This window comes from Photobacterium iliopiscarium, from assembly GCF_003026395.1.
GTDB classification, from domain to species: Bacteria; Pseudomonadota; Gammaproteobacteria; order Enterobacterales; family Vibrionaceae; genus Photobacterium; species Photobacterium iliopiscarium.
Genome location: NZ_PYOO01000009.1, coordinates 1 through 115,343, shown reverse-complemented (window position 1 = coordinate 115,343; position 115,343 = coordinate 1). Strand labels below are relative to the sequence as shown.

Genomic DNA, 115,343 nt, shown 5'->3' with positions numbered 1-115,343 from the left:
GAAGTGTGCTATAAACAGCATATAAAAGGCACGTAAAAGCACCGAAGGCAAAAGACTTAGCGTCGTCGAAGGGAAATAAAAGCAGATGTGTGGATTTGGTTCATGATAATAACTTCCTGCATTAAACAATAAACTCTGAGCGTTCCGTTGCTCGAGGATAAATAAACAGCTAACACCATTTATTCATAAATTTGAATTAATATGTTTACTGGTTAAATTACACACTGTCAATAGTGTAATGATAAAAAAATATATTTTAGTCCCTTTTTGTTAACTTTTTAGGCCCTATTGAATAACATTTAACGTTATTAAAGCAGCGCTTTTCTGCTCTATCTCATTAATAATGAACAAAAATATGAGGTTATATCGGCAGAAATGAAACAAAATTACAAAATTCAATCAAGATTATGACCAAAATCAATATCGCTCATTTTTATTGGCGATAACCACAATCTCTGTTGACCTGTTGCTAACTTCGCGGCTAGATTGTGGGTAAAGGTTAAATTGGATGTAATAAAATTACGGAATGGATACGATATGAACGAGAAATACAGTGCGTTAACAAGTAATGTTAGTATGCTTGGCCATTTGCTGGGTAATACCATCAAAACAGCCTGCGGTGATGAACTATTAGAAAAAGTGGAAACTATCCGCAAACTTTCTAAATCAGCAGGTACAGGTAATCAAGATGATCGTGAGAAACTGATTGCTGAATTACAAAACCTACCCGATGATCAATTACTTCCTGTAGCTCGAGCTTTTAGTCAATTCCTTAATCTCACCAATATTGCAGAGCAATACCATACTATTTCACGCCAACGTGAAACGACATTATGTAGCCCAGATGCACTCGATGAGTTATTCACTAAATTAGTGCAGCATGATGTTAATCCAGCAGATTCTTTAGTCGCTATTAACGAATTAAATATCGATTTAGTTCTCACCGCGCACCCAACAGAAATTGCACGCCGTACCATGATCCATAAATTGGTACAGATTAATAAATGTTTATCACAATTAGAGTTAAGCGAATTATCAACCGCTGAACGTGCACGCATTGAGCAACGCTTAGAACAACTGATTGCTCAAGCATGGTATTCCGATGTTATTCGCCAACAACGTCCAACCCCAATTGATGAAGCGAAATGGGGTTATGCGGTTGTTGAAAATTCATTGTGGCAAGCAGTACCAGAATTTGTACGTCTGTTTGATGAAAAACTGCAACAGCATTTAGATAAAAAATTACCATTAGATGCTGCGCCAGTAACCTTCTCATCATGGATGGGTGGAGATCGTGACGGCAATCCATTTGTAACGTCTGATGTTACCCATGAAGTTTTACGTCTTTCACGCTGGAAAGCCGCAGAGCTTTACCTTGGTGACGTGCAAGAGTTAATCAATGAATTATCGATGATTCAGTGTAATGATGAGGTGCGTGAACTTGCAGGTGAAGAACACGAACCTTACCGTGCGATTTTAAAACAACTACGCACCAAGCTGATCATTACTCGCGACAGTTTAGAAGCACAAATTAACGGTAGCGCTCCTCTTTCTAAGCACATTATTAATGATGTTGCTGAGCTATGGGATCCACTGTTTGCGTGTTACCAGTCATTACATCAATGTGGTATGGCGATCATTGCTGACGGCTTACTGCTTGATTCATTACGCCGTATAAAATGTTTTGGTGTACACCTGGTTAAACTGGATATTCGTCAAGAAAGTACTCGCCACGAAAATGTTATTTCAGAGCTAACGCGTCATCTTGGTTTAGGTGATTACAGTCAATGGTGTGAACAAGATAAGATCGCGTTCTTAGTTCGTGAATTATCGTCTAAGCGACCATTACTACCACGAAAATGGGAACCATCAGCTGACGTTCAAGAAGTACTAGAAACCTGTAAAGCAATTGCAGAACAACCACGTGAAGCATTAGGTGCTTATGTGATATCAATGGCACGTACTGCCTCTGATGTATTAGCAGTCCACTTATTACTGCAAGAAGCAGGTTGTCCGTTCCGCATGGATGTGTGTCCATTATTTGAAACACTTGAAGACTTAAATAATGGTGCTGATGTTATTGAACAACTGCTTAACATTGATTGGTACCGTGGCTTTATTCAAAATCATCAAATGGTAATGATTGGCTATTCTGATTCGGCCAAAGATGCTGGTGTCATGTCAGCGGGTTGGGCGCAATACAGTGCGATGGAAAAACTGGTTGATGTCTGTGAAAAAGCAGAAGTTGAAATCACCTTATTCCACGGCCGTGGCGGTAGTATTGGTCGTGGCGGCGCACCAGCACATGCGGCATTATTATCCCAACCACCACGCAGCCTAAAAGGTGGCTTACGCGTCACCGAACAAGGTGAGATGATTCGCTTTAAGCTAGGTTTACCTGAAGTGGCAATTAACAGCCTCAGCCTTTACGCGAGTGCAACGTTAGAAGCTAACTTACTGCCGCCACCAGCACCGAAACAAGAATGGCGTCAGATTATGGACCAACTTTCTGATGTTTCATGTGAAGCGTACCGTAATATAGTCCGTAACACGCCGGAGTTTATTCCTTATTTCCGCGCCGCAACGCCAGAATCTGAACTGGGTAAATTACCGCTAGGCTCTCGTCCTGCAAAACGTAATCCTAATGGTGGCGTTGAAAGTTTACGTGCTATTCCATGGATTTTTGCTTGGAGTCAAAACCGCCTCTTATTACCAGCGTGGTTAGGCGCGGGTGAAGCGATTCAACATTCAATTGATAATGGTGATACCGCACAACTAGAAGAAATGTGTCGCGAATGGCCGTTTTTCTCAACCCGATTAGGTATGCTAGAAATGGTATACAGTAAAACTAATCTTGGCATTACAGAATACTATGACCAACGCTTAACTGATGAAGCCTTATGGCCTTTAGGTAAGCAATTACGCTCACAATTACAGCAAGACATTAAAACGGTCTTAACCGTTGAAAACAATGATCACTTAATGCAGCAAGATCCGTGGGGCGCTGAATCTATTCGCTTACGGAATATTTATGTTGAGCCACTTAATATGCTGCAGGCAGAATTACTTTACCGTACTCGCCAACAGAAAGAGTTACCAACAGAGCTCGAAGAAGCATTAATGGTTACTATTGCAGGTATTGCAACCGGTATGCGTAACACAGGTTGATCATCAATCAATAGCAACAAGGCTATCTTTGGATAGCCTTTTTTTTACCCGTTATTTACAAAATTGTTAAAAAAGATTGTAAAATCTCAACTTTGACACAGCACTATATTGCTTATAAAGACTAAGATAGAAAAGTATCAATATGAGAAAAGATGAATATATTTCAATCAAATTATTATTTTTTTAGCGCTAAATTAACTTAGTAATAGTTCACAAGATAATAAATTGAAACGCCTCAGTAACAGATAATTGAACTAGAAGTATCGATATTGAGTCAATTAATGATATTCTATGCGACCGCAATTAGGCAGTGCAATAGCACGATTATAATTAAAAACGTCATCTGAAGCGTTACGTAATCTAAGCCATATTGTGTTTTTTTTATTTTATATATTTAACGGATAGAAGAGATGTCACTACCACATGTAATTTTAACAGTGCTTAGCACTCGAGAAGCAACTGGTTACGATATAACCAAAGAATTTTCACACAGTATCGGTTATTTTTGGAAAGCGAGCCACCAGCAGGTGTATCGTGAACTCAATAAAATGGCGACAAATGATCAAGTAACCTGCCGCCTTGAACCTCAAGATGGTAAACCTGATCGTAAGGTATATTCAATTACCGATCTTGGTCGTCAGGCATTATTTGAGTGGTTCCAAGAGCCTGCTCGTAATCCAACCACGCGCGATGAATTTTCTGCAAAACTACTGATTTGTGGCGTTCACAATTCATTACCCATGCAGCAGCAACTTGAATCTTTAATTGATGAATCACACAATTTAATTGGTCATTATCAAGAGCTAGAGCAAATTCATTTTAGCGATTACAAAAACATGGATCGTCAACAACGTCTCGACCGTTTAACCTTGCGTCGCGGGCTTCATAACCGCCAAGCTTGGATATTATGGGCAGAAGAAGTATTAACTGAACTGAAAGATATGGACAGTGAAGGTAGTGCAGTCGCTATCAACTAAGTTTATATCCAACAAAAAAGCCGCAGTTTGAACTGCGGCTTTTTTATTACAGGCACTGAATACCAACGCTATCAACTACAGCATTGTCGCTCACCGGTTAGCACTCGAATCACTAATAGATTCTCGCAATACCACGGGCTTTCAATCGCAAAAATATGCAAATCAGCAAAACGACTACCACCAAATTTATGTCACTGGCGTAGCTTTTTTTATCAACAGATCGCCTCGGCAGCAACAAATGCTTGCATAAGATCAGCAATTAAATCACGTGAATCTTCTAAACCAACCGATAGCCGTAATAAAGAAGTTGAAATCCCTGCCGCTCGCTGTTCGTCATCAGTCATTGCGCGATGGGTCATCGATGCGGGATGAGCAATTAAACTCTCCGTTCCCCCTAATGATTCTGCTAATGAAAATAACTGTAGCGTTTTTACAAACAATTCCAGTTGTTGATAACTTCCAGCAAATTCAAAACTCATCATCGACCCAAAACCACGTTGTTGACGCTTAGCAATCTCATGCCCTGCATGGGTCGGTAAACTTGGATGATAAATGGTGCCAACCAGCGGTTGTTGCTGTAAATAAGCCAGTACTGCCGCACCATTTTCTTCATGCATCCGCATTCTTGGTGCTAACGTGCGTAATCCACGTAAGGTCAAATACGCATCAAAGGGTGCCCCCGTTGCACCAATACAATTGGCCCACCAACTTAGATTTTCCGCCGCCGCTTGGTCTTTAGCAATGAGAACACCCCCGACAACATCAGAGTGGCCATTAATATATTTGGTGGTTGAATGCACTACAAAATCAGCGCCAAGCGATAATGGCTGTTGTAATAATGGTGATAGGAAGGTGTTATCAACCGCAACTTGGCAACCAACCGTCTGTGCTTGTTGGCAGATCGCCGAAATATCAATCACGCGCACTAAAGGATTAGAGGGGGTTTCAAGCCATAGCAAGGTTGGTTTTTGTGCGAACGCCGCCGCTAAGGCCTCAGAATCAGATTGATCAATAAACAGCACCTTAAAATCGCCTTTCTGCGCGCGAGTATTAAATAAACGGTAACTGCCACCATAACAATCATGGGGAGCAATCAATAAATCATCAGGTCCCAAGAGCGCTGAGACCAATAAATTCATCGCAGCAGTACCACAACTAGTCACTACCCCACCCGCACCGCCTTCCATATCACTCAAGGCATCAGCCAATGTATTTCGAGTCGGATTACCTGAACGGGAATAATCATACTGCGGTAACTCACCTAAAGCGGGAAAACTATAGGTTGAAGTTAAATAAATGGGCGGAACAATTGCATTGTATTGTGAATCAACATCAATACCGGTACGAACTGCAATAGTTGCAAGCTGCTTATCACTCATAATAACGTTCCTTGTTATAGGGGGTGAGCCCTGAAATAAATAATGGTCACGGCAATAACCTTAACCACATCAAAATGAGACGTCAACACAGCTAGACGTCTATATGTCTTTGCTTATAGCGGTAAATCCCGCTAAAATTCAATAATTGAAAAAAATAGTCGTGATCTAGTAACTGTTATATGCCACGGTAGAGGACAAACTAACGATGTTCACGTAATATCGCCGCCTATCATGACTATGTACTAACAACCGTCATCGCGACATTGTTATCACCATTAATTAAACATCGCTGAGAAGGTAAAACATGGCAAAGTGGAATGGCGAATATATTAGCCCTTATGCAGAACACGGTAAAAAAAATGAACAAGTAAAAAAAATTACAGTGTCTATTCCATTAAAGGTTCTCAAAATTCTTACTGATGAACGTACTCGCCGTCAGGTCAATAACCTGCGCCACGCTACCAACAGTGAATTACTCTGTGAAGCATTCCTACATGCTTACACAGGTCAACCATTACCAACCGATGATGACATTCGTAAAGACCACCCAGATGACTTGCCCGCAGAAGCAAAAGCATTAATGGATGCAATGGGCATCAGTTACGAAGACATTAATGAATAGCATGTATATGAAATAGCAAAAAACCAGCACAAATGCTGGTTTTTTTACATCTGATAAATTTCAGTTATAAAAAAAGGGATGCTTGCGCATCCCTTTTTTTTAAAAATTCATCTGGCAAGTAATTACTTGCTAGTAAGCGCACCAAAACGCTTGTTGAATTTGTCCACACGACCGCCAGAGCTAACTTGACGTTGCTTACCAGTGTAGAATGGGTGACACTTATCGCATACATCAAGGTTGATGTCTTTACTCATAGTAGAGTTAAATACGAAAGTGTTGCCACAAGAACAACGTGCGTTTACTTCTTTGTATTCTGGGTGGATACCTTGTTTCATGGGGAAACCTCAAGTTAAGGCCGTGTCGCTCTCCCGATCCAAAGCCGGGCACCACACGTGATTAATAAAATAGTCTGCCGTAAATTTACGACAAATCAGGCGGCGTATAGTAATCAATCATTATCAAGAGATCAACTCAGACGCTGTTTTTTTATCACTCTTTGTGTTCATCACTAAAACAGTAATTAATGATTGCTACATAGCAACACTTATTCCATATCACGTGATCTGTTACTATTTAGTACAAGTTCAATCAAAGCGATAAAATATGACCCCCCCAATAGCGCGCGTTGCTTTACCTGTCCCGTTAGATAAAATATTTGATTATCTCATCAAACCCAATGCCACTCCTGTGATCGGTGGACGCGTGCTTGTGCCTTTTGGTCGCCAACGATTAGTGGGAATAGTAGTTGCTATCGGTAACGATTCTGATTTCCCAATCCAACAATTAAAACCGATTCAACAAGTGTTAGATAATCAACCTTTATGGCAACCCGCTCTATTTAGCTTATTAAAATGGGCCAGTCGCTATTATCAATATCCATTAGGTGATGCTTTAGCCAATGCCATGCCTGCTTTATTGCGTAAAGGTCGAGAAGCCTCAACCGCACCACTAAAATACTGGCAGCTTAGCGAAGCGGGTCGTGATCAACCGTTAAATGGTTTAAAGCGCGCCCCTAAGCAAGCTCAAATTCTAAATCTATTACGTCATGGCCCACTCAGTCATGAAAGCTTACTCACCCATGACGTCAGTAGTGCGACCTTAAAAGCCGTTACACAAAAAGGCTGGATCACAGAACAACAACAACAGCCCAAACAACATCAATGGCAACCGCAATTTGAGATCACAGAACAAAAGCCACGTTTAAACGAAGAGCAAGCGTTAGCCATTGCCACGGTTAACAGCAATCCCGATTTTGGATGTTATCTATTAGATGGCGTCACAGGTTCAGGCAAAACCGAAGTTTACCTTAACCTCTTAGAGCCCATTTTAGCGGCGGGTAAACAAGCATTAATTTTAGTCCCTGAAATCGGCCTAACGCCACAAACCATCAATCGTTTTAAGCGCCGTTTTAATGTGCCATTAGAAACCGTACACTCAGGCCTCAATGACAGTGAACGCATGACAGCGTGGTTGGCAGGACGTGATAATCAAGCAGGGATCATTATTGGTACCCGTTCAGCATTGTTCACTCCCTTTGCGAATCTAGGGATTATTATTGTTGATGAAGAACATGATGCTTCATACAAACAACAAGACAGTTTACGTTACCATGCTCGTGATCTGGCAGTAATGCGTGCCAATAAAGAAAACATTCCGATTGTTTTAGGCTCAGCAACACCCGCATTAGAAACACTACATAACGCCCAAACAGGTAAATACCATTACCTCACCCTCTCTAAACGTGCGGGTAATGCAAGCGCTGCACGCCATGGCGTAATCGATGTTAAAGGCTTGTATTTAAATGCAGGACTATCAGCACCATTAATTGCAGAAATGCGTAAACACCTCAATGCAGGCAACCAAGTGATGTTGTTTCTTAACCGTCGCGGTTTTTCGCCAGCAATGATGTGTCATGAATGTGGTTGGATTGCGGAATGTGACCGTTGTGATGCGTATTATACCCTTCACCAACAATCGGGGGAATTACGCTGCCATCACTGTGCGACTCAAAGACCAATAATGCACCAATGCCTACAATGTGGATCAACGCAATTATCGCCAGTGGGTGTCGGTACCGAGCAGCTTGAAGCGCAACTTGCAGAGCTGTTCCCTGAATTTAAAACAGTACGTATTGACCGAGATAGCACCCGCCGTAAAGGCGCATTAGAAAACTATTTAGAAGCGATTAAAAACAATGAATATCAAATTTTAATCGGTACTCAAATGCTCGCTAAAGGTCACCACTTTCCCAACGTCACCCTAGTGGCATTAATTGATGTTGATAGTGCGTTATTTAGCAACGACTTTCGAGCATCTGAACGATTAGCACAACTGTTTATTCAAGTTGCAGGCCGCGCTGGACGCGCCAGTAAACCAGGGGCGGTATTATTACAAACCCACCATCCTGAACATCAACTGCTACAATCATTACTGCATAAAGGCTATGGCGTTTTTTCTCAAGCAGCATTAATTGAACGTCGCCAAGCATTGTTACCACCGTTTACTCACCTCGTATTATTGCGCGCAGAAGCCAATGATAGCGATTTGGTATGTCAATTTTTACAACAAATTCGTGCAATTTTTGAAGCCAGTCCGGTGTACGATCAAGACTGTTGTGTATTGGGGCCCAATCCCGCTCCGCTTGCTCGCCGTGCTGGACGATTCCGGTGGCAATTAATTTTACAAATACCTAATCGAAATAAGCTTCAACAAATGCTGAGCATTGCAAAACCGGCAATCCAACTCTTACCTTTAGCTAAAAAAATTAGGTGGTCGATTGATGTTGAACCACAAGATTTAACTTAAACTACACAATGCGATGCATCTCACATAGCGAATGTAATTTATGCTATTGAAAGCATGTTTCAACTTATGCATCCATTCTACAATATGCCTATGAATTGACGTTTTTCAGTCAGTTACAATTAGTTGGCAAGTCTATCTGAATACATTTTTGCGTCAGATAGCCAACTGTAAATCAGAAAGATCATGCAAAAGAGGAAAGCACTATGGCGACAATGAAGGACGTTGCCCAGCTAGCCGGGGTATCAACCGCGACCGTTTCACGTGCGCTCATGAACCCGGAAAAAGTATCGGCCTCAACCAGGAAAAAGGTCGAGCAAGCCGTAATGGAAGCTGGATATTCACCAAACTCACTGGCACGCAATTTACGCCGCAATGAATCAAAAACTATCGTTACCATTGTTCCCGACATCTGTGATCCCTACTTCACTGAGATCATTCGTGGTATTGAAGAAGCGGCAATGGAAAATGGTTATTTAGTGTTGCTCGGTGACAGCGGTCAGCAACAACGTCGTGAAAATTCATTCGCTAATTTAGTCTTTACTAAACAAGCTGATGGTATGTTGCTACTGGGTAATAATTTACCCTTTGACGTTAGTAAACCTGAGCAGAAAAACCTACCGCCATTAGTGATGGCGTGTGAATATGCGCCAGAGCTTGAATTACCGACGGTGCACATTGATAACTTAACCGCGGCCTTTGATGCGGTGAATTATCTCACCCAAATGGGCCATAAACGCATCGCCCAAATTACCGGCCCTGATAAAGCTGCCTTATCGCAATTTCGCCAGCAAGGTTATCAGCAAGCACTGCGTCGTGGAGGCATTACTTTAAACCCAGCCTACACCATTAAAGGTGACTTCAGCTTTGCCGCAGGAGCTCGTGCTATTACTGCGCTGCTAGCTTTACCTGAACCACCAACCGCATTATTTTGCCATTCTGATGTCATGGCGATTGGCGCAATGCAACAAGCAAAACGTTTAGGTTTGCGCGTTCCGCATGACATTTCTATTGTCGGTTTTGATGATATTCAATTTGCAGAATACTGCGATCCACCATTAACGACGGTTTCTCAACCTCGTTATGAGATCGGCCGCCAAGCAATGATAATGCTACTTGAATTGCTCAAAGGTAAAGATGTGCAAGCAGGTTCACGATTATTAGATGCAAAACTGGTTATTCGTGAAAGTGCTGCGCCACCAAGTCGCTAATTAATCTATCCCCCCATATTTGACACGTTACCGCACCAAGATCATAAAATCTGGTATCGTTGTTACAATATGGGGTTAATTATCAACGAAACAGCGATAATAACTGGTCAGGATCAATCCAACTTTGTAACATAGAGACCTATCTATCTTCCCAAACTAATTTGTCGATATTGTGGCTACTAAAGATTATGTAAAACGCGGACGCTCAGCAAAAGCGGCGTCACCAAAAGAAAAAGCTAACCCTAAAGGCAAAAAAATGCCGACAACTGGTTTTCCAACCAAGTGGGCAGCTTTCGCTGTTATTTTAGTGTGTGGGCTGATTACGAGTTTATTTTTCCTTTCAGGGACCGATGTTCCTGAAAAGGAGCCAGCGATTCCTGCGGCTATTGTTATCAAACCGCAGCAACCTGCAAAAGTTAATACCAATGCCTTACCGCCAAAACCAGAAGAAAAATGGCGTTATATTCAAGAACTGGAAAATAAAAAAGTCATTGTTCCTAAATTAACCCAGAAACACGTCAGCGCCAAAGAGAAGCCAGCTAAGCCTTATTTATTACAATGCGGTGCTTATCATAGCCAAACCCAAGCGGATGAACGTAAAGCAATGATTGCGTTTCAGGGTTTAAATAGCCAAATAAAAGTATCAACCAATAACAAAGGAACTTGGTACCGTGTTGTACTTGGTCCGTATAAAGACAAACGTTTAGCAATGAATGATCAGAACAAATTACAACAACATGGCATTAGTCCTTGTGCCATTTGGTTCTGGGAATAGTCATCATTTCCATCAAAAAATCACTAAGGATGCCGCCATGGCATCCTTTTTTATATGTTCAATCATTATACCGCAATTATCACCAGCACCTTGAAAATCAGTCCCGCTATCCCCAGATCTAATAGCATTAACGATACCGGCTAACGTCGGAGCTGAATCAAAGAGGGTTTAACGTGACAACTATTGTATCTGTTCGTCGTAACGGCAAAGTCGTAATTGCTGGTGATGGTCAAGTCTCACTTGGCAATACAGTGATGAAAGGCAACGCGCGCAAAGTTCGTCGTCTCTATAACAATAAAGTACTTGCTGGTTTTGCTGGCGGCACGGCGGATGCCTTTACTTTATTTGAGCGTTTCGAGCGTAAATTAGAAATGCACCAAGGCCATCTATTGAAATCAGCCGTTGAGCTAGCCAAAGACTGGCGTACCGATCGTGCCCTACGTAAACTAGAAGCTTTATTAGTCGTTGCTGATGAAACGGGCTCATTAATCATTACTGGTAATGGTGATGTCGTACAGCCTGAACATGATTTAGTCGCGATTGGATCAGGCGGCAACTTTGCTCAAGCAGCCGCTATTGCATTATTAGAAAATACTGATCTTGATGCTCGCGAAATTGCTGAAAAAGCGTTAAATATTGCTGGTGATATTTGTGTGTTCACCAACCACAATCACACTATTGAAGAATTAGAAACTAAGTAAGGAAGTTGCAATGTCTGAAATGACTCCTCGCGAAATCGTTCATGAACTTGACCGTCATATTATCGGTCAAGACAAAGCCAAACGAGCGGTTGCGATTGCGCTGCGTAACCGCTGGCGCAGAATGCAGCTTCCTGAAGAGCTGCGTGTTGAAGTAACCCCTAAAAACATTTTAATGATTGGGCCAACAGGTGTCGGCAAAACAGAAATTGCCCGCCGTTTAGCAAAATTAGCGAATGCTCCGTTCATTAAAGTTGAAGCAACTAAATTTACTGAAGTGGGTTATGTTGGTAAAGAAGTCGAAACGATTATTCGTGATCTGACCGATGTCGCGGTCAAAATGATTCATCAACAAGCCACAGAAAAAGTGCGCGTCCATGCTGAAGAATTAGCAGAAGAACGTATTCTTGATGTGCTATTGCCACCCGCACGTGATGCATGGGGGCAAAACGAAGAAGCGCCAGCAGAATCAACCACTCGCCAATCTTTCCGTAAGAAATTACGTGAAGGTAAGCTTGATGATAAAGAAATTGAAATTGATATTGCAGCATCACAAATGGGTGTTGAAATCATGGCGCCTCCTGGTATGGAAGAAATGACCAACCAGTTACAAGGCATGTTCCAAAACCTTGCCGGCAATACCAGTAAAAAACGCAAGATGAAAATTAAAGATGCGTTAAAAGCAGCAACAGAAGAAGAAGCTGCAAAACTGGTCAATCAAGAAGAATTAAAAGAACAAGCGATTTTCGCCGTTGAAAATAACGGTATCGTCTTTATTGATGAGATCGATAAGATTTGTAAGCGTGGCGAATCATCAGGCCCTGACGTTTCTCGTGAAGGTGTACAACGTGATTTATTACCATTAGTTGAAGGCAGCACAGTGTCAACGAAACATGGCATGGTTAAAACCGACCATATTTTGTTTGTTGCATCAGGTGCATTCCAAGTCGCTAAGCCGTCTGATTTAATTCCAGAATTACAAGGTCGTTTACCGATCCGTGTTGAATTAGAAGCACTGACTAGCCATGACTTTAAACGTATTCTTACTGAGCCTAAAGCCTCTTTAACACAGCAATACGTAGCACTAATGGCAACCGAATCCGTTGATATTGAATTTACAGCTGATGGTATTGAAAGCTTAGCGGAAGCCGCATGGCAGGTAAATGAACGCACAGAAAATATTGGTGCTCGTCGTCTACATACTGTCATGGAACGTCTAATGGAAGAAATTTCTTATGATGCTAGCGAAAAAGCAGGTGAAAAATTCCTTATCGATGACGCTTATGTACAAGCACGTTTAGGTGAATTCGTTGCAGATGAAGATTTAAGTCGCTTTATTTTATAATCGAATTTAAACCAATAACTAACATTATAAACGGTGCGTTTTTTCGCACCGTTTTTTTTGTTCTTTAACAAACATTGATGGGATAAATTTGCGCCTGACCAAATTTACGCCATAATACCTTTTCAGTATTCACTTTAAGTATCTAATTTATGAACTCACCCTCTTCACTGACAATTTGGTTAGATGCCGCAAGACCAAAAACCTTACCGCTTGCTATCGCCTCTATTGTCTGCGGCAGCGCAGTGGCAAAGTGGCACGACAGTTTTTCTGCCAGTATTACCGCACTAGCACTATTAACTGCCTTGTTATTACAAATTCTATCTAACCTTGCTAATGATTATGGCGATGCCGTTAAAGGTACCGATAATGATGATCGTTTAGGTCCACAACGGGCAATGCAATCAGGCTTAGTCACCGCAGCAACAATGCGTAAGGCTATGATTATTAATATCATACTGACCGCAATAAGTGGCTTAACCTTGATTTTAATTGCCTGTAAAAACCCTCATGATATTGTTGGCTTTTTAATCCTTGGATTACTCGCGATTGGCGCATCAATTGCCTATACCGTCGGCAATAAGCCTTATGGTTATCGAGGATTGGGTGATCTATCAGTACTGATCTTTTTTGGATGGCTTGGGGTTGCGGGTACCTATTATCTTCAAACTGGGCAAATAGATTCACTGATCATGTTACCCGCAACGGCCTGTGGTTTATTGGCGGTTGGCGTATTGAATATCAACAACTTACGTGATATCGATAATGATAAAGCATGTGGAAAGCAAACATTAGTCGTACGAATGGGACCACAATGGGGACGTAAATACCACCTCGTATTACTGACTACGAGTGTGATCTTTTTTAGTTTATTTGCCCTATTGGAAGTAAAATCTGTCTTTGGGTGGCTCTTTATTCTAAGCCTACCATTACTGATTAAGCATGGTCGACAAGTGTATAATTCAACCAATGGCGCAGCACTTCGACCAATGATGGCAACCATGGTTAAATGTGCATTAATCACCAACCTCTTGTTTGCTATTGGTATGGTATTAGCGTAGTCACTGATACAAATTGCAATGCGATTTCAACTGGTTATAATTTGAACAATCGTTTTTTGTTTTTAGCTACCAATAAGAAGCCTGTCCATGGAATATAATACCTCTGAGCTTTGTGATATCTATCTCGATCAAGTTGACGTGGTTGAACCCATGTTCAGCTCTTACGGTGGCCGTAGTTCATTTGGTGGTCAAGTCACGACCATAAAATGCTTTGAAGATAATAGCGTTATTCATGAGGTATTATCTCAACAAGGTATTGGACGGGTATTATTAATTGATGGCGGTGGTTCATTACGCCGCGCTTTAATTGATCTCGATTTAGCACGATTGGCCACTGAAAACCAATGGGAAGGATTGATCATTTATGGCAGTGTGCGCCATGTTGATGAACTCGATCAGCTCGATTTAGGTATTCAAGCATTAGCGGCCATTCCGGTTGGCGCTGATCAACAAACCATTGGCGAAGTCGATGTTGCGGTGAATTTTGGAGGAGTAACCTTCTTACCTGAAGATTATATTTACGCGGATAATACGGGGGTTATTTTATCTCCAGAAGCGTTAGACATAGACTAATCTATTCCTCGACATACATGGCAACACATAAAACATCGGCTTGGCATATCACCCATTAAGCGTGCTACACCAAGCCGATAATCGTATTAAAATAAATACGCGATTATTCTACGCTATCCATTTTACCTAGTAGCGTACGTACGCGATCTTGCCATACGTTATGCTCGCCACGTAGCTTTTCATTATCTTGAACAAGACTCTCACGACCAGAACGTAGTTCTTGTGCTTCCATAGCTAGGCTATCATTTTTTTCTTTTAATTCATCAATTTCCATTTGTAGCAAAGAAATTGAATCTACAGCCATTTGAACTTTGGCTTCCAATTTTTCCAACATTTCTAGAGACATATTGTTCACCTGATCTATGCCCATATATTTACCTTAACAATTGAAGGTAATCTCTACGGACAGGGTTATATATATTTAGCGGCTATTCTAACGAGGCAATGGCCTGCTGACATCTACATTTCCTTTGCATTCGTGCAAATGAATGAAAATCATACAAGTCTGATGTAATTTTTGCAAAGTAAGCCAATATCAGCCTAATTTAGTCGTTAAAAACAGCTAAATTCAACGACCATTAGCACCTTTCACATCATTTTATACCGTTGATGCCTCGCTTTACATTCTGCTACCAACAATGTGGTATCCATGAACTTTCTCAAATTCTGCCCCACATTACCATGATAATTTAACCTTCCGATTTTATATTCCATTGTTACCACTAGCAACAACCACTCCTGTGTATTCTTAATATTACTATCAATGATCTCACGCCATCAACACGACAATAAAAACCCACCAAACGCTCACTTTAGAAAACAATTCACGTTCGAACGCACATTTTTGAGCCGTTATTATTTTAAAAAAAAGTAGATATTGTAAATTACAGCGCATAAAGGATAACGAAATACCCTACATTACTTATCAAAAGGACTGACAATATGGCAAGTTCCAAACCTAATGCGCTAGTCGGAGAATGTTTTGCGGAATTTATCGGTACTGGACTACTGATATTTTTTGGTGTTGGCTGTGTCGCGGCGATGAAATTAACCGGGGCTGACTTTGGTCAATGGGAAATAAGCATAATGTGGGGTCTTGGCGTTGCCATTGCAATTTATGTCACAGCGGGAGTTTCTGGTGCCCATTTAAACCCAGCCGTGACCATCGCCTTAGCCAGTTTCCATGGTTTCAATAAACGCAAAGTTTTGCCTTATATCATGGCACAACTATTAGGGGCTTTTGCCGCTGCTGCTCTAATTTATGGTTTATACAGTAACCTATTTACTGATTATGAAGCCAGCCATAACATTGTTCGCGGTACGGTCGCTAGCCTTGATACCGCCTCTATCTTTTCAACATTCCCTCACCCATCATTAAGTTTTGGTGGTGCTTTTGCGGTTGAATTTACCATTACAGCAGTATTAATGTTTGCCATTTTAGCCATTGGCGATGATAAAAATGGTGCGCCTCGTGGTGCAATGGGCCCTTTGCTCATCGGCTTAGTCATTGCCGTTATCGGCGGTTCATTAGGTCCACTAACTGGCTTTGCCATGAACCCTGCCCGTGATTTTGGCCCCAAATTACTCACTTTCTTTGCTGGTTGGGACAATATTGCATTAACAGGTGCTAAAGATATCCCTTACTTTATCGTACCAATACTGGCACCAATTTGTGGCGCACTATTTGGTGGCTGGGCATACCCTAAATTTATGGGTGTTTACCTTCCAGGTAACAAATGTACCCTACCAAATAAATGCGAAGGCAATACGGATACACCACAGGTTGATGCATAAAATTTGATCCACCCATAAAGTCAGAGGGCTATTAACCCGTCCCCTCTGTGACACCTACTTGACTATAATAAAGATAACGAGGAACTCATCATGACTACTGAACGAAAATATATTGTGGCGCTAGATCAAGGAACAACCAGCTCCCGCGCAGTGGTACTCGATCACAACGCTAATATCGTTTGCTCGTCACAACGCGAATTCACTCAAATCTACCCTAAAGCGGGTTGGGTTGAGCATGATCCTCTTGAAATTTATGCAACTCAAAGTTCAACCATGGTTGAAGCATTAGCCAAAGCAGGCATTCGTAGCGATCAAGTGGCAGCGATTGGTATTACTAACCAGCGTGAAACCACCATTGTTTGGAATAAAAAAACCGGTAAGCCTGTTTATAACGCTATCGTATGGCAATGTCGTCGCACGGCTGATATATGTGAAGAGCTAAAACAACAAGGTCTAACGGATTATATTCGAGAAGCAACAGGCCTAGTGGTTGACCCTTACTTCTCTGGCACCAAAGTTAAATGGATTCTAGATAACGTTGAAGGCGCACGAGAGCAAGCTGAAGCGGGTGAATTATTATTTGGTACTGTTGATACTTGGCTAATTTGGAAAATGACCCAAGGGCGTGTTTTTGTTACTGATTATACTAACGCCTCTCGCACCATGCTGTTTAATATCAACACTTTGCAATGGGATGAGAAATTACTGTCCGTATTGAATATTCCGCTATCGATGATGCCAGAAGTGAAAGCGTCATCTGAAGTCTACGGTCAAACCAACATTGGTGGTAAAGGCGGTACCCGTATTCCTATCGCAGGTATTGCAGGCGATCAACAAGCGGCGTTATTTGGTCAAATGTGTGTCTCCGCAGGACAGGCTAAAAACACCTATGGTACGGGCTGTTTCTTGTTAATGAATACTGGCAAAGAAAAAGTCACCTCGCATAATGGTCTGCTAACAACCCTTGCTTGTGGTCCAAAAGGTGACGTTGCTTACGCCCTTGAAGGTGCTGTTTTTATGGGGGGAGCTTCTGTTCAATGGTTGCGTGATGAAGTAAAACTACTTAGTGATGCTAACGATTCAGAATACTTTGCTGAAAAAGTCGGCAGTGCTAATGGGGTTTATGTTGTTCCAGCCTTTACAGGATTAGGTGCGCCTTATTGGGACCCGTATGCGCGAGGTGCGATTGTTGGCTTAACTCGCGGCGTGAATTCTAATCATATTATTCGTGCCACCCTTGAGAGTGTTGCTTACCAAACTCGTGATGTACTTGATGCGATGCAAGCCGATTCAGGTATCAAGCTTGATATATTACGTGTCGATGGTGGCGCGGTTGCCAATAACTTCTTAATGCAATTCCAAGCAGATATTTTAGCAACAGAAGTGCATCGTCCTAAAGTTACCGAAGTCACTGCTCTTGGCGCGGCTTATTTAGCAGGTTTAGCCATTGGTTTTTGGGATAGCATTGATGAGCTTAAACACAAATCACAATTAGATCGTAGCTTTACACCATGCGAAGACGATAAAAAACGTAATCGTCGCTACCGTGGTTGGCAACGTGCAGTTGAATGTGCCAAAGGTTGGGCATTTGATGAAGAAGATGACGACGAGTAATCATATTTAATAACACTTAAGGCCTGCTCGTAATAGCAGGCCTTTTTTATTTCGCCTTTACCACATAATGCTAATTCTGTTGCGTTAGATCATCAACCTACGGCGTTGGCAATCTAATTTCCCACCGTGTTGACAAGCCAATTATGCTAGAATTTACGCTGAATTTTTAAACCCTTTAACCTACCGATTTCTATATCTGGAGTTATCATGAAAGGCGATTTAGCAATAGCATTTGCTCGTGTTACCGAAGGCGCAGCCCTTGCTGGCCATAAATGGTTAGGCCGTGGCGATAAAATTGCAGCAGACAATGCCGCAGTGGAAGTTATGCGTACCCTGCTTAACCACACTAATATCAACGGTGAGATTGTTATTGGTGAAGGTGAAATCGACGAAGCACCAATGCTTTATATTGGTGAACATGTTGGTTGTGGTGGTTGTGCCGTTGATATTGCCGTTGATCCTATCGAAGGTACACGCATGACAGCAATGGGACAAAATAATGCCCTTGCTGTTCTTGCCGCAGGTGAAAAAGGTAGTCTCCTAAAAGCACCAGATATGTACATGGAAAAATTGGTTGTTGGCCCACAAGCTAAAGGGGTTATCGATCTTGATAAACCCTTAGCCGACAACTTTGCTGCTATTGCGACAGCACTGAATAAACCACTCACTGAGCTGGTTGTTACTATTCTTGCTAAGCCTCGCCACGATGAATTAATCAAAGAAATGCATGCGATGGGTGTACGTGTATTTGCGTTCCCAGATGGTGATGTTGCAGCGTCTATTCTTACTTGCATGCCTGAAAGTGATGTCGATGTAATGTATTGCATTGGTGGCGCACCTGAAGGTGTAGTTTCTGCTGCTGCTATTCGCGCATTAGGTGGCGACATGCAAGGCCGTTTACTGCCTCGTCACCAAGTAAAAGGCGATACTGAAGAAAACCGTCGTTTAGGTGAAATGGAAATTCGTCGCTGTGCTGAAATGGGCATTGAACCAAACAAATTGCTACGTCTTGAAGATATGGCACGTAGCGATGATGTGATCTTTGCAGGTACAGGGATCACTAAAGGCGATTTAGTTGAAGGTATTCAACGCCAAGGGGATTTTGCGACCACTGAAACCCTATTAATTAGCGGTAAATGCGGCACGATGCGTCGTATACAATCAAGCTACGACTTAAATCGTCAAGATGAAGCGGTCAAGCGACACACACTATAACGCTTAACTCTTTTCAATAAAAAATGCACTACGGTGCATTTTTTTATTCCATTCTTAAACCTAAGAAGTCCTACTTTTAACGCATTATTATATTGTAAAGACATTGCTTTATTTAATAAGCTGATCCCATAATGTAATAAGAGTAACAATGATGACTGATTATGAAAACTATTGAAAAAATCCTTTATCACATCAAATATGAAGGCCCCGTTACCGCCAAAGTATTAGCTGATAAATTTCAGTTAACCACCATGGGAATTCGCCAACATTTACAAGCAATGGAAGAACAAGGCTTAGTCGATGCTTATGACGTAAAAGTTAAAGTCGGCCGTCCAACACGTCACTGGCAACTCACATCTCAAGGTCATCAACACTTTAGTGATCACCATGCTGAGCTTGCAATACAAACCCTAGATGCTGTGAGTGATTTATTTGGTCAACAAGGGCTACAAGCCATTATTGCTCAACGAGAACAACAAACCTTAACGCATTATCAAGCCGCCATTGCTGATTGTCCTGATTTAAAAAGCAAACTAATGACGCTAACCGAATTACGCCAGCGTGATGGCTATATGGCAGAGCTCATTAATGATGATCATGGCTTTTTATTAATTGAAAATCATTGCCCTATTTGTCTTGCCGCAACCCGTTGTCCATCACTTTGTCATTCTGAACTGACTATTTTTCAACATTTGTTAGGCGAGAATACCCTCATCCAACGTCAAGAACATATTATTACAGGCCAAAGGCGCTGTGCTTATCGAATAACATCCAAATAACGAGGAGGCCACTATGGCTGATTGGATCCCTGCACAAGTTATTGCTAACCGTCACTGGAACCAAGATTTATTCAGTTTATCGCTACGAGCGAATATTGAACCGTTTAAAGCGGGACAATTCACCAAACTTGGAATAATGATCGGCGATAATTTGATCCAACGTGCCTACTCGTTTGTAAACCCGCCTCAAGATTCTGATATTGAAATTTATGCCACACGCGTCGCTGATGGTTTGTTATCACCACGATTGCATGCTTTGCAAGCGGGCGATACTGTTCAAATCTCGGCCAGGGCTAATGGTTTCTTTACCCTTGATGACGTTGCCAATGGTCAGCATTTATGGCTATTTGCGACGGGTACAGCGATTGGACCTTATTTATCGATTTTAGGGCAAAAAGAAGTCTGGCATAAATACCGCAAAATCATTCTTATTCATGCGGTACGTTACGCCGCCGATCTCAGTTACCAAGCAGAAATAAGCATTCTAAAACAACAGTATGGCGATCAACTTATCGTGCAGCCGTTTGTGAGTAGAGAGCCAGCCCCGTTATGTTTAACAGGTCGAATACCACAAGCTATTGCTGATGGTTTATTAGAACGGCATGTGGGCTTATACCTAACCCCTGAAAATAGCCAAGTAATGCTATGTGGTAATCCACAAATGGTACGTGATACTAAAGCGGTACTTGAAGCGAAAGGTTTAACTAAAAATCTGCGTCGTCAACCGGGGCAAATTACCATGGAGCATTATTGGTAATCAAAAACGGTATCCAAGATAATATAAACACTCACGCCGCTATCTCTATCTATCTACTATCATTATAAATAGTAATTAAAGAAAGGAATAGCGGATGCTATCACTGCCTGATTTCGACCAACTGGTACAACTCGCCACCACTCATCCTCAGCAATTTGCATTATTACGCCAACAATTAATTGCACAAACCATTGCCCAAGCCAACCCTTGTATGCAACCGCGATTACTGGCGCAACAAAGCCATATTGATCGACTGATTAATCACGGTAAAAATCCACTTCACACCAATATTCTATTACAACAAGAACTCCAACGTCAGTTACAACGATTCAATCAAATACTTCAATCACAATCAACACAACACCCAGCAAAAATACTGCATTTAAAATAAGAAAATAAGAACGCACCCAAAACCAAAAATTTCGCCTAAATATTAAAAAAAAACGACAAAAAACTGCATATATTGAAATAATTCTCTATTTGTAGTTCACTTTTTGTCTTGAAAAGGGTACAACCAAACACATTAATGATTTTGAACAGTAAAAATTCAGTTGTGACTGGTATATTTTTACGCAGTTAATAATTACATTATTTTAATTTGGAGAAAAACTATGCGCTATCCTGTAGTTATGGGTAACTGGAAACTAAACGGCAGCAAAGAAATGGTTGCTAATCTACTTAACGGTCTTAACGCTGAACTTGAAGGCGTTACTGGCGTAGACGTTGCAGTTGCTCCACCAGCACTTTACATTGACCTTGCTGAGCGTACGCTTACAGATGCAGGCAGCGCGATCATCCTAGGTGCTCAAAACTCTGACCTACACAACAGCGGTGCATTCACTGGCGACATGTCTCCAGCTATGCTTAAAGAATTTGGTGCTACTCATATCATCATCGGTCACTCTGAGCGTCGTGAATACCATCACGAGTCAGATGCATTTGTTGCTGAGAAATTCGCATTCCTAAAAGAAAATGGTTTAACACCTGTTCTTTGTATCGGCGAAACTGATGCACAAAACGAAGCTGGCGAAACTATGGCTGTTTGTGCACGTCAACTTGACGCTGTTATCAACACTCAAGGCGTTGAAGCTCTTGAAGGCGCTATCATCGCTTACGAACCAATCTGGGCTATCGGTACTGGTAAAGCGGCTACAGCTGAAGATGCACAACGCATTCACGCTCAAATCCGTGCTCACATTGCTGAGAAATCAGAAGCAGTTGCTAAGAACGTTGTTATCCAATACGGCGGTTCTGTTAAACCTGAAAACGCAGCAGCATACTTCGCACAACCAGACATCGATGGTGCTCTAGTTGGCGGCGCAGCACTTGACGCGAAAAGCTTTGCAGCTATCGCTAAAGCAGCAGCTGAAGCAAAAAAATAATCTTTCCTCATGATTGATTAAATCAAGGTCACCTACGGGTGGCCTTTTTATTGCCACCAATAAAGTGTGGCATCAAAATATTAATCGATAAAAAAAGGCCGATATAAATATCGACCTTAATGATTTCAGTATTTTTATAACGTAATTTTAAAACAGCTTTTCAGCCAATTCATATAAATCGTTACGTACTGGACGACGCATATTTTCAATCGCATCGATAATATCGTGGTGAACCAGTTTTTCACACTGGATACCAATACAACGACCGCCTTCACCTTGTTGTAAAAGCTCAACCGCATAAGCACCCATACGAGATGCTAATACACGGTCAAATGCATCAGGTTGACCACCACGTTGAATATGGCCTAATACTGTTGCGCGAGTCTCACGACCTGTTTCAGCTTCAATGAATTTAGCCAATGCGTTAACATCAGTCATTAATTCAGTAATAGCGATAATCGCGTGTTTCTTACCTTTCGCGATACCTCGATTGATATGCGCAATCAGTTGATCTTTATCAAGACCCGTTTCAGGGGTAATGATGTACTCACAACCACCTGCAATCGCAGACATTAGTGTTAGATCACCACAATGGCGACCCATTACTTCAACAATTGAAATACGCTGATGAGAAGATGAAGTATCACGTAAACGGTCAATCGCATCGATTACAGTATTCATTGCTGTCATGTAACCGATAGTGTAATCAGTACCGGCAACATCATTATCAATCGTACCTGGGATACCAATACAAGGGTAACCCATTTCAGTTAGCTTCTTCGCACCCATATATGAGCCGTCGCCACCGATAACAACCAATGCATCAATACCGTGCAATTTTAGGTTCTCAATCGCTTTCTCTCGAATTTCCACTTCACGGAACTCAGGAAAACGTGCTGAACCTAAAAATGTACCGCCTTTGTTTATAACATCGGATACACTTTGACGATCAAGTTTTTTAATACAGTTATTATATAGGCCATGGTAGCCATCAAAAATACCGTAAACTTCTAGATCTTCTGTCAACGCTGCACGAACTACGCCGCGAACCGCTGCATTCATACCAGGTGCGTCACCACCACTGGTCAAAACACCAATCTTCTTAATCATGGTTACCCTCTGACTTTGGGAATTGAAAAATCAAATCCAACACGATATACCGAGGTTCCCCCACTCGATATCACAATCGATAATTATCATACTGTGTTCGTGAAAACTGAAATTTTCCTACTTATGTAGAAGTATTACAATTTAAATGGAATATTTTGTTGATTCATATCACGCTAGCACATTACTTCCCTGTCACCGATACTTACTCATCCGTCATCATTATTATTTTAATAGTTTTTTGAATAAACCTATCACGACGAATAATAAGTGGTAACGTTAATGTCTGCATAAATATAGACAATCACTAATATCACGCAGTATAGCTGTTTTATGATAAAAATTAATAACGAAACCTACCATAAAAATACAATCACTGCTTTATTCTGATGCCATTTCAGAGTAAAGATCTTAAAAAAACCACTGAAAAATAAACTTAATATCAAAAACAAAAAAAGCCATAGTAAAGACTATGGCTAATAAATAACGCAGAACGCTTATATAAACATATTTAGTGATTATTTTTAGTGTCTAATCGCATTACATGTTTTTCAGCTCGTTGTTGCTTAAGTTCAACAAATTTTTGCTTTTGCGCTGGCGTCAGAATATTTAACATCTTATGGCGCTGTTCTAGCATTGCAACACGACGTTCAACCTGTTGCTGCGACATTTTTTCAGCAATCACACGCACCGCTGATTCATCAAAGTTATCTGCTAATACCAATTTATCTAATTGCTGACGCTCCACCAACATCACTTTATGATTTTCTACTCGCTGTGCTTTATGCTCGCTGCGATTCGCTTGGCGTAACGTTTTCATTTCTTGTTGTTGGGCTGCGGTAAGATCTAACTGACTAAAAATTTTTCCACCATGATGACCTTTCATCATACGGCCTTGGTGATCTTGATGATCTTGGCCCGCAAATGCAGACATAGAACCCAGCACTAATGGCAATGCCATTGCGATAACAAGTGTTTTATTAAATATTTTCATCGTTGTTTCTCCAGCACTATCATCAATGAGTTGCCATATCATATGGCTTAGTCATTATCATAACCGTTGGAAAGTAAAATGCTGTCTAGCAAACGTAAACTAGCGTAAAGCTAAGACAGCTTAACTTGGCGTAGTGACAAAGATTAGCGATACTAAGCTTTCTTTATTCCGTAACCGCCTTTGTATTTGAGGACACTATTATGCCCAAAATTCTCTTAGTTGATGACGATATAGAACTGACTGCTCTCCTCAAAGATATTCTTGAACTAGAAGGATTTGATGTCGAAGAAGCAAATAATGGCATTGAAGGCTTAGCAAAGATCGATAGTAGTATTGATTTGATATTACTTGATGTGATGATGCCAAAAATGAATGGCACTGAAATGTTACGCCGTTTACGCGAAAAACACACCACTCCAGTAATGATGCTAACCGCTAAAGGTGATGAAATCGATCGCGTACTCGGACTTGAACTCGGTGCTGATGATTATTTACCTAAACCCTTTAGTGATCGAGAATTACTGGCGCGTATGCGGGCGGTATTAAGACGTACCCAACCCAATACCGAGACTAAAACCAATCATAGTGAATGCCTTATATATCAAGATCTGACGCTTTATCCTGGCCGACAAGAAGTACTATGTAATAAACAGCCGATTGAAATGACCGGTACTGAGTTCGCACTGCTAAGCTATTTTGTTCAACACCCCGGTAAGATTATTGCAAAAGAAGAGTTAAGTCTTGAAGTGCTTGGAAAACGTTTTGCTCAATTTGATCGCGCAATAGATATGCACGTTTCAAATTTACGTAAAAAGCTGCCCGTACGTAGCGATGGCAAACCATTAATAAAAACCTTACGTGGTAAAGGTTATCTATTAATTGAGGCCATATAATGCAAATACCTGGGTTTACTCACCTTTATGGGCGTATTTTCGCTATTTTTTGGACGACGTTATTAGTGGTAGTCGTAACATTAGTGCTCATGTTTCAATATGATCCACGCTCAGTACAAACCATTCCAAATCATCAGCTTCAGCGATTCCAATCACAAGCAGAAAAAATTAATCACCGTTTAAATACGCCAGCATCATCAGGTGACATCAGCCTCATATCACGAGTAAAAAACCTCACTCATCGTCGAGATAATCATAATAGTCAGCTCTATTTCACAACGATTGATGGCGATATAATTGCCCCACAAAAACACACCAAGGCACTACGTAATTTTATTACTATTGCTGATAACCCCAAGACTCCCCAACAACGACTTTATGGACGCTGGCTAATGGCAGGCCCGTTTATCATCACCACAGAACAACAATCACTGTATATGTATCGTGGTCAAGTATGGCGCGGTTCTCCCCCATTTTTCGTTCAAATAATGGATAAACCCTTTAAATTATTATTATTTACGATGTTGGTCAGTACGCCATTTTTGTTATGGCTGGCATGGGCTGTTACTCGCCCGGCGCGGCGGTTACAACAAGCAGCAGAGCGGGTTGCTCGTGGGGAATTTGAAGCGGATCCGACTTTAGAACAAGGGCCTCAGGAATTTAAACAAGCAGGTGCCAGTTTCAATCAAATGGTTGATGCGTTAAATAATATTATTAGCGGTCAACAACGATTGTTATCTGATATCTCGCATGAATTACGCTCACCGTTAACACGATTGCGTATGGCAACGGCATTAGCACAACGTAAACAAGGTCAAAGCAGCGAATTATCTCGCATTGATACCGAAGCTGAACGACTTGAAAAAATGATCAGCGAACTATTAGAATTATCTCGAATGCAGGTCAATAGTCATCAACAACAACAGATAATAGACAGTCATAGTTTATGGTATGAAATGCTAGAAGATGCCCGTTTTGAAGCAGAGCAGCACCATAAAACATTAACCTATAATCAGCTCCAAGCTTGGCCGTTAAAAGGCAATCCCAATTTATTAATTAGCGCCTTAGAGAACGTGATTCGCAATGCGATTAAATACGGTAATAATATTATTGAAATTAAGTTTACCCAGCAACAGCAGCAATTACTGATCACCATTGATGATAATGGCAAAGGCGTACCCAATGATGAACTTGATGATATTTTCAGACCGTTTTATCGTGTTTCAACCGCACGCGATCGCAGTAGCGGTGGCACGGGGTTAGGACTCGCAATAACAGAAAGTGCACTACGGCAACACCGTGGTGATATCAAAGCGACTTCAAGTCCACTCGGCGGTTTACGGATCAGTATGACACTACCGTTAGCCCGCTAAACATCAAGCTTAACCTTACCGATTAAAGATGATTGCTTGTTGCCGTTACGCTTGTCACAATAAGGCCTCTTTTTGCACCAGATAAAGCTGAATAACTATGTTTGATATTGCGTTATATGAACCTGAAATCGCCCCCAACACTGGCAATATTATTCGCCTTAGTGCTAACTGTGGTGCCAACTTACATTTAATTGAGCCACTAGGGTTTGATTTAGAAGAAAAGAAATTACGTCGTGCCGGTTTAGATTACCACGACCTAACGCATGTTTATCGCTATAAAAACTTTGAGGCTTTTCTTGAAGCAATGGCAGATCGTCGTATTTTTGCATGTACCACTAAAACGACTAACTACCATGTTAATGCGAAATTTAGTGAAGGTGATGTATTGTTATTTGGCCCAGAAACGCGCGGTTTACCCGCTGAATTTATTGCCAGCCTACCATTAGAACAGCGCCTACGTATTCCAATGCAGCCCGATAGCCGCAGTTTAAATCTCTCTAATGCTGTCGCAATTATTGCATTTGAAGCATGGCGTCAATTAGATTTTAATGGCTCAATCTAAAATTTACGCCTTAACAATCTGAACCTAAAAATAAAAAGGCGAACATTCGATCGCCTTTTTTATACATAATATTAATGACTTATAAATTAATCACTGTCACTTAGTCAATATGATTAAACACGTCATCACTGCCATTAAACTGTTGATCCATCTCAGTTGCGGGCTTCGCCGTTTTAGGTCGTCCAACAATAATTGCGGGCACGCCGGCAACCGTCGTGTGCGGTGGTACGGGTTCTAATACTACCGAACAAGCACCTATTTTTGCACCCGCGCCGACTTCAATGTTACCCAGCACTTTTGCTCCAGCGCCTATCATCACGCCTTCGCGGATTTTAGGATGGCGATCACCGCTTTCTTTACCGGTACCACCTAACGTCACATCTTGTAAAATAGATACTTCATCTTCAATCACAGTCGTTTCACCAATCACGATCCCTGTCGCATGGTCAAACATGATGCCGCAGCCAATCTGCGCAGCAGGATGAACATCAACCTGACACGCCACTGATATTTGATTCTGTAAGTACACAGCCAGTGCTTTACGGTTTTGTTTCCACAGCCAATTAGCAACCCTATACCCCTGCAAAGCATGACAACCTTTGAGGTAAAGTAATGGAATAGAGTAAGCATTAATTGCGGGATCGCGTTCTACAACAGCACGAATATCACAAGCGGCTGCTTCAACAATATTACTATCGCTAACGAACGCTTCCTCTATTACTTCACGAACAGCCATTGCAGGCATCGATGGCGTGGCTAATTTATTGGCTAAAATATAACTCAATGCTGACGCTAAATTCTCATGCTTAATAATCGTTGCATGATAAAAGCTAGCAAGCATAGGTTCTTGTTCGGCTTGTTGTCGAGCTTCTTGCTCAATCTCTAGCCATAATTGATATTGCTGACATTCCTTCACGAGTCCCTCGGCTCCACTTATTTATGTTAATCAAACCAATACCATCATTAATTATTCATTAATGGCTTATATTAGTAGGGTAACGTTACACAATCAGAACACTGAACGTTATTGTATTTTAGTACAGTTATAAAAAATAACGCGAGCCTAAGCTCGCGTTATTTTATAGATACCAGTTATCACCCTTAACAAGCAACTTTATTCGTACTTTTTCTCTCGTGCGAGTAAATCTTTTGCTGCTTCTCGAGCATCTTTACCAAGATAAAGCACTTGATAAATTTGTTCAGTAATCGGCATTTCGACCTGATGGCGTTGTGCTAATAACCACACTTCTTTGGTATTACGATAACCTTCTACTATTTGACCAATATCCTGTTGAGCTTGTTCAACACTGCAACCATTACCGAGCGCTAAACCAAAGCGACGATTACGAGACTGATTATCAGTGCATGTTAAAACAAGATCACCTAAACCTGCCATCCCCATAAAGGTTTCAGGTTGCGCACCAAGTGCAGCGCCCAGACGACACATTTCAGCTAAACCGCGGGTAATTAACGCCGTACGAGCATTAGCACCAAAGCCTATACCGTCCGACATTCCAGCCCCGATAGCGATCACATTTTTAACTGCGCCGCCCAGTTGCATTCCAATAAAATCACTGTTGCTATAAACACGAAATGTTTTATCACAATGAATTTTTTGTTGTAGATCCGCTACAAACTCAGCATCAGGAGAAGAAACAGCAATCGCAGTTGGCATTCCCTCGGCTAACTCTTTCGCAAAAGTTGGTCCAGATAATACAGCTAATGGAATTTGTTCTCCCAACACCTCAACCGCCACATCTTTAAGTAAACGTCCAGTGTCAGGCTCTAAACCTTTCGTTGCCCAGCAGATACGAGAATCTGGACGCAAGAAAGGTTTGATTTGCGCTAGCACTCCACCAAAAACATGGCTCGGTACAACGACTAACACATCACGACTACCCTGAATAGCGGCTTGCAAATCTGAGGTTAGTATTAACGAATCAGGAAAGCTCACTCCAGGAAGAAACGCTTCATTGGCACGATCGATTTCCAATTGCGCCATATGGTGTGGCTCATGGCCCCACAAAATGACATTGGCACCATTTCTGGCTAATGCAATTGCTAATGCTGTCCCGTAAGATCCAGCGCCTAACACTGCCATCGAAATCGTATTATTAACGTTCATTATATTGGTCACTTTTACAAATTAAGCTTCTGAACTTTCAGTATTTGCTTCAGCTTGGTTTTCTAGGTAGTTCATGAATAAAGCATCAAAGTTTACTGGTGCTAGGTTCAATTGTGGGAACGTACCTTTAACCACTAAGCTAGAGATTGTTTCACGTGCATATGGGAACAAAATGTTAGGGCAGAATGCGCCAAGGCAATGAGCAAGTTGTGGTGCTTCCATTCCAGCAACAGTGAAAATACCACCTTGTTGAACTTCACATAGGAATGCATTTTCTTCTTCATTTTTAACCGTTACAGTTAAACGAAGTACCACTTCATATACACCTTCAGCTAATTCACGGCTTTGAGTATCAAGATCCAATTTCACATCAGGATTCCATTCTTTTTGGAATACGTCAGGTGAGTTTGGCGCTTCAAAAGACACATCTTTTAGGAATACGCGTTGAATTTGGAAGTTTTGTTGCGCTTCGGTATTTGCTGCTTCAGCCATTTTTGGAGTCCTTTATAAATACTCGTTACCACGAGCTATTAATTATACTTGCAACTGTGTGTTCCACAGGCTGCATCAATTTAGATCGTCATCTTGCACTTAAATAAATTGCAAAATCACATCGAATAAAATTATTTTTTCTTACTTGCAACAAGCGGTAAGTTAGCTTCATTCCAAGCAATAAGACCGTCTTTTAAAACGTTAACGTTAGTAAAACCATCTTTACTTAACTGGTTTGCAGTCTCTTGTGATACTTGACCTGTCTTACATACAACAATAATTGGGGCAGCTTTGTGTTTTTCAAGCTCTGGGGTGTTCTGACGTTGAATTTGGCTTGGTAAAATGTGAACTGAGCCTACAATATGACCTTTACGAAACTCATCACGATTACGAATATCGAGGAATACACCCTCTTCGTTATTCACTAATGCCGTCGCTTCATTAATACCAATTGTTGTATATTTGGCATTTTTCTCTTTTACCATCATGCTAATTAGCGCGATAACAATACCAATCCAAGCTAATGATAAAACAGGGTTACTGGTTAAAAATTCAATATATTGATGCATTTAATTTACTCTATTGTCATGATGCGCGATTGCAAACCATGATATTACGGTCTGAAAAAATGAGTGTGAGTATACCTAGGTTGCTGATCTTGTGACAGCGACCTTGAGTATAAAAGCTTATTGAGCGATGACCTATCAATGAAATAGAAAAAAACTGTGATCCAGAGCTTACACTTTAATGAATAAATGCCTATATTCGACGGAGAGCACAAACAGACAAGCGATGATTTAGTTGCATCTAACCCTACTGCTTTGATGTGCTTTTGTAGTAAAATCGTGATAATTACTATATCAATTACCTTAAAAGGTATTTAGAACACAAAGCCTATTAAGGTAATTGATGTATTTTATTTAATTCGAAGAGGGACAGTATATGTCTGCGAAGAAACCACTTGCACTTGTAATTTTAGATGGCTGGGGCTACCGCGAAGATAACTCAGATAACGCAATTGCAAACGCTAACACACCCGTAATGGATGCGTTAATGGCGAACAATCCTAATACGCTTATCGCAGCGTCAGGCCTAGAAGTGGGTCTACCTGAAGGCCAAATGGGTAACTCTGAAGTGGGTCATACCAATATTGGTGCTGGCCGTGTGGTATATCAAGATCTTACTCGTATCACTAAAGCCATTGGCGATGGTGAATTCTTTGAAAATGAAGCACTTGTTAATGCGATTGATAAAGCAGTAAATACAGGTAAAGCGGTTCATATTCTAGGTCTTGTTTCTCCAGGTGGCGTACACAGTCATGAAGACCACATTGCAGCAGCAATTGAAATGGCCGCTAACCGTGGCGCTGAGAAAATTTATCTACATGCATTCCTTGATGGTCGTGATACACCACCACGTAGCGCGCAGCACTCACTAGAGCGTTTCGATGCCCTATTTGCAAAACTAGGTAAAGGCCGTACCGCTTCTCTTGTAGGTCGTTACTACGCAATGGATCGTGATAACAACTGGGATCGCGTTGAAGTTGCTTACAACTTACTAACTGCTGCTAAAGGTGAATTTACCTTTGCTAACGCAACTGAAGGTCTAGCTGCCGCTTATGAGCGTGGCGAGAATGATGAGTTCGTTAAAGCAACAGAACTACGCACTGCAGACCAAGAAACAGCATTCATTGCGGATGGCGATAGCGTTATCTTCATGAACTACCGTGCTGACCGTGCGCGTGAAATCACTCGTACATTTGAGCCTAGCTTTACTGGTTTTGAGCGTGCACAGTTCCCACAACTAGCTGACTTCGTAATGCTAACCCAATATGCGGCAAACATTGAGTTAACCACCGCTTTCGCACCAGCAAGCCTAGAGAACACACTAGGTGAGTGGCTATCGAAGAAAGGTAAAAAACAGCTACGTATTTCTGAAACAGAAAAATACGCACACGTGACCTTCTTCTTTAACGGCGGTAAAGAAGACGAGTTTGAAGGTGAATCTCGCTCACTCGTTGCATCACCAAAAGTAGCGACTTACGATCTTCAACCAGAAATGAGCTCACCTGAGCTAACTGCAAAATTAGTCGCTGCAATTAAGAGCGGTGAATTTGACGTTATCATCTGTAACTACCCTAACGGTGACATGGTTGGTCACACTGGCGTTTACGATGCTGCGGTTAAAGCGTGTGAAGCACTTGATAGCTGTATTGGTCAAGTTGTAGCTGCGATTAAAGAAATGGATGGCCAATTATTAATTACAGCCGACCATGGTAACGCTGAAATGATGGTTAACCCTGAAACGGGTGGCATCCATACTGCACATACTAATTTACCCGTGCCATTAATTTATGTCGGTAATAAAGACCTCGATCTTAAGCCAAACGGTAAGCTATCTGATCTAGCACCAACTATGCTATCGCTAACAGATATCGAAATCCCTGCAGAGATGTCTGGTCAGGTGCTATACAATCTGAAATAATTATCCCATGCGGGATATTATTAATAGACACCTCAACCTAAAAATCCGCGCCAGTGCTTTATGCACTGGCGTTTTTCTATGCGTGGTATTTGCAGTTCCATGTGCAGCATCCAGTCAAAAACAGCTTGATGGCGTAAAACAGGAAATATCACGCCAAAAAAATCAGCTCGACAGTAAACAGCAAAACTATGCTGCCTTACAAAAACAACTTAAACAACACGAACTGGATATCGCTCAAACTGCCAATAAAATCCACCAAACTAATGACCAATTGACAACAATAACCCAATCAATTGCCAAGTTAGAACAACAACAACACCATCTTCAGCAGCAACAACATCAACAACTTAGCGTACTGAAAACTTTAATAAATGCGCAATATCGCCAAGGTAATAACAGTGATATCGCTAATCTTCTCAGTGGCGAAAATTCGGCTAAATTAGATCGTATGACAACTTATGCCGAATATGTCAGTAAAGCACGCGCAACAGCTATTGATGCATTAGATGCAACCAAAACAGAATTACAGCTTAAAATTCATACCCTTGCTGAACAAAAAGCAGAACAACAACAAGCGCTAACTGAACTCAATCAGCAAAAAAAACAACTTGATGGTCAACAACAATCACGTCAATTAACGCTCAATAAAATAAAATCACAAATCCACACCAGCACTGAAGCATTAGCTGATTTGCGTGCAGATGAGCAAAACATGCTCAAGGCAATCGCCAAAGCAAAAGCAGAAGCCATTGCTCGAGCAAAAGCTGAAGCCGCAGCGCGCGCAAAAGCTGAAGCCGAAGCTCAAGCACGTATTGCTGCTGCCAAAGAAGCCAAAGCCAAAGCGATTGCAGAAGCACAAGCAAAACAACTAAAAGCACGCTACGCAAAAATGCAAGTACCAATGGATGGGCTTGCAGGACACAAAGGGAAGCTTCTGTGGCCACTTCGCGGACCTATTCTTCACAATTATGGTGCACCATTACAACGTGAACTGCATTGGAAAGGAATGGTAATCAGCAAACCTATTGGTAGCCAAGTCAAAGCCATATATTCCGGTAAAGTTGTTTTTGCCGATTGGTTACGCGGTTATGGTCTGATGATCGCGATTGATCACGGTAAAGGTGATATGAGTTTCTATGGTTATAACCAAACGCTACTTAAGAAAATTGGTGATACCGTTCAAGCGGGCGAACCAATAGCCTTAGTCGGTGATAGTGGTGGCCAAGAACAGCCTGGATTGTATTTACAAATCCGCCGCAAAGGCACCCCAGTTGATCCAAAGCCATGGTTAAAACGTTAGATTAAGATCTAAAACTAAAAAGGTTGGTCATAAGACCAACCTTTTATAACAACACACTAATTAGTGATCTTTTGTTCTTGTTCTAAATAATGGTGTTGTAATGTCGCAACTCGTTGCTGACCAAGCTCAGTCGCTAACGGTCGTACAATATTTAACATCTGCTGCACACCATGATAAATCACGGTTTGAGTTATTTTAGCGCCAGGGACTTGCGTCGTTTGGTAACTGATCCAAGATGACGCAACCAATTTTAACGTATCAGCCAAAACTTTAAGGTCAACATCAGCAAGAGTCAGCAAACCTGCATCACGAAAATTAATCATAATTTGGCTAATATTAACTTGAAGTTGAGTCTGCACCGCCAAATATTTATCTTGAAGAACAGCATCTCGACGTAAAATATCAGGTAAATTGGCATAGAAAAAACGGTAACGCCACATCAATAAAAATACCGCATCTAAATAACGTAATAAACTTTCCTCGATTGCCTCGGCTACATCAACCGGCTCAAAACTAACTTTTAAATCAATAGCATACTGATCAAAAATACAATCAATAATTTGATCTTTATTGCGAAAATGATAATACAAATTACCAGGACTGATCCCTAAATCAGCCGCTATATGATTAGTGGTCACGTTAGGTTCACCATGTTCATTAAACAATGCTAATGCTGCATGAATAATTCGATCGCGGGTTTTCATTTTATTATCATCCTTCGCCCTTTCACTGAATATAATGTTATCATAATTTAAAGTTTTTCCGCTTAGTAAGGCAATAAAAAGCATGCCTTTATCTAACCGATAAATAATCATTAATCGTTATCGAATTAATGCTGACTTAATATTGATATTCAGAATAAATAATTAAATACACTGTGGCACCACAACCGCAAACACTATAACTTCGTGAGATAGACGTAATTTATATGACGACAAACCATTACGACAAGCAAGCCTATAACCCTCAATTTGAGTGGTCTTTTGTGCATCCTCGTTATTGGGGAACATGGTTCGCGGTGATCATTGCTTCACTGTTGAGCTTACTGCCCCATAAAGCACGCCGCTCACTCGCGACTGTTTTTGCTAAACAAGCGATTAAACTTAAAAGTGGCGCCAATCATCGCGCGCGCGTTAACCTTAAAATGTGTTTCCCTGAAAAATCAGATGCCGAGCGCGAACACATTTTATTGCAAAACCTTATCACAGCCGGCAGCTTCCTCTCTGGTTTCGCATCACTCTCAGTGCGTAATAAAGCATGGCTTGAGCAGCATACGGTTATTCGCGGCATGGACAATCTCACAAGCCTTACGGAGCAACAACAAAGTGTTATTTTGTTAGTTCCACATACGTGGGCAATTGATATTCCAGCGGTATTGTTAGCATCGCGCGGATTGCCCGTTTCTGCGATGGCAAAAAAACAAAAAAACCCAGTTTCAGATTGGCTAATGCATCGCCAGCGCGTGCAATACGGCGGCCGTGTTTATGAACGCAGTGGTGGTATTAAACCGTTTATTAAATCAGTCCGTGAAGGCTATTTAGGTTATTACCTACCCGATGAAGATTTAGGCCCTGAGCATAGCGTATTCGTGGATTTTTTCGGTACGACTAAAGCAACAATGGCCGGATTAGGTCGACTATCCAAACTAAGCCGCGCTAAAATTGTGCCGTTATTTGCAATGTACAACAGTGAAACGGGTATGTATGAATTGGATTTTTATCCTGCTCTGCCCTTTCCTGCTGAAACTGAAGAACAAGATGCACGAATGATGAACCAATGTATTGAACAGTATGTTAGCCAACGTCCAGAACAATATATGTGGATTCTACGTTTATTAAAGACTCGCCCAAATAATAATGAAAAGCCTTATAATTGAGGATGACATGTTTAAAAAATATTTAATTAATGGATTAATATTATTGCCATTTATTTGGTTATCCACGGGAATGCTAATATTACGTAATGGCGATAAAACTATGGTCGCCATGGTAATTATATCCTTAATAACAACACTCGTTGTTTATGGACTAACAACTCTAAAACGTAACTTATCAACTAATAAATTACTATGGTTACTACTTATAATATGTGGTTACTTTTTGTTTTCATATTATTATCACGGTTTAAGTTCGCGTGAAATAAGATCGTTTATAGCTGCAACCCTATTAGTGGCTATTTTCCCGTCGTCACTATTAACCCAAAAACTCATCATTTGGCTAACTGTTATTAGCGCCTTAATCAGTTTTTGCTTCGCTTATTATTGTATGATTCATATGCATTGGAGTCGTGATGCTTGGCCTATAAATGCAATACCTTACGGCACATTAATTGCTGGTATTAGCGTGATCGCATTAAGTCTCAGCCTAACATTAACCAACTATAAAGAAAAAGCGGTTACCTTCTTAGCCTTTATACTCAGTAGTTATGGACTGATCATTACTGAAAGTCGAGGTGTTTGGCTCGGTTATATTGTTACGCTCGCCGTTATGTTCATTATTTTTATGACTACAAAAAAAATAAAAATCACTTGGCGCAGTATAATGCTCGCTTTTGTTGTAATTATTGGAGTTTCAGTCATAAGTAAGCCTCTAATATCTCAGCGATTATCACAGACACAACAAGAATATAATGATATTAAATCGGGTAATTTGAATACTTCAATTGGATTACGGTTACAAATGTGGCAATCAGCCCCGATGATAATTGAACATCACGAACTACTAGGCCAAGGTGATCAGTATATACAGGTATTAGATAGACTCTTTCATCAAGGCCGTATATCTCAAGTGTTATATACTTACCAACCCCCTCATTTTCATAATCAATATGTCGATTATATGGTTAAAAAAGGGATTATTGGCTTAATACTACTGCTTTGTCTTTTTATCCTACCATTACGTTTATTAAAAAATGCGTCGCTATTACAACGCTATATAACTATAACTTTAGTGTCACTATTTGCTGTCGCGTCTTTAACTGATGTTCCGTTTAATCACGGACAAACTATTTTTATGTATATTTTTTGGCTTGGGTGTTTTACAACAACCTCAAACAATGAGCATGTAGACCATGACTAATATTTTTATTATTAATATTCCATCATCAATACATAGAAAAGAAAATATCAGCAAACAATTAGATAAGTTGAATCTAAGCTATACATTTTTTGATGCGGTTAATGGCCATAAAAACAATCACCCATTATTCGCTATGTATGATGATCAATTAAGCCAAGCTTATCGTGGTAAATCCCTCAGTAAGGGGCAACTGGGTTGTTATGCTAGCCATTACCTATTGTGGCAAAAATGTATTGAATTAAATCAACCGATTATTATTCTAGAAGACGATGCCCTTATTTATCCAAAGCCGTTTATGGATATTATTAGTAACATTGCATTATTAACAAAAAAATATGAGTGCGTTCGCCTGTTTGATAATAAAAGGCCGCATTTTTTCAAACTAAAACAAATGATCTTACCGCATACGAATATTTATAAATTCAGCAAAGGTCATATGAGTGCTACGGGATATTTACTCACCCCTTCCGGCGCAAAAAAACTATTAGATCATTCAAATAAATGGTACATGGCCGTCGATATTTACATGGATCGATTCTGGATAAATCAGTTAGAATGCTACGGCACTGTGCCTGCTTGCCTAACTAACGACCCCATTTTTGATTCAGATATTGGTTATGGAAAAAGAGCACCTCGAAACTTACGTTGTAAAATAAAACGAGAAATTTTCAATCTTAAAGAATTGGTACGTCGCGAATATTACAACATCAAGTTCATCCTTAAAATGACATTCAAGAGATAACAATGAAAATTCTAGTTGCTAGCTCATATAACCATGCATGGAACAGCGTTCGCCCTGAAGCGGAAATGTTTATTCAAATGGTGAAGCAAGGACATCAAGTAACCGTTGCAACTCAAGGTGACGCTGACTATGTCGCTCGCTTTCAAGATCATGGAATTAAAGTCATTGATTGTTATCCAACCAAAAAAATCTGTCCTAAAACCATACGTACCTTACACCACGAACTAAAAACTGGTGACTATGATATTTGCTATGGTTTTAATTCAAAAACAATTCCTAATGCCGCTTTTGCTTGTATCGGTACTCAAGCGAAGATGATCACGTACCGTGGAACAACGGGGGGATTATATCGCCATGATCCTACCGCTTACCTCACTCATCTTCATCCCAAAGTCCAAGGTGTTATTTGTGTTTCAAATGCCGTCCGTGATGATGTGCGCCAGCATGTTCTTTGTGATCCAGCGAATGTGGTAACTATTTATAAAGGCCATCAATTAGCATGGTATAACGTTGATCCAACCACCCGTGCCAGTTTTAATCTTAATGACAACGATATTATTGCTGTATGCGCCGCTCATGTTAGGCCCAGCAAAGGTATATCAGTTCTTATTGAAGCAACCCACCATATTAATAACCCTAATTTTCACCTATTACTTATCGGCAGTGGTTTTGAACCGCATCTTGATGAAATAAAACAAAGCCCAATAGCGGCACAAATTCATGTTATCGGGCATCGTCAAGATGTACCGTCAATTATGGCAATGGCGGATTTCCAAGTACAACCGTCAATCAGTGGTGAAGGTTTACCGCGCACTATCATAGAAGCAATGGCAAATGGTACCACATCTGTCGTTACAACTACTGGTGGCTCTCCAGAACTGGTTGATAATGGTAAAACCGGTTATGTGGTCCCCGTCAATAATGCGGCAGCGTTTGCAGAAGCAATGAATAAACTGATTAATGATAAAAATAAAATCCAACAGTTTAGTATTGCGGCAAAAGAAAAGTTAGATCGTGAATTTAATGCCACAGAAACGGTACGTAACCATATAGATTATTTTAACCGTATCCTTCAACAAAAATAATAAAGGCGCAATTATAATAAAAAAACTGATTGTTGATCTCGATGGCACGATCACTTTAGCCAATACTAATGATTATGAAAATGTTGCCCCTAATCTAGAGGTTATTGTGCAATTACAGCATTATCATCGTCAAGGTTTTACTATTACCATCAGCACCGCCCGTAATATGCGAACTTACAACGGTAATGTGGGTCAAATTAATATCCATACGTTACCCATTATTACTGCTTGGTTGAGTAAACATCATGTTCCCTATGACGAAATTTTAGTGGGTAAGCCTTGGTGTGGACATGACGGGTTTTACATTGATGATAAAGCCATTCGTCCCTCTGAATTTACTTCATTATCGCTTGATGAAATTAATGCGCTGCTCGATAAGGAAAAAATATGTTTCTAATTATGTCGGCTGCTTATATTAGCCAAGAATTAGAATCAGAATTTGGTACCTTACCCCCTTCATTTTTACCACTTGGTAACCGACGCCTATTTCAACATCAAGTAAAAAGCGCGCCAACAGATAAGCATATTTACTTAAGTGTCCCAGAAAGTTTCACCCCTGAATTACATGATTTACAATGGCTAACAAAGCACCATGTCACACTGTTATATATTCCGGATGGTTTATCTTTAGGTGCGTTATTAGTGTCAGCGCTCACGCTGGCTGATTACACACCGATCAATCACTAAGTATTTCATTTGGTGATACATTACTGCCAAATTTACCGACAGATAAAAATATCATTACCATTGCCCCCGTCGAAAACAGTTATGATTGGGCGGTAATTTCTAATGATAACTCGCAATGGCTTAATACCGTCACCAACCGCGAACAACTCAATCAAACACACGCGGTCTGCGGTTACTTTCATTTTCGTCACCCTCAACAACTGCTCAAATCATTGACGATGGCACATTGGGATTTCATTGAAAGCTTAAATTTCTATCATCAAAAGTGTAGCCTAACTGCCATACCCGTTACTGATTGGCTTGATTTTGGTCATTTAAATACCTATTACCGTTCAAAAGCTAAATTCACCACCCAACGTGCATTTAATCAATTAGAAATAAATGAAAAATGGATAACAAAATCTAGCACTAAAAAACAAAAAATACTGGCTGAAGCACTTTGGTTTAATCATATTCCAGCACCATTACGTATTTTTCTACCTCAATTTTTAAGCTTTGAACAGCAAGCAGATCGCGTATCCTATCAACTAGAATACTTGCACTACACCGCACTGAATGAGTTATTTGTTTTTTCTAAATTACCGCAATTAGTATGGCAGCAGATCCTCAATAGTTGTTTTGATTTTATTAATAGTTGCCAGCAGCATTCTGCCCCTGATAATGCCACTCAGGGTTCAAGCTTGAGCGCGTTATTTGAAGATAAAACCACCTAACGTTTAACTGAATATTGTTTAATTCACGGTCTTGATTTCCAACAACAATGGCACTATAACGATCAATTTTCCGCGTCATTTGAGCAATTACTCACTTTAAGTCAACAATATTTACCAAAAGCAATCACTCATGCAACTGTTTTACATGACGATTTTTGCTTTAGTAATATTATTATTGCCGATCCGCAAACAATGGGATTAGGATTAAGAAAAATTTCACAGCGAAAAGTCAAACGCGCTAATGAATATAGTCATATTGATTGGCTAAAACTGTATAAAAAATATTGTGATAACACGGTCGCGATTAACATCGATAAAGATCAGCGCCAGCTCGAATTGAGACGTCTATTCAAGTTACCCTTGAGTAAATTAGTTTTTAAACTTAAAAACCGATCACCTTTTTGAACCTATAACAAGGAGAGTATCTGCTCTCCTTGTTAATACTAAACCGCAGTTAATTAACTATGCTCTTGCTCAAGTAACCATAAGCCAACATATTTATTAAAACTCACCTGCGCATAAGTCATCGCAACAATGAAGCCAACGCTGCCATCAAGAAAACCACGACGAATAATATAAATTAAAATAAACGTCCAAATAGCGCGTAATAATGCCAAAACCAGTCCGTGAGATTTTTTACCTTTACGATGATATTTCTTTGAACCTAACCATGCATATTGGGCGGCTTTGTCTAAACCATGCCCGTAATCACGGTGAGTGTAATGTAATAACAATCCACTCAGAACTTCCGTAGAACCTGCACTTGGTATTACCGTTTCATGTACTTCATCTAATGTATAATGAGCACCATCTCTCTTAAATAAGCGTAAGACTGAACGAGCACTACGTCCATGTTTCAAGGTCTTACCATACAGCGTCACACCCCACGGTAAGCGGTATGCGGTGGCAGTGATTGTATCTTGAGCTAACAATGACACTAAAGCTTGTTGCATTTGTTCATCGAGTGCTTCATCAGCGTCAATGGACAATACCCAATCACCACTGGCTTTATCTAATGCTCGTTGTTTTTGCTTACCAAACCCAGGCCAATCAGTTACGGTGACGTTATCGGTATAGCGCTGACAAATTGCAACGGTTTCATCGGTTGAACCACTGTCTAATACAATAATTTCATCTGCTATATCAACAATAGATTGCAAACATAGTTCAACACGATCCGCTTCATTCTTTGTGATTAATATAACGGATAAAGAATGCTTATTTGCCATCAACTAACTCCTTATTTTCTGTGTTCAGATTCAACATATATTGATAACGCTGTCGATATGATGCCATTTTATAGTCCCCAATAACCAAGCTTCTTCCGCATTTTAAACTCACGTACGATATTAACTGGTTTGGATTTAAGTTCGAGTAATCCATCATCAAGCAGTGCATTCGTCGCCGCTAAGACCCGCTCACTTGAACACCCATCTTGATAAGGATGGATTTGTTGACAATAGTGTTTGATATTAGCCATTAAATCCGCAGGATAGGTCAATGCTTCACTGAGCGCACATTCCACTTCATCCGTAACCGTAACATTCAATAAATGGGGTAATGGATGTTGATTGTTAAAGGTAACAACAGGCTTACCTTGTAATAAAAACATTAACAAAATCGATGAGGTATCACATAACATCACATCTGCCGCCTGCAAAACAGGGATCACATTATCTGTTTCCACAAACGTCAAATTTGGCCCTTGTAATGCTTTATATTGTGCCACGGTTTCAGCCGCCATTTTCGGATGAAACTGCACTAACCAACGCCACTTCCCCGTAGCAACTAATGCCTTAACTGTCTCATATAAATGTGGTGCGCACGTTAAATTACGGGAAAATGTTGAGCACATCAGTACCGTTGGACGAGGATCATCTATCGCACAATATGGGTTTGATTCAGGCTCAGTAAATAACGGGTCGAGCATCGGCCAACCGGTTTGTTTTACTTTAAAGAAACCATATTGCTGAGCCAATTGCGTAAACCGTGCTGTTGTATCTGGCCCTTGAGTACAATATAAGTCAAAACAGCCACGAATTTCAAAATGATCTTCTCTACCACGACGATTTAACTTTCCAGCATTAAAACCATGAAACACACCCACTTTAATCCCGGGGATACAACGCGGAACAACATTTCCAGGCACAAAAACGGCATCTGGCTGCCAATTTTTAACATCAGTAACAGAGGTTAACCGTTGTTCGTCATCATGTAAGAAACGATCATCAACATCATCCCCCTCAAAAAACCAACACACTTGCCCACCTTGCTTCAAGATTGCTTGTTGTAAAGGTCGTAAAATAGCAAATGAATAATTTTGAGCGATATACATTAAGTACCGCTGAGGTGAATGAGTCATCGTTATACTCTTTGTCTATAAAGATAAAAACATTCTACCTGAATTATTGTTTGAATCACCAAGCTGTTAGATTTTTGATTGCTGGTTATAATATAAAATCATTTTTTAAGGTAGAGCCACCATGCTAGTTCGCGTTTTTTATACCCTACTATTAGCTTTAGCTGCTCCTCTATTATTATGGGGACTTTATCGAACCAAACCAGGCAAACCCCATTTTGGTGCGCGTTGGAAAGAGCATTTTGGTTTTACTCCTCGCCTCACCACGACAACTGCACCTATTTGGATCCATGCAGCTTCTGTTGGTGAAGCTATCGCGATTGTGCCTGTCATCAAAGCACTCAAACAAGCCTATCCGGAACAAGCCATTGTGGTAACGACCACCACTAGCACTGGCGCTGAACAAGTAGCTAAATTAGGCGAATTAGTTGAGCATCGTTATATGCCGATTGATTTTGCTTGGTGTGTTCGCGGGTTTTTAAAAGCGATCAAACCCAAACTATTTCTTATCGTTGAAAAAGAATTATGGCTCAATACCTTAACGTGTGTTCATCAACAAAAAATCCCGACGATTATTGTTAATGCGCGCTTATCAGAGCGCTCTGCCAAACGCTATCAATCGTTTAGTTTCTTTACTCATCAATTGCTCAATAAAATAGATAAAATCTTATGCTTGCATGATGATGACGCCCAGCGCTTTATCGCCATTGGCGCACAACAACATCAAATCGCGGTTACTGGCTCAATCAAATACGACATCACCATTGCAAATACCGTTTTTGAGCACGCTCAGAATCTGCGCCAGCAACTAGGCGTTCAACGGCCAATTTTCGTGGCGGCGAGTACCCATCAAGGGGAAGATGAGCAAGTACTCGATGCTTATCAAGCCGTGCTACAACAGTATCCAGATGCGATGGTCATTATTGTGCCTCGCCATCCGCAACGATTTGATAGTGTTGCCAAACTGGCAATAGAACGAGGATTAACGGTTCACCGCCGTACAGACACCACCCCAATTAAAGCGAACACTCAGTTATATCTCGCAGATACAATGGGGGAAATGTTAGTCATGCTAGCGACAGCTGATGTGACGTTTATGGGGGGAAGTTTAGTCGGAGAAAAGGTCGGTGGGCATAACCTATTAGAGCCAGCCGCGGTTGCAAAACCCGCAATTACAGGCCCTAGTTTTTATAACTTTGAAGATATCACTCAACAACTATTAGCCGCAGGAGCGATTGAAATCTGTCAAAATAGCCACCAGCTCGCACAGCAACTGGTGACATTATTTAATGATCCCGAGCGTCAACAACACATGGGTGCACAAGGACAAAGGATTGTGATTGAAAACCAAGGCGCAGTGAATAAAACCATCGCCAATATTCATTTTTACTTAGCGAATAATTAATCACTACTTATCATTAACCAATAGTAATGCGAAGCTGACTTTTGGGCGCATAACCATCACACAAAGCGTTCCAATCATCTTCGCACCACTTAATCGCACGTTTATCGACCTCTTTGAGAAAAGAACGCTTTAAACGTGCCAAATTATCCACTTTCCAATCATCGCCCTCACGGCAATCACACTTATCAAAATCAATCAGCCACGGCTGCTGACCATCATCTAATAAAATATTATGGGCATTTAAATCCGTGTGACACACTTGCAAATCATGCATCTTACCGATCATTTCACCAATATCACGCCACACTGTCGCGACTAATGTCTGGCTTTGTAGCAGTGCGACTAAATCATGGCTATTGGCAATTTTCTCAACCAAAATATCCGCTTTATAGGCCATGCCTTTTTTAACGGCACGCGCGGCAATAGGTCGAGGTACATTTACCCCACCGTCACGTAATAATTTTAACAATGCTAATTCAGCCCCACTGCGGGTTGTATTCCAATCGGTAAACCAATAACGATCATTATTCACTTTAGCAAACAGCCCACCACGATGATAATGACGCAATGCCATTTCCAATTTTTCATCGGCAACAAACCATGTTGTACCACGCCCTTTGGCAGAGCCAATAACTGCATCACGCTGACGCCAATACTCAATATCAAAGCAACCATGCGGATCTGCACTTAGATAATCGCTATCAAACCAAATGGCCTGGTTGTTACTGATAATTTCCTGCACTACAGCCTCTCTCGCATTTATTGTTGAATATTTTACAATTTCAATGGCTAGCGGCATAATTCACTAACCACTTTTAATAAGGTAACCCCATGGCTCTGTTCTCAACGCCACCACGTTCAATTTGTATCTTACGCTTGTCGGCTATTGGTGACGTTTGCCATGCGATTGCTATCGTCCAAGCTATCCAACGCCAATGGCCAACCACTGAAATCACGTGGGTTGTCGGTAAAGTTGAAGCACAATTAGTCAATGCATTACCCAATATTACGGTGATCAGTTTTGATAAAAAAGCCGGTTGGCAGGGCATTAAACAGGTTTGGCAACAACTCAAATCACAGCGTTTTGATGCGCTATTGGACATGCAAGTCGCCTTACGTGCCAGTGTACTATCTTTAGGGATTAAAGCTAAGTATCGCGTTGGGTTTAGTAAAAACCGCACCAAAGAAGGTCAATGGCTGTTTACTAATAAACACTTACCTAATACTAACAGTGTCCATGTGCTCGATAACATGGCGGATTTTGCGCGTTACATTGGGGTTCCTTTTACCACCCCAGAATGGAATATTCCGCTGACAACTGAAGATAACAGTGTTGCTGAACAATATATCCACCAGCCAACATTAGTGATCTCACCCGCCGCCAGTAAAGATGAACGAAATTGGCTTCCTGATCGTTATGCGGCCATCGCTGATTATGCGACAACTAAGGGTTTAGCTGTGATTTTATGTGGCTCACCCAGTGACCGTGAGCAACAATTAGGCCAACACATTATTAGCCTCAGTAATGCACCAATTATCAATTTAATTGGCAAAACAACCCTATTACAACTTACGGCATTATTGCGAGCAGCAACCGTGGTGTTAGCACCAGATTCAGGTCCAGCTCATTTAGCAACCACCCAAAACACACCCGTCATTGGCCTCTATGGTCATAGTAATCCAGCCCGTACTGGGCCGTATTTATCATTGCCATATACGGTCAGTGTTTACCAGCAAGTCGCTGAACAACATTACGGCAAACCATTAGGCGAGTTACCATGGGGAGCACGCGTCAAAGGTAGTGATATCATGCCGCAAATTAGTGTTGCGATGGTAACAGAGAAACTGGATGCTATTATTGCATCACTACCGACCACTGAAACATTACATTCACAGACGAAATAAGTAACCATTATGACAACACGTGTTATCTACCCCGGTACTTTTGATCCAATCACTAACGGTCATATTGATCTCATCGAGCGCGCAGCTGCGATGTTTGATCACGTGATTGTTGGCGTGGCATTTAATCCCAGCAAAAAACCGTTATTCACTTTAGAAGAACGGGTTGAACTGGCTCAGCAAATTACAGCACATTTGCCTAATGTTGAGATTGTTGGCTTTTCAGGATTATTAGTTAATTTTGCCAAAGAGCATCATGCTAATATTTTAGTGCGTGGGTTACGTGCAGTGTCTGATTTTGAATATGAATTTCAACTCGCCAATATGAATCGTCGTTTAATGCCTGAGCTTGAAACGGTATTTTTAACACCAGCCGAAAAAAATTCATTTATTTCTTCAACCATCGTTAAAGAAGTGGCTTTACATAAAGGCGATGTTAGTCAGTTTGTACCACAACATGTAGTCAAAGTTCTTAAACAGAAGCTCTTTAGTGAAAAATAATTCAAGGATTTTAACTTTATGAATATCGAAGTTATTATGAGTGCATACAACAATGTGGAAGATCTGAAACTAGTTCTTGAAGGATTTAAGAACCAAACAGATGATAATTTCAGCCTCTGTATTGCAGATGATGGTTCAACGGATGAGCTTGCCAACTTATTAACTGAATTTAAGCATGCTCCTTTCTCTATTCGTCATATATGGCATGAGGATAAAGGGTTTAGACGCGCAGCTATTCTCAATAAAGCACTCGCATCCAGCACCGCAGACTACATCATATTCACTGATAGCGATTGTATCCCAGCCATAAATTTTATTGCGGATCACCACCATCTCGCCTCTCTGAACCATTACACCGTCGGAATACGCGTTTACTTAAAAGAAAAGCTGTCTCAAGATATTAGAAATGGAACTTTACCTGCCACTCAGCTAAAAAACACATGCTACCTTTTATTACAATCAATACGCGGTAATGTGTCAAAGCCAGAACAAGCCATTTATTTTCCTGATTGGTCACTATCCATTGTGAAAAAATTAAAGCCGAATTTAACTCGATTTGGTTCTAATCTAGCAATGAGTAGAGAGTCCTTACTAAAAATCAATGGTTTTGATGAAGACTTTGAGGGCTGGGGCTATGAAGATACCGATTTATTGTGGCGTATAGAGCAAATTGGATTAACACCGCGCGGTTATCTAGGTCGTTGTCGTCAATACCACCTCAACCATAAAACTCAGCCACCTAATCAAAATGGCCGTAACTTATTTTTAAAAAAGAAAGAAAATAATATTATTGCCTGTGCTAATGGTATCAATAAAGCATAATAAATTAAGCCTCTCGAGGCTTAATTTCCCGACTATAGCTGATAATACTCGCGATACCACTCAACAAAAGCTTGTACGCCTTGTTTAACTTCAACCGCAGGCTTATAACCCGTTACCGCGAACAAATCGTCAGTATCTGCATATGTCATATAAACATCGCCAGGTTGCATTGGCATAAAGTTTTTCTTCGCTTCAACCCCAAGTGATGTTTCAAGTGCTTCAACATAGTCCATTAATTTAACCGGGCTACCATGTCCAATATTATAAATACGATACGGTGCAGAGCTAGTTGCTGGCGAGCCAGTTTCTACTGTCCACTCAGGATTAGGCTGTGGAATCACATCCTGAATTCGCATCACACCTTCAACAATATCATCGATATAAGTAAAATCACGGCTCATATCGCCATTGTTGTAAATATCAATTTCTTTACCTTCCATGATCGCATTAGTGAATTTAAACAATGCCATATCAGGGCGGCCCCACGGACCATATACCGTAAAGAAACGTAGACCTGTAGTTGGAACACCATAGAGATGAGAGTAACTGTGTGCCATCAGTTCATTGGCTTTTTTCGCTGCTGCATACAATGATACTGGATGGTCAACACTGTCTGCGGTATCAAACGGCATTTTTTGATTTAAGCCATACACTGAGCTTGATGAAGCATAAACCAAGTGTTCAACTTTATTATGACGACAGCCTTCAAGGATAGTCAAATAGCCAATTAAGTTACTATCACCATAAGCCATTGGATTATCTATTGAATAACGAACACCCGCTTGACCCGCTAAATGGATAACGCGATTAAACTGCTGTTCAGCAAATAAATTAGCGATCGCTTCTCGATCAGCAAGGTCCATTTTAATAAACGTAAAGTTTGGGTGATCAATACGGGCTAAACGTGCATGTTTAAGTGCCACGTCATAATAATCATTAAGATTATCGATACCAACCACTTGATGGCCTTGTTGACATAAGCGCTCGGTCACAGCACTACCAATAAAACCAGCAACACCCGTCACTAAATACTTCATTTCCTAGCCCTTAATATATTATTAACATGCTATTTGTTTTATAAATCACCATTCAATAATATCAATATTTCCGTTTTTTTTTACTCAATAAAAATGAACCCACCGTTAACGAAAAACGAATAGACAATTAACTCAAGATTGGCATTCACTGCAAAAGACAGTCGCTCGTTGACCCAGCTTAATATCCGTTAAAATTTCACCACAACGGGGGCACGGTTGACCCCCTTTGCCATAAACTTGCAACTCTTGTGCAAAATACCCAGGCTTACCGTCAGCATTTTTAAAATCTTTTAAGGTCGTACCACCTTGAGCGATCGCTTTTTCTAATACGGTTTTTATTTCAGAGACTAATAACTGCAATTGTGCGATTGAGACTTTTCCCGCAGGACATTGTGGGTCAATCCTCGCGGCAAATAGCGATTCATTGGCATAGATATTACCCACCCCAACCACGATATGGTTATCCATAATCAGTAATTTAATCGCTTTGCGCTTTCCTTTTGCCTTCGCAACAAGATAATCCACGTTAAAATCATCACTCAAAGGCTCTGGGCCCATTTTATCAAGCACAGCATGGCGTTCCCCTGCCAGTTGCCATAACCACGCCCCAAAGCGTCGAGGATCGTTATAACGCAGTATTTCACCACTGGCTAATACCACATCAACATGATCATGCTTTTCTACCACTGAGCCTGCGGGCAAAATACGTAAATTTCCCGACATACCAAGATGGACAATCGCATATCCAATATCGGTTTCTAATAATAAATATTTTGCTCGGCGCGTAACCTTGCGAATCACTTGGCCTTCAATATTTTTAATCGCATCAGGAATTGGCCAGCGTAACCTTGAATTGCGAATAATAATTTTAGTTACTGTTTGCCCAACAACATGCGGGGTGATCCCCATGCGAGTCACTTCAACTTCCGGTAATTCAGGCATTGTTATCTTGCTCCAATAATTATTATAGTTTTGAAGATAATGGCGGAAATAAAAAATCAGCATCAACAGTTACAGCAAGCCATTGCCCTGCGCCATTATTAAATAGCCAAAAATGGGGTAATTGATAGGCAGTGATCCGTTGCGGTTGAGAATAACCAACCAACCATGCTTCAACTGTACGAGGGGTTTTCAACTGACTTTTTAATGAAACTAACTGTTGTTTGCTCACCTCTGTCCCCACTAACGCTTGCCAACGAGCAACAACAGTGGCGATATCCAATGTTATCGAAGGATTACTTTCCCAACCCGCCACTAAATGTTGAAAAGCCATTTTAGGTAACAATAATCGTTGAATCATTCGATCCTGAGCAAATAATGGAATCACCGCTGGCGATGGGACTGACGCTACAGGCGTTGTTAGGCGAGCACGAATAAGCCCTGGAAGCTGTATGACAGCGATAAAAGCCAAAACACCGATAATGATGACGTTATTCCATCCGCGTCGCGTTAATCGCATGCTCAGACGCTCCTATGCGTATTTACTGATAGTGATTAAGATAACATTGCCATCATCAATAACAACAGCCAATTATGTTCTTATTGAATGTCGGTAATTAAAAATAGAAAAAAAGCAGGAAAGCAGGAAAGCAGGAAAGCAGGAAAGCAGGAAAGCAGGAAAGCAGGAAAGCAGGAAAGCAGGAAAGCAGGAAGAGTATGTGGAATTTTAAATATAAAAAAACCCAGCTAGGCTGGGTTTTTATCAAAAAATTTAAAATCAATTACTTGATTTTAGCTTCTTTGTAAAGCACGTGCTGGCGAACTACTGGATCAAATTTCTTGATCTCAAATTTGCCTGGCATGTTGCGCTTGTTTTTGTCGGTAGTGTAGAAGTGGCCTGTACCAGCTGATGATACTAGACGGATCTTCTCACGAATGCCTTTAGCCATTGTTCAAATTCCTCTAAACGTTCTCGCCGCGGACACGCATCTCTGCAAGAACGGTATCAATACCTTTCTTATCAATGATACGCATACCTTTAGCAGTAAGACGTAGTTTAACGAAGCGTTTTTCGCTTTCTACCCAGAAACGATGAGTTTGCAGGTTCGGCAGAAAACGACGCTTGGTGGCATTACGTGCGTGTGAACGGTTGTTACCCGTTACAGGACGCTTACCAGTTACTTGGCATACTCGGGACATTACTGTCTTCTCCAAATCGTTTCGCTCGATATCTACCATGGAAATTTAATGTAAAATTCAATTTTACATATAACCACAGCTATCAAAGGTCGCGCATTATACTAAGTCAAAACCAGTTGCTCAAGTCCCGAGCAGATCCTTTCTCACTTTTTTTACCGAAAATTGTCTATTTTATAGCCAACCGCGCTCGGCAAAGGAAATAACATCCCCCTCACCGACAACAAAATGATCCAGAACACGAATATCGACTAAAGCCAGCGAATCGCTGATCTTGCGGGTTATTCGATGGTCAGCCTGACTAGGTTCAGCAACGCCTGATGGGTGATTATGCGCTAAAATTAACGCTGCTGCATTAAGTTCTAGTGATCTTTTTACAACTTCACGAGGATAAACGCTCGCACAATCGAGCGTTCCTTCAAATAATACCTCTCCGGTAATCACTCGGTGTTGGTTGTCTAGGAATAGGATATAAAAGGCTTCCCGCTGTTTATGGCGCAATTTTCTTACTAAATATTGACGGGTATTTTGTGGGTTTGTGAGCACGTTATCTTTTTTTAAAATTTCTTCTAAATATCGCTCTCCCATGGCTAAAACTGCCTGCAAAAGTGCAAATTTTGCTGGACCCAAGCCTTTCACCTGACAAAAAGTCTCTTTATCCGCTGCAAGCAAAGCGCGTAAAGAGCCAAATTCTTGCAATAAATACGTCGCCAGTTCTAACGCATTCATGCCTTTTATTCCGGTACGTAAAAAAATAGCTAATAATTCGGCATCAGTTAGCGCATTAGTACCATGAGATAATAATTTTTCTCGTGGTCGCGAGGCTAACGGCAATTGCTTAAGCGACATATTCCCTCCTTGTATTGATATTTCACTAGCAAAACAGGCTATCGCTTTTATACAACCCAGCAACCAACGTTCCTTGAAAGCGCCTCCAAAGTTAATGACGAACGATCTGCCTTACAGCAACAGAACCTCGACATGATCACTTCTAAATAAGAAATCGGTGAATTGCAGTCAATGACCGTTTATACGTTTGATGCTATCGTATCTGCAAAATTTATTGGCTTCTAGACACAGGCAAAACCATGCAAACACTGGCAGGAAAAAAGATCCTTCTCGGCATTAGCGGCGGTATCGCTGCCTATAAATGTGCAGAACTCACTCGTCGTCTAATTGAACGCGGCGCACAAGTTCACGTCGTCATGACTAAAGCGGCACAAGAATTCATTACTCCCTTAACCATGCAAGCTGTGTCGGGTAATCCAGTATCAAGTAGTTTATTGGACCCATCCGCTGAATCATCAATGGGTCATATCGAATTAGCCAAATGGGCTGACTTAGTTTTGTTAGCCCCCGCAACCGCAGATTTAATTGCTCGAATCAGTGCAGGTATGGGCAATGACTTACTCTCAACATTGTGTCTAGCCACTGACGCCCCCATTGCCGTCGCGCCAGCCATGAACCAGCAGATGTACCGCAATGTTGCCACTCAAGAAAACCTTGCTACCCTACACCGTCGTGGGTTTACCTTATGGGGACCTGCCAGCGGTGAACAAGCCTGTGGCGATGTGGGTCCAGGTCGAATGTTAGAACCAATGCAACTGGTGCATCATTGTGAAGATTTTTTTCAACAACCCGATCTTAATGAACTAAATATTGTTATCACCGCAGGGCCGACCCGTGAGGCGATTGATCCAGTACGTTACTTAAGTAATTACAGTTCAGGCAAGATGGGCTTTGCGATTGCCGCCGCCGCCGCTAAACGTGGGGCAAATGTCACCTTAATCAGTGGACCAGTTAATCTTGCAACCCCAGCTGGGGTCACTCGAATTAATATCAACAGTGCAACAGAGATGCACCAAGCCGCATTAGAGCATGCCATTAATAATAATATTTTTATTGCTTGTGCCGCCGTCGCTGATTTCCGTCCCGCCCATGTCGCGCCACAAAAGATGAAAAAACAAGATGGCAATGACGAAATGATGATTCAGTTGGTGAAAAACCCTGACATCGTTGCCAGTATTGCTGCCCTCACTAAAAATCGTCCTTTTACTGTTGGCTTTGCCGCTGAAACCCAGAATGTAGAACATTATGCTCGAGGTAAACTAACAAAGAAAAACCTCGACCTTATTTGTGCTAACGATGTATCCGTCCAAGGACAAGGCTTCAATAGCGATAATAACGCCTTGCATTTATACTGGCCTAACGGCGATAAAACATTACCATTAGCCACTAAAGCCGATCTTGGCCAGCAATTAGTTACCGAAATTGTTAACCTTTATCAACATGTCACGCACTAGAGCATTATTATGAATACTATCGATCTTAAAATTCTTGACCCTCGCGTTGGAACAGAGTTTCCATTACCCGCGTATGCAACCACTGGCTCTGCTGGGCTTGATTTACGTGCATGTCTTGATCAAGCATTAACCGTTGCACCGGGGGAAACGCATTTAGTATCGACCGGTTTAGCGATTCATATTGGCAATCCTAATCTAGCCGCAACGATTTTACCGCGCTCAGGTTTGGGCCATAAGCATGGCATCGTCTTAGGTAACCTCGTTGGACTTATTGATTCAGATTACCAAGGTCAGTTAATGGTGTCAGTTTGGAACCGTGGTGATACCACCTTTACTATTGAGCCCGGTGATCGCATTGCACAATTGGTATTCCTACCTGTAGTACAAGCACAATTTAATATCGTAACGGATTTTGATGATGCCAGTCATCGTGGTGAAGGTGGTTTCGGTCACTCAGGTCGTAAATAGATTGATCGCAATCAATCGACACCACTGATGCTTCTAATGCACAAAATGGTTTTGCTGATAAAATAACCGATAACGATCAAGCACAAAGCGCGACTATTGATGGTTGCGCTTTTTTTGCTGATAAAGTGCATACATTTACCATCGATCGCTTTTCACGATGCAACGGCATCGCTAAGATAGGCGAGGTTCATGCTGTCCATGGACAGTCTCATTTTGCAAAGGAACGATAATTCATGGCTGGCACCAAAAAAAGCAATCGCCGCGAAGAGATACTTCAGTGTCTTGCTCATATGTTGGAATCTAATCAAGGAAGCCAACGTATTACCACCAAAATGCTGGCGGCTAATGTTGGGGTCTCGGAAGCTGCACTCTATCGTCACTTCCCAAGTAAAGCACGGATGTTTGAAGGCCTGATTGAATTTATCGAAGATTCAATTATCACCCGTATTAACCGCATTCTTGATGACGAAAAAGATACCCTTACTCGTCTGCGTATGGTGCTACAACTGATCTTAATGTTTGGTGAGCGTAATCCAGGTCTAAGTCGTATCATGACCGGTCACGCATTAATGTTTGAACAAGATCGCTTACAGTCTCGCATTAATCAATTATTTGAACGAATTGAATCACAATTACGTCAAATACTGAAAGAGCGTAAGTTACGTGAAGGCAAAGGTTTTCCTGTTGAGGAATCAATCTTAGCGGCTCAGTTACTCGGTCAAGTTGAAGGTAGCCTTAGCCGTTATGTTCGTTCTAGCTTTAAATATAAGCCAACCGAAAACTTTGATGATTACTGGCAACTGCTTAGCGGTCAGTTAGGTTAACCACACCAACAAAACCCACTATAAAAGCACCATAAAAAAAGCGAGCGTCCATTGACCCTCGCTTTTTTATTACCGCTTACGGATTAAACCGCAATTACACGCCGTATTGAGCACGGTATGCGGTGACAGAAGCTAAATGTTGTTCCATATCCGCTTGTTCGCTTAAGTAGGTAACGACATCCCCTAGCGATACAATCGAAATTACCGCACAACCAAAGTCACGTTCAACTTCTTGAATCGCAGATAATTCGCTTTGGCCTTTTTCTTGGCGATCAATAGCGACTAATACACCCGCTAAATCAGCACCGTTCGCTTTAATGATTTCCATTGATTCACGAATAGCTGTGCCTGCGGTGATCACATCATCAACTAACATAATGCGCCCCACAAGATCACTCCCAACAAGATTGCCACCTTCACCGTGATTTTTTGCTTCTTTACGGTTAAAACAGTATGGCGTATCAATATCATGGTGATCCGCTAATGCTACAGCCGTCGTCGTTGCAATGGGGATCCCTTTATATGCAGGGCCAAACAGCACATCAAATTCAAGCTTAGCGTCAACCAATGCCGCAGCATAAAAGCGACCTAGACGCGCAAGATCACGACCAGTGTTAAACAATCCCGCATTAAAGAAATACGGACTCTTACGACCGGATTTCAGAGTGAACTCACCAAACTTTAATACACCTTTCTCTAGGGCAAATTCGATGAACTGACGCTGATATGCTTTCATTGTGGCTCCTTAAACGACTTTCGTGTTTTACAATATTGAAATGGAAGCAACCTTTACATTACGGCTAAGCATGTAAAACTGTTGCGGCTAAAAATTACGACTATTCCTATAGCCAATAAAATTTAGATAAAAAAAAGCGGCTCCAATAGGAACCGCTTAATCATTAATTTTCTAAGACTTGTTTCTGCATCGATATAATATCGGTTATACCGTCTTTGGCCAGTGCCAGCATTGCCAACAACTCTTCATGACTGAATGCCTCACCTTCGGCGGTCCCTTGAATCTCAATCATCTTACCGTCTTCTGTCATGACCACATTCATGTCAGTTTCAGCGGCAGAATCTTCAAGGTACTCAAGATCGCAAATTGGCTCACCTTTATAGATACCAACCGAAACAGCAGCAACCATTCCTTTTAGTGGGCTTTTCTTAATCATGCCTTTTTCAAGCATAAAATTAATCGCATCCACTAAAGCAACCATCGCACCGGTAATAGACGCCGTACGCGTACCGCCATCAGCTTGAATTACATCACAGTCAACCGTGATCATCTGCTCGCCAAGGACTTTTAAATCAACCGCGGCACGTAAGCTACGCGCAATCAGACGTTGAATTTCCATAGTGCGACCACCTTGCTTACCACTAGCAGCTTCACGACGGTTACGAGTATGCGTTGCACGTGGCAACATACCATATTCTGCGGTCACCCAACCTTGGCCTTTACCTTTAAGCCAACGCGGCACATTTTCTTCAACACTTGCAGTACAGATTACTTTAGTGTTGCCAAATTCAACCAATACTGAACCCTCAGCATGGGCTGTGTAGTTACGAGTAATAGTAATTGGACGTACCTGAGTAGCACTTCTTCCGCTTGGACGCATCGGGATTTCCCTTTGGCTGGATGATATTAACCGGCGATTATAACGACATCTCAATGCCAGTGCACGAGAAAACCACAGCGCCAACGATAGATTATCCCTTGTTTTATATTCACAACAGTAGCCCGCAAGCGGCGATTTCGCATATAATGATAAAACTAGGTTACGACACATATCGATTGTTCTTAAAAGACCTAACTTACCGTTAAATACGTTAAGTTTAGCCGCCGCAACCATCATAACCAATAGGGCCACAAGCCAATGATCCATAGTATGACTGCCTATGCCCGTCGCGAAATAAAAGGCGACTGGGGCACTGCTGTGTGGGAGATCCGCTCAGTAAACCAACGTTACCTTGAAACTTACATTCGCATGCCAGAACAATTCCGTAGCCTTGAGCCTGTATTGCGTGAACGTTTTCGTAAACGTTTAGCACGCGGTAAAGTCGAATGTAATCTTCGCTACGAAGCTAATATTGCAGCTAATACTGAATTGACTATCAATGAAGCATTAGCAAAACAAGTGATTAATGCGGCACGTTGGGTAAAAGAAACGGCTGGTGAAGGTAATATTGGTCCATTTCAGGTGCTTAACTGGCCGGGAGTGATGGAAGCCCCAGAACAAGATTTAGATGTCATTAATACAGATCTATTAACGGGCTTTGAGCTCGCAATGGATGATTTTATTGCTGCACGCGCAAGCGAAGGCGATAACATGAAGCAGTTAATCGACCATCGTTTAGCGGCAATCTCAACAGAAGCAATTAAAGTACGTACGTTAATGCCACAAATTATGATTTGGCAACGTGAACGTATTATGTCGCGTCTTGATGAAGCAAAAGTCGATCTTGATAGTAACCGAATTGAACAAGAACTGATCATGCTGGCGCAAAAAAGTGATGTTGCCGAAGAGCTTGATCGCCTTGATTCACACGTAAAAGAAACCAATAAAATTCTAGCTAAAGGTGGCGCATGTGGTCGTCGTCTTGATTTCATGATGCAAGAATTTAACCGTGAATCAAACACATTGGCATCAAAATCAATCAATACTGACGTCACAGCATCTGCGGTTGAACTGAAAGTATTAATCGAACAAATGCGTGAGCAAATACAGAACATTGAGTAAACACCCCTGATTCACGCTTTCTAAGCGGATACTATATCCGCTTAGAAAGTGGTTTAAAAATGTCGTCTTATTGTAAAACCTCATCAAAGCCAGCTAGGCTTTAATTAGGTTGACATAATAAAAAGATGAATTTTTAAGCAATCAGCTAATTTCAATTATGCGCAGATCGTGATAATCTTCGCGCCCTTCTATCACTGAGTGAAAATAGGCAATGAGCAAAGGTACTCTATACATCGTGTCGGCCCCAAGTGGTGCTGGTAAATCAAGTTTGATTAATGCACTTCTTGAAACTAATCCGACCTATGACATGAAAGTATCCGTGTCCCATACGACTCGAGGCATGCGCCCGGGCGAGGAAAACGGCGTTCATTACAATTTCGTTAGCGTAGAAGAATTTACTGACTTGGTAGAACAAGGTGCATTCCTTGAGCATGCCGAAGTATTTAGCAATTACTATGGTACTTCTCGTCCATGGATTGAGCAGCAATTGAATAAAGGCATTGATGTCTTTTTAGATATCGATTGGCAAGGTGCGCGTCAAATCCGTAAACTAATGCCTATCGCCAAAAGCTTGTTTATTCTACCTCCGTCAAAAGAGGAATTGGAACGTCGACTTAATACCCGTGGTCAAGACAGCGAAGCCGTTATTGCCCGTCGTATGGAAGAAGCACGTTCAGAGATATCACACTATAACGAATACGATTATGTGATTGTTAATGATGATTTCGATGTCGCGTTAATTGACTTTAAAGCAATTATTCGTGCAGAACGATTGAAGCAAGACAAGCAAACTGCTAAATATAGAAGCATGTTGACTGCGCTACTAGCAGATCAGTAAGTTATTTTGTACAATTTTCTATCCCTAATTTAATAACCACTGGAGCCCTCCATGGCACGCGTAACTGTTCAAGACGCTGTTGATAAAATTGGCAATCGTTTCGATCTGATTCAAATTGCTGCTCGCCGAGCACGTCAACTGCAAACTGGTGGTAAGGAACCATTGGTTCCTGAAGAAAATGACAAATACACAGTAATTGCACTTCGTGAAATCGAAGAAGGCCTAATTACTAAAGATATCCTTGATGCTCGCGAGCGTCAGGAACTGCAAGAGCAAGAAGCAGCTGAATTAGCTGCGGTAAGTGCTATTGCTGGCGACCATCACCGTTAATCAGGAAACCAGGCATTGTATCTTTTTGATAGCCTGAAAGAAGTCGCAACCAAGTACCTGTCGAAGCCTCAACTTGAGGTGCTTCGGCAGGCTTATCTTGTTGCTCGCGACGCCCATGAAGGCCAAACTCGTTCAACAGGCGAGCCTTATATAATCCATCCAGTTGCGGTTGCCCGTATTCTGGCAGAAATGCGTCTTGATATTGAAGCACTGATGGCAGCCTTGCTGCATGATGTGATTGAAGATACCGAGGTCACTAAAGAGGATTTAGCCTGCCGTTTTGGCGATACCGTTGCCGAATTGGTTGATGGCGTATCTAAGCTCGATAAACTAAAATTCCGCGATCGCAAAGAAGCACAAGCTGAGAATTTCCGTAAAATGATCATGGCCATGGCACATGACATTCGAGTAATTCTGATCAAACTTGCCGATCGTACGCATAATATGCGCACGTTAGGGGCTTTACGTCCTGATAAACGCCGCCGCATTGCTCGCGAAACCCTTGAAATATATTCTCCGCTTGCCCACCGCCTTGGTATCCATAACATCAAATCTGAACTTGAAGAGCTTGGTTTTGAAGCGTTATATCCCAACCGCTACCGCGTTCTAAAACAAGTCGTTGCAGCAGCACGTGGCAATCGAAAAGAAATCATTACTAAAATTCACGCAGAAATTGAAGGTCGCCTTAATGATGCGGGAATAAATGCTGTCGTCTCTGGTCGCGAAAAGAATCTATACTCCATCTATAACAAGATGAAGAATAAAGAACAGCGCTTTCATTCGATCATGGACATCTACGCTTTCCGGGTATTAGTCAACGATCTAGATACTTGCTACCGCGTTTTGGGTCAAGTACATAACCTGTACAAACCACGCCCAAGCCGTGTGAAAGATTATATCGCCATTCCCAAAGCTAATGGCTATCAGTCACTGCATACTTCACTGGTCGGCCCGCATGGGGTACCTGTTGAAGTTCAGATTCGTACTGAAGACATGGATCAAATGGCAGATAAAGGTGTTGCAGCTCATTGGACTTACAAAGACGGTGAAACCCCAGGTACTACCGCCCAAATTAAAGCCCAACGTTGGATGCAAAGCCTGCTTGAGTTACAGCAAAGTGCGGGAAGCTCATTTGAGTTTATCGAAAACGTAAAATCTGATCTTTTCCCTGATGAAATTTACGTTTTCACCCCTAAAGGCCGTATTGTTGAATTACCTGTTGATGCAACCGCAGTTGATTTTGCCTACGCTGTACATACTGATATTGGTAATACCTGCGTCGGCTCTCGTGTTGATCGCCAGCCTTACCCATTAAGTAAACCACTTAAAAATGGCCAAACCATCGACATTATCAGCGCTCCTGGTGCTCGACCTAATGCCGCATGGCTTAACTATGTGGTCACTTCACGTGCGCGCACTAAAATTCGTCAAGTTTTAAAAACCATGCGTCGTGATGAATCAATAACTCTCGGCCGTCGTTTACTCAATCATGCCTTAGGTGGTGTGGGTATGCAGACTATCGCGCCAGAAAACATCACTAAAGTATTAAGCGATCTTAAACTCGAAACAATTGATGATTTACTGACTGAAATTGGTTTAGGTGAACTGATGAGTGTGGTGATTGCGCGCCGATTATTGGGTAACGCCGACGAACTAACAGCGAAAAGCAGCGATCGTCGATTAGCAATTCAAGGGGCTGACGGTATTTTGTTGACCTTTGCTAATTGCTGCCACCCAATTCATGGTGATCCCATTATTGCCCATGTGAGCCCAGGCAAAGGTTTAGTGATTCACCGTGAAGAATGTGCCAATATTCGGGGTTACCGTAAAGAACCCGATAAGTACATGGCGGTTGAATGGAGCGAAGATTTTGAGCAAGAGTTTATCACTAACCTCAAAGTCGATATGCAAAATCATCAAGGTGCTTTAGCCGGTTTAACCAATACTATTGCTGCAACTGGCTCTAATATCCAAGGTTTATCGACCGAAGAAAAAGATGGCCGTTTGTATACAATAACGGTACGTCTAACCACCAAGAGTCGCGTGCACTTGGCGAATATTATGCGTCGTATTCGTATAATGCCAGATGTAGTGCGAGTCGCTCGCCAAAAAAATTAACCTCATCTGCGGTTAATGATCTTAATAAAACGCCCACTTACGGGCGTTTTGTGTATTTGGCTTTCAATCCATATTATTATAACGTTATTCTTATTTTCGCAAATAGCATAACAATATGACCCCTGATCGCTTTCAACGTATCCATCAAGTCTTAGCCACTCGCCAACCTGATCTCACCGTATGTATGGAAGAAGTACATAAACCTAATAATGTCTCAGCGATTATTCGTACCGCCGATGCTGTTGGGGTTCACAAAGTCCATGCCGTGTGGCCAAAAGAAGCGATGAAAGTATTAAGTCATACCTCAGCGGGAGCCCGTAATTGGGTTGAACTTGAAACTCACGACACCATGGTCAATGCTATTAGCGCACTAAAATCCCAAGGTATGCAGATACTCGCCACTAATTTATCGACCACTGCGGTTGATTTTCGTGATGTTGATTACACTAAACCGACGGCGATTATTCTCGGTGGCGAAAAAAATGGGATCACGGCTGAAGCATTAGCACTGGCAGACCAAGACATCATTATTCCAATGGTTGGCATGGTACAGTCACTCAACGTATCAGTTGCCAGTGCCTTAATTCTCTATGAAGCACAACGCCAACGCCAAAATGCAGGCATGTATGATCGCACCACCACCTTGCTTGATGACAGTGTGGTTAACCGCATTTTATTTGAACGTGGTCATCCAGTATTAGCCAATGTTGCCAAACAGAAAAATCTACCGTATCCACAATTAGACGATCAAGGCCAAATTGTTGCCGATGAACAATGGTGGGCGGCAATGCAAGCGAAGAAAATCAAACGCACAGTCGCAACTAGCGCAATGAAAAAGGACTAACCATGAGCGGACAACTCCTCAATACTATCGCCCTCACCGAACTGGCGGGTGTCGGCGCAAAAATGGCAGAAAAGCTGCATAAAATTGGGCTTAATAACGTCCAAGATGTGCTATTTCACTTACCATTACGTTATGAGGATCGCACCCGTATTTGGCCAATTAATCGCGTTGCACCTGGGCAATTTCTAACGGTTCAAGGTGAAGTCAGCCATTGCAGCATTCAATTTGGCAAACGCAAAATGCTGACCGTAAAAATTGGCGACACCACGGGCTCGGTGACATTAAAGTTTTTTAATTTTAATGCCGCAATGAAAAACAGCTTTAGCCAAGGCAAACAAGTTAAAGCCTATGGTGAAATCAAAGGCAGCCAGTTTGGGCTTGAAATCATTCATCCTGATTACCGCCTTTTTTCAGAGCCAACAGAACTCAGTGTCGAAGAAACCCTCACGCCGGTATACCCAACCACGGATGGTTTACGTCAAACCACATTACGTAATTTAACCGACCAAGCCTTAGCTTTGCTTGAAAAATCAGCCGTGACAGAGTTACTTCCCGCAGGGCTATACGACCAACAAATGACGCTGGCACAAGCGCTACAATTGATGCATCGTCCTACCGCTGACATTTCATTAGAACAACTTGATGCAGGTAAACATCCAGCTCAAAAACGACTAATTTTAGAAGAATTGTTAGCCCAAAACTTATCAATGCTAGCGCTACGCAGTAAAGGTCAACAACATCAAAGCTGGTCATTTGCTCCCCAAGATACTCTCAAGCAACAACTATTAGCGAGCTTACCGTTTACCCCAACAGGCGCACAGCAACGAGTAGTGGCCGATATTGAAGCGGACCTTGCTAAATCACAACCAATGATGCGCTTAGTGCAAGGGGATGTAGGCTCGGGTAAAACCTTGGTCGCAGCCCTTGCCGCTTTACGTGCGATTGAACATGGTTATCAAGTTGCATTAATGGCACCAACGGAATTATTGGCAGAACAACATGTTGCCAACTTTAGCCAGTGGTTGAATCCAATGGGCATTGGCGTTGGTTGGATGGCGGGTAAACTTAAAGGCAAAGCGCGTGAAAAAGAATTAGTACGTATCGCTAATGGTGACGCCAAAATGGTGGTGGGAACCCATGCTTTATTTCAAGACCAAGTGGTATTTAATAACCTTGCCCTGATTATTATCGATGAACAACACCGTTTTGGTGTCCATCAACGGCTTGATCTCCGCGAAAAAGGCGCAACGAATGGATGTTATCCACATCAATTAGTGATGACAGCAACGCCGATCCCCCGCACCTTAGCCATGACTGCTTATGCCGACATGGATACCTCTGTGATTGACGAATTACCGCCAGGTCGAACCCCAATTCAAACGGTAGCGCTACCGGATAGTCGCCGTCCGCAAATTATTGAACGTATTCGCGCCGCATGCCAACAAGAAGGTCGCCAAACCTATTGGGTATGTACTTTAATTGATGAATCGGAGGTACTTGAAGCACAAGCAGCATCCGATACTGCCGATGAATTAACGCGGTTACTGCCAGAACTTAAGGTTGGCTTAGTCCACGGTCGAATGAAACCCAAAGAGAAACAAGCCATTATGGCAAGCTTCAAAGCGGGTGAAATTGATTTGCTGGTCGCAACAACAGTAATTGAAGTCGGGGTTGATGTTCCCAATGCCAGCTTAATGGTGATTGAAAATCCAGAACGGCTTGGATTAGCCCAATTACACCAACTACGAGGTCGAGTCGGTCGAGGTGAAATCGCCAGTCATTGTGTGTTGCTTTACCATGCGCCACTAACCAAAACCGCACAAAAACGATTAGCGGTATTACGTGAAAGCAGCGATGGCTTTGTGATCGCAGAGCGCGATCTTGAAATTCGTGGCCCCGGTGAATTACTGGGAACGAAACAAACTGGCATTGCTGATTTTAAAGTGGCTGATTTGATTCGTGATCAATACTTAATTCCCCAAGTCCAAAAATTAGCCCGTCATATTCACGACCAATATCCTGATAATGCGATTGCAATTATCGATCGTTGGATTGGTCAACGAGAAAATTACTCTAACGCTTAACGCTTCTTTCATCACGGTTATAACAACCCAAAGTCATTAACCGTGATTAATTTCCTCTTTATATTTAGACCTACCGACCGCAATGATTAAAAGCGAAGCAAACGATTGCTATTTTTTAAAAGATAACTACAATAGCCGCAAATTTACGCCACTTTAATCTCTGCCAGTGTTGATTTGGTTCTGAGTAACAGCAATCACAGACCACCGCCAACAACACAATCAATCGCCCATTCAGCGCGAATAATGGATACCAGAGAACCAGTTAGGATCATCTATGACTCAGCATCACACTAGCGTAACGCCAAGAAATTCTGACCTTGTTTACCGTTTAGATGATAGACCACCGTTGCCACAAACGCTCTTTGCCGCGACTCAACATTTACTGGCAATGTTTGTCGCGGTTATCACGCCATCATTGATTATTTGTCAATCACTAGGCTTACCAGCAAGTGACACTAATACCATTGTCAGCATGTCATTGTTGGCATCAGGCATCGCTTCTTTTATCCAAATTAAAACCTTTGGTCCTATTGGCTCAGGGTTACTGTCTATTCAAGGTACTAGTTTTAATTTCTTAGGCCCAATCATTGGCGCAGGCTTAGCACTCAAAGCTGGCGGAGCAGATATTCAAACCATGATGGCGGCTATTTTTGGCACCATTATTTTTGCCGCTTTTACCGAAGTGTTTATCTCTCGCATTTTACAACACGCCCAGCGCATCATTACGCCATTAGTGTCTGGTATTGTGGTGACATTAATCGGTTTAACCTTAATTCAGATTGGCCTAACCTCGATTGGTGGCGGTTACAGTGCAATTGCCGACGGTAGCTTTGGCAGCCTTGATAATCTGATGCTAGCGGGGACGGTGTTAGGTTTTATTGTGTTACTTAACCGCGTTAAAAACCCCTACTTACGCGTGTCATCCATTGTTATTGCGATGGCAGCAGGAACATTACTGGCGTGGATGTTAGGCATGATAAATACCAACATCACCAGCACGAATCCGTTAATTGCGATTCCAATGCCAATGCAATATGGCCTTAGTTTTGATTGGGGATTGTTAATTCCGTTAATGATAGTATTTGCGGTGACTTCCCTTGAAGCCATTGGTGATATTACGGCGACCTCTGAAACCTCAGAGCAGCCAGTAAAAGGACCACTATATCTAAAACGAATCAAAGGGGGCGTACTTGCTGATGGTCTCAACTCGGCAATGGCGGCAGTGTTTAACAGCTTTCCAAACTCAACCTTTAGCCAAAACAATGGCATTATCCAATTAACTGGCGTAGCAAGTCGTTATATCGGCTACTTTGTCGCAGGAATGCTAGTTCTGCTGGGACTATTCCCTGACGTAGCCAGTCTGGTTCAATTGATTCCAGAACCAGTATTAGGCGGCGCAACCATCGTTATGTTTGGCACCATTGCTGCGTCTGGCATTCGTATTATTTCTCGCTGTCATCTTGATCGCCGTGCAATTTTAATCATGGCATTGTCTTTTTCAATGGGATTAGGCATCGCCCAAAAACCTGAAATATTGCAATTCTTACCTGAGATTATAAAAAGTATTCTCTCTTCAGGAATGGCCGCTGGCGGTATTACTGCGATTTTATTAAATATCATTTTACCCGATGATAATGCTGAGCCTCTCGAACTGATTGACGAAGCCACAGCCACCGAAAACTAATTATTACTGTCATTAAAAAAGCCCGCATCAAAATCAATGCGGGCTTTTTATATGACGTTATTATGCTTAAGAAACGCGTTTACACCATCACTGTTTTACTTTATGTAATGGCAAACTAATCTCAACTCTTAGGCCACCTTCACTACGATTACGTACTGAAATAACCCCTTCATTTTGATCAATGATCCGTTTCACAATCGCCAGCCCTAATCCAGTACCTTCCGTTTCATTGCCTCGCGCAGAGTCACCACGAGTTAATGGCTGAAACATCTTTGTTACCTGATCAGGGGCAATGCCCGGTCCATTATCTTCAACACAGAACCATGCTGATTTACGATCAACAGAAGCGCCGCTAGACAGTTTGACCCAACCATTACCGTAACGTTGCGCATTTATTACCAAGTTTGCAACTGCCCGTTTAAGTGCCACTGCATTCACCGAAAGAGTACCGGGGATCAGCGTTAATTGCTGCTCGATAACATTGCCATAGCTACCTTCAGTATGAGCTACATCTTCTAACAACAAATTAAGATCAACATCTTCTTCAGCTTGTTTTTTAGTTGATTTCAGATAATCCATAAACTGACTAATGATCGCATTACATTCTTCGGTATCAGTGATCATTGAATCAGCTAAATAGCTATCTTCGGCTGACATCATTTCCGTCGCTAACCGAATCCGTGTTAATGGTGTCCGTAAATCATGACTAACGCCTGCCATTAATAAAGCACGATCATCTTCAAGCTGCTTAATCCCTTGCGACATTTGGTTAAATGCCTTAGTTACTGAGCGAATTTCAGATGCACCTTGCTCGGGCAACTGTGGTGGCGTTTCACCACGTCCCACTTGTAATGCCGCTTGTTCCAGCTCGACTAACGGCCGATTTTGAATACGAATAAACAACCAGCCACCGGCGATGACAAGAAAAGCAATAATTAAGCTATAACGAAATAAAGGAGAAAAGTCATCTTCTTGCAGTTCTGATAACGGAATTCGCATTAAAGAATTTGGCATCGCATCCGTTCTCATCCACAGTACATAACTATGGGCACCTAACAATAACCGCACATCTGTTGGTGAATGTAATTCACGTGACATTTCTTCACTCAAATAACTAATATGAGTGGCGTCATTAAATTCCGCTGCACCTGGAGAATTAGGCGTATGTAACGTCACGCCTAATTCTTCAAGTAACTCTCGTCGAATGGGGCGATCAAGATGAACAGTTTGACCATCAGCCATCTTAATATTTTCTTTCAGCATCAACTTTACTTCGTACGCTAAAATACGATTAAACTGCTGAATACTAGGAAGTAGCGCGTAATTGACGATGGTCAGATACGAAAAAATCTGGCTTGAAATTAACAAGCCAGCTAATAATATCAGTGTTCGCGCAAAAGTACTTTTGGGCGATAACCGCATGGCTTATGCCTCACGACCATCAGGGACAAACACGTACCCTAAACCCCATACTGTTTGAATATAACGAGGACGACTAGGATCCTCTTCAACCATGCGACGCAGACGTGAAATCTGCACATCAATTGAACGTTCCATTGCTGAATATTCACGACCACGGGCCATATTCATTAATTTATCACGAGACATGGGCTCGCGCGCATTAGTCACTAATGCTTTTAATACCGCAAACTCACCGGATGTCAGCGGCATTGGCGCATCACCACGGAACATTTCACGCGTACCAAGATTAAGACGGAATTCACCAAACTCAATCACTTTACTTAAAACACTAGGTGCACCTGGTGCTTCAATGGTTTGACGACGTAATACGGCACGAATACGCGCTAATAATTCACGCGGATTAAACGGTTTTGGCAAATAATCATCAGCACCTACTTCAAGCCCAACAATACGATCAACTTCATCGCCTTTTGCCGTTAGCATCAAAATAGGTAGCGTATTATTAGCACTACGTAAACGACGACAAATAGATAAGCCATCTTCACCGGGTAACATTAAATCCAATACCATCAAGTGAAAAGTTTCACGTGCAAGTAAACGATCCATTTGTTCGCCATTTGCAACACTGCGTACCTGAAATCCTTGCTCAGAAAGATAACGTTCAAGTAATGCACGTAAACGCATGTCGTCATCGACCACTAATATTTTATAATTTTCCTGCATTTTTCACCTTCATCGATCACGATACGTAGTGTTACTAAGTGTACGCAAGTCGTAATAACTAACGTTTAATTTAACTGTGAACATTTACTGCCAAATAATAATTGAATGGAAATACCCACGCCAAAAACAGCAACAATCATTATCCTCACAGCCAACATTTATTATAGGGTAGCAATAACCACTAACACACAATAATTACTGCATAATAACAATTATAACATGCTAATTATTATCATGATTGTGTTATTAACCTGATCATAACCGTTAACAATCACCCTTTTGATATGCCTTTATAGCATGGCGATTCAACTCTGAACACAACTTTACCTAAGAGATTAATTTATGACGTAAACAAGATCACATTTCACTGATTCGCGCCCCGTTAACAATCCATTCCTTCAGCGAATTGACGACAATTCAATGGTCACATTTTATCGTGCTATTGCTTTCTATTTTACGCTAGCGATGATAGAACAATGCCAAACTATCGTGCGAGAATAATGATGAGAACCAATTTAATCACCCGTGAAGGTTTTACTAAATTAGAACAAGAATTAGATTATTTATGGCGTGAGGATCGCCCTGAAGTGACTAAAAAAGTGACTTGGGCTGCTAGCTTAGGTGATCGCAGCGAAAATGCGGATTATCAATATAATAAGAAACGATTACGTGAAATTGATCGCCGAGTACGCTTTTTACGAAAACGTTTAGAAGCCGTTAGCGTTATTGATTACTCCCCTCAACAAGACGGCAAAGTCTTCTTTGGTGCATGGGTCGAAATTGAAAATGAGGCGGGTGAACAAAAAACCTTTCGCATTGTCGGCCCTGATGAGATTTATGGCCGTAACGATTACATCTCCATCGACTCACCAATGGCACGCGCGTTATTGAGCAAACAAGTTGACGATGACACGATAGTAACAACGCCACAAGGTAAAAAAACCTGGTTTATTAATCGTATTCGTTACCATGATTAAATCACATCAAAACCAACTGCCAACCCGCTATTATTAGTAACACAACAACAAAAATGACTCGCTTTATGCCGTCTGACACACTCTTCACCGCGGTTGACTTGCCAGATCAAGATTCAGCCGTAGAATGGAAGCTTAACGATCAACAAGAGATATCAACGGATGAGCAACGCTATCAACCAACAGATCGCCACCGAACTGAATGTACGCACCGAACAAGTCAATGCGGCAGTCACCCTACTTGATGATGGTAATACGGTGCCGTTTATTGCCCGTTACCGTAAAGAAGTCACTGGCGAACTGGATGACACCCAACTACGTAATTTAGAATCACGTTTAGGCTACTTACGTGAACTCGATAGCCGCCGTCAGGTCATATTAAAATCCATTACAGAGCAAGGCAAATTAACGTCATCACTCGCAGCTGAAATTAATGATGCAGACAGTAAAACTCGCCTTGAAGATCTCTACCTGCCTTATAAACAAAAACGCCGCACCAAAGGTCAAATCGCAATTGAAGCGGGCATTGCTCCCCTTGCTGAATTGTTATGGAGCCAACCGCAGCATTCACCAGAAACAACCGCAGAGCAATACCTAAATCCAGAGCAAGGCTTTGCTGATAGTAAAGCGGTGTTAGATGGTGCCCGTGCAATCTTGATGGAACAATTTGCTGAAGATGCGGCACTACTTGAAAAAATCCGTCGCCAACTAAATACTTATGCCGAACTTACTTCACGTATCATTGATGGTAAGGAACATGACGGCGCTAAATTTAAAGATTACTTTAATTATAATGAGCCAATTAAAAACATTCCGTCCCACCGTGCGCTAGCATTATTCCGTGGTCGTAATGAAGGTTTCTTACAGCTATCACTCAATGCTGATCCCAATAAAGACGAAGCGGTTCGTAGCTCATATTGTGAAATCATTATTGCTGAACATTATAAGGTTACCCTTGGATCGCAAGCTGCCGATGCATGGCGTAAACAAGTGATCAGCTGGACATGGCGCATTAAGATTTTAATGCACATGGAAACCGAGCTCATGAGCATTTTGCGTGAAAAAGCCGAAGATGGTGCAATTCAAGTTTTTGCAGATAATCTGCATGATTTATTAATGGCAGCGCCCGCTGGTCCACGAGTAACGCTAGCACTTGATCCCGGTTTACGTACGGGTAGTAAGATTGCTGTCGTCGATGAAACAGGTAAAGTGTTAGATACTGCGACCATTTACCCTCATCAGCCGCATAATAAAATCACTGAATCAGCCAAAGTAGTTGTCGCGCTGATTAACAAGCATAACGTTAACTTAATTGCGATTGGTAATGGTACTGCTTCACGTGAAACAGATGCATTTGTCGCGAAGCTTATTAAAGATAATCAGCTAAAAGTACAAAGTGTGATGGTCAGTGAAGCGGGTGCGTCGGTTTACTCAGCATCAGAATTGGCGGCAAAAGAATTTCCTAATATGGATGTGTCTATTCGCGGTGCAGTATCAATTGGTCGTCGTCTACAAGACCCATTGGCAGAGCTAGTTAAAATCGATCCTAAATCAATCGGTGTTGGCCAATACCAACATGATGTTAGCCAAAGCATGCTTGCGAAACGTTTGGACGTCGTCGTTGAAGACTGTGTAAACGCTGTTGGTGTTGACGTAAATACTGCGTCTGCTGCATTGCTGACACGTGTTGCAGGTTTAAATGCCACGATTGCCCAGAACATTGTTAATTACCGAGATGAAAATGGTCGCTTTGATGCGCGAACCGCCCTTAAAAAAGTCGCTCGTTTAGGGCCAAAGGCGTTTGAACAATGTGCCGGATTCTTACGGATCATGAACGGTAAAAATCCACTTGATGGCTCAGCAGTTCACCCTGAATCTTATGCCGTGGTTAAAACCATCTCGGTAGCCAATAACAAGCCCGTTGACGCGATTATTGGTAACAGTGACTTTTTGCGTAACCTTAAAGCCATTGATTATACCGATGTCCATTTCGGTTTACCGACAGTAACAGACATCATTAGTGAGCTTGATAAACCCGGTCGCGATCCGCGCCCTGAGTTCACCACCGCTACCTTTGCTGATGGTATTAATGAAGTAAAAGACTTGATACCAGGAATGGTATTAGAAGGCGTGATCACTAACGTAACTAACTTTGGTGCTTTCGTGGATGTCGGTGTGCACCAAGATGGTTTAATCCATATCTCTGCCCTGTCTGATAAATTCATTTCAGATCCACGAGAAGTGGTTAAAGCCGGTGATGTGGTTAAAGTTAAAGTGATGGAAGTGGATATTCAACGTAAACGTATTGCGATGAGTATGCGTTTAAGTGATGAGCCAGGACAGGAAAAACCTACTCGTCAATCAACGCCAGCACCTCGCCAGCAACCATCTCATCAACAGCCACGTCAAACCAACACATCTGCACCACAAAAGAATACCCCACCAATGGGTAACGCTTTTGCCGCCGCATTTGCCAATGCTAAGAAAAAATAATAACCACTGATGTAATGATTACACCCTAACAGCCAGACATTTGTTCTGGCTGTTGCTTTAGATAACGCTAAGATACTGCGTGGGTGGATTAGGTAATGTTGCTTGAGCGTAATGATGACTCACCACACCTTTAGTACGTTCACTAGCACTGATTAACGCTAATTGTTGTAATAGCTCTCGTGGCAGTTCAATGTGCATCGAATAACCTAATGGCTGATCTGGTGTCACATAATTCCCCAATGAAAGAACCGCCACTAGCTGTGCTAACTGCTGCTGATAACCTTTAAAAGTCGTCGCTTGTGGTTGTGCATAATCAGGATGTTCACTCGGATCCCAACTCGGCTTATTACGTTGTTTCTCTTCTGCACTAAGGGCATTTTCAGCAGCTGCCGCCCCACTTTCAACAATCGGTACAATCTTTTCACGCACACGGTTATCCCGCGCAACTTGATCCGTTAATGGATTAATAGTCGTCGCTAATACTGGTGTTGTTGATTGTAATGGCGCAATCACCATAGTAGATAATCCATTGTCACTATGCTCGAAATACAGTTATATCATCTTAGTCATAATATCGACCGTTCACGTTAATTATTTACCTATACCTACCGTTATAAATTTCATTGTCTGACGTAAAGCACTAAAACTGATCAATCCATGAATGTCTTTATTACCGTAATAAATTCATCCAAATGAGACATAAACGGCGCATGAGAAGCATCAGTAAAAATATAACGCTGTGATTGCGGATATTGCGCGCTTAATACGGGTTCAGTTTTAATCGGCACTAACGCATCTAAACGACCATATAACCGCAACCATGGTTGTGATAACGCAGTTAGCGATTGGCGTAAATCAACGGTTTCTAATAATTCTAACCCTAGCGTTAAAGCTGCTAATTGCGGTTGCGGTCGAGATAACACCGCCGCTTTTAATTGGCGAATATCTTCTTTAGCGGTTCGACTCCCCAAAGCCTGTAAAACTAAAAACCGTTCAATGGTGAGCGCGAAATCAGTCACTAATTGGGTTTGAAAATTAGCCAATACGCGCGGTTGAATACCCGTCCAATCAGTTCGAGACATAAAGCATGGCGAACTTGCAACTGTGATTAATTGTGTTACTCGTTGTGGCGCAGTCAATGCCACTTGGCTGGCAATAATGCCGCCTAATGACCACCCTAACCAAACCGCTTTAACGGGTGCTTGAGCTAATAACTGCACAACAATGTCATTTAATGATGTTGCAACAACCGTCGCATTATCACCATAGCCCGGAAGATCGCACCAATGAACACAATAATGCGGGCTAAGTTGTCGGATCACATCTTGCCATACACCAACATTCATTCCCCATCCATGAATGAGAACCAGATCAGGTCCTTGCCCTGCACGATGCCACTTAAACTGTAATGTCACTTATACTTCCTTTCATCAACGACGAATGAGTGAGAATGATGCCAAACAGAGTGCCATCATGGCGAGATAATTTATACCATCAATTATTATTTCAACACTGTTCCTTATGCCAACTCCCCCTCACTCCAACCGAACGTTATTGGTGTCACCATTGTATATCTCAGTTTCCATCAACACCTTATTGCCAACATTGTGGCACCACAACCCTAATTACAGTGTCTCATTGTGGTCACTGCCTAACTAAGCCCCCACTCTGGCACCGCCTTTACCGTTTAGGGGAATTTAGACCACCATTACAACAACTGGTACACCAACTAAAATTTGGCGGAAAGTTTTGGTTAGCACGCCCATTAGCACAACAACTCGCTCATCAAATAACGCAACCAGCACAACTACTCTTACCCGTTCCTTTACACTGGCGTCGTTATTGCTGGCGCGGGTTTAATCAAAGTCATCAATTAGCATTAGCCCTTGGCGCGATTTTAAATACTCGCGTTAATCATCATGCTTTTCAACGTCTACGTCACACTCCCCCACAACAACTACTGACCAAAACCCAACGTCGCAACAACGTACGATACGCTTTTCGATTACGGCCGATAGCATTACCTGAGCATGTCGCTATTGTTGATGATGTCGTCACTACTGGCGCAACAGTGCATCAATTAACTCAATTGCTTACTCGACAAGGTGTTAAACAAGTAGATATTTATACGTTATGTCATACTGAACAATCAGTTAGTTAATATTGCACAAAAAAGACGCGCATTAATTAATAAAACGTGGTCAAATAAAAAATGTCGCTTTAGAGATGCGACAATGACTCACAAAGAGTAGAATAAATAAAACTTACTAAATCAGTCAGGTATTACATCGTGTCTATGATCACTATTACTGAAAACGCTCAGCAGCACTTTAGCAAGCTTCTTGCTCAGCAGCCTGAGGGTACTAATATCCGTGTTTTTGTTGTAAACCCAGGCACTCAAAGTGCTGAATGTGGCGTATCCTACTGCCCACAAGATGCGGTTGAAGCAAGTGATACGGAAATGAAACTTGAGCTATTCTCTGCTTTTATTGACGAATTAAGCCTTGCCTTCCTTGATGACGCTGAAATCGATTTTGTCACAGATAAAATGGGTTCACAGCTAACATTAAAAGCGCCAAACGCTAAAGTGCGTAAAGTCGCTGATGATGCATCATTGATTGAACGTGTTGATTACATTCTACAGACTCAAATCAACCCGCAACTTGCTGGCCATGGTGGTAATGTATCATTGGCAGAAATCACTGAAGATGGCGTAGCTATTCTACAGTTTGGTGGTGGTTGTAATGGTTGTTCAATGGTAGATGTCACATTAAAAGAAGGCATCGAGAAAGAGCTATTGGCACAATTTGAAGGTGAATTAACAGGCGCTCGAGATATTACCGATCACGCCCGTGGCGATCACTCTTATTACTAATCGTTGTAAGCCACAATATCAACAAACAGCAAAAAGCCGCATCAATAATGCGGCTTTTTTATTAACCTATTTTAGGACGAAGCATTAAGCATCAATCAAGTAAGGTAATCGTTACGGTACGTTTACCCCATTTACGCGCTGCTTTTATATTGTTGCCCATATAGATATCAATCTTATTGCGCCAACGACGATGCATCTTATCAAGCACAACATAATCGCCAGTCAAGCCTTGAATTTTAATTCGAGACCCCTTTTTAAGTCCTTTTCTAAGTAAATCCCGTGATATAGCAACAGCTTTCATTCCTGGTTTTAAACGTACACCCCAAGCTGTGAGACTGGGATGATGATTAGTTTGTGCACGTACAGAATTATAAGCACTTGCGGTAACACGTAATGTTTTTACTGAATGAGCATAGCTCTGAAAGCTAAAAAGCAGTGAAAATAATAGAATAAAATAAGTCGACTTTTTCATTGTCTACAACGCCTTGAGAATCAAAGCTGCGTATTAAACCAAAAATAGTCAATCAAGAATACGTTTACCTATCAACACCAACAATAAAAAATACTAATAATAAAACGTATTATGCCCTAATAACGGTGATAGTTACTCGCCGTTTGCCCCAATTTTTTGCAGCCCTAACATTTTTACCCATATAGATATCAATTTTACGACTCCAACGGTGATGCATTTTATCTAACACCACATATTCGCCGGGTAAGCCTGAAATCTTCACTTTAGAACCACGCTTCAAACCCATTTTAAGTAAATCACGAGAAACCGCGATGGCTTTCATTCCCGGTTTTAAACGATCGCCCCAAGCCGCAATACTAGGGCTAGAATCTGTTTGAGCCGATACTGAATTATATGCTGTTGCTGTAACATTTAATTTTTTTAAACTACTGGCATAGCTATGAACACTGAAGGTTAAACTCAGTACCAGTAATAAATAACCTATAAATTTAGTTGTCATTCGCACCACCTGGATAAGAAGTGAACGCATTTAAACAAATCACAATCATGATTGAAAGCCTTTTGTGTACAAAAAACCATCAATATTATTCTATATAAGGATAACGTCTTGTTTATTAAGCATGCGGTAAGAATATATTTTTTCGCCACAAAGAAATGAAGATCACCGCTAATATCAGCCCTCGTAATGCCATAAAACCAATCATTGCCGCCCATAGTGCATGATTACCATAACTGCTCATGGACCACCAAATAGCAAAAAAACCACACGTAGCTAAGAACATACTATTACGCATATCTTTGCCGCGAGTAGCACCAATAAATACCCCATCCAATAAAAAACACCACATCGCCACTAAAGGCACTGCCGTTAACCAAGGTAAATATTGATCAGCTTGTTGTTGTACCGCGGGAATATCAGAAACAATTCCAATAATCTGGGTACCAAAGAATACAAAAATAACGGTTAATACTAATGATATTAACAAACTCCAAAATGTCGTCCCAACTAAATAGCGCTCAAGTTGACCTTTATTTCCGGCACCAACAGCTTTGCCCACTAATGCCTCCATCGCATAAGCAAAACCATCCATTGCGTAAGAGACTAACATTAAGAAACTCATTAATACCGCATTCGCTGCCACCACATTATCGCCTAAGTGTGCCCCTTGAAAGGTCATGAAGGTAAAGGTGGCTTGTAAACATAAACTACGTAAAAAGATATCGCGATTGAGTTTGAGTAACCGTCCCATACCATGACGTACACTGGCCAATTTTTGTTTTAACGGTGGTAAACCTAACCGTAACCATTGTTGAGCTACAAACCATAATCCCAATATCATGCCACTATAGTCGGCAATCACTGACGCGGCAGCCGCACCTTGTACCTTCCAACCCAGCCCAAGCACAAATGCTAAATCTAGTGCGATATTGACGACGTTAGTCACAATTAACAACCACATCGGTAGTTTTGCATTCTGCATTCCGAGCAACCAGCCCATGATCACAAAATTAGCGAGAGCAGCTGGCGCGCCCCAAATACGAATTGAAAAATATTGCGCGGCATACAATTTGACTTCACTGCCGGCGCTACTAAAGTGAAAAATAAATTGGCTTACGGGTTGATGTAACGCCACCAGCACCGCACCAAATAGCCACGCCAACGCCATGCCTTGAACAAAAATCACAGCTTGTGCGTCTTTATCTGCACTGCCTTGTGCTTGTGCCGTAATACCCGTGGTTGCCATCCGTAAAAAGCCAAGCAACCAAAACGTCACATTAATCATGGTGCCGCCAACTGCCACACCACCTAAATACCATGATTGATCAAGATGGCCGATAACCGCAGCATCGACTAATCCAAGTAAGGGGACGGTAATATTAGATAGCACCATAGGCAGTGCTAACGCGAAAACTTGATAATGCAGTGATTTATCTTTTAATGCAGCCAGCACACTTATCCCTTATTCAATATCGAAATAAGGAGCCAGTGTACCTATTTGAACAGAGTGACAACAGTCGGATCCTTGTAACAACAGAGCAACTGCTCACATTACTAATATTCCACTCCCCAACCTAACCACCAATGATCGACCAATAACACCACAAACAATGTTAATAAATGCCAAATCGAATAGTTAAATGTTGCCCATGCATGTCCTTCGCTATCAAAAAATTTCAGCTTTAAGGCATAACCAACAAACCCTAAATTCAATACACAACTACCGATAAGATAGACCAGACCACTCATGCTGGTTAACCATGGTAAGAGCCCCACCGCAAACAATAATAAGGTATAAAACAGCACCATCGTTTTAGTGTATTCAATACCATGCGTCACTGGCAGCATTGGAATACCAGCTTTAGCGTAATCATCACGCCGATGAATGGCTAACGCCCAAAAATGGGGAGGAGTCCATACAAACACTAACATCACTAATAACAACGCATGAGGACTCACACTTCCTGTCACAGCAGTCCACCCCAACAATGGTGGCGCGGCTCCAGCTAAACCGCCAATCACAATATTCTGAGGGGTTGCATGCTTTAACCACACGGTATAAACCACCGCATACCCCACTAAACTTGCCATTGTTAGCCATGCAGTTAGCGGATTAAGCTGCCACAATAAAAGAAAGCCTGACACCATTAATACACATCCAAACAGCACCGCTTTTGAGGTCGCTATCCGTCCTTTTGCTAAGGGTCGATGATAAGTACGTGCCATCTGAGCATCAAAACGACGATCAAGCACATGATTAAACACAGCAGCGGCGGCTGATTGCAAACCGATTCCTGCTAACCCTAAGACCACAACATTTATTGTTGGTACAGTGGGCACAGCAAGACACATTCCCACTAAAGCGGTAAGCAGTAACATCGCCACCACTTTAGGCTTAGTCATGGTGAGATAATCTCGCCACACTGCTGTCGTGACGGTTGATGAACTTAAACGATCAAGCCATTGTGATTTATCCATGAGATTGCTCCTCCCTTAACGATTGCTCTACGCTGAGTGCTGGTTGGGAACAACGTCTTACACGATAGCTAACTGTTACCATAGCCACTAATAACCCCAACCCAGTAATGTTATGCCCGACTGCAACAGCAACAGGCAAACTGGCAACAACATTGGTCACTCCAAATGCAATTTGCAGCGTCAGCAATAACACCAAAACCAAGCAATAACGTCGTAATGTGAGCTGTAACCAGCATAACCACGCCATCGCTAACACCACCACCGTCGTTACTATCGCACCAAGACGATGTACCACATGAATTGACACTCGTTGCCCATAATCAAGCACCCCGTATTGATAACTCTCATGCTGTGGCTGTACTAATAAAAAGGCTTTACTATCAAACAACTGTTGCCAATTAGCTTCACAAATAGGTAATTGAGTACACACCAAAGCAGCATAATTAGCCGCGGTCCAGCCCCCTAATGCTATTTGGCAAACCACCACCATTACACTGATAATGGCCGCTATTCGCAGCCGAGAGACTGTTTTTGATTCAATATGATCCCTCTTCGTTACAGACGAGGATAACTGTAACCGTAATAACCACAGCAAGCAGACAATGGTAAAGCCCCCTAATAAATGCGCCATTACCACCACCGGCATGAGTACCAAGGTCACCGTCCACATACCTAATACGGCTTGAAAGGTAACCATTAATAACAACAACAATGGTAATAACTTAGGTAGGGATGATTGTCGCCATGCCATAAGATTGATAGCTAAAATAAACACACCTAAGCTACCGGCAATATAACGATGTAGCATTTCATTCCAGGCTTTTTGAGGTTCAAGTGGCGTTTGAGGAAAGAATTCAGCGGCAGTTTGTTGTTCAAGTGCCGTTTGAGGCACAGTTAAAAAACCGTAGCAACCCGGCCAATCAGGACAACCAAGACCCGCTTCTGTTAGACGAGTAAACGCACCTAATGCCACCACGGCTAGCGACAATACAAAACTAAAACTGACTAAATAAAAGAAGTATCGATCATTCTTGTTGGTGAGAATCATTTGTTATCCTCCATAATAACAGCAATGACTTAGCCAATTTTTGAGACTTTTAATAATCTTTTTAAATCACGTAATACATCTTTGCCTTGCATTAAAATAGCGTCTTCGCCAGCAACTAAGGGGTAAGCCATCAACATATTACCGTGAGGATCTGCAATATAAATCGAGGTTAAACCATATTCTAATTGGATTAACTGTTGACGTAATGACCCACTCACTTGGCGCAGTTCTAACCCTTGTAATAATGCGTTTGAGGAGGTCGGTTGATCCGCAACAAGGACAACACTTTGTAACCGAACGCTATCAGCACCCGCAGCTTGTGGTACTTGGCGTAAATTAAATAAAGCCCCTTGGCAACGCTCACCACACGTTGGCGGTAACCAATAAATCAATTGCCATGTTTGTGGTTTTGCAAACGCAGTAACGGTTACTGCGGGCTGTAATAATTGACCGCGATTAGTCACCCCACCTTGATACCATTGCTGTTGTAATATCAATTTCGCAATAATAATCGGTAATGCAAACACAACGGCAACCATTAACAATAAGTGATATTTATTCATACTTCGCGCTCCTTGCGTAGCCATAATAAAGAGATAACAACCACCGCAATCGCTAATAAAAACCACTGTATCGCATAACCATAATGTTTCTTAGGGCCCATCACGACAGGTTGCCATGTTTGAATAAGAGCCGTTGGACTTGAGGCTGATATTTGAATAACCCACGGTAATAATGGTTGTTGTAATTGCTGAGCTAATTTATCTAATTCAATATTTTGTACCCGTAGCGGCCATTGTTGCTGGATAGCGTCTGGCTTAAATTGTAATAGTTTTTGAGCCGGTGCAATCACACCATGAAGCACTGTCCGGCCATTAAATTGAGGCAATATCGGTAATATTTCACGGTATGGTGGCGCTGCAATCCAACCAACATTAACTAATATTCGTTGTTGCTGACTGATAAACGGTAAATAAAGGTGATACCCCGAACGGCCACGATAAAGTTGGTTATCCAATAAAATAGGATGTTGATTATCAAATTCCCCTTCCAGCGTCACGCTGTGCCATAACGGCTCAGCTGGCAGTTGTACTAAATCAACAATCATGCTGTGTTGGCGATCTCGAATTTGTGATTGCAGCTGTTTTTTTTCATCGGCACGGCTCAGCTGCCACCAGCTAAGTTTGAGCAGCAAACTTACCACTGCAATAGAAAAAAGAATAAAAGCAACAGTTCGCAGCATTACATCTCCTTGTTATCGCTAACCGTTAAAACCCGCTATGCTTAAATAACCACAAAGGAGCAAATTAAATGCTAATTAAATTGTTATTTATCATGTTGTTACTATTAATGGTAATTCACTTATTCTGTGCGTTACCAGCCATCATTAAAGGCCAATCATCACGCCCGTTATCGCATTATCTTGGGCGTCGATTACTGATTGCGGTGATGCTATTGGGACTGGTGGTTATTGCTTTACTGACTGGCGTTATTCAACCGAATCCAAGCCCCTATACACTCTAACTTATTGAGCGATTAATATTTATTTGATCATTAGCCGTTATAAAATATAAACAAACACAAACAAGCATAACCACACCACATCGACAAAGTGCCAATACCAAGCCCCTGCCTGAAAAGCAAAATGGTGTTGAGGGGTAAAATGGCCTTTTAACACTCGACACCACACGATAAATAACAAGATGGCACCGAGGGTGACATGCACGCCATGAAAGCCAGTAAGCATAAAGAAGGTATTGCCGTAGACACCACTTTCTAAACGTAGATTCAACTCATGATAAGCATGGATATATTCCACCGCTTGTAAGTAAACAAACACCCCACCAAGTAATACGGTGACCAATAAAAACAGGCTTAATCGACGCCGTTGATTATTTTCTAATGCAAGATGAGCAACATGGAGGGTTATTGATGAGGTAAGCAGAATAATAGTGTTATATAACGGTAATCCGATCGGCCCCATGGCTTGCGTTTCAGTGCCATCAGGAGTAACAACAAGCGGCCAATCTGCGACAAAATCAGGCCATAACACCATATTAGTCATCGCATTATTACTGGCGCCGCCTAACCAAGGGACAGCAATCATTCGTATATAAAATAACGCCCCAAAAAATGCGCCAAAGAACATCACTTCAGAAAAAATAAACCAACTCATGCCCTGTCGAAATGACCGATCCATCTGAGTACTATATAAACCGCCCATCGATTCGGTGATCACATCTCGAAACCAACCCGTTAGCATCAATAAAATTAACCCAACCCCAGTTAATAAAATCCATGGTCCTTGGCCTGCCAGTAAATCACCGACTGTCGCCCCTGCACCTAAGGCAATTAAAAATAATGCCACCGCACCTAAAATAGGCCAACCGCTAGCCGCAGGAACATAATATTCATCAGAGCTGGCTGCCGTTGATTGCTTAGGATCGTCATAAGAGTTCGACATTTTTCACCTCATTCTCTTGCTCATTGGATTGAGTAAGGGGTTGCACATCAGGGGTTACGTCATAAAGCGTATAGGCTAATGTCAGTACCTTAATATCACGCGGTAAATCAGGATCGACATAAAACACCAACGGCAACTCAGCTTGTTCTCCCGCCGCTAATGGCTGATGGTTAAAACAAAAACATTCAATTTTATTAAAATATTTTGCCGCAATTCCTGGCGTTACGGATGGCACAGCTTGTCCAATTGAAGCCTGTGAATTGAGGTTTTTAGCATCATATTTAATGATTTTCGTCTCCCCAGGGTGAACATCTACTTGGGTCACCTGTGGCGTAAATTGCCACTTCACATTCGGATTAATATAAGCAATAAATTCAACGGTTACGGTTCGACTACGATCAACATTATCGCTAACCTTGGTTGGTGTGGTCGCTGTTTTGCCATTAATTCCTGTAATATCGCAAAAGACGTCATATAACGGCACTAGCGCAAATGCAAATCCAAACATGGCTATTGCCGCAAACACCAAGGCAATCACGGAGCGTCTTGATTGCGGTTCCATATCAGCCTCCGCTAATCAATTTTAGGTGGCGTTGAAAAGGTATGATATGGCGCGGGAGAAGGTACCGTCCATTCTAGCCCTTCCGCCCCTTCCCACGGTTTTGATGCCGCTTTTTCTCCGCCTCGAATGCACTTCACCACCACCGCGACAAATAACAATTGTGATAAACCAAATAAAAACCCACCGATGCTGACCACCGCATTGATATCAGCAAACTGCAACGCATAATCAGGAATTCGCCGAGGCATTCCCGCTAATCCCAGAAAATGCATTGGGAAAAATAAAATATTGACTGAAATTAACGAACACCAAAAATGCCATTGAGCTAGACGTTCATTGAACATATGCCCGGTCCATTTAGGGAGCCAGTAATAAGCTGCCGCCATAATCGAAAAGATCGCGCCCGACACCAACACATAATGAAAATGTGCCACCACAAAATAAGTATCATGATATTGAAAATCAGCTGGCGTGATCGCTAACATCAGCCCAGAAAAACCACCGATGGTAAACAACACAATAAACGCAATCGCAAATAACATCGGTACTTCAAACGTTAGCGATCCACGCCACATGGTTGCCACCCAATTAAACACTTTCACCCCAGTCGGCACCGAAATCAGCATGGTGCAATACATAAAAAACAGCTCTGCCGCAACAGGCATACCCGTGGTAAACATATGATGCGCCCACACCAGAAAACTCAATCCAGCAATCGAAGCGGTGGCATACACCATTGAACTATAACCAAAGAGTTTTTTACGCGAAAATGCAGGGATAATTGCCGAAATAATACCGAAACTCGGCAAAATCATAATATAAACTTCAGGATGACCAAAAAACCAAAATATGTGCTGGAACATAACGGGATCGCCACCACCAGCAGCATCAAAAAAACTGGTACCAAAATATTTATCAGTTAAGACCATGGTTACCGCGCCCGCTAACACTGGCATTACCGCTATCAATAAAAAAGCGGTGATTAACCATGTCCACACAAACAACGGCATCTTCATATAAGTCATACCAGGAGCGCGCATATTGATAATGGTCACCACCACATTAATCGCCCCCATGATCGAACTGATGCCCATAATATGAATCGCAAACACAAACAATCCAGTACTGGCTGGGCTATAAGTCGTCGATAATGGCGCGTAAAATGTCCAGCCAAAATTAGGGCCGCCACCTTCCATAAATAGCGATGACAGCAACAGACTAAAGGCAAACGGTAGGATCCAAAAACTCCAATTATTCATTCGTGGTAGGGCCATATCTGGCGCACCAATCATTAATGGAATCATCCAATTAGCTAAACCTGTAAAAGCTGGCATTACGGCACCAAATACCATAATCAAACCATGAACAGTGGTCATTTGATTAAAAAAATTAGGTTCAACCAATTGTAATCCCGGCTGAAATAACTCAGCACGAATCACCATTGCCATCGCACCACCAATAAAAAACATTAATAAGCTAAACAATAAATAAAGCGTACCAATATCTTTATGATTAGTCGTAAATAACCACCGTTTCATTCCCTTTGGCGGATGATGTTCATGGTGATCACTGGTGGGTTGTTGATGCAATATATCCGTCATGCTGATAATTCCTTATCGCTACTGTCCGTTTTTAATTGCCTGAATATCAGCCGCTTGCACGGTTTCTCCGGTATTATTTCCCCAAGCATTACGCTCATAGGTAATCACGGCAGCTAATTCTTTAAGGCTTAATTGCGGGCCAAAAGCTTGCATGGCAGTACCTGTACTGCCAAGGACCACAATTTTGATATGCTCAATTCTTTGCTTGGGATCAATTGAAACCCCTTGGGCTGCTAACGCAGGAAAAGCCCCCGGAATCCCTTTACCATTAGCTTGATGACACATAGCGCAACGACTGATATAGGTTTTTTCACCAAGAGTCATTAATTCATCCATCGGCATAGTCATATCTAATAACTGTTGTTCTTGTTCTCGAGATTGGCGCTGACTGGCTTGAGTTTGTAGTAACCATTGATCGTATTCAGCTTGTGTTTTTGCAATCACCACAATCGGCATAAAGCCATGATCTTTACCGCATAACTCAGCACATTGACCACGGTAAATACCCGGTTTATCAATGCGGGTCCATGCTTCATTAATAAAACCAGGGTTAGCATCTTTTTTAACGGCGAACGCAGGTACCCACCAAGAATGGATAACATCTTGTGACGTCACTAAAAAACGGATTTTTTTATTAATCGGCACCACTAAAGGGTAATCAACTTCTAACAGATAATTAGCTCGTTTAGGTTGTTGATTATCAATTTGAGCAGCACTGGTGGCGAGGTGTGAATAAAACTCAACCTCTTGATCAAAATAGCGGTAATGCCATTTCCATTGCGAACCTGTCACTTGAATAGTGAGATCTGATTTTGAAGGATCTTCCATTGCCAGTAAGGTTTTTGTGGCAGGAATAGCCATCGCAATTAAGATAATAAAGGGAATTAATGTCCAAATAATTTCGACTTTGGTACTTTCATGAAAAGAGGCTGCAACAGCACCTTTAGATTTTCGATGATGGAAAATAGACCAAAACATGGCCCCAAACACCACCACACCGATAGCGATGCAGATATAAAGAATCGTCATATGTAAGCCAAACACATCTTGGCTTATTGCGGTAACACCCCGCGTCATATTGAGTTGCATTGTTTCACCCAACAATGGGGATGAAAATACAATTAATCCACAACTACCGATCAGTTTACGCATCATCGTTCTGACCTCCTTTGTCGGCAACACCTGACCTTACACAGCACATGCAGCGACAAATTTACCCACCCGCAGCAAAGCTAAAATAACATTCCTCTATGTTTAACTTAGGCACTAAACAGTAATAGCGCAAAAAAACGGCCATAAATAATTACTAACAAATCACTAGATAAGCTAATGATATTCGAGAAAAAATCATTACTCACTATTTTAAAAACAAAAAAAAGCGCAGCTTATGCGCTACGCTATTTGGTGTTTACTCAATCTGTCGTTAGCGGATCTTTACATCCAGTCAGCGGTACGAATCACGCCAACAGCAATACCTTCAATGGTCAGGCTTTGATGCTCTAAATTAACTTCGATGGGTGAAAACTCTTCATTTTCAGCATGAAGCAACACTTTAGCACCTTGTTTATCAAGTCGCTTAACGGTCACTTCATCATCAACTCGAGCAACAACCACTTGGCCATTGTGTACATCTTGAGTTTTATGCACAGCGAGTAAATCACCATCCATAATGCCGATATTTTTCATACTCATGCCATTAACACGTAGTAAGAAATCAGCGCGTGGTTTAAACAAGGTTGGATCCACCTCATAATGGGCTTCAACATGCTCTTGCGCCAAAATTGGCTCACCAGCAGCAACTCGGCCAATTAAAGGTAATCCTTTTTCATCAGCAGCATCGTCCGCAATTAATAAACGGATCCCTCGTGATGCACCGGGAATAATTTCTAATACACCTTTACGAGCTAAGGCTTTTAAATGTTCTTCTGCGGCATTAGCAGAGCGAAAACCAAGTTCACGCGCGATTTCTGCACGTGTTGGTGGCATTCCACAGTCATCAATTTTTGTTTTGATTAAATCAAAGACTTGTTGTTGTCGCGGCGTTAACGGCTTCATGAGTCACCTGTCTTTTTATACAGTTGCTGTGAGTATATCCAGTGTTCAAAGACAATAAAAGCCAATTGTTTACGAAAACAGCAATTTGAGTAGGAATTCAAAGCCATTCAATTACTTGGATTGAAAAAATATAATGCTATTATTTGTAGCAATAATTTCAACAGAATCAATCATCTTTCTTTAACTGGTCATGCCAGATCGATTTTTAATCCAAAAGTTGTTATAAAAATAAACCATGACTAAGTCAAAAAAGTGGTATTTTAACGTTTATTTACCGCATATATCCTGCATGAAAGCTGCATTTTTCTGCTATTGTGCGGCGCATTAAGATTCAGAGGCTAATTATATCTATGTCAAGCGGGCAGAAAATCTATCAACAATTATTAAAATTGCCACTTTCTTTGTTGGTAAAACCTCATTCGATTCCATCCGATCCAGTTGCTGACCTAGAACTCGATTTAGCACGCCCAATCGTCTATATATTGCCGTACCGTTCTAATACTGATCTATTAACTCTACGTAGCAGTGCACTCGCATCAGGCTTACCAGATCCATTATCACTATTAGAAATTAATGGTCAGTCGTTTCCACGCTTTGTTTGTGTTGCTGAAAACCCAAGTGTATTTGGTAATAAAACCGGTTTACCACAAGACTCAATTACACTTTTTTGTGACCTATTAGAGTTACATAAACAAGACAGTGAATTAAATGTTCAATTAATTCCTGCCTCTATTTTATGGGGTCGTGCACCGGGAAAAGAATCGAAAAACAAACCTATTTTACGCCCTCTCAATGGCCCTAAAAAAACCTGGGCGATTGTTGGTCATGGTCGCGATTGTTTAGTCCGTCTAAGTACACCTGTATCTCTACGTTATATGGCAGATAATCACGGTACTGATGATGCCATTGCACAGAAGTTAGCACGTGTAGCAAAAATTCACTTTTCGCGTCAATTATTGGCAACATCAGGTCCTCGTCTGCCGGATCGTAAACAACTTTTTAAACGTTTATTAGCATCGAAAGCCATTGATAAAGTGGTACAAGAAGAAGCATTAAGCCGTCAAGTTCCTGTAGAAAAAGTACGCCGTGAAGCGATTGCAATGATGGAAGAAATTGCCGCTAATTTTTCTTATCCATTGATCAAAAATGGTGAACGTTTCTTGGGTTGGTTGTGGAATAAGCTTTACCAAGGGCTTAACATCACTAATGCCCAGCGTATTCGTCGCCTAGCGCAAGATGGTCATGAAATTGTTTATGTCCCTTGCCACCGTAGTCATATGGATTACTTGTTACTGTCTTATGTACTGTACCAAGAAGGCTTAGTACCACCACATATCGCTGCGGGTATTAATCTTAACTTCTTCCCTGCTGGTCCTATTTTCCGCCGTGGTGGTGCATTCTTTATTCGTCGTAGTTTCAAAGGTGATCGCCTTTATTCGACGGTATTCAGAGAATATCTAGCGCAGTTATTTGCTAAAGGTTATTCGGTTGAGTATTTCAGTGAAGGCGGTCGTTCACGTACAGGACGCTTACTTCCAGCCAAAACGGGCATGTTATCAATGACCGTCCAAGCAATGTTACGCGGCCTAAATCGCCCAGTGACCTTGGTACCGGTTTATATTGGTTACGAACACGTAATGGAAGTGGGTACGTATGCCAAAGAGCTACAAGGTAAACGTAAAGAAAAAGAAAATGTCGGCCAAGTACTGCGTACTCTTCGTAAATTACGTAATTTTGGTAAAGGCTATGTCAACTTTGGTGAGCCGTTATCACTTAATCAATATCTAAATGATAACGTGCCTGACTGGCACCAAGACATCAACCCAATCGAACCGCAACGTCCAAGCTGGCTCTCTCCGGTAGTGAATGATTTAGCGGTTAAAATGATGACCCATATTAATGATGCCGCAGCGACTAATGCACTAACATTATGTGCACTAGCGCTATTATCATCACGACAACGAGCATTAAGTCGCAGTTCATTAGAACAACAAATTGATTGTTACCTTGAGCTACTGCGCAATGCGCCCTATTCAAACCATTGCACCACACCAAAAGACAATGCAACTCAATTGGTCGATCATGCAATTACTATGGACAAGTTCTTAGTCGAACGTGACGTATTAGGTGAAATCATCTCACTGGATCGTGAACAATCAATTTTAATGACCTACTACCGCAACAACATTATTCACTTGTTTGCGTTACCGTCATTAATTGCTCACATAGTCATACAACAACAATGTTTGACCCGTGCAGAGATCCATCAAAAAGTTGAGTTATTGTATCCGTTCTTAAAAGCTGAATTATTTTTACGCTTTGATGCCGAACAATTACCACTAGAAATTGATCGTTTAATTGCAGAATTAGTTCGTCAGCGATTATTGCTACTTGATGGTGACACTATTGCGATTAATAATCCGCGCATTGGTCCATTACAGCTCCTAGCACGCACCATTACTGAAACCTTACAGCGTTACGCCATCGCACTGACACTACTTAATGCTGAGCCCCAGTTACCTAAAACTGATCTAGAACAACATAGCCAAGTCCTTGCTCAACGTCTAAGTCGTTTACATGGTATCAATGCGCCCGAATTTTTCGATAAAGGGGTATTTAGTACCTTAGTGAAAACATTACGTAATGAAGGTTACCTCAATAATGAATGTCATGCTGTTACTCAACCGGTTGAGAAGCTGGCTGATTTATTAACATCATTAGTTTCTCCTGAAGTGAAATTAACCATTCAAGCCGTCATGCAGCCCGATGATGAACAGCCTAATGACTAAGTGTTAACCATAAAAAAAAGCGCCAAAACTGGCGCTTTTTTTATATTTCAATATTAATGACTACCCATTACCACTTATTGCCATAATACGCTTAGGCTAATGCCAATAAATATCACCATACCAACATAATTATTATTTAAAAAGGCTTTAAAACATTGTTCGCGTTGACGACCTTGAATTAACATTTGTTGATAAACAAATAATGCTGACGCGACTAACAACGCCCAATAATAACCTTGATTTAAGTGTAAAAGACCACCGATAGCAATCAATAACATAATCGTTACTAACTGTAGTATTCCAATGATTAATTTATCAAATCGACCAAAAAGAATGGCGGTGGATTTAATTCCAACCTTAATATCATCATCACGATCAACCATTGCATAGAGCGTATCGTAAGCAACCGTCCATAGAATATTAGCAACAAATAACAACCATGCCACAGTGGGTAATGTGCCAGATTGGGCAGCATAGGCCATTGGAATTGACCAACCAAAAGCAGCACCCAAAACTAACTGCGGTAAATGGGTATAGCGCTTCATAAATGGGTAAGCTGCTGCCAGCATTACGGCTACCACTGACAACATAATGGTCAGGTTATTCATGGTGAGTACTAATAAAAACGACACTAACACCAATAAAATAAACAGCCCTAATGCTTCACGTTCAGAAACTTTTCCTGATGGCATCGGTCGATTTGCAGTGCGTTTTACATGACCATCAACATTACGATCAGCAAAATCATTAATCACACATCCGGCGGCACGCATAAACACCACCCCAAGTACGAACACCACCAACACATCGACTTTAGGAAAACCATCTCCAGCTAAAAATAACGCCCATAACGTTGGCCATAATAATAATAAACTGCCAATCGGACGATCAAATCGGGCTAACTGCCAAAAAGCTCTGGCTTTAGTTATTTCTAACATCCTTTTTCCTTAGCATATACTGGCGATTCGGTTAAGAATAGCTCCGCCACCAGCATTGGCTTTTCATTGATCCATAATCGCGAACGTCGCGCCCATCGAGGGTGCTGTGGAGTACCAAGATTAGCAACTTCAAGCGCATCACGACGTGAATTCTTATCATTAAAAACTCGATAACCTAATGGACTATTACCAAGATTGACCAGATCTTGTTCCTTACCACTTAAGGTTGTCATTGGGATCAACGTTCGCGCAAAGACCCATGGTTGTTGATCACCATAAAGCATCACTTCTCGTTCTAAACAATCACAATTACCCACAAGCTGCCGTTCCATAACCGACAGATTATCATTACTAATCATGGTCTGGGCTAACACTGTCACCGTGAAATGCTGGCAATATTGCGCCAATCGACGTGACAATGATTCTGACTCTAGCAACCAGGCTCCATGTGATGTTTGTTCTAACGCCCATGATTGTACCGAGTACCATTTAGCACTCTGAATTAAGGGACTGTACAACTGCTTGAATTCCGACATTTTTATACTACAAAATTAACAAACACGTGATCAAAACACTTGGTTGAAAGCGGTTAATTTATTACCATATTGATCTGCTATTGTAGCAAGAGGTAACGAGTTCGAATATCGTTAACGCTAGTAGATTACACCTTGTTGCGTCTAAATGTCCTTAACTGCATGAGTATCATGATGAAAAAAACTGTTTTTGTAGCGAGTTTCTTGATGGCGATAACATTACTTTCACCAATCACTTATGCAAAACAGTCCAATAATGACTCGACTCAATCAAGTATGCGTTATTACACCTTAACGCCGAATATCATCACTAACTATGTTATGAATGATTCTCGACTTGGATATATTCGACTTCAAGTCGACTTAATGCTTACCGACAGCAATCAACTGGTTAACATTGAGCATCATGCCCCCCTGATCCGTGACTGTATTATCAGCATTATCAGCCAACAATCAGCACAACAAATAAAGTCATTGGCTGGCCGTGAAAATATTCGTCAATTAAGTAAACAAAAAATCAACCAACTCTTACTCGTCGAAACGGGGCATACTGCAATCAATGAGCTATTATTTACTAAATATTTATACCAATAATCGCCCACAAAAAAAGCGCCCATCGGCGCTTTTCTATTAAATATAATCATTACTATTATTATGCCGCAGCAATCACCACTAAGGCTTGATGTTCATTAATATAATCAGCAATTAGCTGTTGCTGTGATGACGTTAAATACAAACCTAACTTACTTCGTCGCCATAATGCATCAGCGGCGGTTTGTACAAATTCATACGCCATTAAATAATCAAGTTCACACTGATAAAGCCCTTCACCAAAGTGCTGCCCCATCTCAGATTCAGTAGTAATACCCATCAATAAAACCTCAACCCTTGAGCCATAATTATGAGCTAAACGTTGACAAGTAAACGGCGTTAACCACGAATATTGTTGCTGCAACTGTGTTGCCAACTTATCACCATCAAAATCAGCACTACCACCGGGTAAATAACTGTCTTTGGTCCAAGATGACCCCATTTGAGAATAAAATGGCGCTAATTTCACTAACGCTGATTCGGCTAATTTACGGTAGGTCGTCAGCTTACCACCGAAAACCGATAATAATGGCGCTTCATCCGCTTGCTGTTCTAACTCTAAGGTATAATCACGCGTTACCGCTTGTGGTGAATCGGATTCATCATCACATAATGGTCTAACGCCACTCCAATTCCACACCACATCTTCCCGCTGACATTGATGCACAAAATGGTTGTTATACACCTTTAATAAATAATCAATTTCCTGATCATCAATCGCAACATCACGCGGATCACCATGGTATTCAACATCGGTAGTACCAATCACAGAGAAGCGATCTAAATAAGGGATCACAAACACGATTCGATTATCTTCATTCTGAAGAATATACGCTTGCGGCTGATCATGTACCCGTGGCACCACAATATGGGAGCCTTTAATTAAGCGAATATTGCGTGGTGATTCTAAATCTGTACTGTGATCATAAAATGATTTCACCCATGGTCCGGTTGCATTCACTAATCCATGAGCATAACGTTGAAATATTTCCCCCGTCAGTTGATCTTTAATGGTCACCCGCCAAAGATCCCCTTCTCGAACCGCATTCTCAACTCGACATCGATTACGCACTTCAGCACCATGCTTGGTGGCTTCCATTGCATTTAAAATCACCAGTCGCGCATCATCGACCCAACAATCAGAATATTCAAAACCTTGTTTAATTGTAGGTACTAATACCGAATCAGCACCAAATGATAACCCTTTACTGGCAGGGAGTGTGGTGCGTTTTCCTAGGTGATCATATAAGAACAATCCAGCACGAATCATCCATGCAGGACGTAAATGCGGTTGGTGTGGCAGTCGAAATCGCATTGGTTTAGCAATATGAGGCGCTTTTTTTAATAAGACTTCTCGCTCAGCTAACGCTTCAGCGACTAATCGAAATTCATAATGTTCAAGGTAACGCAAACCACCATGAATTAATTTTGAACTGGCTGATGAGGTTGCTGATGCAAAATCATCCGCTTCATAAAGACCAACACTCAACCCACGACCCGCGGCATCAGCAGCAATGCCAGTACCATTAATGCCGCCACCAATCACAATTAAATCTAACGTTTGACTATTTTCGAGGCCGCCTAATGCTACTGTCATAATGTTCACACCCATCAAATTAAACATAACAAAACGAACCATAAATGTTCGTTCGAAAGTAATTAAGTTGATAATAGCGTATATATTGATCTAATCCAGCATTAGTTAACATTGTTGTGACAAAAACTTGATCATTACCGCAAACTTAATGCTTATAACAATTACAAACAAAAAAAACGGGCTTCTATTTAAAGAAACCCGTTATTCAAATCTTTCGTTATTGATATAATCGATTTACGCTACCACCTCAAAATGGGTTTCATTTTCTTGTAATCGCTCAACCAAACTGAGTGGGGGTAATTGGTCAGTGAATAACATATCAATTTGACTAATATCACCTAGATTTACCATCGCATTACGGCCAAATTTAGTGTGATCAACGCCTAACATCACACAACGGCTATTCTCAATAATTGCTTGTTTAACCCGAACTTCATGGTAATCAAAATCTAATAATGAACCATCAAGATCAATACCACTGATACCTAAGATACCGAAATCTAAGCGAAATTGTGATACAAAATCAAGCGTCGCTTCACCGACAATACCACCATCACGATTACGTACCTCACCACCAGCTAAAATCACACGAAAATCTTCTTTTGCCATCAATAAACTGGCGACATTAAGGTTATTAGTGACAATCCGTAAATCGTTATGATTCATAAGTGCACGCGCCACTGCTTCTGGCGTAGTGCCAATATCTATAAATAAGGTTGCGCCGTCAGGAATATGGCTAACTAATGCTTTGGCTATGCGGTCTTTCTGTTCTAATTGTAAAACCTTGCGAGTGGTATAAGCGGTATTAACTGAACTAGAAGGAACTGTTGCACCGCCATGATGACGACGAATTTTATTTTCATCAGCCAACTCATTAAGATCGCGGCGAATCGTTTGTGGGCTAACATTGAAACGTGCTACAAGATCGTCAGTACTGACGTATCCTTGACTGATCACTAAATCAATAATTTCTTGGTGACGTTTACTTTGCTTCACGGCTGGAAAGCTCCTATCTATACCCGCCATATTCAGCAATGAAAGGTAATAAAAACAAGGCTTCGCCGATGCGAAGCCTTTTTATATTACTCACAGCTTTACCAAGAAGCCAAACTTAATCAACCATTTTGCTGTTGTAACTCAAGTTGCTGCTGCTGATAGGCCTTCTTTTCACCAACCATAGTGATAACAAAGAAGAAAATAGCAAGTACACAAGAGCCAGTTAGAACAATAAAACCACCATCCCAACCAAAATTATCAACGGTATAACCAAGTAATGCGTTTGCCGCTACTGCACCACCTAAGTAGCCAAACAATCCGGTTAATCCAGCGGCTGTACCTGCTGCTTTTTTAGGTGCTAGCTCTAATGCATACAAACCAATCAACATCACAGGGCCATAGATTAAGAAGCCAATCGAGATCAATGCCATCATATCAATAGTCGGATTACCCGGAGGATTCAACCAGTACACCAAGACAGCAACGGTCACTAGCACCATAAATAAAATTCCTGCTGGTGCACGACGACCTTTAAATAGCTTATCGGATATCCAACCACATAATAATGTACCGGGGATCCCTGCCCACTCATAAAGGAAATAAGCCCATGATGATTTATCGACGGTAAAGCCTTTCGCTTCGCCTAAATACACTGGCGCCCAATCTAATACGCCATAGCGGATCAAATAAACAAACGCGTTCGCAATTGCAATAAACCACAATAATTTATTATTAAAAATGTACTTAAAGAAAATTTCTTTGGCGGTCATTTCTTTTTCAAACGATTTATCATAACTTTCAGGATAATCGTCTTTGTATTCTTCAATCGGTGGTAAGCCACAAGATTGCGGTGTGTCACGCATCACTAAGATAGTAAATCCCGCAACTAATAGCGCAAAAAAAGCAGGTACATAAAACGCTGAACGCCAATCATCATTAAACGCCCATAAACCAAATAAGAACAATGGACCAATTAAGCCACCACCGACATTATGAGCCACGTTCCAGACCGAGACTAACCCACCTCTTTCTTTATGCGACCACCAATGGACCATGGTTCGCCCACAAGCCGGCCATCCCATTCCCTGAAACCAACCGTTCAAAAATAACAGCACAAACATCGCAGTAATGCTGCCCGTTGCCCAAGGCATAAAACCAAAGCACAGCATCACTATCGAGGACAATATCAATCCAGAGGCTAAAAAGAAGCGAGGATTGGATCGATCCGATACATTCCCCATTAAAAATTTAGATAAGCCATAAGCAATTGATACTGCCGCTAACGCAACCCCTAATTCACCGCGGCTATAACCATATTCTTCAATCAAATAGGGCATCGCTAACGAAAAATTTTTACGTACTAAATAATAACCAGCATAACCGAAGAAAATACCGACAAACAATTGCCACCGCAACCGCTTATAAACCGGATCGATACTGCCATCGGGTAGCCGCTGTTTATGCGCTACGGGGGTAAATAAACCAAACATAAATGTTCCTTTCTGTTATCTCACTGCTGTAGGGCATCGAGTGCCATTAACGCATCACAATACGCTATGACATCTTATAGATACTATTTTCACAATTTGACGTTATAAACGATCACTCTATTTTCGATGTCGCTCAAAACGAGGCTAATTATTGCGCGAATGAATAATTAAAAATGTGAAAACAGTCAAAGACAGACGGATAAATATGAATAGATATGAAAATAACGCGGATTTATATCAACATTGGACTCACTGTCAAATAATCAACAGCTTTAGTTAATATCAATATAATAGTCACTGCCACGGCGATGTTAGTAGGCTCAATATCACCGTGGCAATTGCAGGAAAAACGTTTAAAAAATCAATGTTTAGGACGAAGTAATTTAGCATCCACTAACGCAATCGCACAGCCGGTTAATAAACCCATTAAGTGCGCCATATTCGCAATGGCAATCCCCGCAGGCTCAGCAAAACCAATAATGAGCCACACCAACATAAACACCACATAAGAGCGAGCAATCACTAATCCACGTTGTGGTGCCAACCAGCCCATCCACCAGATATAACCTAACAAGGCATAAACGACCCCAGATAGACCACCAAAATTAGGTCCATCAAGCCAAAATTGGCCAAAACCTGAAATTAATGATGAGATAAGAAATAGCTGAACGAGTTTTGCAGAACCACTATGACGCTCAATTTGCCCGCCTAATAACCACCACCACAAACAGTTAAAAATCACATGCAATGCTGAAAAGTGGAGTAACGCATGGCTAAAATAACGCCATAGCTGCCACTGATCACCATTCATAAACGGGAAATGAAACCAATTAAATAATAGCGATTCAAATCCTAACAACCACAATCCGTAAATGACCAGTGATGCTACCATCACTAATAATGTAAATGGACCGGCTTGGGCTTTAACCATCGAGATTAGACTCGGGCTAGAATAATCAAATTTTGCAGTGCGACTCTCTGCCACTTGCCATGATGCTTCTTGATATTTGCTATCATTGGGATTAGCAATAAATGCATTTAATTCAGCTTCGGCTTCAATCAGATGTTGGTTATCTTGTAACCATAACGCAAACTTACCCTCAGGCTCTGGCGCTAAAGTCAGTTCAATACCCCGTGAAGCCATATAATCAATAAATGCTTGCGCATGGCGAGGGTTATAAAATTCAGCTAAGCGATGCATAGTTATCACTCTAATCGATAGGATATTATAAGTAGTAAAGATATGGCTTGTTATATCAACGTGTATAACAAAGCCCAATGGATACTCATTTTATCAATACAAACTTAACTAAGCTTGTACCATAGGTAAGGCTTCTCGACGCCAAGCTTCAAAACCACCATCAATACTATAAACCGTCTCATAACCTTGATTAGCTAGATATTGGGCGGCACCTTGACTACTGACACCGTGATAACACATCACTAATAGTGGCTGCTCAAAGTCAACCTCATCCATCAATGTCACCATGGTGTCATTAGTAAGATGAAATGCTGCCTGAGCATGTGCTAATGCATAAGATTGAGGATCACGTATATCAACCAATACGGCTTGTGGTTGTTGTAATAATTGCAGGGCATCTTGTACTGAAATATGCTGAAACTGTTCCATGATTTTTCCTTTTAATTGCAACAATAAAGGTAATAGCACTGACTGAGAATGCTATTTATGATCGCGATCGATAATGTCTATCTTGGATCGTAAACACACGATCCTGACAATTCATCAGCCAAAATAAGCAATCAATCATTATTGTACCTTAGCTTAGCGGCGCTATCTCCCACCAAAAAATAAGGCTTTATCCACATAACAACCGCCATCCACAACAATAACAGTTCAATACCAACAAGGAGTTATTGCTGATTATAATCACCAATAGAGCAAAAAGTAACCACTTGTGGAAAAGTCTGTGGATTGCGTTGATAATGTGGTTGGGAATAAAAAGATCCACTACATGTAGATCGGATCCTACTATAAGCTGTGGATAAGTAAGCTAAGCATACACAAAACTATTCACAAATGTGACTTATGACACATAAAATCAGACAGATAAGTACTTAGCATACGATCACTATTATTCAGCGTAGATTTAGACGATCAACAGCGATAAAAAAACCGACACTGAGGTCGGTTTTTATAGATTGCCTTTAAGCACGTAATCAATTAGTAAAAATCACCGACCGCATCTTTGAGCTTTTTCATGGCATTTTTTTCTAACTGACGAATACGCTCAGCAGAAATTCCATAATTATCGGCTAAATCTTGTAAGGTAGATTTTTGATCATCTAACCACCGTGAGCGAACGATATGCTGACTACGCTCATCAAGACTGGCTAATGCTTGTGATAAACGATTATTGGCATGACTTTCCCAATTACTTTCTTCATAACTCAAGGCAACATCGGAGCCTTTATCTTCAAGGAAATAAGCGGGGGCCATTGGTGTTGAATCACGTTCATCGTCATCATTTTGCATTTCAAACGTAGGATCTTGCGCAGCAAGGCGTGATTCCATTTCGCGAACTTCAGACGGTTCAACCCCTAGTTGCTCAGCAACCATATTGACTTCATCATTATTAAACCAACCTAAGCGTTTCTTTGATTTACGAAGATTAAAAAATAATTTCCGCTGCGCTTTAGTGGTTGCGACTTTAACGATGCGCCAATTACGTAATACATATTCATGGATCTCAGCTTTGATCCAATGTACCGCAAAAGAGACTAATCGTACGCCGACTTCAGGATTAAAGCGTTTAACCGCCTTCATCAAGCCAATATTGCCTTCTTGAATTAAATCAGCAATGGGCAAACCATAGCCAGAGTATCCACGGGCAATATGCACTACGAACCGCAAATGGGACATCACTAATGCTTTAGCTGCGTTAATGTCACCGTCATAGTGTAAAGCTTCAGCGAGCTCTTTCTCACGCTCAGGCGTTAGCATTGGATAACGGTTTACAGTCTGAATATAACTTTCAAGACTATCCGCCGAAACTAGAACTAATTTCGACATCTCATTTGACATTCGAAAACCTCGTGTAATTTTTGTGCAATCACAACGGTTATTGAGCACATGCTATCGTTGTGTGAACCGACAATGATGCCTGTAAACATAGTTAAAATGCAAGCCGTAGCGCAAATTTATATAATTATAAGCATCACTTTTTCTTATCGCGTTGTTTCTAAATTATTTACAACCACAATTATACTGGGTTAATTTCACGCAAATGACGTCCAGCAGCAAGACGAGCCGCCATTAAACCAAGGAAGGTTGCGATCATTATCATGATCAAACTTTCATCCCAACTTAAACCCAACATTCTAAAATGACTGCCATACAAATTAGATAACTGCGCAACAGCATCACCTAATAATAACACTACCCCTTGGGTTAATCCCCATGCAATAAGCGCTGCAATCAAGCCGTACCACACCCCAACATACAGATAAGGACGTAAAATATAGCTATTAGTTGCGCCCACCATTTTCATTACTTGAATTTCATCTTTATGGCTAAGCACTTGTAAACGAAGGGTATTACCAACAATTAAGAATACTGCAAATAACATTAAGCCTGACATTAATAACGCTAACGCAATCGCCAGTTGTTGAATTGCCGCTAAACGTTGTAACCAATCACGATCTAAACGCACTTCTGCTACGTGATCTTGTTGACCTAACTTAGTGGCTAATTCATTGGCTTTCGTTGTCGTTTGCCAATCACTCTTAGGTTCAACAATCACTACCGCAGGCAACGGATTATTTTGTTCATCAAACAAACTCAGGGCTTTATCAAAGCCACCATTTTGACGAAACTGTTCTAAACCCTGCTCAGCAGTAATATATTTAACACTATTAACTTGTGACCAATTTTTAAGTTTATCCGCTAATGCCTGACCGTCATCATTGGTCGCATCATGTTGTAAATACAAGGTGATTTGACTTGGGTTTTGCCATGCGTCAGCGACTGCGGTGATATTTTTTGCCATTAAATAAAAGGTACATGGCAAGGTTAATGCAACAGCCAATACTGCAAGGGTTAAAAAATTACCCAATGGACGGCGAAACATGTCTTTTAATGCAGAACTCGCTTGTTGGCGATGAATTGCAAAAAAACCAATAGATTTACGCGCCATGTGCCAGCTCCCTTAAATTACCTTTATGCAGATCTAAACGACGATAATCACGGCTGGCCAGCAATGATGTATCATGGGTTGCCATTAATACGGTTACGCCAACACGGTTAAATTCTTCAAATAATCGCAACACTTGTTGTGATAATTCCGCATCAAGATTACCCGTTGGTTCATCAGCCAACACCAACATTGGTTTGTTAACAACAGCACGCGCTATACCTACGCGCTGTTGCTCACCACCAGATAATTGGATAGGCAAACATTTTGCCTTATCCAATAATCCAACTTTATCCAACGCTGCGCTCACACGACGTTTGATATCATGTTCATTCATTTGCTCAACCCGTAATGGCAACGCAATATTATCGAAAACACTGCGATCCATTAAAAGCTTATGATCTTGAAAAATAATACCAATATTGCGGCGCAAAAATGGGATTTTCTTATTCGATAAACGAGTAATATCGTGACCATTGAACCAAATCTTGCCGTCACTTGGACGCTCAAGGGCACAAATTAACTTCAGCAGAGTACTTTTACCGGCCCCAGAGTGACCCGTTAAAAAAGCCATATCCGCTGGTTTAAGATGAAAATCTACTTTTTGTAGGGCTTGCCTACCACCACGATAAGCTTTACTTACCTGCTGAAATTGAATCACTTTATTATTCCTCGTTGCTAAATAACGCTTCTATAAACTCATCGGCCACAAACGGTCGTAAATCATCAATGCCTTCACCAATACCAATATAACGAATCGGAATATTGAATTGATCAGCAATTGCAAAAATAACACCACCTTTAGCCGTACCATCTAGTTTAGTAATAGTGATACCCGATACGGGTGCTACTTCACTAAATAATTTGGCCTGACTAATGGCATTTTGACCCGTACCGGCGTCCAATGTCAGCATAATCTCATGCGGTGCTGCGCTATCAATCTTTTGCATCACCCGCACAATTTTACGCAACTCTTCCATTAAATGGCCTTTGTTTTGCAAACGCCCTGCGGTATCAGCAATAACAACATCAACATTTTTCGCTTTAGCAGATTCAATCGCATCAAAAATTACCGATGCACTATCGGCACCTGTATGTTGAGCGATCACTGGGACATTATTACGCTCACCCCAGACTTGTAATTGTTCAACTGCCGCGGCACGGAAGGTATCACCTGCTGCTAGCATGACTGATTTACCTTCAGCTTGGAATTGCTTGGCTAATTTACCAATGGTGGTTGTTTTACCCACACCATTTACGCCAACCATTAAAATAACATACGGCTTTTTGGTCATATCAACCACTAACGGTTGTTCAACTTTAGCCAGCATTCCACCCAGTTCATCTTTTAATAAACCATAGAGTGCTTCACCGTCATGTAGATCACTGCGTGATGCTTTGTCGGTAAGGTTACTAATGATTTTTAATGTGGTATCCATCCCCACATCGGCTATCAACAGTTGTTCTTCTAACTCTTCAAATAAGTCATCATCAATTTGCTTGCCACGGAACAAACCAAAGAAACCAGCACCAAAGTTGGTTTTAGTGCGCTTTAAACCACGCATTAAACGGCTAAAGAAGCCTTCTGATTTTGGTTTTTCTTGTTCAACCGCTGCACTTACCAATGGAATATTTACATCACCATCAATAATATTTGAATCACTAACGCTCGCCGCTTCTGCAATATCCGTAACAGATGTTAGTAAGAGCTCACTATCATCCACTGGTTTATCGACTAAAGGTTGTTGACTGTCATCTACGCTTGCATTGTCATCATCAGCAACACCGTCAGTCTCTGTGGTGTCTTTTTGATGATCATTTTCTTGCAACGTTGCAGCCAATTGGCGATCATTCGTTTCAGCTACTAATTCTGATTCGATGGGTGTTTCTAGCTCAAGTTCATGATTATGACTGGCTTTCAACGGCTCATCGTCAGAGGAATGTGTTGATTGTTGGCTATCAACCGAGCCATCAACTACTGATTGATCAGTAGCTTGTTCCTTTGGTGCGTCGTTATCTTCAGAGCTAAATCCTAGCCATGAAAATAATCCGCGTTTCTTTTTTTCTGCCATTGGCAAATCCTAGCGCTTGATTGGTACAATTTACGGCCTAAAAACAGGTGTATACTATCATTTTCTTAACGGTCAAAAAAATCTATGACGCAGCGAAGACAGCAAACAACTCGCAAAACACAAAATAATCGTCCTGGTGGGTTCGTTAGAATCATCAGCGGACAATGGCGTGGACGCAAATTACCCGTTCATGATGTCGAAGGACTCCGTCCAACCACTGACCGTGTCAAAGAAACACTTTTCAACTGGTTAGCGCAAGACATTTATCAATCTAAATGCCTTGATCTCTTTACGGGTAGTGGCGGCTTAAGTTTTGAAGCACTTTCACGTGGTGCAGAAAGTGTCACCATGCTTGAACTTGATAAAAAAGCAGCCACACAACTCGAAATAAACCTCAACACAGTAAAAGCGACCAATGCCACTGTGATCAATAGCGATAGTTTACGCTTTTTGTCACAAACAGGTACGCCACACGATATTGTTTTTATCGACCCACCGTTTCGAAAAGATCTTATTCAGGATGTTATCACAGCGTTAGAAAATAATGGCTGGTTAACACCACATGCAATGATTTATATTGAAGCAGAAAAGGAATTAGGTCAGTTGGCAATACCTAGCCACTGGCATTTACATCGTGAAAAAAGCGCAGGCCAAGTGTGCTACCGCTTATTTTCCAGAGAGGAACCATGAAAGCACTGATCATTACTGCCAAAATAGCGATAGCCTTAGTCTGGCTAATATTATTTATTAACATCATTCACCCTTTCCCCGGAGTTTCTGCAATCGCGCTTTATATCATGACCGCATTTTTGTTCATGATGCACGGCTTACAAATGCTGATTTTCGTTGGTGCATTTGGTGATAAAATCAAGATGTCGCGTTGGGAGCATTGGTCAATTTTAATTTTTGGTATCTTCGCGCTGCTTGATATTCGTCGCAAGCACATGATGTAATACTTTGAGAGCGGGCAACATTATTGATGCTCGCTTTTTATCCTTTGATGATACTGATTTTCTTTTTATTACTCATCACGATCATGTTGACACTGCCAACACAACTCAAATTGACCCTGATTAACCTCGCCACAACAACCACAATACCAATCACGATAGTCATTCCGTAAATAACCATCAATCACCACTAGCGCTTGTTGTCTTTGCATTCCTGTTACCCATAGCTGTACTTCAACTACGCTCATCGGTAGTTCACCTGCCGCCGCCGCTAATGCTTCCCCAGTCAACCGTACTGATATTCCAGTATTTTCTAACAAACCTTTTAAACTATGTGCTTCTAAACTGTTGCCGGCGCTATATGCACATTGCCATTGTTGATTCGCCATACTCCTTCTCCAATAAACTGAATAATCCTTTAAAGATAGCAATCGATAATTAGATCTCTGTCTCTAATATTAAACCCATGTTATGACATCAATTATGAACACATCAGACCCAAACAAATAAAATAATTGCTAAAATCTCAGTAAAAACCTCAAAAAACACCACCTTAAAAATTATAAATAAAAAATTAAAATCATATAAATACAATAAGATAACAATGCTTACATGCAAAAATAAACAACACACACAGCCATCAACACCAATATCAAATAAATCAATAAAAATAACGCAAAAAACATTTAAAAATAATGAAAAACCAACAACTTAGCTATTTTTTAGACAAAACCTATAACCGTCAAAAATAATACATTTAAAAAATAACCTCAAAATAGAGTTACAGTTAAATATCTTCATTTTTTGACCATTTATAACAAAAAGTACTAAAAATAATATTCAAAAACAGAAATAAAATAAAAAACAACAATATAAACAATAACTAAAGACAAATAAAAACATGAAAAATTAAAATTAACATAAAAATAACAGCAAAGAAAACATTGTTTTAATGGTGATAAAAGGCTTTTATTGTCATTCAAAAATGTTTTTATCTAAGTTACCCACCATCAACCCTACCAAAACCGTTAAAAACATGTTATCTTTATTGTCAAGATAAAAAATAACTTCTCACCAAGGATTAAAAACATGCTGACACATTCACAAAAACAAGGTCTTGTAATGATTGCCGTTGTTGTTGGTCTAATGACACTACCTATTATTTACTAAGCCTCATTCAAGAAACAAAAAAATAGCGCCTAATGGCGCCATTTTTTTATCTATACCCTGAATATTCAGCATTGTTATAACGTAATGTGCTGCCAATGATAAAAATAGAACCCCAGCGCCGCTAACGTAATTCCGCCAAGCAGTAACACCGCAACCCCCCACACTAAACGACTACTACGTGGCATTAATTCCACTTCACACTCAGCACATAAGTCCATAAATAACTGATAGTCATTGGCATCTGATATCAAACTATCATCAGCCGTCAATTGTTGACGTATTAGACTGATTCTATTTAATTTATTAGAAATATCATCAGAAAATCGATTATCACAACTATCAACTAATTGCGTTAAATCAGTACCTTTAGCATGATAATGTTGGCGTAATAAGTCTTCTAACCGATGAGATCTCTCAATGACTTGTTTAATATCCATCATCACCTCCCTAAATATTCAATTATGATTACCTTACCTAAGCTACCCACTCAACACAGTGTTTTAGTAAAATAATTGTATTCAGATCACGCTTTTATTATCCAAAGTTAGGCATGTATAAATTTGCTGTGAATAATGTCGCGGTATTTATTTAATATAGCGTATTAACCTACCAAGGAGTTTTGGGAATGCCGACATGGATTATCGTCGTACTGTGCCTACTATTACTATTGTCATTATTTTATTTTATCTATCACTATCGTCGTCATATCTTAGGCATTGATGCACCAGAAAAAAAAGTTGATGTTCAAATTCTAGATAAACAAAGTAACCGTATTATTGGTGCGCAGCCGGGAGAGGAAGATGAAGAATATTGGTTTTATGTGCAACCGCTAGCGGGGGGCCCTAAACGTGAGTTTATGATTGGCATTCATTATTACCAAGCGCTCAATCCTGGCGACATCGGTACCATGACCTACCGTGGCCAGCAATTTATTCACTTTGCACTACAGCGCCAATAGCCATCGTACTGTTTGCTCATTGCCTAATGAGCAAACAGACAATAATTAACACCGTTATGGCACTAACCACGCCGTATAACGACTACGACTCAACAGCCAACTGGTTGCCAACGCTAAGCTCGCAGCAATCATTGTCCATACTGGAATCGCAATTAACGGATTAGCAAAATAAAGATCATATTGGCGTAATGGCCATAAAAAGATCGGATGAATCAAATACACTCCAAGGCTATATTTACTTAACCAACCTAATTGAGTTTGAGTCGATACACTTAACTTATTACTCGCCGCTCGACAGAGTAAAAAGACCGTTGCAGCAACCACAACCGTGTTCAACGTTTTGTATGACATCCAGCGAGCGACTTTATATTCATCAGCAGCAAAACTATGGCTGATCACGCTATAGTCAGTTGCGACAACCGCAATCACCGCTAACGGCAGTAGTACCATTAAACTAGGCCAACGGTATTGATACAGGCAATAACCTAGTAATAAATAGCCGCTATATAATAAATAGGTTTCACTCCATAAACCGTCAATATAAAACAGATATAACCCCGTGATCAGCAGCCATACCATAATGACCCCTTTCACTTGCCCTGGTTCTGCTTTTTGTACCCACCACTGAATAACCGGAATAACCAAATAAAGCGGAATGAAATAATAGAAAAAACCAAGGTGATAATAGGTTTCATGAGTCGGCAGTTTTTTCAGTACCGACCAACTTAGTGCGCTATCAAAACCATTAACCGTTAAGCCAGAGAAGAAGGCATAAAATACCGACCATACCAAAAAGGGGATTAATACTTTACCGAGGCGACGTTTAATATAATAAACAGGCTCAAAAGGACGCTGATCACTGAGCATCAATGCTCCCGTAATCATAATAAACACAGGGACAGCCCAGCGACTAAGGCTATTGATCGTAATCGCACTCATCCACTGCCAATCCGGTATTTGACCCAACTGATCTCGATAGGGGCCAAGGACATGGATCACGACAACTGCCAAGGCAGCAACGACTCGCAGTAAATCAAAAAATCCTATTTTTTCTCTCACCAACGACCCCTTATATAAACAACAGATATAAAAAAGCAGAGCCATAATCATTTATGGCTCTGCTTTGAATATAGCAGTCACTTAGCTGCAAGTATCTATCACAGTGATGAATTAACCGATAACTCACTCATTGTTGACAGCAATTTAACCTGAGGCTTAAGGTTGTTGACGTGTTGCCGCTAATACAATTTCACGCACACATAAATTTTGAGGCTGGTTATAAGCATAGCTAATAGCATTAGCAATATCTTGTGGTGCAATTACACCACCCATGCCTTGTTTCCATTCTTGGTAGCCAGCTTTAATCGCATCACTGCTAGTATGGCTTAGTAATTCAGTTTCTACCGCACCAGGCGCAATAGTAATAAAGCGCACATTATCATCAGCCACTTCTTCACGGATATTTTCAGTGATGGCGTGTACCGCAAATTTAGTGCCGCAATAAGCCGCATGGTTAGGGAATGTTTTACGACCCGCAATTGAGCTGATGTTAATAACAGTACCTGTTTTACGTGCTTTCATGCCCGCAAGAACAACATGAATACCGTTTAGCATCCCCATTACATTGACATTAAACATGGTTTGCCATTCAGCAGGATCCTGCTCATCAGCAAGACCTAATAACATCATACCGGCATTATTGATTAGACAGTCTACTGGACCAAATTTTTGCTCAGCTTCAGCAACCGCCGCCGCAATCGCTTTAACATCGGTCACATCCACTTTACGGCACAATGTGTTCGGTAGGTTTAATGCTTCCATCGCTTCAACACGACGCGCTAACAATAATAATGGGTAGCCTTCTGCTGCTAATTTACGCGCAGTAGCTTCACCAATACCTGAACTTGCACCCGTGATCACAACTAAAGATTTCGACATGTTTTTGTTCCTCTAGAATAAACCGCACGTTTGATGCAGCCAGCTAAGATGCTGTTGATGGCAATAACTATAGAACGAATTATTGGAACTGAAAAATATCTATTTCCTTGGTTTATCATCAACAAAAACTATGGATAACAACAAACCGTCATAAGTTTCAACAATATGATAGGCTAACAGCGTCTTTTTCGATCGAGTATTACCTGATGGATTTACGCTTATTACGGTTTTTTATTGCTGTTTATGAAGAAAAAAATATCACCTTAGCCGCAGAACGATGCTGTGTTTCTCAACCATCAATATCAAGTGGTATCAAGCAATTAGAACAAGAACTTGCCACTCAACTTTTTGTGCGACATAAAAAAGGGGTTAACCTTACTGATGAAGCACACTATCTCTACCCATTAGCGATTCGATTATTAAACGACGTTAATACGCTGCCACAACTCTTTCAGCAGCGCACTGAACGTTTACCCCTGACACTGGCTAATTTTGCCGATCTTAGTCAAAGCCAATTAGCACTTGTATTAGCACAACTGCACCAACAAATTCCGACGCTTTTAATTGAATTAGTCGATCATGATAAAAAAGCCGATGCACGATTAACGTTAGATATGTTTAAAGCTGAAGATGAGATTTTTTTGCCGTTATGGGATGAAGATTATGTGTTGTGCATGTTGCCCGACCATCCACTTGCTAGCTTAACCAGTGTGTCACCTCAACAATTACACCAACATGATTTTATTGAATGTCCACCGTGTGAAGCGCATCAACAAACCATCGGCTTACTTGCATGTGATGGTCTGTCGCTTAATTTAGTGGCGAAAGCGGAACATAAAACCCAAGTAATGCATTTGGTGCAAGCAGGATTAGGGATCTCTTTTCTGCCGACAGGTGTGTTAGAAAGTGCAACTCAATTGGTCACGGTTCCTCTTGAAGGGCCACGCATGTTTCGTCGTTTAGGATTATGCTATCCCGCTACTAAAACGCTAAATCCGGCGTTAGCGGCTTGTATTAAAGTGTTAAGCCAACGCACGACCATTGACCATCAATCCAACGATTAAGTTTTACCTATCACAGCAATAAGAAAAATCGAATTTTTTATTGCTGTAAATCTGTTTATGCTAATAGGAGAGAAAAAGCAGTTAAATAGATTAAAGTAGATAGGTTATACAATGAATACAGTCCAACCCACTTCCCATGCACTGATTGTTGAAGGCGGTGCAATGCGCGGCATTTTTGCCAGTGGTGTGCTCGATGCATTCCTTGAAAATAACTATTTACCATTTAACTTTGCGATTGGTGTTTCGGCGGGAGCCACCAATTTAATTGGTTATCTAAGTGGTAATTATGGTCGCAGTCATAAAATTATTACTCAATATTCTCGTGATCCCCAATTCATTAATTTTTCGCGTTTTACTCACGGCGGCCACTTAACCGACATTGATTGGTTATGGCGTACAACCTCACGTTATTTACCGCTAAACCTTAAAAAATATGAGCAACGCCAAATTCCACTTTATGCGACCACAACCAATCTAGAAACGGGTTCCGCTGAATATATTAAGGTAACGCGCCATAATATTATGCCGTTAATGGAAGCAACCTGCGCCCTGCCTGTTGCTTATCGTCATAATCCGACCATTGATGGCATTGCGATGAGTGATGGCGGAATTGGTGATTCAATTCCTGTTATTGAAGCATATCGCCGTGGAGCGCGTAAGATCACGGTTATTTTATCTAAACCGCTTGGTTTTCATAAACAGGACACCAAACTACCGTGGTTAATCAAATCGATGTTTCACGATCACCCCGCTTTTGCAGACGCCGTGATGACGCGCGCTAGCCGCTATAATGCCGCCCTCGATTTTATTAATCATCCGCCAGCAGATTGTACGATTACCGTTATCGCACCTAATCACGACTTTCATGTTGGTCGTCTCACCCGCAACCTCAATAAATTAGAACAAGGTTACTTACAAGGAAAACAAGCCGGTCATCGCGTCTGTGGCATTATTCCTTGTGAAGGTGAACACTGCGATCCTGAAGTCTTAGTTGCCTAATCATTAATAATCGCCGCATCAATATAGGCTAAGACTATCGTTACAATAGATAACAACAGTTATACCTATTAATAGTATTTATCTATACTCACACCATCAAAACAAAACCTATTTTTCAATGATTTAATGAGGAATGTACCATGGCTCACCAAACCAATTTAATCGGTCTTGATAGTGAAAAAGCCCAAGCGCTAGCGACAGACCTCAATCAGCTGTTATCTAACTACCAAGTGTTTTATATGAATACGCGTGGTTATCATTGGAATATCAAAGGCCAACAGTTTTTTGAATTACATCTAAAATTTGAAGAAATTTATACGGATCTTCAAATTAAAATCGATGAATTAGCTGAACGTATTCTAACCCTTGGCTACACACCCGATCACAGCTTTAGCCGCTATTTAGCCGCAAGTGACATCAAAGAACAACAAAATATCTGTGATGGTCAACAAGGAGTACAAGGCTTAGTTAATGGCTTTAGTATTTTACTCGGTCAACAACGTCGTATTCTTATAGCGGCCAGTGATGCAAGTGATGAAGGTACTGCGGCATTGATGGGCGATTATATTCGCGAACAAGAAAAATTATTGTGGATGCTTAATGCTTATCTGCAATAACCATAACCGAAACTACATAATGTTAGTGGATTAGTCACTTACTAACATTTAAAAAATATACGAGTGTCATAACCGTATATTTCTATCCAAGGCGACCCGCCTGACTATGGCAATACATTATATGGTTCTTTTTGGGGTCTTTATGGCCCCGTTTTTTTTAGCTCGAATAATCCATTTGAGTGCATTTTTCTGCCCATGCAACCGCTTGTAAATAACTGTCTTGCACCTGCTGTTCTGATAACCCTAATTCAGTGCATGCTAGCATCACCTGCTGCCAATCTGCCTTATCAAAAGCATCCACTAAATTTAACACAACGCCTAACTCTCCTTGTCGAGACAATAATGCGATATGAATATGGGGTTGCAGCTTTAACAACACTAATAAATCAGCTAACGAACTGTCTAATAGCGCGTCTAACAATGAGAACATCCCTGCCAGAAAAGCTTGTTCAGGCGGTATCATTAACGAGCTGTAATGTACCAATTTTTCACACATTTTGGCACGTTGTAATGATAAAACATACAAGGCTTTCGGTTTGTCTAATGCTGCATGCGCGGTTGCAACAACGCCAACAAACATCCGTAATTTGTCTTCGCCTAAATAAACCAATGCTTGATGAAAAGAACTGATTGGTTCAATCAAGCGGCGGTTAGCATTATTCACATAACGTAATAATAAATAAGACAATGACACATCACTACTAATGATCATTTCAATGTCAGAAAAATTTACAGGCTCAGCACTAATCGCCTGTAATAATTGAATGGTAGTTAACTCAGAAGCGGCAACTTTACGGCGTTTTAAAAGTTCTGGATGACTAAAATAATAGCCTTGAAAAAGATCAAACCCAGCGGCGAGAGCAACTTGAAAATCATCATATGATTCAACCTTTTCAGCTAAAAACTTCACTTTCATATGACGATTATTACGCACAAAATCACACGCTTTATCCACCCCAAGCATTAATAAATCAAGTTTAATAATATGCACATAGCAAAAGAAACGTTGCCACCTAACATCATACTCAAAATCATCAAGCGCAATAATATAACCTTTATGATGAAGGTGTTTAATCGCTAAAAACAACTCATCATCAGGAATACAGGTCTCTAATATTTCAATAACCACTTTATTTTTTGGTAGCAATAGCGGCATCAAATTGATTAAACAACGATGGGGGAAATTGATAAAGTTTCGTTGCCCTTTAAAGATATGCTCATTGCCAATCGCCATATAATTTTCAAGCACAAGCCGGCACGTTGCTTCATCAGCATCAATCGCAGGAAAAGCATTGCACTCTCCATTACGAAATAGCAGCTCATGACCGATCGTTTGTTGACGACGATTAAAAATAGGCTGACGAGCAACATAAGAAAACATGGTAATAATACCTTTTAGACCACAACGATTAATGACACATTAATTAAATACCAACCCCACCTCATTACGCACGAGCCAATATTACGCACGAGCCAATGCAAGCAATGCACCACAACCAATAAACATCGAGCCAAAAATACGGTTAAGGCGCGTCATTACCGAAGCAGAACGAATGTAATGCGTAAAACGTGACGCGAGGCAGACATAAAATAACATCACACAAGCATCAATCACCAACGTCGTCATACCTAAAATTAATAATTGAGGTAATTGCGGTTGAGTTGCATTAATAAATTGGGGAAATAAAGCCACTAAAAATACAATCGTTTTAGGATTAGTTAAATTAACCAATACCGCACGTCGGAACAAACACCCAGCAGTCACTGATTGATCAACATTTTCAATTGATAGCGCATTATGCTCACGCCACTTTTGAATACCTAACCAGATTAGATACGCGGCACCAATCCATTTTATCAACGAAAAAGCCACAGCGGATTGCGCCACTAAAGTCCCTAATCCCACTCCGACTAATATAATATGAACCGCCATTCCCAATTGTAAACCAACAATGGACGCTAATGACTTACGCCAGCCATACACCATACCATTACTGATTGAATTAACCGTTCCTGACCCTGGAGCAAAACTAAATATGATGGCCGCAACAACATAAGCCAGCCAAATCTCCACACTCATTGATATTCCTTTATTATTATATCAAGCGATAAAAGACAGTGTTATACCTCGACATTAGATAAACAAGCAACTTATTGCTTTATTACGCGACAGGCAATAAATAAGGTATACTGGCAAATATGATAATAAGCAACGAGATAGCTTATTAGCGTAAATATCATTCAATACTTTGCCTCGTAGTTCACAACTTTCGGATACGTTATGACTCACTCTGCCCTGCCTTTTTCACAAGAAGCTAGCTTCAATAATCTGATGGCAGATCCAATCACTGCACTATGGCAACAACGACGCCAAGGTACATTGCAAGGTGTTAATAATTGCCAACTTAGCTGGGTCAGCTTAACGCCAGGCACCAGTAATAAAGTGATTGTGATTGTAAATGGTCGTATTGAAAGTTATTACAAGTATCAAGAGTTGTTCTTTGATTTAATCAATCAGGGCTACCACATTTACTCCCTTGATCACCGCGGGCAAGGAATGTCACAACGATTAACCGTCGATCCTGAAATGGGTTATGTTGATCAATTTGATGATTACGTCACTGACCTTCACACCTTCATAACTGATATCGTCAAACCTCAAGGTTATCAACATCACTTTCTATTAGGTCATTCGATGGGAGGAGCGATCAGTAGTTTACTGCTTGCACGTCATCCTAAACTGATTGATCGGGCAGTATTAAGTGCACCAATGCATGGCATTTATCTAAAGCCAAGCTTACGTTTTTTTGCTGAACCACTCGCTCGCTTTAATGATTATATTCATCGCCAACCGACCTATGCGCCAGGGCAACGATCTTATTATCCTAAACCCTTCGCTAATAATCCATTAACCCATAGTGACATTCGTTTTCAATGGACTAAAACACTCTACCAACAACAACCACAATTACGCTTAGGTGGCGCCAGTAATCGTTGGGTATGGCAAAGCCTTGCTGGGGCTCGCGCAAGTGTTCTTGAGGCAAAAAACATCATTACTCCAACCTTGATATTACAAGGTAGTGCTGATCATATTGTCGATAACCAAGCCCATCATCATTTCTGCCAACGCACGCCTAATTGCAGCCAGCTCGTCACGATCGCTGATGCCCGCCACGAATTATTATTTGAAAAAGACCAATATCGTAATATTGCTTTAACGGAAATTTGCAACCATTTTGCAGTATCAGAACAGTAAATAAAGTCAAAAAGACTACGCCATCACAAAAATAAAAGCGGAAATATTTATTACTAACATCAACCCCTTTTTATCTCTCATAGTAGTTTAAGATTAACGACTCACATTCGATCTCGTTATCTTTATTTTCGCTACATTTCTATTTATTGAGAGTTTTCATGTATCAAATCGTTGCTTCAGATTTAGATGGCACCTTACTAAATCCCGACCATAAAATTGCGCCATTTACTCGCGATGTATTACAGCGTCTTGACCAACAACATATAAATTTCGTCTTCGCCACTGGCCGTCATCATATCGATGTCGAAGAAATACGTGAAAAATTAGCTATTCCAGCTTATATGATCACCTCTAATGGTGCTCGCGTACACAACAGCCAAGGCGAACTGGTCTTTCAGCAAGATCTTAGTGCTGATGTTATTCGTGGTGTGATTGGACTTGCTAAAGATGATCCTGCGCTGCATATCCATATGTATTGTGGTGATCAATGGCTTTTAAATCATGACAATGAACAATTAAAAGAATTCCATGATAGCTTTAGTTATCACTTATATGATGCCAATAATCCCCCAGTAGAAAACGTGGCTAAAGTCTTCTTTACCCGTGATGACGAAGATCATGAAGCACTCGTAAAATGGGAACAACGCTTTAATGCTCAATTTGGTGATAAAGCCAATATTGCCTTTTCAACCCCATGGTGTCTTGAAGTAATGGATGCTGGTGTTTCAAAAGGACATGCACTAAAAGCGGTCGCTGAGGCACTTGGCTATCAATTAGCTGATTGTATTGCCTTTGGTGATGGTATGAATGATGCAGAAATGCTAGCAATGGCAGGTAAAGGTCTGGTAATGAGTACCTCTCATGAGAAAGTGAAACAGGCATTACCTAATAATGAAGTTATAGGCTCTAACGCTGACGAAGCCGTCGCACATTATTTAGAACAGCATTTATTAACCCGCTAATTTGCTTGTTTTATGCCCCTAACTAACCAAGATCAGTGACAGTAATAGTTTTCTATATTGTCACTGCTTTTATTTAAAACTGACCTGTCATTGCTAATATCTGTTGCCACTGAGCTACGGTTACTGGCATCACACTCAATCGATTACCTCTTTTCACTAATGGCATCTCCGCTAATTCAGCCATCTTTTTCATTCGCGCTAAACTCACTAACCGTAGATGTTGCTGATATTCAATATCAACCATTACCCACGGTGGTTTCTCACAGGTTGCCTTGGGATCAAAATACGCACTTGTGGGTTCAAATTGAAAATGATCGGGATACGCCTCTTTAACCACGTTAGCAATACCAACCACGCCAATATCTTTACAAGACGAATGGTAAATCATCACCTGATCACCGCATTTAATTTCATCTCGCAGCATATTTCGAGCTTGGTAATTACGCACCCCTTCCCATGGTGAAACTTTTTGTTGTTTTAAGGTGTCTATTGAAAAGGTATCTGGTTCGGTTTTAAATAACCAATACGCCATTGATTTCCCCTAATTACGCTAATTTCAATGTTGAAATTGAGCCTACCATAGAGAGTACATAATGCCATACCCACGTTTATCACTTGCATTACTGCTAGCGGCAACCACCTTATCGGGCTGTGCTAGCTGGATACCCGCCGCTTTTAAAAGCGATCCTGCAGAGTCACAATGGGTGGGAAATTATAAAAGTGATACTGAAATGGGTCTAACGACACATCTTCACTTAGCTGACGATCATGACGCAACAACGACTTACACTTATACTAATGGTGATCCTGATTTATTAGAAACTGGTCATTGGCAAGCGATCAATACCACCACTGTCAAAGTCACGATGACCACCCATCAAGGGCGCCCATTAAATAGCGAACGTATTTATAGTTATGATCCGCACAGCGAGCAATTAAGTACTCAGCAAGAAACTGTCGATGGTCAAACTTATGAACTTGGCGTTGAAGGGTTAATTCTGCAACGCCAATAACGATCAATATTATTCTCTATCGTGACTCAAAGGTGGCGTTATGCCACACTGCCACCTTTATTGTTTACTATGAGAAAAATCATGATTTGTCAGCGTTGCGGTTTTCAATTTAATTGTATTTGTGACCTCGAACCACAATTACAATCAGCGGCCGATTTTGTACTTCTTACTCATTCTCGAGAATGCAATAAAGACACCAACACTGGCGTATTAATGACCCGGACATTACCCAGTTGTCGAGTAGAAATATGGCATCGTACACAGCCACCACAAGCATTATTAGACCAATTAAAAGATCCTAATTATCAACCATGGTTAGTCTTTCCTAGCGACGATCAACCTTTAGCCATGCATTTACCACAACCAAAGAGTGATCATCCCAAAATACTATTGATTATTCTTGATGCAACCTGGCAAGAAGCGCGAAAAATGGTACGTAAAAGTCCGTGGTTAAACCAATTGCCACGCATCGCGATAACACCACAACAAACATCTCGTTATGCTTTACGTCGTAATCAACAACCAGGGCATCTTTGTACCTGTGAAGTCGGTATTGAATTATTAAATCTATTGCAGCAACCCCAAGCAGCACAACAACTACAAACCTATTTTAATCATTTTATTAATATCTATCACGCCGACAAAAGTGGTCACGCGAAATAACCATCCGCTGTGATTAAACTATCTAACTGTTGTTTTTGTAATATCAGATTTACTGCTTTATTTTCTAAATAAAAAGGCTCAAATTAGAAATAACCATTTTATACACCGTATTTTTAGTGAAGCCGATACCATGAAAACCAAATTTCTTGCTGTTGTAATTATAGCCTCGACCTTAGGTCTTGCAGGCTGTGCTACCAATCCTTATGGCAATGCCTACAATGTAAATGACGCCCGTCAAATGCAACAAGTTTATTACGGCACTGTTGTACGCACCCAAGCAGTTACTCTAAATGGTAATGGCAATGGTATTGGTACATTAGCAGGCGGTGCAATTGGTGGCATTCTCGGTTCTGGTGTGGGTGGTGGTAAAGGTGCTGAAATAGCCTCTATTGGTGGTGCACTACTCGGAGGCTTTCTGGGTAATGAAGCAGGTAATCAAGCAACCAAACGCAATGGCGTTAACTTAACCATAAAAATGGACAGTGGCCGTACCGTATCTATTGTGCAACAAGTTAATCCTCAAGTAATGTTCCATGAGGGAGAACGCGTACAAGTCAATCTGAGTGATAACGGTACTTCACGAGTGACTCCAGCTTAAACACCAGACTATCGTTTTCAATAAAAAGGGAGCAGTGCTCCTTTTTATTATTTAAATTTTAAACCGTTATTGAATCCTTTTATTCTTCTTTACCCACAGTTAAAACTAACTATGACAAATAATAATCAGACTCCAGCACTATTTGAGATGTACTTTATTCACGCTTAAACGGTCACTATTTGTTATAGCTCAGTATTTTTCTCAAAAAAAATAACAACAAAATTAAACATGTAATATCAAAATTAATGCATAACTATTTTATGCTTATAGCTAAAAATGAATAGTTCCATAAAAAATACGATCGATAAAAACACTCAAACTACTGTTATTAATGGCATTTAGCCCACAATATTTATTGTTGCATAATGGAATGTTAATTTTCACAAAATTAACCGATCGAATAACGATACTGTTTATTAAATGACCCTCTAAATATGCAACGTTTCTTTGCGCTTTTACGGTTTTTTTTTTATCAAAATAGCAGCATCATAGCACTCGTTAAACAAGTAAACGGTAATGACATTAAATGATGACAACAAAGAAAAAGCATATTTAATTATTTTTTTGGTTAGGTAAGACAATCAAAAAAATAATTTAATTGTTTATCTTTATTACAATTATTTAATCAACATGACTTTATTTTCATTACGATAAATAAACTATTTTTATAGCGTTTATATCCCTTCCAATTACAGGTGAAGATATAATGTCATCAGATACTGGCACTAAAAAAATGGGCCTTGTCGGCTTAACTGTACTTGTTGCAGTTAACATGATGGGTTCCGGTATTATTATGCTACCAGCAAGCTTGGCGCAAGTTGGTGCAATTTCAATGTTATCTTGGGTTGTAACTGCGTTAGGCGCAATGTGTATTGCTTATACATTTGCTAAATGTGGTGCATTTTGTAAACGCTCTGGCGGTATGTCAGCTTACGCAGAAGAAGCACACGGAAAATCATCTTTCTTCATCTCTTCTTACACTTATTACGTGTGTTTAGTTATTAGCTGTGTGGCTATTGCCGTTTCGTGTTTAGGTTACCTAAAACCATTTATACCTTGGCTTGATACACCAATACACACTTTCTACGGTGTAGTGGCTATCCTTATCTTCACCATGGTAGCTAACTTTGGCGGTGCGAAAATCACAGGTCAAATCTCAACCTTCACTGTTTGGGGTATCATTATTCCTGTTGCTGGTCTATCTATCATCGGTTGGTGGTGGTTCGATCCACAAACATTCATGAGCGCATGGAACCCACACCACGACACTACAATGCACTCTGTATCTTCTGGTATCGCGTTGACTTTATGGGCATTCCTAGGTATTGAATCTGCTGGTGCTAACTCTGATGCGGTTGAAAACCCAGAGCGTAACGTACCTCTTGCAGTATTATTTGGTACTGGTTTCGCAGCGATTGTTTACATTGCTTCAACAGGTGTTATTCAAGGTATTATTCCTAACTCTGAACTTGCAGCATCAACTGCACCGTTTGGTCTAGTATTCAGCCACATGTTCAACCCTACTGTAGGTAACATCGTTACACTAGCAGCAGTTGTTGCATGTCTTGGTTCATTACTTGGCTGGCAGTTCACTAACGCCCAAGTTTCTAAAGCAGCGGCTGACGAAGGTTTGTTCCCTAAAATCTTCGCAAAAACAAACAAAGCAGGCGCACCGATTGCTGGTATGTTAATCATGCTAACCGCTGAAATCATTCTTGCGGTAATGACTATCTCTCCTAACTTGATCAGTCAGTTCAACGCACTATTGAACCTAGCCGTATTTATTAACATGGTACCTTACATTCTATCAATGACCGGTCTTGAAGTACTGCTTCGTAAGAACAAAGTATCTACAAAACAATACCGTCTTGGTGCAACCGTGGGTACATTAGCTGTTCTTTACAGCATCTACGGTGTGTACGCTTGTGGTACAACCGCAGTATTCGGCGGTACTATCTTGACACTGCTTGGTTATATCTTCTACGGCTTCATCGCAGCACGTGATACTAAGCCAGAAGTTAAAGCAAATTAATTAAAAGATTTAATAAATTCGATACTAAAGCAATTTATTAATAACTAACTAGAACGGAAATGGGAATAAATAATAAATACGCTCACAATTAATAGTGATATTAATAAACAGCATTATTTATTCC

At 41.1% G+C, this 115,343-nt stretch carries 118 protein-coding genes and 1 pseudogene; 63 read left to right on the top strand and 56 right to left on the bottom strand.

The features are described from left to right. The first annotated feature begins 537 nt into the window (after positions 1–537). Both ppc and C9J51_RS13750 read left to right on the top strand, forming a co-directional pair. Positions 538–3,168: a phosphoenolpyruvate carboxylase gene (gene ppc / locus C9J51_RS13755; RefSeq protein ID WP_045035947.1), complete on the top strand. Its 2,631-nt coding sequence runs from the start codon at positions 538–540 to the stop codon at positions 3,166–3,168. A gap of 410 nt (positions 3,169–3,578) precedes the next feature. Next, on the top strand, positions 3,579–4,145 hold the full coding sequence (locus tag C9J51_RS13750; RefSeq protein WP_045035946.1) for a PadR family transcriptional regulator: 567 nt from the start codon (positions 3,579–3,581) through the stop codon (positions 4,143–4,145). A gap of 212 nt (positions 4,146–4,357) precedes the next feature. On the opposite strand, the gene C9J51_RS13745 is transcribed toward C9J51_RS13750, so the two are convergent. Further along, complete coding sequence (locus C9J51_RS13745) at positions 4,358–5,524, bottom strand: O-succinylhomoserine (thiol)-lyase (protein ID WP_045035945.1); 1,167 nt, start codon at positions 5,522–5,524, stop codon at positions 4,358–4,360. A gap of 304 nt (positions 5,525–5,828) precedes the next feature. Between C9J51_RS13745 and metJ the strand changes: the two genes are divergently transcribed. Beyond that, complete coding sequence (gene metJ, locus C9J51_RS13740; protein ID WP_045035944.1) at positions 5,829–6,146, top strand: met regulon transcriptional regulator MetJ; 318 nt, start codon at positions 5,829–5,831, stop codon at positions 6,144–6,146. Between the two features lie 122 nt (positions 6,147–6,268). On the opposite strand, the gene rpmE is transcribed toward metJ, so the two are convergent. Then, on the bottom strand, positions 6,269–6,481 hold the full coding sequence (rpmE, locus tag C9J51_RS13735; RefSeq protein WP_045035943.1) for a 50S ribosomal protein L31: 213 nt from the start codon (positions 6,479–6,481) through the stop codon (positions 6,269–6,271). 268 nt (positions 6,482–6,749) lie between these two features. Between rpmE and priA the strand changes: the two genes are divergently transcribed. From priA to rraA, 7 genes and pseudogenes are all read left to right on the top strand, one after another. After that, positions 6,750–8,951 (top strand): primosomal protein N', encoded by a 2,202-nt coding sequence (gene priA, locus C9J51_RS13730; protein ID WP_045039727.1) that lies wholly within the window; start codon positions 6,750–6,752, stop codon positions 8,949–8,951. Between the two features lie 197 nt (positions 8,952–9,148). Beyond that, positions 9,149–10,159: pseudogene (gene cytR, locus C9J51_RS13725) on the top strand (DNA-binding transcriptional regulator CytR); the annotation flags it as partial. Positions 10,160–10,331: 172 nt separating this feature from the next. Continuing rightward, complete coding sequence (locus C9J51_RS13720; protein WP_045035940.1) at positions 10,332–10,934, top strand: SPOR domain-containing protein; 603 nt, start codon at positions 10,332–10,334, stop codon at positions 10,932–10,934. Between the two features lie 173 nt (positions 10,935–11,107). Beyond that, a complete protein-coding gene (hslV, locus tag C9J51_RS13715; RefSeq protein ID WP_045035939.1) occupies positions 11,108–11,635 on the top strand; it encodes an ATP-dependent protease subunit HslV in 528 nt (175 codons plus the stop codon). Positions 11,636–11,645: 10 nt separating this feature from the next. Further along, positions 11,646–12,977: an HslU--HslV peptidase ATPase subunit gene (gene hslU, locus C9J51_RS13710; protein ID WP_045035938.1), complete on the top strand. Its 1,332-nt coding sequence runs from the start codon at positions 11,646–11,648 to the stop codon at positions 12,975–12,977. A 149-nt stretch (positions 12,978–13,126) separates the two neighbouring features. Continuing rightward, a complete protein-coding gene (locus C9J51_RS13705; protein ID WP_045039726.1) occupies positions 13,127–14,035 on the top strand; it encodes a 1,4-dihydroxy-2-naphthoate polyprenyltransferase in 909 nt (302 codons plus the stop codon). An 87-nt stretch (positions 14,036–14,122) separates the two neighbouring features. Continuing rightward, entirely contained in the window at positions 14,123–14,608 is a 486-nt protein-coding gene (gene rraA / locus C9J51_RS13700) for a ribonuclease E activity regulator RraA (RefSeq protein ID WP_045035936.1), read from the top strand. A gap of 103 nt (positions 14,609–14,711) precedes the next feature. Here rraA and zapB read toward each other — a convergent pair whose 3' ends face one another. Continuing rightward, a complete protein-coding gene (gene zapB, locus C9J51_RS13695; protein ID WP_036789682.1) occupies positions 14,712–14,954 on the bottom strand; it encodes a cell division protein ZapB in 243 nt (80 codons plus the stop codon). Positions 14,955–15,550: 596 nt separating this feature from the next. Here zapB and C9J51_RS13690 point away from each other — a divergent pair. The 7 genes from C9J51_RS13690 (at position 15,551) to tpiA (ending at position 22,149) form a co-directional block, all read left to right on the top strand. After that, the gene (locus C9J51_RS13690) at positions 15,551–16,402 is read left to right on the top strand and encodes an MIP/aquaporin family protein (protein ID WP_045039725.1); all 852 of its coding nucleotides are present in this window, start codon (positions 15,551–15,553) and stop codon (positions 16,400–16,402) included. Between the two features lie 90 nt (positions 16,403–16,492). Then, on the top strand, positions 16,493–18,016 hold the full coding sequence (gene glpK, locus C9J51_RS13685) for a glycerol kinase GlpK (RefSeq protein WP_107237213.1): 1,524 nt from the start codon (positions 16,493–16,495) through the stop codon (positions 18,014–18,016). Positions 18,017–18,223: 207 nt separating this feature from the next. After that, positions 18,224–19,231, top strand: coding sequence for a class II fructose-bisphosphatase (gene glpX / locus C9J51_RS13680; RefSeq protein ID WP_045039724.1), 1,008 nt, complete (start codon positions 18,224–18,226; stop codon positions 19,229–19,231). Between the two features lie 161 nt (positions 19,232–19,392). Continuing rightward, a complete protein-coding gene (locus C9J51_RS13675) occupies positions 19,393–20,010 on the top strand; it encodes a helix-turn-helix transcriptional regulator (RefSeq protein WP_045039723.1) in 618 nt (205 codons plus the stop codon). Between the two features lie 13 nt (positions 20,011–20,023). Continuing rightward, complete coding sequence (locus tag C9J51_RS13670; RefSeq protein ID WP_045035931.1) at positions 20,024–20,767, top strand: ferredoxin--NADP reductase; 744 nt, start codon at positions 20,024–20,026, stop codon at positions 20,765–20,767. Between the two features lie 94 nt (positions 20,768–20,861). After that, complete coding sequence (locus C9J51_RS13665) at positions 20,862–21,158, top strand: DUF3135 domain-containing protein (protein WP_045035930.1); 297 nt, start codon at positions 20,862–20,864, stop codon at positions 21,156–21,158. A gap of 220 nt (positions 21,159–21,378) precedes the next feature. After that, complete coding sequence (gene tpiA, locus C9J51_RS13660; protein ID WP_045035929.1) at positions 21,379–22,149, top strand: triose-phosphate isomerase; 771 nt, start codon at positions 21,379–21,381, stop codon at positions 22,147–22,149. Between the two features lie 147 nt (positions 22,150–22,296). Here the strand turns inward: tpiA and pfkA are convergent, their stop codons facing one another. Continuing rightward, positions 22,297–23,259, bottom strand: a complete 963-nt coding sequence (gene pfkA, locus C9J51_RS13655; RefSeq protein WP_045035928.1) for a 6-phosphofructokinase — start codon at positions 23,257–23,259, stop codon at positions 22,297–22,299. Positions 23,260–23,767: 508 nt separating this feature from the next. Further along, entirely contained in the window at positions 23,768–24,250 is a 483-nt protein-coding gene (locus C9J51_RS13650; protein ID WP_045039752.1) for a Spy/CpxP family protein refolding chaperone, read from the bottom strand. A 200-nt stretch (positions 24,251–24,450) separates the two neighbouring features. On the opposite strand from C9J51_RS13650, the gene C9J51_RS13645 reads away from it, so the two are divergent. From C9J51_RS13645 to C9J51_RS13635, 3 genes are all read left to right on the top strand, one after another. Further along, positions 24,451–25,143 (top strand): response regulator, encoded by a 693-nt coding sequence (locus C9J51_RS13645; protein WP_045039722.1) that lies wholly within the window; start codon positions 24,451–24,453, stop codon positions 25,141–25,143. Next, positions 25,143–26,516 carry an envelope stress sensor histidine kinase CpxA gene (gene cpxA / locus C9J51_RS13640; RefSeq protein ID WP_045039721.1) on the top strand — a complete coding sequence of 458 codons (1,374 nt, stop codon included), beginning with the start codon at positions 25,143–25,145 and terminating at the stop codon, positions 26,514–26,516. The genes C9J51_RS13645 and cpxA overlap by 1 nt, the downstream gene beginning before the upstream one ends. Positions 26,517–26,613: 97 nt before the next feature. After that, a complete protein-coding gene (locus tag C9J51_RS13635; RefSeq protein ID WP_045035925.1) occupies positions 26,614–27,078 on the top strand; it encodes a tRNA (cytidine(34)-2'-O)-methyltransferase in 465 nt (154 codons plus the stop codon). 100 nt (positions 27,079–27,178) lie between these two features. Here the strand turns inward: C9J51_RS13635 and cysE are convergent, their stop codons facing one another. The 4 genes from cysE to C9J51_RS13615 form a co-directional block, all read right to left on the bottom strand. After that, the gene (gene cysE, locus C9J51_RS13630) at positions 27,179–27,994 is read right to left on the bottom strand and encodes a serine O-acetyltransferase (protein WP_045035924.1); all 816 of its coding nucleotides are present in this window, start codon (positions 27,992–27,994) and stop codon (positions 27,179–27,181) included. Positions 27,995–28,192: 198 nt separating this feature from the next. Next, positions 28,193–29,203: an NAD(P)H-dependent glycerol-3-phosphate dehydrogenase gene (gene gpsA, locus C9J51_RS13625; RefSeq protein ID WP_045035923.1), complete on the bottom strand. Its 1,011-nt coding sequence runs from the start codon at positions 29,201–29,203 to the stop codon at positions 28,193–28,195. 21 nt (positions 29,204–29,224) lie between these two features. Next, a complete protein-coding gene (gene secB / locus C9J51_RS13620; RefSeq protein WP_045035922.1) occupies positions 29,225–29,695 on the bottom strand; it encodes a protein-export chaperone SecB in 471 nt (156 codons plus the stop codon). 131 nt (positions 29,696–29,826) lie between these two features. Continuing rightward, the gene (locus tag C9J51_RS13615; RefSeq protein ID WP_045035921.1) at positions 29,827–30,264 is read right to left on the bottom strand and encodes a rhodanese-like domain-containing protein; all 438 of its coding nucleotides are present in this window, start codon (positions 30,262–30,264) and stop codon (positions 29,827–29,829) included. Between the two features lie 373 nt (positions 30,265–30,637). Between C9J51_RS13615 and gpmM the strand changes: the two genes are divergently transcribed. Together gpmM and envC are read left to right on the top strand one after the other, a co-directional pair. Beyond that, the gene (gene gpmM / locus C9J51_RS13610; RefSeq protein WP_045039720.1) at positions 30,638–32,179 is read left to right on the top strand and encodes a 2,3-bisphosphoglycerate-independent phosphoglycerate mutase; all 1,542 of its coding nucleotides are present in this window, start codon (positions 30,638–30,640) and stop codon (positions 32,177–32,179) included. 7 nt (positions 32,180–32,186) lie between these two features. After that, complete coding sequence (envC, locus tag C9J51_RS13605; RefSeq protein ID WP_045039719.1) at positions 32,187–33,479, top strand: murein hydrolase activator EnvC; 1,293 nt, start codon at positions 32,187–32,189, stop codon at positions 33,477–33,479. A 56-nt stretch (positions 33,480–33,535) separates the two neighbouring features. Here envC and C9J51_RS13600 read toward each other — a convergent pair whose 3' ends face one another. Continuing rightward, positions 33,536–34,183 (bottom strand): TetR/AcrR family transcriptional regulator, encoded by a 648-nt coding sequence (locus C9J51_RS13600; protein ID WP_045035994.1) that lies wholly within the window; start codon positions 34,181–34,183, stop codon positions 33,536–33,538. Positions 34,184–34,407: 224 nt separating this feature from the next. Between C9J51_RS13600 and lpxM the strand changes: the two genes are divergently transcribed. The 6 genes from lpxM to C9J51_RS13570 all read left to right on the top strand — a co-directional run bounded on the left by lpxM (position 34,408) and on the right by C9J51_RS13570 (position 39,070). Then, positions 34,408–35,355 (top strand): lauroyl-Kdo(2)-lipid IV(A) myristoyltransferase, encoded by a 948-nt coding sequence (lpxM, locus tag C9J51_RS13595; protein ID WP_045039718.1) that lies wholly within the window; start codon positions 34,408–34,410, stop codon positions 35,353–35,355. A gap of 397 nt (positions 35,356–35,752) precedes the next feature. Beyond that, the gene (locus tag C9J51_RS13590) at positions 35,753–36,556 is read left to right on the top strand and encodes an O-antigen ligase family protein (RefSeq protein WP_170073317.1); all 804 of its coding nucleotides are present in this window, start codon (positions 35,753–35,755) and stop codon (positions 36,554–36,556) included. After that, positions 36,549–37,298 carry a glycosyltransferase family 25 protein gene (locus C9J51_RS13585; protein ID WP_045039717.1) on the top strand — a complete coding sequence of 250 codons (750 nt, stop codon included), beginning with the start codon at positions 36,549–36,551 and terminating at the stop codon, positions 37,296–37,298. Before C9J51_RS13590 ends, C9J51_RS13585 begins: the two co-directional genes overlap by 8 nt. Before the next feature lie 2 nt (positions 37,299–37,300). Then, positions 37,301–38,383, top strand: coding sequence for a glycosyltransferase family 4 protein (locus C9J51_RS13580; RefSeq protein ID WP_045039716.1), 1,083 nt, complete (start codon positions 37,301–37,303; stop codon positions 38,381–38,383). 16 nt (positions 38,384–38,399) lie between these two features. Continuing rightward, complete coding sequence (locus C9J51_RS13575; protein WP_045039715.1) at positions 38,400–38,780, top strand: HAD family hydrolase; 381 nt, start codon at positions 38,400–38,402, stop codon at positions 38,778–38,780. Next, the gene (locus tag C9J51_RS13570) at positions 38,771–39,070 is read left to right on the top strand and encodes a hypothetical protein (RefSeq protein WP_052667892.1); all 300 of its coding nucleotides are present in this window, start codon (positions 38,771–38,773) and stop codon (positions 39,068–39,070) included. Before C9J51_RS13575 ends, C9J51_RS13570 begins: the two co-directional genes overlap by 10 nt. 32 nt (positions 39,071–39,102) lie before the next feature. Here the strand turns inward: C9J51_RS13570 and C9J51_RS19525 are convergent, their stop codons facing one another. Then, complete coding sequence (locus tag C9J51_RS19525; RefSeq protein ID WP_164838148.1) at positions 39,103–39,252, bottom strand: hypothetical protein; 150 nt, start codon at positions 39,250–39,252, stop codon at positions 39,103–39,105. Positions 39,253–39,288: 36 nt separating this feature from the next. Between C9J51_RS19525 and C9J51_RS13565 the strand changes: the two genes are divergently transcribed. After that, on the top strand, positions 39,289–39,783 hold the full coding sequence (locus C9J51_RS13565; RefSeq protein ID WP_052667890.1) for a hypothetical protein: 495 nt from the start codon (positions 39,289–39,291) through the stop codon (positions 39,781–39,783). 21 nt (positions 39,784–39,804) lie between these two features. Then, positions 39,805–40,188 carry a WavE lipopolysaccharide synthesis family protein gene (locus C9J51_RS19770; RefSeq protein WP_082301458.1) on the top strand — a complete coding sequence of 128 codons (384 nt, stop codon included), beginning with the start codon at positions 39,805–39,807 and terminating at the stop codon, positions 40,186–40,188. Between the two features lie 53 nt (positions 40,189–40,241). Here C9J51_RS19770 and C9J51_RS13555 read toward each other — a convergent pair whose 3' ends face one another. Next, positions 40,242–41,012, bottom strand: a complete 771-nt coding sequence (locus tag C9J51_RS13555; protein ID WP_045039714.1) for a glycosyltransferase family 2 protein — start codon at positions 41,010–41,012, stop codon at positions 40,242–40,244. A 68-nt stretch (positions 41,013–41,080) separates the two neighbouring features. Continuing rightward, positions 41,081–42,145, bottom strand: coding sequence for a CDP-glycerol--glycerophosphate glycerophosphotransferase (locus C9J51_RS13550; protein WP_045039713.1), 1,065 nt, complete (start codon positions 42,143–42,145; stop codon positions 41,081–41,083). A gap of 121 nt (positions 42,146–42,266) precedes the next feature. Here C9J51_RS13550 and waaA point away from each other — a divergent pair, with 121 nt between their 5' ends. Beyond that, the gene (gene waaA / locus C9J51_RS13545; RefSeq protein ID WP_107275215.1) at positions 42,267–43,547 is read left to right on the top strand and encodes a lipid IV(A) 3-deoxy-D-manno-octulosonic acid transferase; all 1,281 of its coding nucleotides are present in this window, start codon (positions 42,267–42,269) and stop codon (positions 43,545–43,547) included. A 13-nt stretch (positions 43,548–43,560) separates the two neighbouring features. Here the strand turns inward: waaA and C9J51_RS13540 are convergent, their stop codons facing one another. Next, positions 43,561–44,289 carry a 3-deoxy-D-manno-octulosonic acid kinase gene (locus tag C9J51_RS13540; protein ID WP_045039750.1) on the bottom strand — a complete coding sequence of 243 codons (729 nt, stop codon included), beginning with the start codon at positions 44,287–44,289 and terminating at the stop codon, positions 43,561–43,563. A gap of 89 nt (positions 44,290–44,378) precedes the next feature. Here C9J51_RS13540 and C9J51_RS13535 point away from each other — a divergent pair, with 89 nt between their 5' ends. From C9J51_RS13535 to C9J51_RS13525, 3 genes are read left to right on the top strand one after another with little or no spacing between them, the layout of a single operon-like run. Beyond that, entirely contained in the window at positions 44,379–45,452 is a 1,074-nt protein-coding gene (locus C9J51_RS13535; protein ID WP_045039712.1) for a glycosyltransferase family 9 protein, read from the top strand. Positions 45,453–45,461: 9 nt separating this feature from the next. Continuing rightward, entirely contained in the window at positions 45,462–45,950 is a 489-nt protein-coding gene (coaD, locus tag C9J51_RS13530) for a pantetheine-phosphate adenylyltransferase (RefSeq protein ID WP_045039711.1), read from the top strand. 18 nt (positions 45,951–45,968) lie between these two features. Then, positions 45,969–46,772: a glycosyltransferase gene (locus C9J51_RS13525; RefSeq protein ID WP_045039710.1), complete on the top strand. Its 804-nt coding sequence runs from the start codon at positions 45,969–45,971 to the stop codon at positions 46,770–46,772. A gap of 32 nt (positions 46,773–46,804) precedes the next feature. On the opposite strand, the gene C9J51_RS13520 is transcribed toward C9J51_RS13525, so the two are convergent. From C9J51_RS13520 to radC, 6 genes are all read right to left on the bottom strand, one after another. Beyond that, on the bottom strand, positions 46,805–47,809 hold the full coding sequence (locus C9J51_RS13520) for an NAD-dependent epimerase (RefSeq protein WP_107275214.1): 1,005 nt from the start codon (positions 47,807–47,809) through the stop codon (positions 46,805–46,807). Between the two features lie 132 nt (positions 47,810–47,941). Then, positions 47,942–48,751 (bottom strand): bifunctional DNA-formamidopyrimidine glycosylase/DNA-(apurinic or apyrimidinic site) lyase, encoded by an 810-nt coding sequence (gene mutM / locus C9J51_RS13515; protein WP_045039709.1) that lies wholly within the window; start codon positions 48,749–48,751, stop codon positions 47,942–47,944. 22 nt (positions 48,752–48,773) lie between these two features. Beyond that, positions 48,774–49,268, bottom strand: coding sequence for a hypothetical protein (locus tag C9J51_RS13510; protein WP_045039708.1), 495 nt, complete (start codon positions 49,266–49,268; stop codon positions 48,774–48,776). Positions 49,269–49,530: 262 nt separating this feature from the next. Continuing rightward, a complete protein-coding gene (rpmG, locus tag C9J51_RS13505) occupies positions 49,531–49,698 on the bottom strand; it encodes a 50S ribosomal protein L33 (RefSeq protein ID WP_005371942.1) in 168 nt (55 codons plus the stop codon). Between the two features lie 13 nt (positions 49,699–49,711). Then, complete coding sequence (gene rpmB, locus C9J51_RS13500; protein WP_045039707.1) at positions 49,712–49,948, bottom strand: 50S ribosomal protein L28; 237 nt, start codon at positions 49,946–49,948, stop codon at positions 49,712–49,714. A gap of 171 nt (positions 49,949–50,119) precedes the next feature. Next, positions 50,120–50,794: a RadC family protein gene (gene radC / locus C9J51_RS13495; RefSeq protein ID WP_045035902.1), complete on the bottom strand. Its 675-nt coding sequence runs from the start codon at positions 50,792–50,794 to the stop codon at positions 50,120–50,122. A 239-nt stretch (positions 50,795–51,033) separates the two neighbouring features. On the opposite strand from radC, the gene coaBC reads away from it, so the two are divergent. From coaBC to slmA, 3 genes are all read left to right on the top strand, one after another. Next, positions 51,034–52,248, top strand: coding sequence for a bifunctional phosphopantothenoylcysteine decarboxylase/phosphopantothenate--cysteine ligase CoaBC (gene coaBC, locus C9J51_RS13490; RefSeq protein ID WP_045039706.1), 1,215 nt, complete (start codon positions 51,034–51,036; stop codon positions 52,246–52,248). Between the two features lie 9 nt (positions 52,249–52,257). After that, positions 52,258–52,716, top strand: coding sequence for a dUTP diphosphatase (gene dut / locus C9J51_RS13485; RefSeq protein ID WP_045035900.1), 459 nt, complete (start codon positions 52,258–52,260; stop codon positions 52,714–52,716). Between the two features lie 233 nt (positions 52,717–52,949). After that, positions 52,950–53,540 carry a nucleoid occlusion factor SlmA gene (slmA, locus tag C9J51_RS13480; RefSeq protein ID WP_045035899.1) on the top strand — a complete coding sequence of 197 codons (591 nt, stop codon included), beginning with the start codon at positions 52,950–52,952 and terminating at the stop codon, positions 53,538–53,540. Between the two features lie 94 nt (positions 53,541–53,634). Here slmA and pyrE read toward each other — a convergent pair whose 3' ends face one another. After that, on the bottom strand, positions 53,635–54,276 hold the full coding sequence (gene pyrE, locus C9J51_RS13475) for an orotate phosphoribosyltransferase (protein ID WP_045035898.1): 642 nt from the start codon (positions 54,274–54,276) through the stop codon (positions 53,635–53,637). Positions 54,277–54,439: 163 nt separating this feature from the next. Continuing rightward, positions 54,440–55,156: a ribonuclease PH gene (gene rph / locus C9J51_RS13470; protein WP_045035991.1), complete on the bottom strand. Its 717-nt coding sequence runs from the start codon at positions 55,154–55,156 to the stop codon at positions 54,440–54,442. A gap of 258 nt (positions 55,157–55,414) precedes the next feature. Here rph and C9J51_RS13465 point away from each other — a divergent pair, with 258 nt between their 5' ends. From C9J51_RS13465 to C9J51_RS13435, 7 genes are all read left to right on the top strand, one after another. Then, positions 55,415–56,278 carry a YicC/YloC family endoribonuclease gene (locus C9J51_RS13465; protein ID WP_045035897.1) on the top strand — a complete coding sequence of 288 codons (864 nt, stop codon included), beginning with the start codon at positions 55,415–55,417 and terminating at the stop codon, positions 56,276–56,278. Between the two features lie 211 nt (positions 56,279–56,489). Continuing rightward, entirely contained in the window at positions 56,490–57,116 is a 627-nt protein-coding gene (gene gmk, locus C9J51_RS13460) for a guanylate kinase (RefSeq protein WP_045035896.1), read from the top strand. A 51-nt stretch (positions 57,117–57,167) separates the two neighbouring features. Continuing rightward, positions 57,168–57,446, top strand: coding sequence for a DNA-directed RNA polymerase subunit omega (rpoZ, locus tag C9J51_RS13455; RefSeq protein WP_045035895.1), 279 nt, complete (start codon positions 57,168–57,170; stop codon positions 57,444–57,446). 15 nt (positions 57,447–57,461) lie between these two features. Further along, positions 57,462–59,564 (top strand): bifunctional GTP diphosphokinase/guanosine-3',5'-bis pyrophosphate 3'-pyrophosphohydrolase, encoded by a 2,103-nt coding sequence (gene spoT / locus C9J51_RS13450; RefSeq protein WP_045035894.1) that lies wholly within the window; start codon positions 57,462–57,464, stop codon positions 59,562–59,564. 115 nt (positions 59,565–59,679) lie between these two features. Then, positions 59,680–60,408, top strand: a complete 729-nt coding sequence (gene trmH / locus C9J51_RS13445; RefSeq protein ID WP_045035893.1) for a tRNA (guanosine(18)-2'-O)-methyltransferase TrmH — start codon at positions 59,680–59,682, stop codon at positions 60,406–60,408. A gap of 2 nt (positions 60,409–60,410) precedes the next feature. Further along, positions 60,411–62,492 (top strand): ATP-dependent DNA helicase RecG, encoded by a 2,082-nt coding sequence (gene recG / locus C9J51_RS13440; RefSeq protein WP_045039705.1) that lies wholly within the window; start codon positions 60,411–60,413, stop codon positions 62,490–62,492. A 274-nt stretch (positions 62,493–62,766) separates the two neighbouring features. Beyond that, positions 62,767–64,176 carry a uracil-xanthine permease family protein gene (locus tag C9J51_RS13435; protein ID WP_045039704.1) on the top strand — a complete coding sequence of 470 codons (1,410 nt, stop codon included), beginning with the start codon at positions 62,767–62,769 and terminating at the stop codon, positions 64,174–64,176. A gap of 87 nt (positions 64,177–64,263) precedes the next feature. Here C9J51_RS13435 and envZ read toward each other — a convergent pair whose 3' ends face one another. Both envZ and ompR read right to left on the bottom strand, forming a co-directional pair. Next, positions 64,264–65,598 carry a two-component system sensor histidine kinase EnvZ gene (gene envZ, locus C9J51_RS13430; RefSeq protein WP_045039703.1) on the bottom strand — a complete coding sequence of 445 codons (1,335 nt, stop codon included), beginning with the start codon at positions 65,596–65,598 and terminating at the stop codon, positions 64,264–64,266. 3 nt (positions 65,599–65,601) lie between these two features. After that, positions 65,602–66,321, bottom strand: coding sequence for an osmolarity response regulator transcription factor OmpR (gene ompR, locus C9J51_RS13425; RefSeq protein WP_045035889.1), 720 nt, complete (start codon positions 66,319–66,321; stop codon positions 65,602–65,604). A 503-nt stretch (positions 66,322–66,824) separates the two neighbouring features. On the opposite strand from ompR, the gene greB reads away from it, so the two are divergent. Together greB and C9J51_RS13415 are read left to right on the top strand one after the other, a co-directional pair. Continuing rightward, positions 66,825–67,298 (top strand): transcription elongation factor GreB, encoded by a 474-nt coding sequence (gene greB / locus C9J51_RS13420; RefSeq protein WP_045039702.1) that lies wholly within the window; start codon positions 66,825–66,827, stop codon positions 67,296–67,298. 159 nt (positions 67,299–67,457) lie between these two features. Continuing rightward, the gene (locus tag C9J51_RS13415) at positions 67,458–69,788 is read left to right on the top strand and encodes a Tex family protein (RefSeq protein WP_045039701.1); all 2,331 of its coding nucleotides are present in this window, start codon (positions 67,458–67,460) and stop codon (positions 69,786–69,788) included. 57 nt (positions 69,789–69,845) lie between these two features. On the opposite strand, the gene C9J51_RS13410 is transcribed toward C9J51_RS13415, so the two are convergent. Together C9J51_RS13410 and bioH are read right to left on the bottom strand one after the other, a co-directional pair. After that, positions 69,846–70,304 carry a hypothetical protein gene (locus C9J51_RS13410; protein ID WP_045039700.1) on the bottom strand — a complete coding sequence of 153 codons (459 nt, stop codon included), beginning with the start codon at positions 70,302–70,304 and terminating at the stop codon, positions 69,846–69,848. A gap of 134 nt (positions 70,305–70,438) precedes the next feature. Continuing rightward, on the bottom strand, positions 70,439–71,203 hold the full coding sequence (gene bioH / locus C9J51_RS13405; RefSeq protein WP_045039699.1) for a pimeloyl-ACP methyl ester esterase BioH: 765 nt from the start codon (positions 71,201–71,203) through the stop codon (positions 70,439–70,441). 35 nt (positions 71,204–71,238) lie between these two features. Between bioH and C9J51_RS13400 the strand changes: the two genes are divergently transcribed. After that, a complete protein-coding gene (locus C9J51_RS13400; RefSeq protein WP_045039698.1) occupies positions 71,239–71,949 on the top strand; it encodes a ComF family protein in 711 nt (236 codons plus the stop codon). A gap of 126 nt (positions 71,950–72,075) precedes the next feature. Continuing rightward, positions 72,076–72,663: a Fe-S biogenesis protein NfuA gene (gene nfuA / locus C9J51_RS13395; protein ID WP_045035883.1), complete on the top strand. Its 588-nt coding sequence runs from the start codon at positions 72,076–72,078 to the stop codon at positions 72,661–72,663. A gap of 91 nt (positions 72,664–72,754) precedes the next feature. Here nfuA and C9J51_RS13390 read toward each other — a convergent pair whose 3' ends face one another. The 7 genes from C9J51_RS13390 to C9J51_RS13360 all read right to left on the bottom strand — a co-directional run bounded on the left by C9J51_RS13390 (position 72,755) and on the right by C9J51_RS13360 (position 78,403). Then, positions 72,755–73,135, bottom strand: a complete 381-nt coding sequence (locus C9J51_RS13390; RefSeq protein WP_045035882.1) for a 3D domain-containing protein — start codon at positions 73,133–73,135, stop codon at positions 72,755–72,757. Positions 73,136–73,244: 109 nt separating this feature from the next. Beyond that, positions 73,245–73,634, bottom strand: a complete 390-nt coding sequence (locus tag C9J51_RS13385) for a 3D domain-containing protein (protein ID WP_045035881.1) — start codon at positions 73,632–73,634, stop codon at positions 73,245–73,247. Between the two features lie 115 nt (positions 73,635–73,749). Then, positions 73,750–75,087 (bottom strand): MATE family efflux transporter DinF, encoded by a 1,338-nt coding sequence (dinF, locus tag C9J51_RS13380; RefSeq protein WP_045035880.1) that lies wholly within the window; start codon positions 75,085–75,087, stop codon positions 73,750–73,752. Positions 75,088–75,188: 101 nt separating this feature from the next. Beyond that, positions 75,189–76,112, bottom strand: a complete 924-nt coding sequence (cyoE, locus tag C9J51_RS13375; protein WP_107275213.1) for a heme o synthase — start codon at positions 76,110–76,112, stop codon at positions 75,189–75,191. Beyond that, positions 76,105–77,160 carry a COX15/CtaA family protein gene (locus tag C9J51_RS13370; protein ID WP_045039697.1) on the bottom strand — a complete coding sequence of 352 codons (1,056 nt, stop codon included), beginning with the start codon at positions 77,158–77,160 and terminating at the stop codon, positions 76,105–76,107. Before C9J51_RS13370 ends, cyoE begins: the two co-directional genes overlap by 8 nt. 29 nt (positions 77,161–77,189) lie before the next feature. Continuing rightward, positions 77,190–77,723 (bottom strand): hypothetical protein, encoded by a 534-nt coding sequence (locus tag C9J51_RS13365; protein ID WP_045035877.1) that lies wholly within the window; start codon positions 77,721–77,723, stop codon positions 77,190–77,192. Next, positions 77,720–78,403 carry an SURF1 family protein gene (locus C9J51_RS13360; RefSeq protein WP_231579362.1) on the bottom strand — a complete coding sequence of 228 codons (684 nt, stop codon included), beginning with the start codon at positions 78,401–78,403 and terminating at the stop codon, positions 77,720–77,722. The genes C9J51_RS13365 and C9J51_RS13360 overlap by 4 nt, the downstream gene beginning before the upstream one ends. A gap of 68 nt (positions 78,404–78,471) precedes the next feature. Between C9J51_RS13360 and C9J51_RS13355 the strand changes: the two genes are divergently transcribed. Next, positions 78,472–78,684 carry a DUF2909 family protein gene (locus C9J51_RS13355; RefSeq protein WP_045039696.1) on the top strand — a complete coding sequence of 71 codons (213 nt, stop codon included), beginning with the start codon at positions 78,472–78,474 and terminating at the stop codon, positions 78,682–78,684. 37 nt (positions 78,685–78,721) lie between these two features. On the opposite strand, the gene C9J51_RS13350 is transcribed toward C9J51_RS13355, so the two are convergent. From C9J51_RS13350 to lexA, 5 genes are all read right to left on the bottom strand, one after another. Beyond that, complete coding sequence (locus tag C9J51_RS13350) at positions 78,722–79,624, bottom strand: cytochrome c oxidase subunit 3 (protein ID WP_045035875.1); 903 nt, start codon at positions 79,622–79,624, stop codon at positions 78,722–78,724. After that, positions 79,608–80,186 carry a cytochrome c oxidase assembly protein gene (locus C9J51_RS13345; RefSeq protein WP_045039695.1) on the bottom strand — a complete coding sequence of 193 codons (579 nt, stop codon included), beginning with the start codon at positions 80,184–80,186 and terminating at the stop codon, positions 79,608–79,610. The genes C9J51_RS13350 and C9J51_RS13345 overlap by 17 nt, the downstream gene beginning before the upstream one ends. Before the next feature lie 11 nt (positions 80,187–80,197). Next, a complete protein-coding gene (gene ctaD, locus C9J51_RS13340; protein WP_045039694.1) occupies positions 80,198–81,787 on the bottom strand; it encodes a cytochrome c oxidase subunit I in 1,590 nt (529 codons plus the stop codon). An 18-nt stretch (positions 81,788–81,805) separates the two neighbouring features. Further along, positions 81,806–82,942 (bottom strand): cytochrome c oxidase subunit II, encoded by a 1,137-nt coding sequence (gene coxB, locus C9J51_RS13335; protein WP_045039693.1) that lies wholly within the window; start codon positions 82,940–82,942, stop codon positions 81,806–81,808. 279 nt (positions 82,943–83,221) lie between these two features. Next, a complete protein-coding gene (gene lexA / locus C9J51_RS13330; protein ID WP_045035871.1) occupies positions 83,222–83,842 on the bottom strand; it encodes a transcriptional repressor LexA in 621 nt (206 codons plus the stop codon). 350 nt (positions 83,843–84,192) lie between these two features. Here lexA and plsB point away from each other — a divergent pair, with 350 nt between their 5' ends. Continuing rightward, positions 84,193–86,631 (top strand): glycerol-3-phosphate 1-O-acyltransferase PlsB, encoded by a 2,439-nt coding sequence (gene plsB / locus C9J51_RS13325; protein ID WP_045035870.1) that lies wholly within the window; start codon positions 84,193–84,195, stop codon positions 86,629–86,631. Between the two features lie 74 nt (positions 86,632–86,705). Here plsB and ubiA read toward each other — a convergent pair whose 3' ends face one another. Together ubiA and C9J51_RS13315 are read right to left on the bottom strand one after the other, a co-directional pair. Continuing rightward, positions 86,706–87,569, bottom strand: coding sequence for a 4-hydroxybenzoate octaprenyltransferase (gene ubiA, locus C9J51_RS13320; protein WP_045035869.1), 864 nt, complete (start codon positions 87,567–87,569; stop codon positions 86,706–86,708). After that, positions 87,563–88,105, bottom strand: a complete 543-nt coding sequence (locus C9J51_RS13315) for a chorismate--pyruvate lyase family protein (protein WP_045035868.1) — start codon at positions 88,103–88,105, stop codon at positions 87,563–87,565. Before C9J51_RS13315 ends, ubiA begins: the two co-directional genes overlap by 7 nt. Positions 88,106–88,273: 168 nt before the next feature. Between C9J51_RS13315 and C9J51_RS13310 the strand changes: the two genes are divergently transcribed. Continuing rightward, positions 88,274–88,696: a flagellar basal body-associated FliL family protein gene (locus C9J51_RS13310; protein WP_107275212.1), complete on the top strand. Its 423-nt coding sequence runs from the start codon at positions 88,274–88,276 to the stop codon at positions 88,694–88,696. A 58-nt stretch (positions 88,697–88,754) separates the two neighbouring features. Here C9J51_RS13310 and glpD read toward each other — a convergent pair whose 3' ends face one another. The 9 genes from glpD to ftsY form a co-directional block, all read right to left on the bottom strand. Further along, positions 88,755–90,290, bottom strand: a complete 1,536-nt coding sequence (glpD, locus tag C9J51_RS13305; protein ID WP_107275218.1) for a glycerol-3-phosphate dehydrogenase — start codon at positions 90,288–90,290, stop codon at positions 88,755–88,757. 234 nt (positions 90,291–90,524) lie between these two features. Beyond that, positions 90,525–91,286 carry a DeoR/GlpR family transcriptional regulator gene (locus C9J51_RS13300; RefSeq protein ID WP_045035866.1) on the bottom strand — a complete coding sequence of 254 codons (762 nt, stop codon included), beginning with the start codon at positions 91,284–91,286 and terminating at the stop codon, positions 90,525–90,527. 119 nt (positions 91,287–91,405) lie between these two features. Continuing rightward, complete coding sequence (glpT, locus tag C9J51_RS13295) at positions 91,406–92,776, bottom strand: glycerol-3-phosphate transporter (protein ID WP_045039691.1); 1,371 nt, start codon at positions 92,774–92,776, stop codon at positions 91,406–91,408. Between the two features lie 361 nt (positions 92,777–93,137). Then, a complete protein-coding gene (glpG, locus tag C9J51_RS13290) occupies positions 93,138–93,977 on the bottom strand; it encodes a rhomboid family intramembrane serine protease GlpG (RefSeq protein WP_045035865.1) in 840 nt (279 codons plus the stop codon). A 108-nt stretch (positions 93,978–94,085) separates the two neighbouring features. Further along, positions 94,086–94,406 carry a thiosulfate sulfurtransferase GlpE gene (glpE, locus tag C9J51_RS13285; RefSeq protein WP_045039690.1) on the bottom strand — a complete coding sequence of 107 codons (321 nt, stop codon included), beginning with the start codon at positions 94,404–94,406 and terminating at the stop codon, positions 94,086–94,088. 552 nt (positions 94,407–94,958) lie between these two features. Next, on the bottom strand, positions 94,959–95,819 hold the full coding sequence (gene rpoH / locus C9J51_RS13280; protein WP_045035863.1) for an RNA polymerase sigma factor RpoH: 861 nt from the start codon (positions 95,817–95,819) through the stop codon (positions 94,959–94,961). Between the two features lie 178 nt (positions 95,820–95,997). Further along, entirely contained in the window at positions 95,998–96,930 is a 933-nt protein-coding gene (ftsX, locus tag C9J51_RS13275; RefSeq protein ID WP_045035862.1) for a permease-like cell division protein FtsX, read from the bottom strand. Then, positions 96,920–97,588: a cell division ATP-binding protein FtsE gene (gene ftsE, locus C9J51_RS13270; protein WP_045035861.1), complete on the bottom strand. Its 669-nt coding sequence runs from the start codon at positions 97,586–97,588 to the stop codon at positions 96,920–96,922. The genes ftsX and ftsE overlap by 11 nt, the downstream gene beginning before the upstream one ends. 4 nt (positions 97,589–97,592) lie before the next feature. Continuing rightward, positions 97,593–98,999, bottom strand: coding sequence for a signal recognition particle-docking protein FtsY (ftsY, locus tag C9J51_RS13265; RefSeq protein ID WP_107275211.1), 1,407 nt, complete (start codon positions 98,997–98,999; stop codon positions 97,593–97,595). Between the two features lie 84 nt (positions 99,000–99,083). On the opposite strand from ftsY, the gene rsmD reads away from it, so the two are divergent. Continuing rightward, on the top strand, positions 99,084–99,689 hold the full coding sequence (gene rsmD / locus C9J51_RS13260) for a 16S rRNA (guanine(966)-N(2))-methyltransferase RsmD (RefSeq protein ID WP_045035860.1): 606 nt from the start codon (positions 99,084–99,086) through the stop codon (positions 99,687–99,689). Further along, entirely contained in the window at positions 99,686–99,952 is a 267-nt protein-coding gene (locus C9J51_RS13255; RefSeq protein WP_045035859.1) for a DUF1145 domain-containing protein, read from the top strand. Before rsmD ends, C9J51_RS13255 begins: the two co-directional genes overlap by 4 nt. A gap of 68 nt (positions 99,953–100,020) precedes the next feature. On the opposite strand, the gene C9J51_RS13250 is transcribed toward C9J51_RS13255, so the two are convergent. Beyond that, positions 100,021–100,338, bottom strand: coding sequence for a putative signal transducing protein (locus C9J51_RS13250; RefSeq protein ID WP_045039689.1), 318 nt, complete (start codon positions 100,336–100,338; stop codon positions 100,021–100,023). 855 nt (positions 100,339–101,193) lie between these two features. Continuing rightward, entirely contained in the window at positions 101,194–101,556 is a 363-nt protein-coding gene (locus C9J51_RS13240; protein ID WP_231579359.1) for a DUF4145 domain-containing protein, read from the bottom strand. A gap of 188 nt (positions 101,557–101,744) precedes the next feature. On the opposite strand from C9J51_RS13240, the gene C9J51_RS13235 reads away from it, so the two are divergent. Continuing rightward, on the top strand, positions 101,745–102,077 hold the full coding sequence (locus tag C9J51_RS13235; protein WP_045035856.1) for a DUF2500 domain-containing protein: 333 nt from the start codon (positions 101,745–101,747) through the stop codon (positions 102,075–102,077). Between the two features lie 54 nt (positions 102,078–102,131). Here C9J51_RS13235 and C9J51_RS13230 read toward each other — a convergent pair whose 3' ends face one another. Beyond that, a complete protein-coding gene (locus tag C9J51_RS13230) occupies positions 102,132–103,136 on the bottom strand; it encodes an acyltransferase (RefSeq protein WP_107237182.1) in 1,005 nt (334 codons plus the stop codon). A 156-nt stretch (positions 103,137–103,292) separates the two neighbouring features. Continuing rightward, positions 103,293–104,015 carry an SDR family oxidoreductase gene (locus tag C9J51_RS13225; protein ID WP_045035854.1) on the bottom strand — a complete coding sequence of 241 codons (723 nt, stop codon included), beginning with the start codon at positions 104,013–104,015 and terminating at the stop codon, positions 103,293–103,295. A 206-nt stretch (positions 104,016–104,221) separates the two neighbouring features. Here C9J51_RS13225 and C9J51_RS13220 point away from each other — a divergent pair, with 206 nt between their 5' ends. The 3 genes from C9J51_RS13220 to C9J51_RS13210 all read left to right on the top strand — a co-directional run bounded on the left by C9J51_RS13220 (position 104,222) and on the right by C9J51_RS13210 (position 106,695). Beyond that, positions 104,222–105,079 carry a LysR family transcriptional regulator gene (locus C9J51_RS13220; RefSeq protein WP_045035853.1) on the top strand — a complete coding sequence of 286 codons (858 nt, stop codon included), beginning with the start codon at positions 104,222–104,224 and terminating at the stop codon, positions 105,077–105,079. 111 nt (positions 105,080–105,190) lie between these two features. Next, positions 105,191–106,078, top strand: coding sequence for a patatin-like phospholipase family protein (locus C9J51_RS13215; protein ID WP_045035852.1), 888 nt, complete (start codon positions 105,191–105,193; stop codon positions 106,076–106,078). A 140-nt stretch (positions 106,079–106,218) separates the two neighbouring features. Continuing rightward, positions 106,219–106,695, top strand: coding sequence for a Dps family protein (locus tag C9J51_RS13210; protein WP_045039688.1), 477 nt, complete (start codon positions 106,219–106,221; stop codon positions 106,693–106,695). Positions 106,696–106,852: 157 nt separating this feature from the next. On the opposite strand, the gene C9J51_RS13205 is transcribed toward C9J51_RS13210, so the two are convergent. After that, positions 106,853–108,076, bottom strand: coding sequence for an EAL and HDOD domain-containing protein (locus C9J51_RS13205; protein ID WP_045039687.1), 1,224 nt, complete (start codon positions 108,074–108,076; stop codon positions 106,853–106,855). A gap of 81 nt (positions 108,077–108,157) precedes the next feature. Next, positions 108,158–108,775 (bottom strand): homoserine/homoserine lactone efflux protein, encoded by a 618-nt coding sequence (gene rhtB, locus C9J51_RS13200; RefSeq protein ID WP_045039686.1) that lies wholly within the window; start codon positions 108,773–108,775, stop codon positions 108,158–108,160. 201 nt (positions 108,776–108,976) lie between these two features. Between rhtB and C9J51_RS13195 the strand changes: the two genes are divergently transcribed. Together C9J51_RS13195 and C9J51_RS13190 are read left to right on the top strand one after the other, a co-directional pair. Next, positions 108,977–109,951, top strand: a complete 975-nt coding sequence (locus C9J51_RS13195) for an alpha/beta fold hydrolase (protein WP_045035849.1) — start codon at positions 108,977–108,979, stop codon at positions 109,949–109,951. A 158-nt stretch (positions 109,952–110,109) separates the two neighbouring features. Further along, positions 110,110–110,913: a Cof-type HAD-IIB family hydrolase gene (locus tag C9J51_RS13190; RefSeq protein WP_045035848.1), complete on the top strand. Its 804-nt coding sequence runs from the start codon at positions 110,110–110,112 to the stop codon at positions 110,911–110,913. A 73-nt stretch (positions 110,914–110,986) separates the two neighbouring features. On the opposite strand, the gene C9J51_RS13185 is transcribed toward C9J51_RS13190, so the two are convergent. Then, the gene (locus C9J51_RS13185; RefSeq protein WP_045039685.1) at positions 110,987–111,445 is read right to left on the bottom strand and encodes an EVE domain-containing protein; all 459 of its coding nucleotides are present in this window, start codon (positions 111,443–111,445) and stop codon (positions 110,987–110,989) included. 61 nt (positions 111,446–111,506) lie between these two features. Between C9J51_RS13185 and C9J51_RS13180 the strand changes: the two genes are divergently transcribed. The 4 genes from C9J51_RS13180 (at position 111,507) to potE (ending at position 115,219) form a co-directional block, all read left to right on the top strand. Next, a complete protein-coding gene (locus C9J51_RS13180) occupies positions 111,507–111,926 on the top strand; it encodes a hypothetical protein (RefSeq protein ID WP_045039684.1) in 420 nt (139 codons plus the stop codon). Between the two features lie 81 nt (positions 111,927–112,007). Next, complete coding sequence (locus C9J51_RS13175; protein ID WP_045039683.1) at positions 112,008–112,589, top strand: tRNA-uridine aminocarboxypropyltransferase; 582 nt, start codon at positions 112,008–112,010, stop codon at positions 112,587–112,589. Positions 112,590–112,719: 130 nt separating this feature from the next. Beyond that, complete coding sequence (locus C9J51_RS13170; RefSeq protein ID WP_045035844.1) at positions 112,720–113,187, top strand: outer membrane lipoprotein; 468 nt, start codon at positions 112,720–112,722, stop codon at positions 113,185–113,187. A gap of 706 nt (positions 113,188–113,893) precedes the next feature. After that, positions 113,894–115,219: a putrescine-ornithine antiporter gene (gene potE, locus C9J51_RS13165; RefSeq protein WP_107180384.1), complete on the top strand. Its 1,326-nt coding sequence runs from the start codon at positions 113,894–113,896 to the stop codon at positions 115,217–115,219. The last annotated feature ends 124 nt before the right edge of the window (positions 115,220–115,343 follow it).

What these genes read in the sequence shown, in the direction of transcription:
- ppc (WP_045035947.1), top strand. Translation starts at nt 538, where the DNA reads ATGAACGAGAAATACAGTGCGTTAACAAGTAATGTTAGTATGCTTGGC.
- C9J51_RS13750 (WP_045035946.1), top strand. Translation starts at nt 3,579, where the DNA reads ATGTCACTACCACATGTAATTTTAACAGTGCTTAGCACTCGAGAAGCA.
- C9J51_RS13745 (WP_045035945.1), bottom strand. Translation starts at nt 5,524, where the DNA reads ATGAGTGATAAGCAGCTTGCAACTATTGCAGTTCGTACCGGTATTGAT.
- metJ (WP_045035944.1), top strand. Translation starts at nt 5,829, where the DNA reads ATGGCAAAGTGGAATGGCGAATATATTAGCCCTTATGCAGAACACGGT.
- rpmE (WP_045035943.1), bottom strand. Translation starts at nt 6,481, where the DNA reads ATGAAACAAGGTATCCACCCAGAATACAAAGAAGTAAACGCACGTTGT.
- priA (WP_045039727.1), top strand. Translation starts at nt 6,750, where the DNA reads ATGACCCCCCCAATAGCGCGCGTTGCTTTACCTGTCCCGTTAGATAAA.
- hslU (WP_045035938.1), top strand. Translation starts at nt 11,646, where the DNA reads ATGTCTGAAATGACTCCTCGCGAAATCGTTCATGAACTTGACCGTCAT.
- C9J51_RS13705 (WP_045039726.1), top strand. Translation starts at nt 13,127, where the DNA reads ATGAACTCACCCTCTTCACTGACAATTTGGTTAGATGCCGCAAGACCA.
- rraA (WP_045035936.1), top strand. Translation starts at nt 14,123, where the DNA reads ATGGAATATAATACCTCTGAGCTTTGTGATATCTATCTCGATCAAGTT.
- zapB (WP_036789682.1), bottom strand. Translation starts at nt 14,954, where the DNA reads ATGTCTCTAGAAATGTTGGAAAAATTGGAAGCCAAAGTTCAAATGGCT.
- C9J51_RS13690 (WP_045039725.1), top strand. Translation starts at nt 15,551, where the DNA reads ATGGCAAGTTCCAAACCTAATGCGCTAGTCGGAGAATGTTTTGCGGAA.
- glpK (WP_107237213.1), top strand. Translation starts at nt 16,493, where the DNA reads ATGACTACTGAACGAAAATATATTGTGGCGCTAGATCAAGGAACAACC.
- glpX (WP_045039724.1), top strand. Translation starts at nt 18,224, where the DNA reads ATGAAAGGCGATTTAGCAATAGCATTTGCTCGTGTTACCGAAGGCGCA.
- C9J51_RS13675 (WP_045039723.1), top strand. Translation starts at nt 19,393, where the DNA reads ATGAAAACTATTGAAAAAATCCTTTATCACATCAAATATGAAGGCCCC.
- C9J51_RS13670 (WP_045035931.1), top strand. Translation starts at nt 20,024, where the DNA reads ATGGCTGATTGGATCCCTGCACAAGTTATTGCTAACCGTCACTGGAAC.
- C9J51_RS13665 (WP_045035930.1), top strand. Translation starts at nt 20,862, where the DNA reads ATGCTATCACTGCCTGATTTCGACCAACTGGTACAACTCGCCACCACT.
- tpiA (WP_045035929.1), top strand. Translation starts at nt 21,379, where the DNA reads ATGCGCTATCCTGTAGTTATGGGTAACTGGAAACTAAACGGCAGCAAA.
- pfkA (WP_045035928.1), bottom strand. Translation starts at nt 23,259, where the DNA reads ATGATTAAGAAGATTGGTGTTTTGACCAGTGGTGGTGACGCACCTGGT.
- C9J51_RS13650 (WP_045039752.1), bottom strand. Translation starts at nt 24,250, where the DNA reads ATGAAAATATTTAATAAAACACTTGTTATCGCAATGGCATTGCCATTA.
- C9J51_RS13645 (WP_045039722.1), top strand. Translation starts at nt 24,451, where the DNA reads ATGCCCAAAATTCTCTTAGTTGATGACGATATAGAACTGACTGCTCTC.
- cpxA (WP_045039721.1), top strand. Translation starts at nt 25,143, where the DNA reads ATGCAAATACCTGGGTTTACTCACCTTTATGGGCGTATTTTCGCTATT.
- C9J51_RS13635 (WP_045035925.1), top strand. Translation starts at nt 26,614, where the DNA reads ATGTTTGATATTGCGTTATATGAACCTGAAATCGCCCCCAACACTGGC.
- gpsA (WP_045035923.1), bottom strand. Translation starts at nt 29,203, where the DNA reads ATGAACGTTAATAATACGATTTCGATGGCAGTGTTAGGCGCTGGATCT.
- secB (WP_045035922.1), bottom strand. Translation starts at nt 29,695, where the DNA reads ATGGCTGAAGCAGCAAATACCGAAGCGCAACAAAACTTCCAAATTCAA.
- C9J51_RS13615 (WP_045035921.1), bottom strand. Translation starts at nt 30,264, where the DNA reads ATGCATCAATATATTGAATTTTTAACCAGTAACCCTGTTTTATCATTA.
- gpmM (WP_045039720.1), top strand. Translation starts at nt 30,638, where the DNA reads ATGTCTGCGAAGAAACCACTTGCACTTGTAATTTTAGATGGCTGGGGC.
- envC (WP_045039719.1), top strand. Translation starts at nt 32,187, where the DNA reads ATGCGGGATATTATTAATAGACACCTCAACCTAAAAATCCGCGCCAGT.
- C9J51_RS13600 (WP_045035994.1), bottom strand. Translation starts at nt 34,183, where the DNA reads ATGAAAACCCGCGATCGAATTATTCATGCAGCATTAGCATTGTTTAAT.
- lpxM (WP_045039718.1), top strand. Translation starts at nt 34,408, where the DNA reads ATGACGACAAACCATTACGACAAGCAAGCCTATAACCCTCAATTTGAG.
- C9J51_RS13590 (WP_170073317.1), top strand. Translation starts at nt 35,753, where the DNA reads ATGCATTGGAGTCGTGATGCTTGGCCTATAAATGCAATACCTTACGGC.
- C9J51_RS13585 (WP_045039717.1), top strand. Translation starts at nt 36,549, where the DNA reads ATGACTAATATTTTTATTATTAATATTCCATCATCAATACATAGAAAA.
- C9J51_RS13580 (WP_045039716.1), top strand. Translation starts at nt 37,301, where the DNA reads ATGAAAATTCTAGTTGCTAGCTCATATAACCATGCATGGAACAGCGTT.
- C9J51_RS13570 (WP_052667892.1), top strand. Translation starts at nt 38,771, where the DNA reads ATGTTTCTAATTATGTCGGCTGCTTATATTAGCCAAGAATTAGAATCA.
- C9J51_RS19525 (WP_164838148.1), bottom strand. Translation starts at nt 39,252, where the DNA reads ATGAAAGTAACCGCAGACCGCGTGTGTTTGATTGAGTTGTTCGCGGTT.
- C9J51_RS13565 (WP_052667890.1), top strand. Translation starts at nt 39,289, where the DNA reads ATGGCACATTGGGATTTCATTGAAAGCTTAAATTTCTATCATCAAAAG.
- C9J51_RS13555 (WP_045039714.1), bottom strand. Translation starts at nt 41,012, where the DNA reads ATGGCAAATAAGCATTCTTTATCCGTTATATTAATCACAAAGAATGAA.
- C9J51_RS13550 (WP_045039713.1), bottom strand. Translation starts at nt 42,145, where the DNA reads ATGACTCATTCACCTCAGCGGTACTTAATGTATATCGCTCAAAATTAT.
- waaA (WP_107275215.1), top strand. Translation starts at nt 42,267, where the DNA reads ATGCTAGTTCGCGTTTTTTATACCCTACTATTAGCTTTAGCTGCTCCT.
- C9J51_RS13535 (WP_045039712.1), top strand. Translation starts at nt 44,379, where the DNA reads ATGGCTCTGTTCTCAACGCCACCACGTTCAATTTGTATCTTACGCTTG.
- coaD (WP_045039711.1), top strand. Translation starts at nt 45,462, where the DNA reads ATGACAACACGTGTTATCTACCCCGGTACTTTTGATCCAATCACTAAC.
- C9J51_RS13525 (WP_045039710.1), top strand. Translation starts at nt 45,969, where the DNA reads ATGAATATCGAAGTTATTATGAGTGCATACAACAATGTGGAAGATCTG.
- C9J51_RS13520 (WP_107275214.1), bottom strand. Translation starts at nt 47,809, where the DNA reads ATGAAGTATTTAGTGACGGGTGTTGCTGGTTTTATTGGTAGTGCTGTG.
- mutM (WP_045039709.1), bottom strand. Translation starts at nt 48,751, where the DNA reads ATGCCTGAATTACCGGAAGTTGAAGTGACTCGCATGGGGATCACCCCG.
- C9J51_RS13510 (WP_045039708.1), bottom strand. Translation starts at nt 49,268, where the DNA reads ATGCGATTAACGCGACGCGGATGGAATAACGTCATCATTATCGGTGTT.
- rpmG (WP_005371942.1), bottom strand. Translation starts at nt 49,698, where the DNA reads ATGGCTAAAGGCATTCGTGAGAAGATCCGTCTAGTATCATCAGCTGGT.
- rpmB (WP_045039707.1), bottom strand. Translation starts at nt 49,948, where the DNA reads ATGTCCCGAGTATGCCAAGTAACTGGTAAGCGTCCTGTAACGGGTAAC.
- radC (WP_045035902.1), bottom strand. Translation starts at nt 50,794, where the DNA reads ATGTCGCTTAAGCAATTGCCGTTAGCCTCGCGACCACGAGAAAAATTA.
- coaBC (WP_045039706.1), top strand. Translation starts at nt 51,034, where the DNA reads ATGCAAACACTGGCAGGAAAAAAGATCCTTCTCGGCATTAGCGGCGGT.
- dut (WP_045035900.1), top strand. Translation starts at nt 52,258, where the DNA reads ATGAATACTATCGATCTTAAAATTCTTGACCCTCGCGTTGGAACAGAG.
- slmA (WP_045035899.1), top strand. Translation starts at nt 52,950, where the DNA reads ATGGCTGGCACCAAAAAAAGCAATCGCCGCGAAGAGATACTTCAGTGT.
- pyrE (WP_045035898.1), bottom strand. Translation starts at nt 54,276, where the DNA reads ATGAAAGCATATCAGCGTCAGTTCATCGAATTTGCCCTAGAGAAAGGT.
- rph (WP_045035991.1), bottom strand. Translation starts at nt 55,156, where the DNA reads ATGCGTCCAAGCGGAAGAAGTGCTACTCAGGTACGTCCAATTACTATT.
- C9J51_RS13465 (WP_045035897.1), top strand. Translation starts at nt 55,415, where the DNA reads ATGATCCATAGTATGACTGCCTATGCCCGTCGCGAAATAAAAGGCGAC.
- gmk (WP_045035896.1), top strand. Translation starts at nt 56,490, where the DNA reads ATGAGCAAAGGTACTCTATACATCGTGTCGGCCCCAAGTGGTGCTGGT.
- rpoZ (WP_045035895.1), top strand. Translation starts at nt 57,168, where the DNA reads ATGGCACGCGTAACTGTTCAAGACGCTGTTGATAAAATTGGCAATCGT.
- trmH (WP_045035893.1), top strand. Translation starts at nt 59,680, where the DNA reads ATGACCCCTGATCGCTTTCAACGTATCCATCAAGTCTTAGCCACTCGC.
- recG (WP_045039705.1), top strand. Translation starts at nt 60,411, where the DNA reads ATGAGCGGACAACTCCTCAATACTATCGCCCTCACCGAACTGGCGGGT.
- C9J51_RS13435 (WP_045039704.1), top strand. Translation starts at nt 62,767, where the DNA reads ATGACTCAGCATCACACTAGCGTAACGCCAAGAAATTCTGACCTTGTT.
- envZ (WP_045039703.1), bottom strand. Translation starts at nt 65,598, where the DNA reads ATGCGGTTATCGCCCAAAAGTACTTTTGCGCGAACACTGATATTATTA.
- ompR (WP_045035889.1), bottom strand. Translation starts at nt 66,321, where the DNA reads ATGCAGGAAAATTATAAAATATTAGTGGTCGATGACGACATGCGTTTA.
- greB (WP_045039702.1), top strand. Translation starts at nt 66,825, where the DNA reads ATGAGAACCAATTTAATCACCCGTGAAGGTTTTACTAAATTAGAACAA.
- C9J51_RS13415 (WP_045039701.1), top strand. Translation starts at nt 67,458, where the DNA reads ATGAGCAACGCTATCAACCAACAGATCGCCACCGAACTGAATGTACGC.
- C9J51_RS13410 (WP_045039700.1), bottom strand. Translation starts at nt 70,304, where the DNA reads ATGGTGATTGCGCCATTACAATCAACAACACCAGTATTAGCGACGACT.
- C9J51_RS13400 (WP_045039698.1), top strand. Translation starts at nt 71,239, where the DNA reads ATGATGCCAAACAGAGTGCCATCATGGCGAGATAATTTATACCATCAA.
- C9J51_RS13390 (WP_045035882.1), bottom strand. Translation starts at nt 73,135, where the DNA reads ATGAAAAAGTCGACTTATTTTATTCTATTATTTTCACTGCTTTTTAGC.
- C9J51_RS13385 (WP_045035881.1), bottom strand. Translation starts at nt 73,634, where the DNA reads ATGACAACTAAATTTATAGGTTATTTATTACTGGTACTGAGTTTAACC.
- cyoE (WP_107275213.1), bottom strand. Translation starts at nt 76,112, where the DNA reads ATGGATAAATCACAATGGCTTGATCGTTTAAGTTCATCAACCGTCACG.
- C9J51_RS13370 (WP_045039697.1), bottom strand. Translation starts at nt 77,160, where the DNA reads ATGATTCTCACCAACAAGAATGATCGATACTTCTTTTATTTAGTCAGT.
- C9J51_RS13365 (WP_045035877.1), bottom strand. Translation starts at nt 77,723, where the DNA reads ATGAATAAATATCACTTATTGTTAATGGTTGCCGTTGTGTTTGCATTA.
- C9J51_RS13360 (WP_231579362.1), bottom strand. Translation starts at nt 78,403, where the DNA reads ATGCTGCGAACTGTTGCTTTTATTCTTTTTTCTATTGCAGTGGTAAGT.
- C9J51_RS13355 (WP_045039696.1), top strand. Translation starts at nt 78,472, where the DNA reads ATGCTAATTAAATTGTTATTTATCATGTTGTTACTATTAATGGTAATT.
- C9J51_RS13350 (WP_045035875.1), bottom strand. Translation starts at nt 79,624, where the DNA reads ATGTCGAACTCTTATGACGATCCTAAGCAATCAACGGCAGCCAGCTCT.
- C9J51_RS13345 (WP_045039695.1), bottom strand. Translation starts at nt 80,186, where the DNA reads ATGGAACCGCAATCAAGACGCTCCGTGATTGCCTTGGTGTTTGCGGCA.
- ctaD (WP_045039694.1), bottom strand. Translation starts at nt 81,787, where the DNA reads ATGACGGATATATTGCATCAACAACCCACCAGTGATCACCATGAACAT.
- coxB (WP_045039693.1), bottom strand. Translation starts at nt 82,942, where the DNA reads ATGATGCGTAAACTGATCGGTAGTTGTGGATTAATTGTATTTTCATCC.
- lexA (WP_045035871.1), bottom strand. Translation starts at nt 83,842, where the DNA reads ATGAAGCCGTTAACGCCGCGACAACAACAAGTCTTTGATTTAATCAAA.
- plsB (WP_045035870.1), top strand. Translation starts at nt 84,193, where the DNA reads ATGTCAAGCGGGCAGAAAATCTATCAACAATTATTAAAATTGCCACTT.
- ubiA (WP_045035869.1), bottom strand. Translation starts at nt 87,569, where the DNA reads ATGTTAGAAATAACTAAAGCCAGAGCTTTTTGGCAGTTAGCCCGATTT.
- C9J51_RS13315 (WP_045035868.1), bottom strand. Translation starts at nt 88,105, where the DNA reads ATGTCGGAATTCAAGCAGTTGTACAGTCCCTTAATTCAGAGTGCTAAA.
- C9J51_RS13310 (WP_107275212.1), top strand. Translation starts at nt 88,274, where the DNA reads ATGATGAAAAAAACTGTTTTTGTAGCGAGTTTCTTGATGGCGATAACA.
- glpD (WP_107275218.1), bottom strand. Translation starts at nt 90,290, where the DNA reads ATGACAGTAGCATTAGGCGGCCTCGAAAATAGTCAAACGTTAGATTTA.
- glpT (WP_045039691.1), bottom strand. Translation starts at nt 92,776, where the DNA reads ATGTTTGGTTTATTTACCCCCGTAGCGCATAAACAGCGGCTACCCGAT.
- glpG (WP_045035865.1), bottom strand. Translation starts at nt 93,977, where the DNA reads ATGCATCGCTTAGCTGAATTTTATAACCCTCGCCATGCGCAAGCATTT.
- glpE (WP_045039690.1), bottom strand. Translation starts at nt 94,406, where the DNA reads ATGGAACAGTTTCAGCATATTTCAGTACAAGATGCCCTGCAATTATTA.
- rpoH (WP_045035863.1), bottom strand. Translation starts at nt 95,819, where the DNA reads ATGTCAAATGAGATGTCGAAATTAGTTCTAGTTTCGGCGGATAGTCTT.
- ftsX (WP_045035862.1), bottom strand. Translation starts at nt 96,930, where the DNA reads ATGGCGCGTAAATCTATTGGTTTTTTTGCAATTCATCGCCAACAAGCG.
- ftsY (WP_107275211.1), bottom strand. Translation starts at nt 98,999, where the DNA reads ATGGCAGAAAAAAAGAAACGCGGATTATTTTCATGGCTAGGATTTAGC.
- rsmD (WP_045035860.1), top strand. Translation starts at nt 99,084, where the DNA reads ATGACGCAGCGAAGACAGCAAACAACTCGCAAAACACAAAATAATCGT.
- C9J51_RS13255 (WP_045035859.1), top strand. Translation starts at nt 99,686, where the DNA reads ATGAAAGCACTGATCATTACTGCCAAAATAGCGATAGCCTTAGTCTGG.
- C9J51_RS13250 (WP_045039689.1), bottom strand. Translation starts at nt 100,338, where the DNA reads ATGGCGAATCAACAATGGCAATGTGCATATAGCGCCGGCAACAGTTTA.
- C9J51_RS13240 (WP_231579359.1), bottom strand. Translation starts at nt 101,556, where the DNA reads ATGGATATTAAACAAGTCATTGAGAGATCTCATCGGTTAGAAGACTTA.
- C9J51_RS13235 (WP_045035856.1), top strand. Translation starts at nt 101,745, where the DNA reads ATGCCGACATGGATTATCGTCGTACTGTGCCTACTATTACTATTGTCA.
- C9J51_RS13225 (WP_045035854.1), bottom strand. Translation starts at nt 104,015, where the DNA reads ATGTCGAAATCTTTAGTTGTGATCACGGGTGCAAGTTCAGGTATTGGT.
- C9J51_RS13220 (WP_045035853.1), top strand. Translation starts at nt 104,222, where the DNA reads ATGGATTTACGCTTATTACGGTTTTTTATTGCTGTTTATGAAGAAAAA.
- C9J51_RS13215 (WP_045035852.1), top strand. Translation starts at nt 105,191, where the DNA reads ATGAATACAGTCCAACCCACTTCCCATGCACTGATTGTTGAAGGCGGT.
- C9J51_RS13210 (WP_045039688.1), top strand. Translation starts at nt 106,219, where the DNA reads ATGGCTCACCAAACCAATTTAATCGGTCTTGATAGTGAAAAAGCCCAA.
- C9J51_RS13205 (WP_045039687.1), bottom strand. Translation starts at nt 108,076, where the DNA reads ATGTTTTCTTATGTTGCTCGTCAGCCTATTTTTAATCGTCGTCAACAA.
- rhtB (WP_045039686.1), bottom strand. Translation starts at nt 108,775, where the DNA reads ATGAGTGTGGAGATTTGGCTGGCTTATGTTGTTGCGGCCATCATATTT.
- C9J51_RS13195 (WP_045035849.1), top strand. Translation starts at nt 108,977, where the DNA reads ATGACTCACTCTGCCCTGCCTTTTTCACAAGAAGCTAGCTTCAATAAT.
- C9J51_RS13190 (WP_045035848.1), top strand. Translation starts at nt 110,110, where the DNA reads ATGTATCAAATCGTTGCTTCAGATTTAGATGGCACCTTACTAAATCCC.
- C9J51_RS13185 (WP_045039685.1), bottom strand. Translation starts at nt 111,445, where the DNA reads ATGGCGTATTGGTTATTTAAAACCGAACCAGATACCTTTTCAATAGAC.
- C9J51_RS13180 (WP_045039684.1), top strand. Translation starts at nt 111,507, where the DNA reads ATGCCATACCCACGTTTATCACTTGCATTACTGCTAGCGGCAACCACC.
- C9J51_RS13175 (WP_045039683.1), top strand. Translation starts at nt 112,008, where the DNA reads ATGATTTGTCAGCGTTGCGGTTTTCAATTTAATTGTATTTGTGACCTC.
- C9J51_RS13170 (WP_045035844.1), top strand. Translation starts at nt 112,720, where the DNA reads ATGAAAACCAAATTTCTTGCTGTTGTAATTATAGCCTCGACCTTAGGT.
- potE (WP_107180384.1), top strand. Translation starts at nt 113,894, where the DNA reads ATGTCATCAGATACTGGCACTAAAAAAATGGGCCTTGTCGGCTTAACT.